The 115,343-nt window shown below is 45.5% G+C and carries 98 protein-coding genes and 1 tRNA gene (2 of these 99 cut by a window edge); 53 read left to right on the forward strand and 46 right to left on the reverse strand.

Translation table 11 applies throughout. The annotated features are described in order from the left end of the window. The 5 genes from map to FEF09_RS00260 all read right to left on the reverse strand — a co-directional run. Positions 1-432: the 5' portion of a type I methionyl aminopeptidase gene (gene map / locus FEF09_RS00240; protein WP_146302761.1), read on the reverse strand. Its footprint begins 333 nt before the window's first position; the window shows 432 of its 765 coding nt (coding positions 1-432); its start codon is at positions 430-432; its stop codon lies beyond the left edge, outside the window. A gap of 7 nt (positions 433-439) precedes the next feature. Continuing rightward, the gene (tmk, locus tag FEF09_RS00245) at positions 440-1,126 is read right to left on the reverse strand and encodes a dTMP kinase (protein WP_146302763.1); all 687 of its coding nucleotides are present in this window, start codon (positions 1,124-1,126) and stop codon (positions 440-442) included. Positions 1,127-1,160: 34 nt separating this feature from the next. Then, positions 1,161-4,034, reverse strand: a complete 2,874-nt coding sequence (locus tag FEF09_RS00250) for a M1 family aminopeptidase (protein WP_146302765.1) — start codon at positions 4,032-4,034, stop codon at positions 1,161-1,163. A gap of 93 nt (positions 4,035-4,127) precedes the next feature. Then, the gene (locus tag FEF09_RS00255; protein WP_146302767.1) at positions 4,128-5,261 is read right to left on the reverse strand and encodes a helix-turn-helix domain-containing protein; all 1,134 of its coding nucleotides are present in this window, start codon (positions 5,259-5,261) and stop codon (positions 4,128-4,130) included. A 40-nt stretch (positions 5,262-5,301) separates the two neighbouring features. Next, positions 5,302-5,676 carry a winged helix-turn-helix transcriptional regulator gene (locus FEF09_RS00260; RefSeq protein ID WP_146302769.1) on the reverse strand — a complete coding sequence of 125 codons (375 nt, stop codon included), beginning with the start codon at positions 5,674-5,676 and terminating at the stop codon, positions 5,302-5,304. Positions 5,677-5,823: 147 nt separating this feature from the next. Here FEF09_RS00260 and FEF09_RS00265 point away from each other — a divergent pair, with 147 nt between their 5' ends. The 4 genes from FEF09_RS00265 (at position 5,824) to FEF09_RS00280 (ending at position 11,885) form a co-directional block, all read left to right on the forward strand. Further along, positions 5,824-6,699 carry an SDR family oxidoreductase gene (locus FEF09_RS00265; RefSeq protein WP_146302771.1) on the forward strand — a complete coding sequence of 292 codons (876 nt, stop codon included), beginning with the start codon at positions 5,824-5,826 and terminating at the stop codon, positions 6,697-6,699. A 582-nt stretch (positions 6,700-7,281) separates the two neighbouring features. Then, the gene (locus tag FEF09_RS00270) at positions 7,282-7,845 is read left to right on the forward strand and encodes a hypothetical protein (protein WP_146302773.1); all 564 of its coding nucleotides are present in this window, start codon (positions 7,282-7,284) and stop codon (positions 7,843-7,845) included. Positions 7,846-8,076: 231 nt separating this feature from the next. Next, on the forward strand, positions 8,077-10,941 hold the full coding sequence (locus FEF09_RS00275) for a T9SS type B sorting domain-containing protein (protein ID WP_146302775.1): 2,865 nt from the start codon (positions 8,077-8,079) through the stop codon (positions 10,939-10,941). A gap of 38 nt (positions 10,942-10,979) precedes the next feature. After that, entirely contained in the window at positions 10,980-11,885 is a 906-nt protein-coding gene (locus FEF09_RS00280; RefSeq protein ID WP_146302777.1) for a class I SAM-dependent methyltransferase, read from the forward strand. Between the two features lie 123 nt (positions 11,886-12,008). Here FEF09_RS00280 and FEF09_RS00285 read toward each other — a convergent pair whose 3' ends face one another. Together FEF09_RS00285 and FEF09_RS00290 are read right to left on the reverse strand one after the other, a co-directional pair. Beyond that, positions 12,009-13,085 (reverse strand): hypothetical protein, encoded by a 1,077-nt coding sequence (locus FEF09_RS00285; protein ID WP_146302779.1) that lies wholly within the window; start codon positions 13,083-13,085, stop codon positions 12,009-12,011. Between the two features lie 281 nt (positions 13,086-13,366). Continuing rightward, a tRNA-Ile gene (locus tag FEF09_RS00290) sits at positions 13,367-13,440 on the reverse strand. Positions 13,441-13,628: 188 nt separating this feature from the next. Between FEF09_RS00290 and FEF09_RS00295 the strand changes: the two genes are divergently transcribed. Next, positions 13,629-14,243 carry an HAD family hydrolase gene (locus FEF09_RS00295; RefSeq protein ID WP_146302781.1) on the forward strand — a complete coding sequence of 205 codons (615 nt, stop codon included), beginning with the start codon at positions 13,629-13,631 and terminating at the stop codon, positions 14,241-14,243. Between the two features lie 9 nt (positions 14,244-14,252). On the opposite strand, the gene FEF09_RS00300 is transcribed toward FEF09_RS00295, so the two are convergent. The 3 genes from FEF09_RS00300 to FEF09_RS34650 form a co-directional block, all read right to left on the reverse strand. Next, positions 14,253-14,513, reverse strand: a complete 261-nt coding sequence (locus FEF09_RS00300; protein WP_012788322.1) for a DUF4834 family protein — start codon at positions 14,511-14,513, stop codon at positions 14,253-14,255. Between the two features lie 89 nt (positions 14,514-14,602). Next, positions 14,603-14,953, reverse strand: coding sequence for a TM2 domain-containing protein (locus FEF09_RS00305; protein ID WP_146302783.1), 351 nt, complete (start codon positions 14,951-14,953; stop codon positions 14,603-14,605). Beyond that, a complete protein-coding gene (locus FEF09_RS34650) occupies positions 14,950-15,267 on the reverse strand; it encodes a DUF2752 domain-containing protein (protein ID WP_146302785.1) in 318 nt (105 codons plus the stop codon). Before FEF09_RS34650 ends, FEF09_RS00305 begins: the two co-directional genes overlap by 4 nt. A 179-nt stretch (positions 15,268-15,446) precedes the next feature. Here FEF09_RS34650 and rimP point away from each other — a divergent pair, with 179 nt between their 5' ends. The 6 genes from rimP to FEF09_RS00340 all read left to right on the forward strand — a co-directional run bounded on the left by rimP (position 15,447) and on the right by FEF09_RS00340 (position 25,084). Next, a complete protein-coding gene (rimP, locus tag FEF09_RS00315; RefSeq protein WP_261387269.1) occupies positions 15,447-15,911 on the forward strand; it encodes a ribosome maturation factor RimP in 465 nt (154 codons plus the stop codon). 21 nt (positions 15,912-15,932) lie between these two features. Then, on the forward strand, positions 15,933-17,180 hold the full coding sequence (gene nusA, locus FEF09_RS00320) for a transcription termination factor NusA (protein WP_012788326.1): 1,248 nt from the start codon (positions 15,933-15,935) through the stop codon (positions 17,178-17,180). A gap of 125 nt (positions 17,181-17,305) precedes the next feature. Further along, the gene (gene infB, locus FEF09_RS00325) at positions 17,306-20,917 is read left to right on the forward strand and encodes a translation initiation factor IF-2 (protein ID WP_146302789.1); all 3,612 of its coding nucleotides are present in this window, start codon (positions 17,306-17,308) and stop codon (positions 20,915-20,917) included. A 90-nt stretch (positions 20,918-21,007) separates the two neighbouring features. Then, entirely contained in the window at positions 21,008-22,393 is a 1,386-nt protein-coding gene (locus FEF09_RS00330) for a peptidylprolyl isomerase (RefSeq protein WP_186774135.1), read from the forward strand. Positions 22,394-22,648: 255 nt separating this feature from the next. After that, positions 22,649-24,376 (forward strand): amidophosphoribosyltransferase, encoded by a 1,728-nt coding sequence (locus FEF09_RS00335; protein WP_261387270.1) that lies wholly within the window; start codon positions 22,649-22,651, stop codon positions 24,374-24,376. A gap of 207 nt (positions 24,377-24,583) precedes the next feature. Then, complete coding sequence (locus FEF09_RS00340; protein WP_146302795.1) at positions 24,584-25,084, forward strand: SixA phosphatase family protein; 501 nt, start codon at positions 24,584-24,586, stop codon at positions 25,082-25,084. A 2-nt stretch (positions 25,085-25,086) separates the two neighbouring features. Here the strand turns inward: FEF09_RS00340 and proC are convergent, their stop codons facing one another. Then, a complete protein-coding gene (gene proC / locus FEF09_RS00345) occupies positions 25,087-25,887 on the reverse strand; it encodes a pyrroline-5-carboxylate reductase (RefSeq protein WP_146302797.1) in 801 nt (266 codons plus the stop codon). A gap of 75 nt (positions 25,888-25,962) precedes the next feature. Here proC and FEF09_RS00350 point away from each other — a divergent pair, with 75 nt between their 5' ends. After that, positions 25,963-26,478: a thermonuclease family protein gene (locus FEF09_RS00350; RefSeq protein WP_146302799.1), complete on the forward strand. Its 516-nt coding sequence runs from the start codon at positions 25,963-25,965 to the stop codon at positions 26,476-26,478. 23 nt (positions 26,479-26,501) lie between these two features. Continuing rightward, on the forward strand, positions 26,502-29,858 hold the full coding sequence (locus FEF09_RS00355; protein WP_146302801.1) for a DEAD/DEAH box helicase: 3,357 nt from the start codon (positions 26,502-26,504) through the stop codon (positions 29,856-29,858). 76 nt (positions 29,859-29,934) lie between these two features. Here FEF09_RS00355 and FEF09_RS00360 read toward each other — a convergent pair whose 3' ends face one another. Together FEF09_RS00360 and dusB are read right to left on the reverse strand one after the other, a co-directional pair. After that, a complete protein-coding gene (locus FEF09_RS00360; protein WP_146302803.1) occupies positions 29,935-30,504 on the reverse strand; it encodes an NUMOD4 domain-containing protein in 570 nt (189 codons plus the stop codon). A 31-nt stretch (positions 30,505-30,535) separates the two neighbouring features. After that, on the reverse strand, positions 30,536-31,600 hold the full coding sequence (gene dusB, locus FEF09_RS00365; protein WP_146302805.1) for a tRNA dihydrouridine synthase DusB: 1,065 nt from the start codon (positions 31,598-31,600) through the stop codon (positions 30,536-30,538). 94 nt (positions 31,601-31,694) lie between these two features. Here dusB and FEF09_RS00370 point away from each other — a divergent pair, with 94 nt between their 5' ends. Genes FEF09_RS00370 through FEF09_RS00390 form a run of 5 tightly spaced genes read left to right on the forward strand, consistent with a single transcriptional unit; the run spans position 31,695 to position 34,819 of the window. Beyond that, positions 31,695-32,663: a CPBP family intramembrane glutamic endopeptidase gene (locus FEF09_RS00370; protein ID WP_146302807.1), complete on the forward strand. Its 969-nt coding sequence runs from the start codon at positions 31,695-31,697 to the stop codon at positions 32,661-32,663. 31 nt (positions 32,664-32,694) lie between these two features. Then, positions 32,695-32,916, forward strand: coding sequence for a DUF2007 domain-containing protein (locus tag FEF09_RS00375; RefSeq protein ID WP_146302809.1), 222 nt, complete (start codon positions 32,695-32,697; stop codon positions 32,914-32,916). Between the two features lie 51 nt (positions 32,917-32,967). Then, on the forward strand, positions 32,968-33,855 hold the full coding sequence (locus FEF09_RS00380) for a phosphatidate cytidylyltransferase (RefSeq protein WP_146302811.1): 888 nt from the start codon (positions 32,968-32,970) through the stop codon (positions 33,853-33,855). Between the two features lie 25 nt (positions 33,856-33,880). Beyond that, the gene (locus tag FEF09_RS00385; protein ID WP_146302813.1) at positions 33,881-34,534 is read left to right on the forward strand and encodes a phosphatidylserine decarboxylase family protein; all 654 of its coding nucleotides are present in this window, start codon (positions 33,881-33,883) and stop codon (positions 34,532-34,534) included. Positions 34,535-34,567: 33 nt separating this feature from the next. Further along, complete coding sequence (locus tag FEF09_RS00390; RefSeq protein ID WP_146302815.1) at positions 34,568-34,819, forward strand: hypothetical protein; 252 nt, start codon at positions 34,568-34,570, stop codon at positions 34,817-34,819. Positions 34,820-34,893: 74 nt separating this feature from the next. Here FEF09_RS00390 and FEF09_RS00395 read toward each other — a convergent pair whose 3' ends face one another. Then, the gene (locus tag FEF09_RS00395) at positions 34,894-35,628 is read right to left on the reverse strand and encodes a YjjG family noncanonical pyrimidine nucleotidase (RefSeq protein WP_261387271.1); all 735 of its coding nucleotides are present in this window, start codon (positions 35,626-35,628) and stop codon (positions 34,894-34,896) included. Between the two features lie 52 nt (positions 35,629-35,680). Between FEF09_RS00395 and FEF09_RS00400 the strand changes: the two genes are divergently transcribed. The 3 genes from FEF09_RS00400 (at position 35,681) to FEF09_RS00410 (ending at position 39,258) form a co-directional block, all read left to right on the forward strand. Then, entirely contained in the window at positions 35,681-36,385 is a 705-nt protein-coding gene (locus FEF09_RS00400) for an SDR family oxidoreductase (RefSeq protein WP_146302817.1), read from the forward strand. A 110-nt stretch (positions 36,386-36,495) separates the two neighbouring features. Further along, complete coding sequence (locus FEF09_RS00405) at positions 36,496-38,475, forward strand: BatD family protein (RefSeq protein WP_146302819.1); 1,980 nt, start codon at positions 36,496-36,498, stop codon at positions 38,473-38,475. Positions 38,476-38,499: 24 nt separating this feature from the next. Next, positions 38,500-39,258 carry an SH3 domain-containing protein gene (locus FEF09_RS00410; protein ID WP_146302821.1) on the forward strand — a complete coding sequence of 253 codons (759 nt, stop codon included), beginning with the start codon at positions 38,500-38,502 and terminating at the stop codon, positions 39,256-39,258. A 69-nt stretch (positions 39,259-39,327) separates the two neighbouring features. Here the strand turns inward: FEF09_RS00410 and FEF09_RS00415 are convergent, their stop codons facing one another. The 7 genes from FEF09_RS00415 to FEF09_RS00445 form a co-directional block, all read right to left on the reverse strand. Further along, the gene (locus FEF09_RS00415; protein WP_146302822.1) at positions 39,328-40,083 is read right to left on the reverse strand and encodes a LytR/AlgR family response regulator transcription factor; all 756 of its coding nucleotides are present in this window, start codon (positions 40,081-40,083) and stop codon (positions 39,328-39,330) included. A 129-nt stretch (positions 40,084-40,212) separates the two neighbouring features. Then, on the reverse strand, positions 40,213-40,938 hold the full coding sequence (locus tag FEF09_RS00420; RefSeq protein ID WP_222596900.1) for a sensor histidine kinase: 726 nt from the start codon (positions 40,936-40,938) through the stop codon (positions 40,213-40,215). 266 nt (positions 40,939-41,204) lie between these two features. Continuing rightward, positions 41,205-41,912: a response regulator transcription factor gene (locus tag FEF09_RS00425; RefSeq protein WP_089829386.1), complete on the reverse strand. Its 708-nt coding sequence runs from the start codon at positions 41,910-41,912 to the stop codon at positions 41,205-41,207. Between the two features lie 23 nt (positions 41,913-41,935). After that, entirely contained in the window at positions 41,936-42,955 is a 1,020-nt protein-coding gene (locus tag FEF09_RS00430; RefSeq protein WP_146302826.1) for a sensor histidine kinase, read from the reverse strand. Further along, on the reverse strand, positions 42,936-43,445 hold the full coding sequence (locus FEF09_RS00435; protein WP_146302827.1) for a gliding motility lipoprotein GldH: 510 nt from the start codon (positions 43,443-43,445) through the stop codon (positions 42,936-42,938). The genes FEF09_RS00430 and FEF09_RS00435 overlap by 20 nt, the downstream gene beginning before the upstream one ends. 44 nt (positions 43,446-43,489) lie before the next feature. Further along, the gene (locus FEF09_RS00440) at positions 43,490-44,365 is read right to left on the reverse strand and encodes a YicC/YloC family endoribonuclease (RefSeq protein WP_146302829.1); all 876 of its coding nucleotides are present in this window, start codon (positions 44,363-44,365) and stop codon (positions 43,490-43,492) included. A gap of 127 nt (positions 44,366-44,492) precedes the next feature. Next, positions 44,493-45,077 (reverse strand): pseudouridine synthase, encoded by a 585-nt coding sequence (locus tag FEF09_RS00445; protein WP_146302831.1) that lies wholly within the window; start codon positions 45,075-45,077, stop codon positions 44,493-44,495. A 65-nt stretch (positions 45,078-45,142) separates the two neighbouring features. Between FEF09_RS00445 and FEF09_RS00450 the strand changes: the two genes are divergently transcribed. From FEF09_RS00450 to FEF09_RS00505, 12 genes are all read left to right on the forward strand, one after another. After that, positions 45,143-45,853, forward strand: coding sequence for a Crp/Fnr family transcriptional regulator (locus tag FEF09_RS00450; protein WP_012788352.1), 711 nt, complete (start codon positions 45,143-45,145; stop codon positions 45,851-45,853). Between the two features lie 126 nt (positions 45,854-45,979). Continuing rightward, the gene (locus tag FEF09_RS00455) at positions 45,980-48,373 is read left to right on the forward strand and encodes a heavy metal translocating P-type ATPase (RefSeq protein WP_146302833.1); all 2,394 of its coding nucleotides are present in this window, start codon (positions 45,980-45,982) and stop codon (positions 48,371-48,373) included. 87 nt (positions 48,374-48,460) lie between these two features. Then, entirely contained in the window at positions 48,461-48,676 is a 216-nt protein-coding gene (gene ccoS / locus FEF09_RS00460; protein ID WP_146302835.1) for a cbb3-type cytochrome oxidase assembly protein CcoS, read from the forward strand. Between the two features lie 52 nt (positions 48,677-48,728). Beyond that, positions 48,729-50,855: a cytochrome-c oxidase, cbb3-type subunit I gene (gene ccoN, locus FEF09_RS00465; RefSeq protein ID WP_146302837.1), complete on the forward strand. Its 2,127-nt coding sequence runs from the start codon at positions 48,729-48,731 to the stop codon at positions 50,853-50,855. Positions 50,856-50,882: 27 nt separating this feature from the next. After that, positions 50,883-51,047, forward strand: coding sequence for a CcoQ/FixQ family Cbb3-type cytochrome c oxidase assembly chaperone (locus tag FEF09_RS00470; protein WP_146302839.1), 165 nt, complete (start codon positions 50,883-50,885; stop codon positions 51,045-51,047). 40 nt (positions 51,048-51,087) lie between these two features. Continuing rightward, positions 51,088-52,191, forward strand: a complete 1,104-nt coding sequence (locus FEF09_RS00475) for a cbb3-type cytochrome c oxidase N-terminal domain-containing protein (RefSeq protein WP_186774137.1) — start codon at positions 51,088-51,090, stop codon at positions 52,189-52,191. Positions 52,192-52,206: 15 nt separating this feature from the next. Next, on the forward strand, positions 52,207-53,589 hold the full coding sequence (gene ccoG, locus FEF09_RS00480; RefSeq protein WP_146302843.1) for a cytochrome c oxidase accessory protein CcoG: 1,383 nt from the start codon (positions 52,207-52,209) through the stop codon (positions 53,587-53,589). Positions 53,590-53,614: 25 nt separating this feature from the next. After that, positions 53,615-54,052, forward strand: a complete 438-nt coding sequence (locus FEF09_RS00485) for a FixH family protein (RefSeq protein WP_146302845.1) — start codon at positions 53,615-53,617, stop codon at positions 54,050-54,052. 6 nt (positions 54,053-54,058) lie between these two features. Further along, the gene (locus FEF09_RS00490) at positions 54,059-54,775 is read left to right on the forward strand and encodes a sulfite exporter TauE/SafE family protein (RefSeq protein ID WP_146302847.1); all 717 of its coding nucleotides are present in this window, start codon (positions 54,059-54,061) and stop codon (positions 54,773-54,775) included. Between the two features lies 1 nt (position 54,776). Continuing rightward, on the forward strand, positions 54,777-56,135 hold the full coding sequence (gene hemN / locus FEF09_RS00495; protein ID WP_146302849.1) for an oxygen-independent coproporphyrinogen III oxidase: 1,359 nt from the start codon (positions 54,777-54,779) through the stop codon (positions 56,133-56,135). Between the two features lie 485 nt (positions 56,136-56,620). Further along, positions 56,621-57,565, forward strand: coding sequence for a UDP-3-O-(3-hydroxymyristoyl)glucosamine N-acyltransferase (locus FEF09_RS00500; RefSeq protein WP_146302851.1), 945 nt, complete (start codon positions 56,621-56,623; stop codon positions 57,563-57,565). 69 nt (positions 57,566-57,634) lie between these two features. Further along, on the forward strand, positions 57,635-58,309 hold the full coding sequence (locus FEF09_RS00505) for a hypothetical protein (protein WP_146302853.1): 675 nt from the start codon (positions 57,635-57,637) through the stop codon (positions 58,307-58,309). Positions 58,310-58,318: 9 nt separating this feature from the next. On the opposite strand, the gene FEF09_RS00510 is transcribed toward FEF09_RS00505, so the two are convergent. From FEF09_RS00510 to FEF09_RS00530, 5 genes are all read right to left on the reverse strand, one after another. Then, positions 58,319-59,296 carry an NAD-dependent epimerase/dehydratase family protein gene (locus FEF09_RS00510; protein WP_146302855.1) on the reverse strand — a complete coding sequence of 326 codons (978 nt, stop codon included), beginning with the start codon at positions 59,294-59,296 and terminating at the stop codon, positions 58,319-58,321. Between the two features lie 19 nt (positions 59,297-59,315). Further along, positions 59,316-60,176 carry a 3-hydroxyacyl-CoA dehydrogenase NAD-binding domain-containing protein gene (locus FEF09_RS00515; RefSeq protein WP_146302857.1) on the reverse strand — a complete coding sequence of 287 codons (861 nt, stop codon included), beginning with the start codon at positions 60,174-60,176 and terminating at the stop codon, positions 59,316-59,318. 93 nt (positions 60,177-60,269) lie between these two features. Beyond that, entirely contained in the window at positions 60,270-61,298 is a 1,029-nt protein-coding gene (pheS, locus tag FEF09_RS00520) for a phenylalanine--tRNA ligase subunit alpha (RefSeq protein ID WP_012788366.1), read from the reverse strand. A 16-nt stretch (positions 61,299-61,314) separates the two neighbouring features. Continuing rightward, complete coding sequence (locus FEF09_RS00525; protein ID WP_146302859.1) at positions 61,315-62,004, reverse strand: response regulator transcription factor; 690 nt, start codon at positions 62,002-62,004, stop codon at positions 61,315-61,317. An 11-nt stretch (positions 62,005-62,015) separates the two neighbouring features. Next, on the reverse strand, positions 62,016-63,455 hold the full coding sequence (locus FEF09_RS00530; RefSeq protein WP_146302861.1) for a sensor histidine kinase: 1,440 nt from the start codon (positions 63,453-63,455) through the stop codon (positions 62,016-62,018). Between the two features lie 176 nt (positions 63,456-63,631). Between FEF09_RS00530 and FEF09_RS00535 the strand changes: the two genes are divergently transcribed. Together FEF09_RS00535 and FEF09_RS00540 are read left to right on the forward strand one after the other, a co-directional pair. Then, entirely contained in the window at positions 63,632-64,384 is a 753-nt protein-coding gene (locus FEF09_RS00535) for a GLPGLI family protein (protein WP_146302863.1), read from the forward strand. A gap of 49 nt (positions 64,385-64,433) precedes the next feature. Beyond that, positions 64,434-67,316: a TonB-dependent receptor gene (locus FEF09_RS00540; protein ID WP_146302865.1), complete on the forward strand. Its 2,883-nt coding sequence runs from the start codon at positions 64,434-64,436 to the stop codon at positions 67,314-67,316. Positions 67,317-67,513: 197 nt separating this feature from the next. Here FEF09_RS00540 and FEF09_RS00545 read toward each other — a convergent pair whose 3' ends face one another. Beyond that, positions 67,514-67,831 carry a hypothetical protein gene (locus FEF09_RS00545; RefSeq protein WP_146302867.1) on the reverse strand — a complete coding sequence of 106 codons (318 nt, stop codon included), beginning with the start codon at positions 67,829-67,831 and terminating at the stop codon, positions 67,514-67,516. 296 nt (positions 67,832-68,127) lie between these two features. Here FEF09_RS00545 and FEF09_RS00550 point away from each other — a divergent pair, with 296 nt between their 5' ends. Continuing rightward, positions 68,128-69,021 (forward strand): hydroxypyruvate isomerase family protein, encoded by an 894-nt coding sequence (locus FEF09_RS00550; RefSeq protein WP_146302869.1) that lies wholly within the window; start codon positions 68,128-68,130, stop codon positions 69,019-69,021. Here FEF09_RS00550 and FEF09_RS00555 read toward each other — a convergent pair. From FEF09_RS00555 to mqnC, 3 genes are all read right to left on the reverse strand, one after another. Next, a complete protein-coding gene (locus FEF09_RS00555; protein ID WP_146302871.1) occupies positions 69,018-69,560 on the reverse strand; it encodes a GNAT family N-acetyltransferase in 543 nt (180 codons plus the stop codon). The genes FEF09_RS00550 and FEF09_RS00555 overlap by 4 nt on opposite strands. Before the next feature lie 50 nt (positions 69,561-69,610). After that, complete coding sequence (locus tag FEF09_RS00560; RefSeq protein WP_146302873.1) at positions 69,611-70,252, reverse strand: hypothetical protein; 642 nt, start codon at positions 70,250-70,252, stop codon at positions 69,611-69,613. A gap of 347 nt (positions 70,253-70,599) precedes the next feature. After that, a complete protein-coding gene (mqnC, locus tag FEF09_RS00565) occupies positions 70,600-71,724 on the reverse strand; it encodes a cyclic dehypoxanthinyl futalosine synthase (RefSeq protein ID WP_146302875.1) in 1,125 nt (374 codons plus the stop codon). 79 nt (positions 71,725-71,803) lie between these two features. Between mqnC and FEF09_RS00570 the strand changes: the two genes are divergently transcribed. The 5 genes from FEF09_RS00570 (at position 71,804) to FEF09_RS00590 (ending at position 77,229) form a co-directional block, all read left to right on the forward strand. After that, positions 71,804-73,018, forward strand: a complete 1,215-nt coding sequence (locus FEF09_RS00570; protein ID WP_261387272.1) for an aspartyl protease family protein — start codon at positions 71,804-71,806, stop codon at positions 73,016-73,018. An 81-nt stretch (positions 73,019-73,099) separates the two neighbouring features. Further along, on the forward strand, positions 73,100-74,020 hold the full coding sequence (locus FEF09_RS00575) for a retropepsin-like aspartic protease (protein WP_186774138.1): 921 nt from the start codon (positions 73,100-73,102) through the stop codon (positions 74,018-74,020). A 57-nt stretch (positions 74,021-74,077) separates the two neighbouring features. Next, positions 74,078-75,313 carry a M16 family metallopeptidase gene (locus tag FEF09_RS00580; RefSeq protein ID WP_146302879.1) on the forward strand — a complete coding sequence of 412 codons (1,236 nt, stop codon included), beginning with the start codon at positions 74,078-74,080 and terminating at the stop codon, positions 75,311-75,313. A gap of 59 nt (positions 75,314-75,372) precedes the next feature. Beyond that, on the forward strand, positions 75,373-76,656 hold the full coding sequence (locus tag FEF09_RS00585; RefSeq protein ID WP_146302881.1) for a M16 family metallopeptidase: 1,284 nt from the start codon (positions 75,373-75,375) through the stop codon (positions 76,654-76,656). Between the two features lie 165 nt (positions 76,657-76,821). Then, positions 76,822-77,229 (forward strand): lysozyme inhibitor LprI family protein, encoded by a 408-nt coding sequence (locus tag FEF09_RS00590; RefSeq protein WP_146302883.1) that lies wholly within the window; start codon positions 76,822-76,824, stop codon positions 77,227-77,229. Position 77,230: 1 nt separating this feature from the next. Here the strand turns inward: FEF09_RS00590 and FEF09_RS00595 are convergent, their stop codons facing one another. The 3 genes from FEF09_RS00595 to FEF09_RS00605 all read right to left on the reverse strand — a co-directional run bounded on the left by FEF09_RS00595 (position 77,231) and on the right by FEF09_RS00605 (position 80,174). Beyond that, positions 77,231-78,121 (reverse strand): YitT family protein, encoded by an 891-nt coding sequence (locus FEF09_RS00595; RefSeq protein ID WP_186774139.1) that lies wholly within the window; start codon positions 78,119-78,121, stop codon positions 77,231-77,233. A gap of 10 nt (positions 78,122-78,131) precedes the next feature. Continuing rightward, positions 78,132-79,289: a formimidoylglutamase gene (locus FEF09_RS00600; RefSeq protein ID WP_146302886.1), complete on the reverse strand. Its 1,158-nt coding sequence runs from the start codon at positions 79,287-79,289 to the stop codon at positions 78,132-78,134. Between the two features lie 636 nt (positions 79,290-79,925). Then, complete coding sequence (locus tag FEF09_RS00605) at positions 79,926-80,174, reverse strand: hypothetical protein (RefSeq protein WP_012788383.1); 249 nt, start codon at positions 80,172-80,174, stop codon at positions 79,926-79,928. Between the two features lie 381 nt (positions 80,175-80,555). On the opposite strand from FEF09_RS00605, the gene FEF09_RS00610 reads away from it, so the two are divergent. Then, on the forward strand, positions 80,556-81,662 hold the full coding sequence (locus FEF09_RS00610) for a glycosyltransferase (RefSeq protein WP_146302888.1): 1,107 nt from the start codon (positions 80,556-80,558) through the stop codon (positions 81,660-81,662). 77 nt (positions 81,663-81,739) lie between these two features. Here FEF09_RS00610 and FEF09_RS00615 read toward each other — a convergent pair whose 3' ends face one another. Beyond that, positions 81,740-82,096: an arsenate reductase family protein gene (locus FEF09_RS00615; protein WP_146302890.1), complete on the reverse strand. Its 357-nt coding sequence runs from the start codon at positions 82,094-82,096 to the stop codon at positions 81,740-81,742. A 296-nt stretch (positions 82,097-82,392) separates the two neighbouring features. Here FEF09_RS00615 and polA point away from each other — a divergent pair, with 296 nt between their 5' ends. The 3 genes from polA (at position 82,393) to FEF09_RS00630 (ending at position 87,223) form a co-directional block, all read left to right on the forward strand. Continuing rightward, the gene (gene polA / locus FEF09_RS00620) at positions 82,393-85,212 is read left to right on the forward strand and encodes a DNA polymerase I (RefSeq protein ID WP_146302892.1); all 2,820 of its coding nucleotides are present in this window, start codon (positions 82,393-82,395) and stop codon (positions 85,210-85,212) included. 234 nt (positions 85,213-85,446) lie between these two features. Beyond that, entirely contained in the window at positions 85,447-85,965 is a 519-nt protein-coding gene (locus FEF09_RS00625; RefSeq protein WP_089810426.1) for a GNAT family N-acetyltransferase, read from the forward strand. A gap of 121 nt (positions 85,966-86,086) precedes the next feature. Next, complete coding sequence (locus tag FEF09_RS00630; protein ID WP_146302894.1) at positions 86,087-87,223, forward strand: aminopeptidase C; 1,137 nt, start codon at positions 86,087-86,089, stop codon at positions 87,221-87,223. An 89-nt stretch (positions 87,224-87,312) separates the two neighbouring features. Here the strand turns inward: FEF09_RS00630 and FEF09_RS00635 are convergent, their stop codons facing one another. The 3 genes from FEF09_RS00635 to FEF09_RS00645 form a co-directional block, all read right to left on the reverse strand. After that, complete coding sequence (locus FEF09_RS00635; RefSeq protein WP_222596901.1) at positions 87,313-88,011, reverse strand: pectate lyase; 699 nt, start codon at positions 88,009-88,011, stop codon at positions 87,313-87,315. A gap of 539 nt (positions 88,012-88,550) precedes the next feature. Next, a complete protein-coding gene (locus tag FEF09_RS00640) occupies positions 88,551-88,898 on the reverse strand; it encodes a hypothetical protein (protein ID WP_146302896.1) in 348 nt (115 codons plus the stop codon). Positions 88,899-88,919: 21 nt separating this feature from the next. Further along, on the reverse strand, positions 88,920-89,537 hold the full coding sequence (locus tag FEF09_RS00645) for an L-threonylcarbamoyladenylate synthase (protein ID WP_146302898.1): 618 nt from the start codon (positions 89,535-89,537) through the stop codon (positions 88,920-88,922). A 112-nt stretch (positions 89,538-89,649) separates the two neighbouring features. On the opposite strand from FEF09_RS00645, the gene mtgA reads away from it, so the two are divergent. Further along, positions 89,650-90,363, forward strand: a complete 714-nt coding sequence (gene mtgA, locus FEF09_RS00650; protein WP_146302900.1) for a monofunctional biosynthetic peptidoglycan transglycosylase — start codon at positions 89,650-89,652, stop codon at positions 90,361-90,363. A gap of 82 nt (positions 90,364-90,445) precedes the next feature. Here the strand turns inward: mtgA and FEF09_RS00655 are convergent, their stop codons facing one another. The 4 genes from FEF09_RS00655 to FEF09_RS00670 all read right to left on the reverse strand — a co-directional run bounded on the left by FEF09_RS00655 (position 90,446) and on the right by FEF09_RS00670 (position 94,001). Next, complete coding sequence (locus FEF09_RS00655; RefSeq protein WP_146302902.1) at positions 90,446-90,961, reverse strand: AAA family ATPase; 516 nt, start codon at positions 90,959-90,961, stop codon at positions 90,446-90,448. 9 nt (positions 90,962-90,970) lie between these two features. Further along, positions 90,971-91,606 carry a nicotinamide riboside transporter PnuC gene (gene pnuC / locus FEF09_RS00660; protein ID WP_146302904.1) on the reverse strand — a complete coding sequence of 212 codons (636 nt, stop codon included), beginning with the start codon at positions 91,604-91,606 and terminating at the stop codon, positions 90,971-90,973. A gap of 19 nt (positions 91,607-91,625) precedes the next feature. Further along, entirely contained in the window at positions 91,626-93,299 is a 1,674-nt protein-coding gene (locus tag FEF09_RS00665; RefSeq protein WP_261387273.1) for a PNGase F N-terminal domain-containing protein, read from the reverse strand. Positions 93,300-93,404: 105 nt separating this feature from the next. Beyond that, positions 93,405-94,001: a NifU family protein gene (locus tag FEF09_RS00670; protein ID WP_012788396.1), complete on the reverse strand. Its 597-nt coding sequence runs from the start codon at positions 93,999-94,001 to the stop codon at positions 93,405-93,407. Positions 94,002-94,265: 264 nt separating this feature from the next. On the opposite strand from FEF09_RS00670, the gene FEF09_RS00675 reads away from it, so the two are divergent. Next, complete coding sequence (locus tag FEF09_RS00675) at positions 94,266-95,795, forward strand: glycoside hydrolase family 10 protein (protein ID WP_146302906.1); 1,530 nt, start codon at positions 94,266-94,268, stop codon at positions 95,793-95,795. Between the two features lie 123 nt (positions 95,796-95,918). Here FEF09_RS00675 and pafA read toward each other — a convergent pair whose 3' ends face one another. The 5 genes from pafA to FEF09_RS00700 all read right to left on the reverse strand — a co-directional run bounded on the left by pafA (position 95,919) and on the right by FEF09_RS00700 (position 102,678). Beyond that, positions 95,919-97,556 (reverse strand): alkaline phosphatase PafA, encoded by a 1,638-nt coding sequence (gene pafA, locus FEF09_RS00680; protein WP_146302907.1) that lies wholly within the window; start codon positions 97,554-97,556, stop codon positions 95,919-95,921. A gap of 142 nt (positions 97,557-97,698) precedes the next feature. Next, positions 97,699-98,628, reverse strand: coding sequence for a glycerophosphodiester phosphodiesterase family protein (locus FEF09_RS00685; protein WP_146302909.1), 930 nt, complete (start codon positions 98,626-98,628; stop codon positions 97,699-97,701). Positions 98,629-98,700: 72 nt separating this feature from the next. Next, positions 98,701-99,444 carry an MIP/aquaporin family protein gene (locus FEF09_RS00690; protein ID WP_146302911.1) on the reverse strand — a complete coding sequence of 248 codons (744 nt, stop codon included), beginning with the start codon at positions 99,442-99,444 and terminating at the stop codon, positions 98,701-98,703. Positions 99,445-99,519: 75 nt separating this feature from the next. Beyond that, on the reverse strand, positions 99,520-101,061 hold the full coding sequence (gene glpK / locus FEF09_RS00695; protein WP_146302913.1) for a glycerol kinase GlpK: 1,542 nt from the start codon (positions 101,059-101,061) through the stop codon (positions 99,520-99,522). 42 nt (positions 101,062-101,103) lie between these two features. Then, positions 101,104-102,678 (reverse strand): glycerol-3-phosphate dehydrogenase/oxidase, encoded by a 1,575-nt coding sequence (locus FEF09_RS00700; protein ID WP_146302915.1) that lies wholly within the window; start codon positions 102,676-102,678, stop codon positions 101,104-101,106. A gap of 322 nt (positions 102,679-103,000) precedes the next feature. Here FEF09_RS00700 and FEF09_RS00705 point away from each other — a divergent pair, with 322 nt between their 5' ends. The 6 genes from FEF09_RS00705 to FEF09_RS00730 all read left to right on the forward strand — a co-directional run. Then, positions 103,001-103,771 carry a DeoR/GlpR family DNA-binding transcription regulator gene (locus FEF09_RS00705; RefSeq protein WP_012788403.1) on the forward strand — a complete coding sequence of 257 codons (771 nt, stop codon included), beginning with the start codon at positions 103,001-103,003 and terminating at the stop codon, positions 103,769-103,771. A gap of 969 nt (positions 103,772-104,740) precedes the next feature. Then, positions 104,741-109,270, forward strand: a complete 4,530-nt coding sequence (gene gltB, locus FEF09_RS00710; RefSeq protein WP_146302917.1) for a glutamate synthase large subunit — start codon at positions 104,741-104,743, stop codon at positions 109,268-109,270. 33 nt (positions 109,271-109,303) lie between these two features. Continuing rightward, positions 109,304-110,779 (forward strand): glutamate synthase subunit beta, encoded by a 1,476-nt coding sequence (locus FEF09_RS00715; protein ID WP_146302919.1) that lies wholly within the window; start codon positions 109,304-109,306, stop codon positions 110,777-110,779. Between the two features lie 187 nt (positions 110,780-110,966). Next, positions 110,967-111,587 carry a hypothetical protein gene (locus tag FEF09_RS00720; protein ID WP_146302921.1) on the forward strand — a complete coding sequence of 207 codons (621 nt, stop codon included), beginning with the start codon at positions 110,967-110,969 and terminating at the stop codon, positions 111,585-111,587. Between the two features lie 75 nt (positions 111,588-111,662). Next, positions 111,663-112,277 (forward strand): hypothetical protein, encoded by a 615-nt coding sequence (locus FEF09_RS00725; RefSeq protein WP_146302923.1) that lies wholly within the window; start codon positions 111,663-111,665, stop codon positions 112,275-112,277. Between the two features lie 180 nt (positions 112,278-112,457). Further along, positions 112,458-115,343, forward strand: the 5' portion of a protein-coding gene (locus tag FEF09_RS00730; RefSeq protein ID WP_146302925.1) for a translocation/assembly module TamB. 2,187 nt of this gene lie beyond the right edge of the window; 2,886 of the gene's 5,073 nt are visible here — the first part of the coding sequence; its start codon is at positions 112,458-112,460; its stop codon lies off the right edge, out of view.

A 115,343-nucleotide genomic window follows, 5' to 3' on the forward strand; every position in this document is an offset into this window, starting at 1 on the left:
TGCAATCTTCACACCACCTCTGATTTCATTGATTGCTTTCTGAAGGATCAGTTTGGATGCATTTACCAACGGATTATGATTATGAATGTCTTCTCCTAATACAAAAGATCCGCCATTATCCCCCCAGTAGCCATTCAGCTCTGCAGATACATCTACGTTGATAAGATCGCCTTCTTTCAGCATCTTGTGTTCAGATGGAATACCGTGTGCGACTTCATTATTCAGGCTGATACAGGTCCATCCCGGAAAACCGTAAGTCAGCTTCGGAGCAGACCTTGCACCCAGTTCACTGAGCAGCCGGCCACCATATTCATCCAGTTCTCTGGTAGACATACCCGGTGCTGCATACTCTCTCATTTTCTTCAGCGTAATACCTACAGCTTCGCTTACGGCCTGCATACCAGAAATGTCTGCATTGGATGTAATTGACATACCTTGATTATTTAGTAATGTTATGAATGATCGCTGCGTGGATCTCTTCAACAGAACGCATTTTATTATCCTGATCGTAACAAACAATCTTCGTCACTGTAGCATCTGTATCTGCTAATATTTCGTACTCACGTTTCACGGCCAATTGTAAAGAAAAATCTTTCTCGTGTATATCGTCTTTTCCATTCAGGTATTTCCTGTCTTCTCCGGAACGACGCTGGGCTAATGCCTGCTCGGTATGAGAGAAGGGGACATCCAGATACACGGAAAGATCTGGCTGGGGAATGCGGTTGTACTCATATTCAAACATATTGATCCAATCACGCAGTTCTTGTTTCTCTTTGTCAGTTTTCAGCTTTGCACACTGGAAAGCAATATTGGACAATACATAACGATCTACCAACACGACATATCCACTTGCCAGCCATTCATTAATGGTGTGTGAAAAAGCCTTTCTGTCTTCTGCAAATAACAGGGCTACCAGTTGCGGATGGACGTCTTTTACATCTCCAAACTCTCCCCGGAGGAATTTGGCGATCATTTCACCAAAAACACCTTCCTGTACAATAGGAAAATGTACAAACCTTGTTTCTATACCCTGGCGGTTGAAAAACTGTTGAAGTAAATTGATCTGTGTGGACTTGCCTGCTCCATCCAATCCTTCGATGGCTATAAACCTGCTGTTGTTTTGCATTAAAATCAGTTAAAACTATCGGCAAAGATACCACTTATTCAATGAACGAGGTCCGCCCATCATCCAGCTCATCAACATCTATCAGAAAATGCTCCTCATCGACTTCGAAATCCTCCGCTTTCATATTTTTAAGGGCAAGTGTCTTCCAGGGGCCGGTTGGGTGGATAAACCTCATCTGGTCTTTGGCGGTAGTTACTTTCACCGGCATACTGAAATCAGGAACGTCAGTCTCCCAACGGTATCTGACCAGCAGGTTATTTCCTTGCTCCTTTAGACTGAACGCCAGCCGGGGCAGACGAGTGTATTGCAGGTACTGCCTGAAAAAAGCGCTGTAATCATACTTTGTGAATTGGCAGATATAGCTGATCAGACTATCCGAAGAAAGCGTCTGATACCTGAAATGTTGTTGAATCCCCTTTAACAGGCCAAACCAGAGAGTGTCATTATCCAGTACATTCCGGAAGGTATGCAGCATCAGACTCCCTTTGGTATACATATCGTTGATGTCGTAGAAAATGTGGTTCACGTCATATTCCCCGATCACCGGTTCCTTATTGCCAACACCATTTTTCTGGTCATTCAGAAAGACGGAAGCCGTCTGTTTGTCAAACAGATCTTCTATCACCAGTGATTCCGCATAAGTGGCAAAGGCTTCGTGCATCCACATATCTGCAATGTCCTTACAACTGATAGCATTTCCCCACCATTCATGGGCAGCTTCATGCCATAACAGCACTGGTAGCTCCGGCAGCTGATTTCTATTGATCTTTCCAATGCAGACGCCACTCTGATGCTCCATAGGATAAGGGCTTTCCACCAAAGTAAACCCGTCCCTCCGGAAGGCATATGGTCCGAAGTGCTTTTCATAACACGCCAGCATCTGCTTCACTTTAGCAAAAATCTGCTTTCCTGCTTCGAGATTGTAAGGCATCACATAATAGTCGATAGTGAGACTGTCGCCCCCCACATACAGGTCGGTATAATGCGCATACTTCCCGATACAAAAAGTTGCGTTGTAATTGTTGATCGGGTAGGTTACTGCCCATTCGAAGCGGGTCTTTGTATTCCCGACAGGCACTTTTTGTAATAGGCGTCCATTGGAGATTTCGGTCAATCCATTGGGAACCGTGATCCAGATACACATACTGTCCGGCTCGTCTGACAGATGATCTTTACAGGGCCACCACAGACTGGCACCTGAGCCCTGACATACCACCTGTACCCATGGATTCCCTTCTTCGTCCTTATCCCACAATACACCCCCATTCATTGGAATACTTTTATCGGGTATCTGGGGACTACCTTCATAGTAAACGGTGATTTCCCCGGTATTGCCCGTAGTCTGTTTTTCGGGGAATCGCACAAAAACAGCGTCATACTCCCGTGTGTACGACAACGGCTGCCCTTTATACAAAATACGGTCAATCTGCATATTCGCATAAAGGTCGATCTGCATGCTGTCAAACGATTGCTGCACCTTATACCTGATCTTGTTATTTCCTTTCAGAAAATGCCGGTCGATGTCTACATCCACATCAAGATGATAAAAGGTTACATCGTAGTAGGAGCGAAGTGGAGATAGTTGTCCGCGGAGGGTGTCCGCCCTTGTAAAACCATTTTGCCGGTTAGATACTTTTCCTCCTACTTTAGCCCCGGCAGGAGTTGTTTTTATGGTGTCAGGCAACTCCGGCTGAAGGATGTTATAATTCTCCCAGAATGCAGCGTCGTAATTACTACCAATAAGATTGTTCATGGAATTCTGATGACTACTGACACCTGTTTGGAATTGTCGTACACTATCCTTGTTGATACCCGTTACAAGAAAATTAAAATCGCCCGTCCATGGGATATTGTTGAGGTTTCTTTTTCTGCTGTTGATCACAACATCCCAATGCCGTAATACCGTATGCAGATAATATTTCCCCTGAAAGGCCTGATAGCTGATGGTCATTTTTATGCCGGTAAAATCAAGGCTTCCTCCAACTACTTTTGACATGATTGTATAGCGGAGGCCTCCTTTCCCATGTTTATTGATATAATCATTTCCGGCAGGAGTCGTTTCTACTTCAAACCTGACCATTGCCAACGTTGCTTCATCGATATAAATAGCGCCCTTAATAATTCCCTTTCTGGAGTTTTTCTTTGGTGTGATACGGATTACTAGCAATTGACGTTCTCCCTCTGCAATTGTTTCCGCCAGAGTGTAATTGTAATAACGGAAATTATGTGGCGCCAGAATACTGTTTTTGACGTTGTTATATTTGATAATGTCTTCTCCAAGCGAGCTATACGCGGTATTGGTAATATTTCCTATCCACCCATAGAATTGTGGATCATTATTAGGTGGAGCAGGTATTTTCCGGCCTTTGATGATACGTATCTGATCTCTATGCTCTTTATCTCTGCGAAAAGTCTTGAAAACGTCCAGTACTGACTCGTTATAGTTCAGGGTGTCGTTGTCGAAATGGATGTCCTCCCGGTAAAAAGCCGTCATTCTGGTATCAGTGGTGTCATAATTCCGGGTAATGGCAGCAATTGCCTTTTGTAATATCTCCAGTCCACTTTGCACGTGTATGGCAACTTCAGGCAGGGAAATTACGGCGGGAGTCAGTGCAACCTGTACTTGTTGATTTGTAGTTGTGAAAAGTCTGGTCATTGAGCGGTAACCGATGCAGGAGATCAGCACGCTGTCAGTTACTAACCTTTCCGGTATCTTAAAAGTAAAGGTGCCCAGATTATTGCTGATAGTACCGGTGCTACTATTTTTTAGTTGGATGTTTGCAGACGGAATAGGTTTATGCGTGGAAGCATCAGTGATAATACCGCTGATGATAATAAAGCGGTCCTGACCGTAGATCATCAGACCATTCAGGAGTAAACATACAAGGAGTAGGAATCGTGGATACATGGCTTCTTTTTATCAGCAAAAGAAGCTTTTGAACCCGGTACCATCCACTCAAATCCGGATTTGAACAGTTTTTAAAGGGCTCATTTACAGGGTTTAGGCGATTTTGTTCTGATTATTCATGTATTCTCTGGGTGACATGCCGGTATTATTTCGGAAAGCACGTTGAAAAGTGGGGAGGGAATTAAAGCCTGATTCAAGGGCGAGGCTCATGATGGTATATTGTTCCTGCTGAGATGCCGCAATTTTCTGTTTAAAGGCGGCTACCCGGTATTCATTTATAAATTCATTAAAACTCTTTTGGAGGTGCTGGTTTAAAACGGCAGAGATGGTCTTCGGAGCTAATCCGATATGCTGTGCTACCAATGAAAGGTTCAATTCCGGATTCAGGTATAGCTGATCCTGTTCCATAGCTTTCAATAATAATGGAACCGCTTCAGTAATAATGGTATCAGGAATAGGGGCAGGAGAGGGCACTGCTTTGGGGGCAACCGTTTCTTCTTCAGCCGTCATCATATATCCTTTGATTCCCAGATAATAGATAAGGATTACCAGCGGTATATATACAGGATACCAATCCACCATGTTTAACAGCTTATCCGTAAACCGGGGAATCACATAAGGTACCAGATAAATAAACCAGATCATTTGAAAAACCAGAAAGATCTGCAGGAACTGTTTTATCCAGCGAAGGTGTTTTTCGTTATTAATCTGTGTAACAGAAATATACCGGTAGGAGAGATAGACATAAATGGTCATGGAAAGCCAGCGGGGAATGTCGGCGTAGATGTTATAGGTATCGATAAAAATGCCCCATGGTTCCGGATGACTCCTTAACAAACCTGCCAATACTCCCCCGACATAGATCAAAGCCACTAACTGGGGGATGATATCGATAATAGTAGAATAAAAATGAGGCCTTTGTGTCTTATTAACCCTAAACGTCTGATCCAGCGTTGATTTTACATAAAAGTAAAGAAGCGGTCCTACAGGCATGACCACAACAAGCGGTACAAAATTCAGCAGGAACCTCAGTAAGGGAAACCCATTTACCCAGCTGGACTCGAAAATATGCAGGTTCAGACAGGCCAATGCAATGAGCAGGATTAATATAGCCAGCAGACGATCTCTCGCCGGACGCTTTCTTGCGAAGAACAACAATCCGCTCATAATGAAGCCTTGCAGGGCACCAAGCAACATCAGAGTACTGAATATTCCGGAGAAGCTCATCGGGTTTGTTTAAGACCTCCTGAAGGTATTAAATCGGCTGTTACGATCCGATATATTTTTCCCTTGATGCGTAGATCCCTTCCATGTGTGTAGCCGCCCATTCTGCCAGACCTTCCATATGAGGTAAAAGGCTGGCGCCTCTCTCAGTGAGTGCATACTCTACACGAGGCGGTATCTCCGGATAAACCGTTCTGCTCACGAGGCCATCTGCTTCGAGTGATTTCAGGGTAACTGTCAGCATTTTCTGAGAGATATCCCCAATTACCTGATGCAGTTTGTTGAAACGCAAGGTGCCTTCTACCCCCAACACAATAATGACCAACATTGACCATTTGTCACCCAGACGATCCAGCACGTTCCTGACAGCACACTCGCCATCAACATCCGAATATTTTTTCCAATCTTCTTTTGTCATAACAAATTGATAATCAAAATTACTTACTTCTACGTAACAAGCTGATAGCCAAGTGCCTTCTTGTCAGCAACTTGCTACGCCATTACCTTTGACTTACCAAAAGTAAGTTAAGGTAATTAGGTAACCAATACTATTAAATCTAAGAAAATGGGTAAAATACTAGTGACAGGCGTAACAGGACATCTTGGTCGTGCCGTATTAGATAAACTGCTGGTAAAAGTACCGGCATCTGACGTAAAAGTACTCGTACGCGATGCGGCCAAAGCAGAGGCATTCAAGCCCCTCGGCGTGGAAATAGCTATCGGCACTTATGATGACAAAACATCGTTGGTAGCTGCCTTCCAGCATACAGATAAACTGTATTTCGTATCAGGCAATGATATGGCAAACCGTGGTCCGCAGCATGAAAATGTAGTAAAAGCTGCGATAGAAGCCAAGGTAGGTCATGTCGTTTATACCAGCGTTCAGCGTAAAAACGAATCCGCCACTTCTCCGTTAGCATTCGTGGCATCTACACATTTACTGGTTGAGAACCTGTTGAAGGCTTCCGGTCTGACCTACACCATTATGGAGCATGGCTTATATGCGGAGGTCATTCCAATGTTTGTGGGTGACAGGGTACTGGAAACAGGCATCATTTTCCAACCTGCCGGAGACGGTAAAACAGCATATGCACTTCGGGAAGATATGGCGGAAGCCGGCGTAGCGGTATTAACAGGAGAGGGGCACGAAAACCGTAGTTATGAGATCACAGGTTCAAAAGCGCTATCCTATACAGATATTGCGGCTATTATCACAGCTGCCACCGGTAAACAGGTAAATTATGTATCGCCAGCTGTGGAGGCCTTTAAGGAAGAACTGACTAAGGTGGGCGTACCAGAAATGTACATTGGTCTGTTTGCAGGGTTCAGTACTGCTGTTAAAGACGGAGAGTTTGCAGAAGTGAGTGGCGATCTGGAAAGGTTGCTTGGCCGTAAAAGTGGCAGTGTTGAGGATTATCTGAAAGCTCTTTACGGTAAATAGCACCCATCTAAAATATTGCAGGATAAAACAAAACTCCAATTAGTTGGAGTTTTGTTTTATCCTGCAATATCAATATATAACAAGCTTCGAAAAACCATTTAATTATCAAGCACTTAATATCTACAGTGTCATTTAAACCGGACAAGCAGGCAGCTAAGAAATAACCCCAGGCATATACGAGATTAAATTATTCACACATTGATGTTATATCCATTTTAGCTATTCTTCCCTTTTTTTGTACTTTTATTCCTTGGGTCAACTCAATTACTGCGGGCGTCGTAAATAGAACCATCGAGGTTACAATATTAATCAGCTATTATTCCCTTTGTTTGCCTGCATAACGAGTTACTCGTTTTACATTATCCTTAAGTTTTATATACCGATGAGGTTTTTTCTGCTTATTCTGGCAATTCTAGTGGCGCACAATGTTTACCCACAATGTTCCAACACATTTCGACTTTTATTAAAAGGCTCTGGCAATGAGTCTGCATCAGATCTCAGACAATTACCTGGCGGTGACATTATTATCGGTGGACAAACCAGCAGTTATGGTGCCGGGGTAATGACATATTTCTTACGAGAATGACAAAAAGTGGTCAGATCGTATGGAGTAAAACCTATGGCGGCTCCAATAATGAGCAGTTCAGAAGGTTAAGACTAAGCAGAGACGGAGATATTTTAATCGCTGCTCAGACAAGTTCATATGGCAAGAGTGGCGGCGAAGCCATAGCAATGAGAATTGCGCCAGATGGTACCCCAAGATGGTCCCGCAAATTTTCAGATGCCAGTGAAACCAGTCTTGCATTGGATATTTATAGTACTGAAGATAACGGCGTTGTCTTAAGTGGTGTCGGATATGGCACTTTTGGTTTTTCAGATTGGCAAATTGCCAAATTAGATCCCCTGGGAAATATCCAGTGGACCAAACGATTGGATTATCAAACTGCTGAAGGGGCCTATTCTGTAATACAAAAGCGCGATACCCTTATTTTTACGGGGGATTCCAGAGCCCCTAACGATTATACCTGTATTATTTCAAAAATGTCTGTTGTAGATGGTAGCCTCTACAGCACTCGTTCATATACGATGGATAATCGGGTGCATTTAGTAGTAACATCGATTACTCCTCCGGAGAATACCGTGTAAACGTGCATATTTTAAATGGTGCTGATTATACGACAAAGCAGGATGGTTTTATCATACTTGATACTGCATCGTTAGCCCTAAAAAAACCTTTAAAATAACCAGGCAGCTGGCAACAATAGTGGATTTTTTACCGGTTTCTATCAGACCGCAGACGGAGGATATGTTTATTCAACAAGTCCGTGGACTTCAAACGCCGGGTATCTTTACAAGTTCGATCAGCAATCAAACCTGGTGTATACACGTAGGTTCACAGCCTCTTCAACTTTTGTCTGCTATTCAGTAATGGAAGACAGTGATGGTGCTATATGGGTAACGGGAAGCGAAAATGGCGAGGCAGTTGTAATCAAAGTGGACGCAGATGGTAACTTCGAAAATTGTACAAATGATCCTATACAAGGTATTACTTCACCAACAACGTTTGTGGAGACGCCCTTTACCTGGACACGCGAAGACGTTTATACATTCAATAACATTGCATTTACGCCTACTGTCCGCGACATCACATTCCAGATAGATTCTTTGTGTAAAGCACCAACGTGTGGTGCGATAGAGCTGACAGGTCCTCAGGCCATTTGTAACCTTGCGGATTCAGCTACTTACGTTGCGTCTAAAACGGGTATGTGTGCGACCAATCTGCAATGGACATTACCAGCAGGTACAAGCTCCCGTATGGTAAATGACTCTACGGTAAGACTTTTGTTCTCTGCTGCCGGCACATATATGATCATAGCAGAAAACAACATTGCCTGTTCTGTATTGAGAGATACCATTACCGTTACAGTAGCACCTTCTCCACGCAGTATTAACCTGGGTAATGATACACTGATCTGTAGTGCCAATGCACTTTCATTGGATGCGGGTGCAGTATTCGCCCGTTACGTGTGGCAGAATAACAGTACAGGACAAACACTTACAGTGAACGCATCCGGTACTTACTATGTAACTGCCTGGAACCTTTGTAACGAGCAGTTTTCTGACACGATTGTGGTTAACTACCGCCAACCGTCTGACTTTACAGTGACACCTCAGGATACGGCCTATTGTGTTGCACTTGGACCTATACAGTTTTTAGCAAGCGGAGGCCATACTTACCAGTGGACACCTGCTACCTATCTGAATGATCCTCAGATTGCCAATCCTGTCGGTACGCCTACGGCGTCTATTCAGTATTTGGTCACTATTACGGATACTGTCTGTCACATTAGCAGAGATCTGCCGGTAAATGTTACGGTAACACCGTCACCACGAAGCATTAACCTGGGTAATGATACCTTGTTATGTAATGCTGGAACATTGGTATTAGATGCAGGTGCAGGATTCACCCGCTACCAGTGGCAGAATAACAGTACTGCACAAACACTTTCCGTAAGCACTTCTGGTACTTATTATGTAAGCGCCTGGAATAACTGTAACGAGGAATTTACCGATACAATCGTAGTTAGTTATCGCTTACCGGCTGATTTCACGGTTACACCAATGGATACCACTTATTGTACGCCATTGGCTCCGATACAATTTACAGCTACCGGCGGACACTTATACCAATGGACACCTGCTACCTACCTGAATGATCCACAGATCAGCAATCCGGTTGGTATGCCAACTTCTTCTATCAACTACACAGTAACTATTACAGATACTGTTTGTAACCGTACACAAGACCTGACAGTACGAGTAGCGGTAACACCGTCACCGGCACTTAATCTGGGTAATGACACCCTGTTATGTAATGCCAGCACGCTGGTACTAGATGCCGGTGCCGGATTCGCCCGTTATCAGTGGCAGGACAACAGCACTGCGCAAACACTTTCTGTAAACACCCCAGGTACTTATTATGTAAGGGCCTGGAATAATTGTAATGAGGAATCGACCGATACAATCGTAGTTAGTTATCGCTTACCAACTGATTTTGCGGTTACTCCAATGGATACAACTTATTGTACTCCGCTGGCTCCGATACAATTCACGGCAACCGGCGGACACTTATACCAGTGGACACCTGCTACTTATCTGAATAATGCTCAGATAAGCAATCCGGTTGGTATGCCAACTTCTTCTATCAATTACACAGTGACTATCACAGATACTGTCTGCAACCGTACACAGGATCTGACTGTGAGAGTAGCAGTAACACCTTCGCCAGCCCTGAATCTGGGTAACGATACCGTGTTGTGTAACGCGGGTGTGCTCGTATTGGATGCAGGCGCCGGATTTACACGCTACCAGTGGCAGGACAACAGCACCAGTCAGACACATACACTCAGCACAGCCGGTACTTACTATGTAAACGCATGGAATAGCTGTAATGAAGAGGTGTCAGATACTGTGCAGGTTAGCTATCGTTTACCAGACTTCTCGGTTACACCACTGGATACAGCATATTGTACAGCAACAGATCCGATCAGGTTCTCAGCGAGTGGTGGACATCTATATAGATGGAGCCCTTCAACATATCTGAATAACGCGCAGATCAGCAATCCTGTTGGTACTCCGGATGCTTCTATCCTCTACAATGTGACGATTACGGATACAGTTTGTAACCGTACAAGAGATCTGTCTGTAAATATTACCGTTAATCAGGCTCCGGACCTGGTCCTGTCGAAATCCAATGATATCACTTGTTCTGTAGCAGTTACACAATTATTGGTAACAGGTGCCAGCCGTTACGAGTGGATACCGGACGCTTCATTAAGCGCACTGAACATTCCTAATCCGGTTGCTAAACCAGATCGTACAACGACTTACATGGTGAGAGGATTTAGTGATCTGGGTTGTGAGACATTGGACTCTATTACTGTAAATTTTGAGAAGATAGGTATCTCTACCATTCAGTTGCCAAGTGCGTTTACACCAAATGGGGATGGTCGTAATGACATTTTCCGGGTGATTGCACCACCGTCTGTAGAGGTAAAAGAATTCTTAATATTCAACCGTTGGGGAGAACTGATCTTTACCAGCAATAATGCTGCGAAAGGGTGGAACGGGACTTACAAAGGAGCTATGCAAGAGGCGGGTGCTTATTACTGGTTTGTAAAGGCGGTGAGTCCTTGTGGAGGCGACTTATTTAAAAAAGGGAACGTAATACTTATCAGATAATCTCTATATTGTGTAATATTGCGCTAATTTTTATAATCATGAAAGAGAATATATTCGGAAGGATTTTGTCGAAAATACCGTACTTACGTTATGCTCACTTATATAGGAAAAATGCCGCTCACAGACCCGGACATTTCTATTCTCCCGTTGTAGACTTACATGATCTGAAAAGCCGTGAAGAGCAGATATGGGCTCCAAAGCCACTGAAAGGCATCGATATGAATGATCAGCAACAGCACGCGCTGATGACCGATCTCGTAGAAGCGTCTAAAGTGATTCCGTTCTCTTCTCAACCGTCACAGAATGGCTTCAGGTATTATTTTGACAATAAGACCTACGCACATGCAGATGGTTTGGTATTGTTTAACATTCTGATGAAATATAAGCCAAAGCGTGTAATTGAGATCGGTTCCGGTTTCTCTTCATCGCTGATGCTGGATACGAATGACAAATTTCTGAATAATAGCATTCACTTCACTTTCATAGAGCCGAATCCTTCTATTTCCCTGAACCGTTTATTACGTCAGGAGGATTATAAGAATACGGATGTAAGAGAACAGCTGGTACAGCAGGTAGATCCACAGATCTTCACAACACTGCAGGAAAACGATGTACTGCTGATCGATAACTCACACGTTTCCAAAACAGGTAGCGATGTGAATTATCTGATGGCTGAAGTATTACCTATTCTCAATAAAGGAGTTATTGTCCATATCCACGATATTTTTTATCCTTTTGAGTATCCAAAAGAATGGCTGTTCGCACATAAGCTGAACTGGAACGAGATCTACACCGTTCACAACTTCCTGCTTTTTAATAGTGCGTTTGAAATCCTGTTCTTCTCGGATTATATGCAGCAGCAAACGAAAGGACAGTATGCGGATAAAGCACCACTGTTTTTCAAAGACAGGCCAGGTAGTCTATGGATCAGGAAAGTACAGTAAGTAAACGATATATACTTATATAATAGATCTTAAAAAGGGAGGTTCACAAGAACCTCCCTTTTTTTATGTTGGTTTGCCAGATACTAGGGAGATATTAAAAACAACCATCCGTATCGACTACATCTATTCTTTGATCTGAACTAATTTTCCATCCTGAAACTTCAACCAGGAGCCAGCAGGATAATAGAACCAGGTTTCTATAACATGCGCACCTACCTGTGTTTTTATCCTATCGCTGGGGTAGCCCCACGCGGCTTCACACATATTCTGGTTCATACCCATTTTCACTTTGCCATCAGCGATGATATTCCCGTTTGCGGTTCCAAATTGCCTGATCATTGACTCCCGGTAAGCTTTAATATCTTTTTGCTGCTGTTTCTTATCGGATTCTTCTTTAGCCAGTGCAGCTTCCTGTGCGGCTTTTTCTTTCTGTTTAACCGCCAGATATTTCTCTTCCGACCAGATATAAAACAGGGAGAGCTGTTTATCGAGCGAGCCCCTATCATCTATCTGCACTGCGATTTCTTGTTGGGCATCATTACGAAGAATGAGGTGTAGTTTACCAAAGAAACTTTCATCAAACAGGAAAGTCAGTTCTGTACATTGCCATTTACTGCCTTGGGCATAGTTAAGCGTTTGCTTATCAAGCGGGTTGTAAAAGCTGGAGGGAGCGAAGCTTTCCTCGATAAAGTAAACAGGTTTATTCACCCAGGTCTGTTTCAGCTTTTCCAGATAACCTTTGGTGAAAACGGCAATACCGGACTCGCGGCGACCATAGATTTTCCATTGTACCGTTTCACCATCAGCATCTTTTAAAGTAACCTGTGTCTGGCAAAGATTCTCGTCTTCTTTAAGTATTTCCCATCCCGTAACAGTAAATGTCTTATTCTCAAGCGCGCTGTAAGGCGTAACAGCTTCTCCGGAGTAGGAGCTATGCTGAATGTAGATAGGTTTGTACAGATTGCTCAGGACTTCATTATTCTTTTTAGCAGTAGCCGCGGGCAATTTTATTTTAGCAATCGGAATGCCGCCGTAACTGATAGACGGCCCGCTTCTGGACGCTTCTTTTGCGGGATTATTCATAATCCCCTGAAGAGCAGTCTGTTTGTCGGAAAAAAAGTCTTTGAAAGTGGTGTCCTGTTTCGCATAACCTTTAAAGTACGGGCTTCTTTGTGCGAAATAGAATTCCTGACCGATCATAGATGCAGGGTCAAACTGGCACCTGATGTTTTCGACGTTGACGGTACTATCATAGGCTTTTTAACTGGCTGATTGTTTTGTACGCTGCGATACCCAACTTGTCCCAATGCGGCATGCGCAGTCAGAAGGGCTACGATAAGGGGGAGTTTGTTCATTGACTTTACGATATAGGGTTTAAAGAGGAGGCAAGGTAGGTATATTTCTGTGCGATACCATATTATGTAAAGTCGATATAAATGAAAAAGGATTCCAGTCTTAGACTGAAATCCTTTCTTTTTCCGTGGTCCCACCAGGGCATGATCCTGGGACCCCCTGATTATGAGTCAGGTGCTCTAACCAACTGAGCTATAGGACCTGTTCTTTTCAGAACGAATATTTTGAAACTTTCTCGTGGGTTCCCTTTTCAGGGACCGCAAAAGTAATTCATTCAATTCAATTAACCAACAAGCTATTGACATTTTTATTTATGCAGGATACCTATAATAATAGGACTTCTTACTGTCACCATATAAATTTGCATTTTCTCATTCACCAGTATACACGATGAAAGGCATTAAACATATCATATTTGATCTGGGCGGGGTAATTATCAATCTGGATTACCAGCTGACCTACAAGGCATTTGAAGCGCTGGGTGTCAAGGAATTCACCAGTTTATATAATCAATTCTCGCTGAACTCACTCTTTGATGACCTGGAAACGGGTAAAGTTGAACCGACAGTTTTTCTGGACGAAATGCAAAAGCATACAGCTCCCGGCACTGCACATCAGCAGATAATTGACGCCTGGAACGCTATGTTGCTGGATTTCCCTTTACGCAGACTACAAATCCTGCAGCAGTTAAGGCAGCATTATGGGCTATACCTGTTGAGTAATACGAACGAGATACACATGCAGGCTTTTAATAAAATATTGGAAGAGAGCAGAGGGATACCTTCGCTGGCGGCGTTTTTTGACAAGGCATATTATTCGCACCAGATGGGGTTACGTAAACCTTTTAAGGAATCGTTTCAACTTGTGCTGGATGAGAATGGCCTTGATCCGGCTGAGACCTTGTTTATAGATGACACACTTCCGAATATTGAAGGCGCGAAGGTGGTTGGCCTGCAAACAATTCATTTACTGCCACCAAAGACGATGGCAGATATTTTCAAATAACGGTCAGGATTACTTGATCTCTTCAAAATCCAGGTAATCTCCTTTGTCAGCTTTAGGGGCAGTAGCGCGCTGTTGCTGTTGCTGCTGCGCCTGAGCAGCTTGTCTTTGTGCCTGTTCCTGTTGTTGGTACTGACGGCGAAGATGCTCCTGAATATCTCCCATCTGTCTGCGTACGTGTTTTGTGGACTGATACACAGGTACGATAAAATCGAATACCAGTTTATACAGTAACCAGAACACAAAGGCTAAAAATGCATATTTCAGTATCATAAGGTCAAATTTAGCAGTTAATCTGTTTTCAGGGCGGAAAAAAGAGGGGGTTTAAGTTTTCTTTAACAGCCCTGAAAACAGCTAAAAGTTTATAGGCCAAGGAGTGCCGCACTTTCCAATGCTGCTTTCTTGTTGTGCTCCCATGCCAATTTACGGTGATTGATTGCGTCTACAATAGTACCCACCACACACAGGCCACCTGTCAGGAAGTAAAGTATACCGAATCCGATCTGGTTCAGGATAAAACGGTGAATACCGGCGGCACCTACCAGTCCGATGAGGCAGCAGATCAATATAAGAGAAGGTTCCTTGCGACGTCCCTGATAGATGGCCAAAAAGCGCTGGCGATTTTCAGAAGAATAGTTTCTGGTCAGTTCCTGTAGCCATAAGAGCTCTTCCTGCTCAATGCCGGGAAGGGAAGAAAATGCATAGTCGTTCATGTATAGTGGTTTTTAAGTTCCGCAAAAGACTGCCATTGTAATCTGCCCAGTTGAAAGATCCGATATATCAGCATCGCCAATGCAAAGGGCCCAAGAAAGTGACTTCGCAAAGCCGCATTCCATTCTCCATGCAGCAGAAAACTAATTGAGTGACCGAGACCACAACCTGGGCACCACGGGATACCTATCCGTCTGTACACACAAAATCCGGGACCATTATTATTGTGGGGGTCCATTAAATAAAGGAGTATCAGCGCTGTTGGCCAAACGAGTAACTCGAAATTAAGGCGTTGTATGTATGCTTTAATTTGCATGCCTGGGAGGGGCAACAGTTATTAAATGTTTTTTAAATCTATGCGGACAGGGAGTTTTCTCTTATTAATTTATTCCCTACAAGTTAAAGAAAATGTTCTTGGATCAAAATAAAATCCTAAATTTGCATAGGAAAATGATACTAACGAAGGGGACTGAGCGGTCCCCTTCTCGTTTTTTTATGGCAAACGAACAAGTGATAACAACGATCCGGGACATGGCTGCAGAGATGCTGTCACCCTATCCGGAATACTTCGTAGTAGATGTGCGGATAAAACCCACGAATAACATAAAACTCTTTGTAGATGGGGACAATGGCGTACCGGTTGATAAGCTGGTAGCCTTCAACCGAAACCTTTACAGCAGGTTGGAAGAAGCCACTTTGTTTCCGGATAACGATTTTTCCCTGGAAGTATCTTCACCCGGACTGGACGAACCGCTGAAACTTCTCCGTCAATACGTAAAGAATATTGGTCGCAAGGTAACTGTTACTTTATTGGATAATTCCGAGAAAGAAGGTACGCTGCTATCTGTGACGGAAGAGATTGTGACAATTGAAGAACAGGTGGGGAAGAAGAAAGAGAAAAAAACAACAGAGATAAATTTAAATGAAATCAAGCACACAAAGGTGTGCATCGTGTTTTAAAATATATAATATAACCGAAACATGGCTAGTATTAACCTGATTGAGTCATTCACGGAGTTTAAAGAGGCGGAAAACATTGACCGCCCGACGTTGATGAAAGTGTTGGAAGATGTGTTCAAAACTCTTCTCCGTAAAAAGTATGGCTCTGATGAGAACTTTGACGTGATTGTAAATACTGAGAAGGGTGACCTGGAAATTTTACGCCGCCGTACCATTGTTACAGATGGAGAGGTAGAAGATGATAATGCCCAGATCGCTTATTCAGAAGCCATTTTAGTTGAACCAGACTATCAGGTAGGTGAAGATCTGTACGAGGAAGTAGAGATCCTGGATTTTGGCCGCAGGGCTATCCTGGCTGCAAAACAGACTCTTTCTGCACGTATCGGAGACCTTAAAAAGAATATACTTGTCAAGAAATATGCTGATCGTGTTGGTGAAATTGTAACCGGTGAAGTGTATCAGGTATGGAAAAAAGAAGTTTTATTGCTTGATGATGAAAGGAATGAGTTAATTTTACCTAAATCTGAACAAATTCCTACCGATTATTTCAAGAAAGGTGAAAATGTAAGGGCAGTAGTTAAAAAAGTGGAGATGAAGAACAATGCTCCGCTCATCATACTTTCCCGCACCCATCCTACCTTCCTCGCTAAATTGCTGGAAATTGAAGTTCCGGAGATCTTTGACGGCCTTATTGTAATTAAGAAAATCGTACGCGAACCAGGAGAAAGAGCTAAAGTAGCTGTGGAGTCCTATGACGACCGCATCGACCCTGTAGGTGCCTGCGTGGGTATGAAAGGTAGTCGTATTCACGGCATAGTACGTGAATTGCGTAACGAGAACATTGATATCATTAACTATACCGCTAATATTCAGCTGCTTATCCAGCGTGCGCTCACGCCGGCAAGAATCAGCCGTATGGAGGTAGATAATGAGAACAAATATGCTTCTGTTTTCCTCAAGGCAGATCAGGTGTCTCTGGCGATCGGTAAAAAAGGCGTCAATATAAAACTGGCCTGTGAATTGACGGGTTATGAGATTGATGTCTTCCGTGACGAGGAACAGGAACAGGCCGAATATGACATTGACCTGGCAGAATTCTCTGACGAGATTGAAGAATGGGTACTGGATGAACTCAAACGTATTGGTTGTGACACTGCCCGCAGTGTACTCGATCTGACAGTAGAGGAACTGGTACGCCGCTCAGACCTTGAAGAGGAAACAGTAAAAGACATAAGAAGAATACTACAGGAAGAATTTGATAAAGAGTAGGTTCGCACCACTAACTTCCCCGGGATGTGGGCTTGCTCGCCAGAAAGTATTTTTTAGTTATTGTTAATTGTTAAAAAGGAGTCCCGTTAGCCAACGGGAAAAATGGGGAGGCCCGAGATTACAATATGCCTGAAGTAACAAACAACACGCCACGATTGCTGGCTGCAGCCAAGGAGTTCAATATTGGTAAGGAAACGTTGATCGACTTTCTTGCTAATAAGGGCTATGATATGGGCGGCTTTGGCTCGCCTAACGCGCGCCTGACGTCTCAGATGTATGCAGCTTTGCAGTCTGAATTCCAGCAGGACAAGGCTAATAAACGCAAAAGCGATCAGATAGCCCTGCCTAAAGGAAGCGTGTTAGATGCAATGAAGAAGAAAGAGAAAGAAGAAGCAGAGGCAGCAGCCAAAAAGAAAGAAGCAGCTCCTAAAGAGGAACCCACTCCCGCGGTTGCAGTTGAAGCACCCAAACCCGAACCAAAACCAGAACCGAAGCCGGAACCAAAGGCCGAGCCGAAGCCCGAACCAAAACCGGAGCCAAAGCCTGAACCTAAACCCGAGCCGGTACCGGTCGCGGAAGTCAAACCACCTGTTACTAAAACAGAAGAAGCGCCGAAAGAGCCTGTCGCAGCACCTCAGCAACCTGTTGCCGAGAAAACGCCGCCTGTACAGCCGCAAAAACCGGAGCCTCAGGAAGTTATAAAAACAGACAGTCCAAGGATCAATGGCCCGAAAGTCGTGGCTACCATCGACCTGGATGCACTGAACAGACCAAAGAAACCACCTGTTCCTCCGGTAACCAAACCAGAACAGGAAGAGAGACCGGCTGCTGTAAGGCAACCGGAACCTCCAACCAGTGAGAAAGCGCCGGTAAAAGAACCAGCGCCGCAACCACCGGTACAACCGCAACAACCCGTTGCACAACAACAAGCTTCGGTAGAGCCAGCAAAACCTGCTGCACAACCGGAAGTGAAACCAGTGCAACCCGTTCAGCCAGTACAAAAAGTAGAATCACCAGTACAACAAGAAAAAACAACTGCACCCGCTGCTGAAAAACCTGCTGTCCCCGCTGTAGAACAGAAACAAGCGCCGGCAGCCGAAAAACCGGCAGCTGCTCAGGAAAAAACAAAAGAACCGGCGGAAGTGAAGCAACCAATCACACAAAAACCGGCCGCACAGCATATGGACGAAGTTGCAGCAGCAGATATTGCATCAGCACCAGCATCAGAGCAGGACGATAACGGAAGCACTGCCGTTATCGAAAACATTCAGGCAGAAAAACTCACCGGTCCGAAAGTGATCGGTAAAATTGAACTGCCTGTTCACTCAGAAAGACGTGACAATAAGGGTAACAACAATTTCAACCGCGGTGGCAATAATAATAACAATAATGCCGACAACAACCGTAAGCGGAAACGCATCATAGTTGAAAAGAAACCTGAACCTGTTCAACCAGGCGATCTTTCTAAAGGAGGTAATACAGAAAACCGTAATTCCGGTAACCGCGATTTCAACAGAGATAATAGAAATTCAGGCAACCGCGATAATCGCGATAATAATAACAGGCCAGGCGGCGGTCAGAACAGACCTCACGCAGCGCCAAACCGCGATGGCCGTCCAGGTGGACCTGGTGGTCAGCACGGTGGCGGTGGCAACAGACCAGGCGGTGGCCAGCATGGTGGTAACAGACCAGGTGGTCCGGGCCAACATGGTGGTAACAGACCAGGTGGTGGTCAACACGGAGGCAACAGACCAGGCGGTAACTTTGGTAACCGTCCGGGTGGCCAGCATGGCAGCTTCGGTAACCGTGATAATAACAGACGTCCGGAAGATAAGGAGATCGACAAAAACGAAATCCAGAACAAGATCAAGGAAACCATGGCCAAAATGGGTGGTGGTAACCGCGGTAAAAACGTCAAAGCAAAACAACGCCGTGAGAAACGCCACGAGCTCGCTGAGCAACTGGCCAACAAAGGCGCTGAAAATAATAAACTCCAGGTCACTGAGTTCGTTTCCGTTAGTGAACTCGCTAACCTGATGGATGTAAGCTTCGCCGAAGTAATCTCAAAATGTATGGGACTCGGTATCATGGTGTCTATCAACCAGCGTCTGGACGCAGAGGTAATAGAGCTGGTAGCCGGCGAGTTCGGTTACGAAGTGGAGTTCATCGGTGTGGATGACGCAGAAGACATGGAGGAAGAAGAAGTAACAGATAACGAGGAAGATCTGGTTCCAAGAGCACCTATTGTGACTATCATGGGTCACGTAGACCACGGTAAGACCTCCTTGCTTGACTATATCCGTAACGCCAATGTGGTGTCCGGTGAAGCGGGTGGTATCACCCAGCACATCGGTGCTTACCAGGTGGTAACATCCTCCGGTAAGAAACTGACCTTCCTGGATACACCGGGTCACGAAGCGTTTACCGCGATGCGTGCCCGTGGTGCTAAAGTAGCGGATATCGCAATCATCGTTATCGCAGCAGATGATGCCATCATGCCACAGACGCGTGAAGCGATCTCCCACTCACAGGCCGCAGGTCTGCCAATGGTATTCGCTATCAACAAGGTGGATAAAGACGGTGCTAATCCTGAAAAGATCAAAGAACAGCTGGCCGGTATGAACCTGCTGGTAGAAGACTGGGGTGGTAAATACCAGAGCCAGGAAATTTCTGCCAAGAGCGGTCTGAACATAGACGTCCTGCTGGAAAAAATACTCCTCGAAGCAGAGTTACTCGAACTGAAAGCCAATCCGAACAGAGAAGCTTCCGGTAGTGTAATCGAAGCATCCCTCGATAAAGGCCGCGGTTATGTGGCTACCCTGCTGGTACAAAGCGGTACCCTCCGCCAGGGTGATACAATTGCCTCCGGTTCTAACTTCGGTAAGATCAAGGCGATGTTCAACGAACGCGGACAGCGTGTTGAATCCGTAGGACCATCTTCACCTGTACAGGTGCTCGGTCTGAACGGTGCGCCGCAGGCTGGTGAGAAATTCCGTATGTACGAAAACGAATCCGAAGCTAAAGAAGTGGCTAACCGCCGTGCTCAGATCATCCGTGAACAAGGTATCCGTACCAAGAAACATATCACGCTGGATGAGATCGGACGCCGTCTTGCACTGGGTAACTTCAAACAGCTCAACCTCATCATCAAAGGTGACTTTGACGGTTCCGTAGAAGCATTGAGCGACTCCCTGCAGAAACTCTCTACCGAAGAAATCGTAGTAAGTGTGGTACACAAGGCAGTAGGTCAGATCACCGAATCTGATGTATTGCTGGCTACAGCTTCCGATGCGATCATCGTAGGTTTCCAGGTACGTCCTTCTTCTCAGGCTTCCAAACTGGCAGAGAAAGAAAACATCGAGATCCGTACTTACTCTATCATCTACGACGCTATCGACGAACTCAAGAGCGCGATGGAAGGGATGCTGGAACCAAAAATCGAGAAGAAAGTGGTGGCCAACGTGGAAATCCGCGAAACTTACCGCTTCGACAAGGTTACCGTTGCAGGTTGCTTCGTCCTCGATGGAAAGATCACCAGAAACACCCGTGTCAACCTGGTACGCGATGGTATCGTAATCTACACCGGCGAACTGCAATCCCTGAAACGTTACAAAGACGACGTGAAGGAAGTAGCGAGCAACATGGAGTGTGGTCTGAGTATCAAGAACTACAGCGACCTGAAAGTGGGCGATATCGTAGAAGGCTTCGAAGAAGTAGAAGTAAAGAGAACTTTATAATATCAGTATAAACTTTTGTTAAAAAGATAAGCCGCTACCATGCGGCTTATTTTTTATTGGCTATTTTTGAAATTCACTGCACTTGTTAACATGAATAGAATTTTTGCACTTTCTGCGGGTACATTACTACTCTGTCAGGTAGCCGTTGCCCAACAGAAAATGGTAGCCGACAAGATTGCGGCTATAGTGGGGGATAAGATCATTCTCAGATCTGACATTGAAGGAGAAATGGTAAATCTATCGCGTAATAACGCGGATGGTTCCCTGCCTCCCAATGCGCCGTGTATGATCATGGAACAGATCATTTCTCAGAAAGTAATGGTCATGCAGGCAGAACGAGACAGTTTGCCGGTAAGTGAATCTGATGTAGACGGACAGATCGAGAATCGTATCCGCTACTTCCAGGATGTTTACGGCAGTCCTGAGAAAATGAAAGAAGTAACTGGTTATTCTATTTATCAGCTGAAAGAACGCTTCCGTCAGCCAATCAGAGAAGGTCTGCTGGCTAAAGCGATGCAGGATAAAATTACCAGCTCCGTTAAAGTAACGCCTTCCGAGGTTAAAAAATATTTTGACGCCATCCCGAAAGACAGTCTTCAGTACTACGAATCAGAACTGGAAATCGGTCAGATCGTGATCCAGCCGAAAGCCACCAAGGAAATGGACCAGTATGCCATTGACCGCCTGCTGGAATTCAAAAAACAGGTGCAGGAAAAAACCAGTGATTTCGGTCGTCTGGCGATCCTCTACTCAGAAGATCCGGGTGCAAAAGAAAATAAAGGGGTGTACATCCTTAACCGTAACGACAAACAGTGGGATGCAGACTTTCTGGCCGCATCTTTCCGTCTGAAAGAGAATGAAATATCTTCTCCGATCAAAAGTCAGTTCGGTTACCACCTCATTCAATGTATCAAACGTCAGGGCGATAATATCACCGTTCAGCATATTCTGCTCAAGCCAAACGTTACCCGTAGTGATCTGGCCGAAGCAACCAAACTGCTGGACAGCGTTCGCACCGTTATCCTCAATGGAAAAATGACCTTCTCTGAAGCTGTAGTAAAATATAGTACTTTGCAAACAGCGAAATTCGACGGTGGTATGCTCCAGAACAGAATGAATGGTACTTCCTATATCACTATCGATCAACTGGATGAACCTTCAGAAAGAGACATCGTACTGTTACTCGATACCCTGAAACCAGGTGGCATTTCTAAACCAATGCCTTTTGTGGATGATCAGCCTAACGGCCGCAATGGTGTACGTCTGGTTTATCTGAAAACGCGTACCCAACCACACCGTGAGAATATGAACGATGATTACGCCCGTATCCAGCAACGCACGCTTCAGCTGAAACAGCAGGATGCCCGCGATAAATGGCTGAGGGAAAAAATCCCGACATATTATATCCATGTTGATGATGAGTTCAGAAACTGTACACACATCAGTCAGTGGATGGGAGGTATAGCAAAACAATAACACATATAATTGAATAGGAATCCCCGGTATATAACAATACTGGGGATTCTTATTTTCAGTGATCTCTGCATTTATCATTGGGCGTTGGGCGTTCCGGTTTTTACCCGTAACTTTGCGCCTTCAATTCTAATAGGGATGAGTGATGCCATAAAACATGAATGCGGGTTAGCATTTATTAGACTCAGGAAGCCGTTTTCTTATTATCAACAACAATACGGATCGGTTTTCTACGGGCTAAACAAGTTGTACCTCCTGATGGAGAAACAGCATAACCGCGGACAGGACGGAGCAGGTATAGCCACAGTGAAGTTAAACACAGAACCTGGAGTACCTTTCATGCATCGCCTGCGAAGCAGTGCCCCGCAAGCAATAGGAGATATCTTTGCCAAGGTCAGAGACGAAATCGACGAAATCGAGAAGTACCAGCCGGAAATCACCAAATACCCGGGCCTCATGAAAGGCCACATACGTTTCCTGGGAGAACTCTTAATGGGCCACCTCCGCTACGCCACCCAGGGTAAAAACAACGTAGAACTCTGTCACCCCTTCGTACGTCATAATACCATTCCAGCACGCAACCTTGCACTTGCAGGTAACTTTAACCTCGTAAACGTGGATGAACTGTTTAAGTTCGCTAACGTTACGCCGGGTGAAACGCACCGTAACAGTGATCTTGCCGCTATGCTGGAGGTGATTCATCATTTTCTGAGTCAGGAAGATGAAGAAAAGCGTAACGGACTGGATGTGAAGAGTATTCTTCAGAAAGCATTTTCAATGTTTGATGGAGGGTATCACGTTTGTGGGTTAATTGGTAGTGGTGATGCGTTCGTTATGCGTGACGCACACGGTATACGTCCTTCTTACTACTATGTAAACGAAGACGTGATTGTTGCAGCTTCTGAACGCGCAGCTATCCGTACAGCTTTCAATGTAGGAGAAAATGAAGTGATGGAACTGATGCCAGGTAACGCCCTTATCGTAAAGGAAAACGGTGAATACAGCATCGAACAGATCCTGCAGCCAAAAGAACGTAAGGCTTGTAGCTTCGAACGTATCTATTTCTCCCGTGGTAACGACGAAAAAATCTATAAAGAACGTACCGCTTTAGGTTACAACCTCTCTGAAACAGTGCTGAAAAGCATTGATAATGACCTACGTAATACCATCTTCTCTTTCATTCCAAACACAGCAGAAATTGCCTTCTATGGTATGCTGAAAGGTCTGGAAGACTATCTCAATAAAATCAAGGTAGAGCGTATCACATCATGGGGTAAAGACTTCGATGAGGAGAAACTGACGGAAATGATCAACCGCAGAATCCGTATCGACAAGATCGCTATTAAAGATGTTAAAATGCGCACCTTCATTACTGCCGATACAGGCCGTAATGAAATGGTACAGCACGTATACGATATTACTTATGGTACCGTACGCCCGGGTATTGATACTCTTGTCGTAATCGACGACTCTATCGTACGTGGTACCACACTGCGTGAAAGCATTATCAGAATGCTGGACCGTCTTGGTCCTAAACGTATTATTGTTGTTTCTTCTGCACCACAGATCCGTTATCCGGATTGCTATGGTATCGACATGAGTAAAATCGGTGATTTCGTTGCCTTTAAAGCGGCTATCGAACTCCTGAAGGACCATGGTAAGGAGCATATCCTGCAGGAAGCTTATGGCCTTTGTATGGAGCTGCAACGTACCAATACCCTGCATGCTCAGAACGTGGTAAGAAACATCTATAAACCATTTACTACAGAAGAGATCTCTGCGAAAATCGCTGAAATCATCACTCCAAGTGGTATTGGTGCTAAGGTAGATGTGATTTACCAGTCAATTGACGGTCTGCACCAGGCTTGTCCTAACAACCTGGGAGACTGGTACTTTACCGGTAACTTCCCTACACCCGGTGGTAACCGCGTAGTGAACAAAGCTTTCATGAACTACATGGAAGGCAAAAACGAAAGAGGATACTAATCACACAAATAAAAAGGCCTGTTTTAAACAGGCCTTTTTCATATATCTCCATTATTAAATTTCCTTTAAATCCACTCCAACCGGGCTTGTTGAGCCCCCTGCACCACACTTACTTTCAGTAAAATCCGTAAATTAGGTAACAGTAATTGCTAATACTAACTCAAACCTCACACAGTAGATCCTCTGCTGCATAATAACATTGTTGTTATGAAAACATTATTACTAATCCGTCATGCCAAGTCGAGTTGGAATGACCCCGACGTAGACGACTTCGACAGGCCATTGAACAAACGTGGTAAACAGAATGCTCCTGAAATGGCTAACAGACTTGCCACAAGAGGTATCATGCCCGAACTGCTGATTGCGAGTCCGGCAAAACGGACCAAAACGACTGCAAGAATGATGGCCAAGGAATGGCATTATGACAAAGACGCCATTATGTTTGAAGATGAGCTGTACCTCTGTTACGCCTCCACCTTTCTAAAGGTCATTACCAAAGTAGACGATGATATCGACACTGTAGCCATCTTTGCCCATAACCCAGGCATTACAGATTTCGCAAACTATTTAACCCAGGAAATCAGGATCGATAATATCCCTACTTCAGGTATTTTCGCTGTTCAGGCCAATACAGACTCCTGGAAAGACTTTGACAGTGCACGAAAGTCATTCCTGTTTTTTGACTATCCCAAACAGGAGGTTGTCTGAAACTAATCTTTGGCGATCTTATTATAGGAAACTGTAATCCCCTTGATCAGTGAAGAGCTGAAACCCTGATGTTCCATTTCATTAAGGCCGGCAATTGTGCAGCCTTTTGGAGTGGTTACCTTATCTATTTCCTCTTCCGGATGACGATTCTCTTTAATCAATAGTTGCGCAGCGCCTTTTACCGTCTGTGCAGCTATCAGGTTAGCTGTACGTGCATCAAAGCCGATCTCAATACCACCCTGTATGCTGGCTCTGATAAAGCGCAATGCATAGGCAATACCACAGGCACCTAATACAGTCGCCGCATCCATCAATTTTTCATCGATCATTACGGCAACGCCCAACTGATCGAACATATCCTTCACATACACGGCCTGTTCTGCAGACGCATTCTTGTGACAAATACAGGTCATAGACTCCTGTATCGCGATTGCCGTATTCGGCATAGCACGCACCACCGGCATACCGGCTCCCGCAATCTCTTCCAGATCTGCGATGGAAATACCAGTAATAACACTGATCAATATCTGTCTGGACGGGTCAAATGCACCTTTCACCTGCGCAAGGACTTCCCTGACATTGTATGGCTTCAACGCTACCACGATAATTTCGGCATTGCGGATCGCGGTTTCATTATCTGAAATTGTTTGTACTCCTAACGACTGTAAGTCGCTTAAAGAAGAAAGATTACGTTTTGTTACGGTCAGGTCCGCAGGCATTGAAAACCCGCTTTTTAACAATCCCTGAGCTATCGCGCTACCCAGATTACCACCACCAATGATGGCTATTTTCTTGTTGGACATGTTCACTTATTACTTTAAATCCTTCGGAAGGTAGAACAAAAATTTGTTACTTCGCATCCCTAAATACACCGTGTAATGCCGAAAGTTTTTATTTGTGTGGTGTCATGCCTTATCCTATGCCTTTTTACTCAATCGTCCTTCGCAGCCAATCCTCCGAAAAAAGTAAAAGGAAAAGTAGTTCGCATTGTGGATGGTGATACGTTTGAACTGCTTGTAAACAAGACAACCTATAAGATACGTCTCAGCGCAATTGACGCACCTGAAAAAGGTCAGGACTTCTATCAAAAAAGCAAACAGGCGCTGTCTGATCTCTGCTTCAACAAAACAGTTACTGTAGAACTATTGCGGAAAGACAAATATCAACGCTGGATCGGGGATGTATACAGCGCCAATGGCCAGTACCTGAACGGCAGAATGATCTCAGACGGATATGCATGGCATTATACTGAATATTCCGAGAGTGCTCCATTAGCAGCAGCACAGGCAACTGCCAAACGTCAGAAGCTGGGATTGTGGTCTCAAAATAAACCGGTAGCACCATGGTTGTTCCGGGCTGAAAAACGGAATACAAAGCCACGTAAAGCAGCCTAAGCTGTTTTTGCTTAACTTGCCGTTTGCATCATCACTGCCTGCTGATGATTGATGCCCAGCCCATTAATATGTCAGTGAATAAGACCAATGCATCCCCGCATCACCTTACCGGTTATGCCTGTTATATGCGTCTGCTGGAAATTTCCGACAGACCTTCTCCCGTAGAGATCATCCGGCAACTAAGACAATTGCTGGAACAGCTATTCCGGCATCTTACGCGGGAAGAATCCCGCAGCTTCGGCAACCTGTTTGCCCGGATGCAGTTCTACTTTGATAAATACACGGTTCCCACCCATCTTGAGGAACAGTTAACTATACTTCGTATTCTCACATATAAAGCCATTAACAATCACCTGAGAACGGATGATGAACTGGCCCTGATATGCATCCGCACAATGGCAGATACAATCTGTCATTTTTTTGAAGAACCCATTCCTGAAATATTAGAGGGCTTATGTAGTACCGTGAAGGAGAAGACATTATCCTATGCACCACAACTTTCAGATGAGCTGGTGCCACAACTGAAATGTCTGATCACAGATGTGGGTATCCTTCAGAAAAAACCGGGGCATGCCCCTTATTTCATGTTGAGCTGTCGTAACGACGAAATTGGACAGTTTCAGCTGATGATCTCTGAAAGTGTGTATACTCATGCCACTTCCTTACACACGCAACTACGGACTTATGATACAATACACATTTTGTATTGTAGTAAGAGTGAAGCACCACAAGTCTATGAAGCCGTCAGTGTCACCCGCATCATCCTTGAGCCAGACCTCCTGATTGATATCAGTGATCTGGCGGAATGTTTTGGAAGACATGGCGCACATAAACTGCTTTACCTGGTGAGAAAGCTGGTACCACAGACGCCGGGTATTGCTGCATTCAAAGGAAACGTAGTCAATTCACTGCTGGACAATGTATTACGCAACCCGGAAATGGAGCTGCGACAATCCTTTGTTGAAGCCGTTGCCGATCACGTTTTACAGGCTGCCGCCTACGGCAGGGCAGAACTTAACAGCATGTTTGCTGACATCCGTAGCCTGCACTGGCCCAACCTTCTGCAATCTGCTGCCGAAATGCATAATCGCCCCGTCAGGATTGAACCAACCTTCTTTTCGGCTAACTATGGATTACAAGGACGATTGGATATTCTTGCAGAAGACGAAAACGATCCCCTGCGTAAAGAGATCTTCGAATTAAAAAGCGGACGTAGTCCGGAGTATGGGGCATGGAAGAATCACGAAATGCAGGTAGTCGGTTATAACCTCCTCCTGCAATCAGCCTTTGGAGACGAAAGACGAGGCAGTTCAGCCATTCTATACTCAGCCGCAGCAGATACGCCACTCCGTAATGTAAGCAGTAGCAGACAAGCAGAAAACGAACTGCTGGCGCTTAGAAACGAGATTGTCTCCCAGTTGCTCAGACTCGCTGCCGGAGAATATGATATTCTGGACAAAATCACAGAAGAAGCCGCAGAGGGCTTACCTGCGTTCAACGTTGTGCATTTCACTGCCTTCTATGATGTGTATCACAAGGCAAGTCCTTTACTACGGACTTATTACCAACAATTCCTGTCCTTTTTATTGAGGGAATATCTGCTGGCAAAATGCGGCATGTATTCCGCAGCTGAAAGGGAAGAAGATGCAGAGGGTTTCGCAGCCTTATGGCTGCTGCATGAACAGGAAAAGCTGGAACGTTTTAACATTATGCCCGGTCTGCAATTCCGGCATTTTGATACAGACAGCAGTACAGTAGTTTTCAATGTTGAGATTCCTGTTAATCATAATTTCCGTCCGGGAGATACCGCGATTATCTATCCCCGCTCAAGCGACGGACTCTTTCCCTTACGTCATCAGGTACTGAAGGGCAGGATAGATGACCTTGCGAAAGACACGCTTACATTCTCACTAAATAACCGGCAGATAGGTCACGATTTCTTTGCACAACAACAGTTATGGGCGATTGAGCACGATATATATGAATCGAATTACTGGATAGCAGCAACTGCTTTATTCCATGTGCTGGAGCCCCGCCTGCACGACAAAATGGAGCTACTACTGGGACGACGAGCACCAAAGACCAGACCACTGAGTATCCCGGTACCAAAGATGTTCAATGACAACCAGCAGGGTATCCTTCAGGCGGCATTGGATGCTGAGGACTATTATCTGATACAGGGTCCTCCCGGTACTGGTAAAACATCTGCCTTACTGACCGCATTAGTAGGTGTACTGGCCAATACAGAAACACAAACCATCGTAGTTGCTTTTACTAACAGAGCGGTGGAAGAGATCTGCCGGAAGCTAGATACCAAAGGTATTGCACACCTTCGTATGGGTAGTCGGCGATCCGCTACTGAAAATCGTTTGCGGCAGTATTGTATGGAAGGAGATATAGCCGGTGCTGCACAGTTCATACTGCAGCAACGCGTATTCGTAGGGACAGTGGCGACAATGGCTACCCGTCTCCACCTGTTACAGATGTTGGGGGTAAAAACAGATATTCTGATTGCAGACGAAGCCTCTCAGCTTACAGAACCGCAGCTGTTGGGATTACTGATGCCTTTCCGCAAATTTATTCTGATAGGCGATCAGAATCAGCTACCGCCAGTAGTGGCCCAGGATGATTTTTTCTGTCACACGACGCAATCGCTTTTAAATGCAGAAGGCATCAACGATCTGCGTTGTACCTTATTTGAGCGGCTGATCAGGCGTTGTAAAGACAACCACTGGCACTATGCCTGGGGCATGCTGAATACACACTTCCGCATGCACACAGATATTGCCTCTCTGATCAATCACTATTACGCAGGTCAGTTGTCGGCCGGCAGTGCGCAACAATCATTCCCCTATAATATGACGGAACACCCCGGTAATGAAAACTGGGCACAGATACTTTCAAAAGGGCGTACTTTGTTTATCCCCAGTCCACTGGAGCCTACGTCTAAAATGAACAGGACAGAGGCCAACAGGGTCGTATCGCTGTTACACTATCTGCGTAACCGGTATGGACATCGTTTCAGTAAAGAAACAGTCGGTGTTGTAACGCCTTGGCGCACACAGATCAGTCTTATCCGGGAGATGATCGGTAATGATGAACAGTTACAAGCCATCAATATTGACACGGCTGAACGGTTTCAGGGAGCAGAAAATGATATCATTATTATTTCGCTGGCGGTGTATCATCCTGTACAATTGGGACTATTACAGAATCTGGGAGTATTTCACTGGGAGCAGGATAGGGTAGAGGTAGACCGGAAACTGCTGGTTACATTATCAAGGGCAAGGCATCAGGTGATAATTATGGGATATGAACCTGTATTAAGAGCCAGCAGTCATTATGAAGGACTGCTGAATAGTATCACCAGTTGCGTATAAAGAAAAAGCCACCTGTCCAAAAACAGATGGCTGTATGTCAGACAACATCATATGATCATTCCTGGTAAATCAAGCATTAATCCAATGTTACATGGCTCCAGTTTTCTCCGCTTTTTATGCGGTAGAGCTGCATTTCGCTGATATCAAATTGTTCAGCGATCTGCTTCATTGTTTTTCTGCCGGGTTTAGCCAACAGACGTTTGATGCTTTTTACTTTGGTAATGTTCAGCTTAAGCCCTTTTACCCTGTTGCGCTGTTTTTCCTTATAGGCCAGCTTGGCAGGACTGAACTGCTGATGGGCTTCCATTTCCTCTTTGGTGGCCCATTGCAGATTAGTGGCTTTGTTGTTCTTCTTATCGTAATCCATGTGAATTACGAACTTGTAATTACGTCCCGGCTTCTTATTAAATAACTTTGCTACTTCCCGGTGCAGGTAAAGGGACTGATAACTGTCCGCCGGCTTTACGTTTAATACCGTATAGCCTTCTACCGTAGACCCGGACAACAACTTCCCGTCTACAATGTCTTCATAATAGCTGATCACTCTTCCCATGTTAGAGACTGCATACTTTTTACGCAGGGCAGATTTATTTTTAATCTGCAAGTCTTTCCAGACTTCATTTTTCAGATTTTTAATCGTGGCCATGTGAAAGAAATTTAATAGTTGAACCTGGGGTTTATCCGTAAACGTTACAATCTGCTACTTCATTCTTTGCTGGCAGTAGGCTCTGGTCAGTAAGGGGGGATGTCCTTTCAATAATATGATCTTTGTAATGCAATGCTATCGCGTCTAACACATCTTCTACAGCTGCCAATGTACTGCAAGTTACTAATTGTTGTCTGAATTCTTTGATATGAGGTAAACCCTTCAGGTAATTGGTATAGTGCCTTCTCATCTCCAGTATTCCCACTACGTCACCTTTCCACTGCACAGAATGCCGCAGGTGTTTTTTACAAACGTCCACCCGTTCAAGAACAGATGGCGGCGGTAAATGTTCACCTGTCTGCATAAAATGCTTTATTTCATTGAAGATCCATGGATACCCGATCGCAGCACGTCCGATCATCACACCATCAACCCCATATTTCTCGCGGGCAGCGATTGCCTGCTCTGGGGTACATATGTCCCCGTTACCGAATATAGGAATGTGGATACGCGGATTGTTCTTCACTTTTCCGATCAGTGTCCAGTCAGCATGGCCTTTATACATCTGAGTGCGGGTACGGCCATGAATGGTCAGGGCCTGAATACCTACATCCTGCAGACGCTCGGCAACTTCTTCAATGTTTTTGGTGTCGTCGTCCCAGCCAAGGCGGGTCTTTACTGTTACCGGCAGCTTCGTAGCTTTCACCACAGCCGCTGTCAGTTTCACCATTTTGGGAATATCTTTCAGGATACCGGAACCGGCCCCTTTACATACCACCTTTTTCACCGGACAACCGTAGTTGATGTCCAGCAGATCGGGGTTCGTAGCCTCCACTATCTGGGCGGCCATGGCCATAGGTTCTTCGTCTCCTCCGAATATCTGAATGCCCACAGGGCGCTCATAATCAAAGATGTCCAGCTTCCGCCGGCTTTTTATTGCATCACGTATAAGTCCCTCCGAAGAGATAAATTCCGTATACATCAGGTCCGCACCCTTCTCTTTACACACCGCACGAAATGGCGGGTCACTAACATCCTCCATAGGAGCAAGCAATAGCGGAAAATTGCCTAATGTTATATTTCCAATCTTTACCATTTTATCTATTGTGGGCTGACCTGCATCTCTCCGGTAAATCCGGAAAGCAATTGTCAACTCGATTTCACAATGTAAATTTACGCAAATTTAATCTATGACAGGCCGTTTGAAGCAATATCCGCCTTCTCTTCAATTTGCAGCATTTGTTGCCATTTTCCTTATATGCTTCCTGCTTTATATGATTTTTCTGGTGGCTATATTTCCTCTTATAAGTGGCTCGTCCCTGATCTCGATGCAAAAAGCGTTGACATATGCGCAGGAGTCGTCTGTCCCTGTATCCCCTAAAGTTCTCGGCTATCTGAAATTAACGCAATTTCTATACACTTTAGTAGTTTATTTATTTCCCCCCTTAATTTTTGCCTGGCTGAGCTTTAAACGTCCCGCAAACTGGTTGAGCATTGACCGCAGTCCACGGCTTACAGGAATTATATTAGCTCTTTTGATCATGTTCCTCGCTTTGCCCTTTGTTAGCTTTACTGCTGATTGGAACCATACGTGGCCATTTTCATCGGACCTTAAAAGGACAGAAGAACAGACTGAGGCTTTAACCCGGGTTTTACTGACGATGTCCGACACTGCCACACTGCTGATCAACCTGCTGATCATTGCTGCCGCACCGGCAATAGCAGAGGAATTCTTCTTTCGTGGGGTGATGCAACGCCTGTTTATCGAAATGCTCCCTAAAGCTCCCTGGCTGGCGATAGTGATTACTGCTGCCTGTTTCAGTGCCATCCATATGCAATGGATGGACTTCATTCCCCGTTTACTGCTCGGATTTCTCCTTGGCGCCATCTATTACCTGAGCGGCAATTTATGGCTCTCAATAGCTGGCCACTTTCTTAATAACGGTCTTCAGGTGGTGATGGTTTACCTTTACCAGATAAAAGTCATTAAAACTGATCCAATGGATGCCGGCACCACAGAATGGTATCTGGCCATTGGCAGTCTGGCGCTGACAATCATTGTCGCCTGGCAGTTGTACCAGCGGACACCACCCGCGGAGCGGAAGTTTTCACAACAACAGACTGACTTTACAGACAATATTGATTCAATCGGCAAGTAATTTGTACTTTAGCCCTAACAAACAGATTATTATGGAAAAAGACTGGGTAAAAATTTATTATACCAATCAGGTGTTCCGGGCAGAAATTGTTAAAGGAATGCTGGAGGAAAACGGTATTAATGTCGTTCTCATCAACAGACTGGATTCTTCTTATCTGTCAGCCTTACCGGGTATGGCTGAATTGTTCGTTCACAACTCTCAGGAAGGGGAAGCCCGTCGCTTGCTGACTGAAAATCCGGAAAACCTCTCCTGATAAGCAACTTTGCCCTCAGGTGCATATTTATAAACCAATCGTCTTTTCTACATGAAAACATTCTTTACCCGTACAGCCACTGCGTTGGTTTTTGTGGCGGTAATGCTGGGCGGGATCTTATATAGTCCTTTTACTTTTTTCCTGCTGTTCTTTCTGATCAACTTCTTTGCGCTACAGGAGTATTTCAAACTGATTCGTCATATTGATCCGGATTACGCCAATATATCTGCCTGGCATAAGACTGGCCTTCTGGTAGCCAGCTGTGCACTTATAATGGCATTTACAGGAGAGCATTTTTCCTCTTCCGCTAATTTGTCCCTTGGTTTTCTGGGCTGGTGGATGACGGTCATCTTCCTGTTGATCATGCCAATAGGGGAGATCCTTCTCAGTAAGGATTTTCAGCTCAAAAACATGGGGTATTCCGCAATCGGACTGGCCTATATCACCCTTTCTCTGGGGTTATTGATACACCTCTGCCTGAACTACAAGACCATTCAGTTCACCGAAACAGCAACAGGTACCGGCCCCGGATGGCTGATCCCTTTATTGCTGATCGCGTTTATCTGGATCAATGATACCATGGCCTATATCGTCGGCTCGCTGATCGGACGCACACCTTTTGCCCCGGCAATTTCTCCCAAGAAAACCATCGAAGGTACCGTGGGAGGAATGATACTGGCAATTGCTGCGGCTGGTGTATATGGACATTTCTGGGGTGAACAGTACCTCGCTTTACAGCACTGGCTGGTACTGGCAGGTATTGCCGCTGTCTTCGGTACAGCAGGCGACCTCATCGAATCCAAACTGAAACGTATGGCGGGTGTCAAAGATTCCGGCAGTATTATGCCGGGGCACGGCGGCTTCATGGATCGCTTTGATTCTTTGCTGCTGGCGGCTCCATTCGCCTGGTTATATGTACATTTCTTCGCAATGATTTAACTTCGCACAAAATAACACAACAACAATGAAGATCCATCGAGAAGGATTAGCCACCATTTTACTGTCTTTTGCTGTTCTTGCACTGATCAACGGCGTAATTTTCTACTTCCTGGGACATATGCCGCTGCTTTGCAGAATTGTAGCTGGTTTTTCCCTGGTATTATTCCTTTTTATCATTTCCTTCTTCCGTATTCCGAAGAGAGAAATGAAACTGGACGAATCCCTTGTCATTGCTCCATGCGATGGTAAAGTTGTGGTAATTGAAGAGACCTATGAGCCTGAATACTTCAAAGACAAACGTTTACAGGTATCCATCTTTATGAGCCCTGCCAACGTACACGTGAACAGGAATCCTATCAGCGGTCAGGTAAAATTATCTCAGTACCATGCAGGTAAATACCTGGTAGCATGGCACCCGAAATCTTCTACTGAAAACGAACGTCACTCAGTAGTAATCGGTAACAGTAAAGCTGACATTCTGGTAAGACAGATCGCCGGCGCACTTGCCCGTCGTATTGTAAATTACCTGAAACCGGGCATGCAGGTGACCCAGAACGAAGAACTGGGCTTTATTAAATTCGGTTCCAGAGTAGACATATATCTGCCAATTGGTACCCCTGTGTCAGTTCAGCTGGAACAGGTAGTACGTGGTGGTCAGACAGTGATTGCTACCATATAAATGGTTATATTTATCAGCATAAAACAGACAGTCATGAAGAAATTCATCATAGGGACCACAACCGTATTATTCCTTGCAGCTGCTGTGTATGCCCAGGATAAATCCAAAGACCATTCCTGCTGCAATAAATCAGCTAAAGAAGGAGTTGCCTGTTCAAAGGCGGCCAACAAAAAAGGCGGCGCATGCTGCAAACAGCCTTCTAAAACAGCCGCTTTACGCACCGCAGCTGCCAAACCGGCCAAAACCGCACAACCAGCTCCGGCAGCTAAGCCAGCAGGAAAATAAATAATTGATTATCAATAAAAATCCCTTCTCCGTAAATATTGGAGAAGGGATTTTTTATTGACAACCTATACGGTCTAAAGAATGGTCTTTAATTCGTGCAGGCTGTTGATAACATATGTTGGCTTCAGATCGCCGGTTACAGGTTTCAGGGTATTAAAATATACCTGATCTATGCCCGCATTATGCGCTCCGATAATATCGATATCCAGTGCATCTCCGATCATGATACTACTATCTGCAGTCGCACCCGCTCTGGTAACGGCAAAGTCAAAGATCTCTTTATACGGTTTCAGACTGCCGGCCAGCTCCGAAGTGATCACATGTGTAAAAAAGTGATCTATTCCTGAACTTCTCATTTTAAGATACTGCGTTTCCTCAAACCCATTTGTGATCATGTGAATAGGGTAGTTCCTGGCAGCCAGATATTCCAATACCTCCTTCGCGTGAGGGAAAAGAGCCGTTTGTGTAGGCAATTCCGCCAAAAATTGAACGCTCAATGCTTCACACAGCTTTTCATCTCCAATCTTAAAATCCAGCAGGGTTAAACGGAAACGTTTGTTACGCAGATCATTTCTGGTGATGAATCCTTTCCGGAAACGGTCCCAGAGTTTCTCATTATACACGGTATAGACACTGTGAAATTCTTTAAAAGAGGGTACCCCACGTCCTTCCAGATTGTATGCATGGTACAACTTCTCAAGCACCATGATGGAATTCGTTTCGAAATCCCATAATGTGTGATCCAGGTCGAAAAATATATGCTTGTATTTCATTTGCTGACTCTCCTTGGCTGCTGCAAAGATACTCATTACGTAGGGAAGCACATTTTTTACTATTTTCCGGGTTCTTTAATCTACAGATATGAACGCAGTTATTACAGGAGCCAGCAAAGGAATAGGCAAGGCAATAGCAGAAAAGCTGGCCAGTGAAGGATTTAATGTAGCGATCTGCGCCAGAAACGCAGATACACTGGAAAAAGCAGCCACTGAGATCCGGTGGGCCAATCCGGCTATTCAGGTGCTCGCCGTACCAGTAGACATGGGCAAAAAAGAGGAAGTTCTGACGTTTGCAGACCGGATCAAGTCCACCTTTAGTACGGTAGATATCCTTGTAAATAATGCCGGCCTCTTTGTTCCCGGCTCGCTACACGAGCAGGAAGACGGTCTTCTGGAAAGCCTCATGGCTACCAATGTATATAGTGCATATCACCTTACCCGCCAGCTGCTGGGAGGCATGAAAGCCAACCGGAAGGGTCATATTTTTAATATGTGTTCTACTGCCAGCTATACCTCTTACCCCAATGGAGGAGCTTATAGTATTACGAAGTTTGCCCTGCTGGGTTTTTCAAAAAACCTGAGAGAAGAATTAAAATCGCATAATGTAAAAGTCACCTCACTTAGTCCGGGTCCTACATTAACTGCTTCCTGGGAAGGCTTCGAGGCGCCACCCCGCAGAATGATGGAACCGGAAGACGTTGCAAAACTCCTTTGGGGTGCCTATACACTGTCCGAACAAGCCGTTGTGGAAGAGGTCATCATGCGGCCGATATTGGGCGACATCTCATAAACCCTTCACCAGCAAGCACTTCCGAGCTTATATAGATTATTTTTTTAACTAACTTTTAACTGGGGTTCCGGCACCAACAGGGCTGGCTTTGGTTAAATTTGTTTTGCATTATGAATGTCACTACTGTTAGTATAAAGAAGTTTGTATTATCCCTGTTCTTTTGTCTGGGCACAATTGCGTGCCTGCAGGCGCAGGAATTCAGGTTCACTACCAGCGTCAGCAGTAATAGGGTCGCGGTGGATGAACCGTTTCAGATACAATTCATGCTGGAAAACGCACCCAACGTTACCAGCTTTACACCTCCGCCTTTCAATGATTTTGAAATCCTGCAAGGGCCATCCCAGATGCAGGGTCAATCCATTATGAATGGACGCCGCTCGGAGTACATTGCACTGATCTATGTGATCCAGCCCAAAAGAGTAGGCAATTTTACCCTTCCCGGTGCAAGCGCACGTTCCAATGGGAATGTCGTGCGTTCTAATCCGGTCACAATTGAAGTGCTGAAATCCAACTCCAATCGTGGTCAGGCGCCACAGCAGACCGCACCGCAACAAGGTTATCCGCAGACCCGTGCACAACGCCAGCAGCAACAGCAGGACGAAATGGAGGGAGTGCTACGAAACGGAGAAGACGTCAATGAAAAATTGAAGAAAAATATTTTCGTAAAGGTAGATGTTGACAAGACCGCCCTTTATGAGGGGGAACAGCTGACTGCTACCTATAAATTATATACCCGGCTCCCAACCAACTCCAGCGTAACGAAGGTGCCGGCATTCAAAGGCTTTTCTGCCAAAGACATCGAATTGCCCAATCCACCGCAGGCGACAGAGGAGGTGGTGAATGGTGTGCGCTATCGCGTATTTACCATCCGTAAGACATTACTTTTCCCATTACAATCCGGCACTCTGGAACTGGATCCGGTAGAAGTGGATAACCATGTAAGACTGGTAAAACTTGTCAAGAACAATAACAAACGGGGAAGAGACCCATTTGCCGACCTGTTCAATGACCCGTCTTTTAAAGACCCTTTCGATGATCCGTTCTTTGACGACATCTTTAACCGGCCGGAAGTGACCTACGAGGATGTTCCTTATAAAATACAGACCGCGCCTGTAAAGGTGACCGTGAAACCACTTCCTGTTGACACCCGTCCGGCAAGTTTCGCCGGAGCTGTAGGTAAGTTCAATATGACCGCCACCATTGATAAGAATAACCTGAGCACCGACGATGCACTCACCCTGAAGGTGGTTGTATCCGGTCAGGGGAACGTAAATCTGCTGAACGGCCCCAAGGTTGATGTACCGGCAGGTTTTGAGAAGTATGATCCAAAGGTGACCGACAATATTGAGAAAAACAGCAATCCTTTATCCGGTTCCCGCCAGTTTGAATATGTGCTGATGCCACAGGAAGCTGGCGATCAGACCATTGCCCCGGTAGAGTTCTCTTATTTTGACATCGCCTCCAACAGCTACAAAACCATTCGTTCTGAAGCGTTCTCTGTTCATGTTACGGCTGGCAAGCAGACCAAACGTGAAAAAGAAGACTTCAGCGTCAACAGAAATACTATTACTCCCAACTATAACGGAGTGCTCAACTGGGTAAAACAAGGCAGTTTTCTCCTGATCAACCCATTGTTCTACATCTTATTGCTGTTACCGGTAGTGGCGCTGATTGCTGCTCTGATCTACCGTAGCAAAAGAAATTACCAGCAAAACAATGCTGCGTTCCTCAAATATCGCTATGCGAATAAAGTAGCGCTGAAGCGTCTTGAACTGGCTGCCCGTTATCTGAAAGAAGGTAAAGACAAGGCATTTTATGAAGAAACATCCAGAGCTATCTGGGGATATCTAAGCAATAAACTGCATGTGCCTTTTGCAGATCTCAGCAAACAGCTGATTCAGGACAAACTTGCACAGCAACAGGTAAGCGAACAATATACTGCTAAACTGTTTGACCTGCTGGATGACTGTGAAATGGCCTTATATACACCAATGCATAACAATGACAGGATGCAGGGTACCTATAAACAGGCCGTTGAAGTCATCAGCCAACTGGAAGAAGAACTCCAGCGTGCAAAAAGCGTAGTATAAACCCTGCTAACGATTAAGGAAAGGATGAAGAAGATATTTACCGCTATATGTGCTTTCTTACTGCTGTACCACATAGCAGGCGCCACCCCGGCGCCACAGCAGGAGTTTGAAAAAGCCAACGGCCTTTTTAAACAGAAACAATATACCGAAGCCGCCAACATTTACCAGCAACTGATCGATCAGGGATTTAGTCAACCCGAGCTATATCTCAATGCAGGCAATGCCTGGTACAAGGCCAATAAAACAGGACTTGCTGTTTATAATTATGAAAAGGCCCTTTCAGCGGACCCATTCAATAAATCAGCCGCCCACAACCTGACAGTTGCCAATCAACGGGTAGAAGGATATGTCAACGATCTGCCCCTGCTGTTCTTTCAACAGTGGTGGCTGCACATATTACATTTTCATAGTCCGGACGGATGGGCCACAGGGGCCATCCTTTTATTCTGGCTTTCGATTACCGGCATCATTGTATGGCTGCTCATTCCTGCTTTCAAACCAGTATTAATGAGATGGGGGGCAGGTGTGCTCATGGCAGGTTTTCTGTTTTATCTGATAATGGGTATCAGTGCATATCTGATGAGCAATACACACGATCAGGGAATCATCATGGGTACTACTGTAAAAGTAAAAGCAGCACCTGACACTGAAAGTAAAGACATGTTTGAACTGCACGAAGGCGTAAAGGTGCAGGTAACAGATGCGACTCAGGAATTCTGTAAGATATCGCTGCCGGATGGCAAGACCGGCTGGCTGGCTTGTGCAGAGATCAGGAGGTTGTAGACAAGCCGCAAACTACGGGCATCCGGTTGGATAACATATTCTTCTTTCCTGAAGCCTGTAGTTTGCGGCTTAAAGCTTTTCTATCCTATCCATAAACTCTTGCTTGCGATGTCGGGATACCGGTATACAACTACCATCGCTCATAATAATATCTCCTCCATCTCCTTTGATATACCGGTCCATATAATTTAGATTGACCACATAACTGTGATGTACTCTGAAGAAACCTTTGTTCTTCAACTGTCCTTCCACTTCCTTTAGCGAGCGACATACCAGAGAAGGCTCCGTGGCATTCACCAGATGTACGAGCGTTGTTTCTCCATCAGCCACACAGTATAGAATATCTTTTACCAGCAACATCCTCAGTCCTTCGGGACTCGGTAGCGCCAGTCTTTCTCCAGGGTAGAGGTGTTGATGCAATACCTCCAATATGGAAGTATCCGATTTGCTCCCGGGCTGTACTTTTTGCTGGCGACGGGCCATGGCCTTATCAACGGCATCTACCAGGTCATCCCTGATGATGGGTTTGAGTAAATAGTCCAGCGCATTATGCCGGATAGCATCCAGTGCATAATGATCATATGAAGTGGTAACAATAATGGAAAAGCTGGCGTCTTTACACGCCTTCAGCACGTCAAATCCATTCAGACCCGGCATCTCGATGTCCAGGAAAAGTAGGTCCGGCTGGTATTTTTCTATTGCCTCCAATGCAGAAATCCCGTCAGCGCAAACTGCCACTATATTAACTGCAGGGCAATGCTTCTCCAGCAAAAGCTTCAAAACGCTTCGGCTAAGTTTTTCATCATCCACGATAATGGTGCGCATGTCGTATTTATTCTTGTCCCCAAAGACCCTCCGTCAGCATAAGAATAGCATAGGCGAGGGTTTATAAAAAATACAATATTTAGTGTAAAGATGTGAAAGTTTATTTTACGCAGATGACGTTTTTATACATTACATTACCCCTTCTCTGGCAGCTGCCTGCTGCATATTAATTATAACAACGTGACCGTCAGGTTGTTTCAATTCATTGTAAAGCTCCTGCTCTGTGATGCCGGCACTCATATTATACCGCTCATTAATGGCCCGTAATCTCGCCACAGCGATACTGATACCTTTGGAAAGATGGGCTTCATCTGCAGGAGGATCCTGATTAACGCCGTTATCTTCTATTCTGACAATAAGCATTTCATTAGCACGGCTGATACAGATACGGAGGCAACCCCCGCTTTTTGTGGGTCTTAATAGCAGGCGTCTCCAGATAGCCTCCTGTATATATGGCTGAATGATCAATGGTGGCACAAAAGTGACCTGCTGGAATACATCCGGGGCAATGTCCAGTTCATAGTCAAACTGAGCACCGAAACGTAGCTGTTCCAGCTGTAAGTACAGTTCCAGAGCCTCTATATCTTCTTCTAAATTAACCCATTCCTTATTGCAGTTGCGAATAATAAGGCGCATCAGACGGGCAAACCGTGTGAGGTAAAGGGAAGCAAGATCGGTACTGGTAGTAAGGATGTAGTGGTGTATAGCATTCAGACTGTTAAAGATAAAATGCGGATCCATCTGCGCCTGAAATGCATGCATTTCCAGGTGTATCAGCTGCTGTTGCCTGCTTATCTCTTTTGTTGATGCCTGCTTTATGCGCCGTTCCCTGACATAGAAGACACAGCAGATCATGATCAAACTCAACAGAAAAAACACCCAGTACGGCCAACCTACTGCATTGAGTATGTTAGAGCAAAAAACCAAATTTCTAAAGGTTTGCGAAAGGATATAATATAAGTCCCTTGCAAAGTCGTACACTCCGGCAGGCACGATCATGCAATGTAGTCAAGACTGGTGCTAAATATCCATCAATTCCGCTTGCCGGGAAAGGGGCAATTATTACAAGGCAGCATTTGCAGAACAACCGGGGCAAAAATCAGGGTAACTGGTAACAATGGCTATTCGGTAAATTTATATCCCACCCCTCTTACGGAATGGAAATACCTAGAATTCCGGCTGTCTTCTTCAAAATATTTACGGAAGTTCAATATGAAGTTATCTATAGTACGGGTAGTAGGGTAGACGTTGTAGCCCCAAACCACCTGCAGGATCTTTTCACGGGTCACGACCTCTCCCTTGTTCTCAATGAGCAGTTTCAGGAGCATGGTCTCTTTTTTACTCAGTTCATAGTGTTTGCCATCTTTGCCGATACATTCCTGAGCGGCAAAGTCGATTTCATTATTACCGAAGTGATATACGGTAGAAACACTATCCTTATCCTGAATACGTTTGTTTTTTACGATCAGCTTTTCCACTCTCAGGAGCAGTTCTTCCAGGTTGAAAGGCTTTGTCATGTAGTCGTCCCCACCTTTTTTCAGGCCCAGCACGCGGTCAGCACTGCTGTTCTTAGCGCTTAAAAACAGGATAGGTACTTCATTGTTCTGGATACGGATGTTCTCGCAAACGGCAATACCGTCCATTTCCGGAAGCATGATATCCAGTATAATCAGGTCAAAATATTCGTTCTTTACCGCCTTTAAAGCAGCGGTACCATTATCTACAGCCGTTACTTCATATCCCTCCAGTTCCAGGTTCAGCTTCAGCGCTTCCTGGAGGTTCTCTTCGTCCTCTACCAGTAGTATGGATGCTTTAGTAGCTTCCTTCATAGTTAATAATTGCTATCACTAATTTACACTCTTTGAATGGAATATACCGGCCATGATATCTCAAAACTGGCACCTGCGGGTATATTATCTTTCACGACAATCGTTCCTCCATGCTGCTGTACAATCTTTCTGCTGAGAAACAGCCCAAGTCCGGACCCTTTCGCTTTACGCGTATTTTCATTGCCTATACGATAAAACTTGAGGAATATCCTTTCCCGTTCGTCCACTGGCACCCCAGGCCCTTCATCGGTAACTTTCAGCTTTAACACGTTGTTACTGCATTCTTCCAGACTCACATCGATTCTGGTATTCCGGGGGGCATATTTCACGGCGTTTTCTACGAGATTGCTCAGTAAGATCTGCAGCATGAACTTATCTCCGTTGACCCAGACATCAGGCAAAATATGTGCCTGTATCGTATGTGTCGAAATGCGTGACTGGATTTCCTTTACCCCGTTTTCCAGCAGGAAAGAAAAGTCAATATCCTCCCGGAACAATTGGTAACGCTGAGACTCCATTTGTGAAGCCAGCAATATATTATTACAAAGCTGGTCCAGCCGGTTGGTTTCCCGGATGGTATTGTCTAGTAGTTTTAGTCGCTTATCCTCGTCCAGCTTATGTTTGCGGAGTGTTTCAAGATTAAGTTTAGCGGCAGCTATCGGCGATTTTAATTCATGTGTCACCGCCATCATAAAGTTTTGCTGCTGCTGTGAAAGACGCATTTGCTTCCAGATGGCACGGTAAACGAAGAACCCACCCAGTAAAATGATGGCCAGAAAAATAAGTCCTTCTCCAAAGAACATGACAGAACGTCTCTCTTCTGTAGTCTGTATGCGCGTCAGCTCCTGATGATATTCGACAGGATGTGCAATACTGTCAGTACGTAAAACAAGGTTTTGTATCTCAAACCGGGTGATCTGCTCGCTTTGATTAAAAAGCAGCACCCCCCACCATACCAGTGCGAGAATGGTATATGCCAGCACAAAAAGATAAATAAAGGAGATCGCTCTCCCTTCCTGCATATTACGGAATAGCTTTTTCATTTTTTCGTAAACCGGCTTTCTCGATCCGCAGGCCTACATTCATAATATCGGGCAACGGATTTTGCCGCATGTTTTGTTCAAAAGTAAACTTGTAGGTTCCCGGTCTGTCCAGAATTGCTTTCTGCTGAATAGGGATCCTGTGCTCATAGATGTCATCCAGTCCGCTACCCAGCCATTTGCCCGATACGTCGGCCAGTGGCAGTTCCACGCGCTGTGCCACCGGCTTGTCACCGGGGAACTGCGTATGAACCAGCAGCCAGATGTTACTGTAAGGGTAGGAGTCCTTATGCCTTACATTCACATAAATGTTATAAAGATAGGCCGTATCCTGAGGCTGCACGGTCACCTCAAAAACGGGTTTATTAGCATAAGCCCACTCATGTCCCGGAATATCCAGGTTCTTTTCATAGGTATCCATTTTCAGGGGCTGACAGGAAGCTACTGCAAGTAACATTCCCGCGGCCGCCATCATCCGGCAGAGTCTATTCATATTTTATTGAAAATACGTTTATTACGTAAGGAACTATGTCCTTCTTACAATACATTCAACACCTGCTCTTTCGCTTTTTCCAATTCATCCTTCATCAACACCACCCATTGCTGAATGCTGGCGTCGTTGGCTTTTGAACCGGTTGTATTGATTTCTCTACCTACTTCCTGCAGCACAAATCCCAGTTTTTTACCTTTCCCCGGATCGCCGTCTGCCAGGATTTCCTTGAAATAACGGCAGTGATTCTCCAGTCTTATCAGCTCTTCTGAAATATCCAGCTTCTCTAAATAGAAGATCAATTCCTGCTCCAGACGGTTTTCATCCACATTTTCCTTACCCACATGTTCTGCCAGCAGTCCTTCCAGACGCTGACGCACCTTGTCTTTACGCAGCGGATCCAGCTCTCGCACTTTCGTGCAATAAGTCCCTATGTTCTCTATACGCAACAGCAGATCGGCTGACAGCATCTTTCCTTCATCTGCACGATGTGCATCCAGATCAGCTACTGCCTGTCTGATCACATTCTCAACTTCCTGCCACTCTTCTTCAGAGATCTGTTCTGTCGCAGGCGATACCACTTCCGGTAATTTCATCAACACATTCAGCATATCCTCCTGCGGAAGGTTTAATTCTGTAGCCAGCGTCTTAATGGACTGATGGTAATACTTCGCAAGATCGGTGTTGATTACCACCGGACGCGTAGCTCCATTCTGCCTGATATTTACCGTTGCATCCAGCGTACCACGCAACAAAGACTGCTGCATTATATTACGGATGTCAAACTCATAAGGCTTTAATAATGGCGATATTTTAAGGTTCACCTCAAACTGCTTACCATTCAGCGATTTCACTTCCACAACAATCGTAGTTTCCCCCTTGGTTATTTCCGCCCTTCCAAAGCCGGTCATTGATTTCAGCATAATAGAGATTTGTAGGCAACAAACCTACCTAAATTAGCCCAAAACGCAAAGAATACGTCCGGTAATCCATATACTGTTTCTGCACCTCCCGGCTCAACGCCCGCCGGCACCTTCCAATATATGCCTCCTAAAACAGCAGATCGAAGATCTCTTTCCGCTCCATTTCCCGCATCTGGCCCGGTTCCAGCCCCTCCACCGTAATGCGGGCTATGCGGTAACGGATAAGTCTCAACGTCGGGAATCCTACTGCAGCTGTCATTTTTCTGACCTGTCGGTTTTTTCCCTCCCCCAGGGTCAATCTGATCCAGGGTGCGGGGATCAGCTTACGGAAACGGATAGGGGGATTCCGTTCCGGAACCGGAGGCTCTTCCTCAAATATAGCCGCCTGACAGCGACGGGTCTGATAGAGCTTTCCATCTATAGAAATCTTCACCCCCTGTTTCAGCTGTTGTATCGCTTCCACATTTACCGCACCATCTACCTGCACCCAATATTCCCGCTCATGCGCAAATTTGGGATCCAACAACCGGTGATTTAAAGATTTATCGTTTGTGAGGATGAGCAAACCCTCACTGTCATAGTCCAGTCTGCCTACCGGATACACATCCGACGGTACGTCGAAATAGTCCGCCAGACTGGCCTTTCCCTCTTCCTTCCCGAACCGTGTGAGTACCTGAAAAGGCTTATATATTATATAATATTTAAATGGCATACCCAAAGTAGTAAGGTCGTACGATTATTTTGGCCGTAAATTAGTAATTTTGCCAACTGAAACTTATGTGTACGCCTTACCATAATGCCTCATGTGCGAATTGCCAGGACCGCTTTGGATCAATTTTATTCAAGGCTGAGAAGTGTAATCTGGAAGAAATAGAGTCCGCGAAAGTTTGTACTACTTACAAAAAAGGACAGATTGTATTCCAGGAAGGCGCTTACCCGTTCGGCATTTATTGCGTAAATACAGGCAAAATAAAATTATCCCACTGTGGAGACGATGGCCGCGAACAAATCGTTCGTCTGGCCAAACCCGGCGATATTATAGGTTATAAAGCGCTGCTCAGCGCTGAACGCTATACCGCTTCGGCAATAGCCCTCGACGACTCCTCCGTCTGCTTTATTCCGAAAGACCTTTTCATGAGCGTATTGCAGAAAGATGCCAGCCTTTCCCTTGAAATGATGCGTATCCTTGCCAGTGAACTCAGAAAAGCAGAAATGAAGATCACCCATCTGGCACAGAAGCCAGTACGTGAACGCCTCGCCGAAACACTCCTTTTCATCAGAGAAACCTATGGGGTAGAACAGGATGGCAGCACCCTCAACGTTCGCCTTTCCCGCGAAGAGATCGCCAATCTGGTCGGAACCGCCACAGAATCAGCCATCCGCCTGCTCTCTGAATTTAAAAAAGACGGTCTTATTGAACTACAGGGTAAAAAGATCCGCCTGCTGAACCCGGAAGAACTGACCCGGACCGCCAACCTTCAGGACTAGATCCGTTTCCTCCACAAAGATATTACGACCTTACTCCCCGCTTACTGACACAGATCAGTCTCCCCTTTGATACCCATCATTGCCCCCCTTTTTATATACAGGTAGTTTTGCAACAAACCGTTTATCATGGCAACTATCGCTGTCATTCCTGATACAAAATTGCAATGTGCACACTGTGGAGAAGACTGTCCGGACAACAAAATTGTACTGGAAAACAATCACTTCTGCTGCGAAGGATGCAAATTGGTATACGAGATCCTGAATGAAAACGGACTTTGCGATTATTACACGCTGAACGAAAATCCCGGTCAGTCACAACGTATCACGGTTCGTAAAGACAAATTTGCCTTCCTCGACGATAAAAAAATCCAGCAACAGCTCATACAATTTCAGGATGACAACCAGACCCATATTACTTTTTACATCCCACATATCCATTGCAGTTCCTGTCTCTGGCTCCTGGAAAATCTCCATCGGCTGGATGCCGGCGTTCAACGGGTAACTGTCAACTTCACCCGTAAAGAAGCCCTCGTCATTTTCAGGCAACAGGAAACTTCCCTGCGACATATCGCCGAGACGCTGACAAGTATCGGTTATGAACCTTATATCAGTCTGCAGGACCTGCGTCAGAAAAAACCACGCATACAACGTGATCTTGTATATCGGCTCGGCGTAGCCGGCTTCTGCTTCGGCAATATTATGCTGCTCAGTTTCCCTGAATATTTTTCTAACTATGGCTACTCCGACGAAAAAATGAACCACCTTTTCCGTTGGCTCAATCTCAGCCTGTCCCTGCCTGTGTTCTTCTACAGCGCACAGGTGTTTTTCCGGTCTGCCTGGGGTGGATTGAAAACCGGCTTTCTGAATATTGATGTACCAATCGTTCTGGCCATCATTGTTACTTTCATCCGCAGCCTGACAGATGTATTCAGCGAACAAGGAGCTGGTTATTTCGATTCCATGACCGGGATTGTCTTCTTTATGCTTGTTGGTAGAATATTACAGGATAAAACTTATCAGGGGCTCTCTTTTGATCGCGACTATACTGCCTATTTCCCCATCGCTGTATCAGTGCTGAAAAACGGACAGGAAGTACCTACCGCCTTACCTGATATCCGCAATAATGATACCCTGCTCATTCACAATCAGGAATTGATCCCCGCTGATGGTATTCTCGTAAAGGGCAATGCTATCATAGATTACAGCTTCGTAACAGGAGAGGCAGTACCTGTACACAAAGCTACCGGCGAAATCGTATATGCGGGAGGAAAACAACTGGAAGGAAATATTGAGATCCTCACCATTAAAGAAGTAGCTCAAAGCTACCTCACCAGCCTCTGGAACAGAGAAGAACTGCGCGCTCCTGAGAATAAACAGGTGTCCTTTATCCATATGCTCAGCCGTTATTTTACATGGGTAGTATTGAGCATTGCTGTCATCGCGGCCACTTATTGGTGGGCGCATGATCCATCCCGTATATGGCCGGCCGTGACCGCAGTACTGATCATTGCCTGCCCCTGTGCCTTGTTGCTGGCGGCTTCTTTTACCAATGGACACATTTTACGCATCCTCAGTCGCCGACATCTTTACCTCCGTAATGCGGATGCGATTGAACGTCTGGCAACGATAGATCACATTGTATTCGACAAAACGGGTACACTTACCGGCAAAGCAGAAGCAACTATCTCCTATGAAGGACCAATACTTACTCCCGAAAAATTGATGGCGATCGGTACACTGGCGGCACAATCTAATCACCCGCTCAGTAAAATGATCTCCAGCTTTTGCGGCAAAGATGAACGCCTTCCTGTCCGCAATTTCAGAAGTATTGAAGCCAAAGGGATCAGCGGCTGGATAGAATATAATTTCATTCAGCTGGGAAGTGCTGCTTTTATCGGTGCAGAGAACAATACCAGTACAGATGGCAGTACCGTATACATAAAAATTGACGGCCATCAGGCTGGTCGTTTCATCATTCGTCATCAATACAGAAGTGGCATACAATCCTTGTTACAGCAGCTACAGCACCAATATTCATTATCCCTGCTCTCCGGTGATAATGACGCGGAAAGTGCCTATCTGCAAAAAATCATGGGTCCTTCTGCCAGTCTGCATTTTGCACAAAAACCAGCAGACAAACTGAATTATGTCGTTTCATTACAACAACAGGGACATCGTGTATTAATGATAGGGGATGGGCTGAATGATGCCGGAGCTCTGAAACAAAGTGATATAGGCATTTCCCTGACAGAAAACAGTAACAATTTTACACCCGCCAGCGATGGTATACTTGAAGCAGCAGAACTGATCCGGCTTCCCCGGCTGATCAATACCTGCAGGAACAACAGACGTATCATTATTATTACTTTCATCATTTCCTTACTCTACAACTTCATCGGTCTTTTCTTTGCTGTACAAGGTAGTTTTTCTCCTTTGACAGCGGCTATACTTATGCCCGCCAGCTCCATCAGTATTGTATTACTGACCTACGGTCTGAGCGAGTGGATGAACAGATCATGATATGAATCAGTATACTGGTTGAGCAGCATCATCGTACCCCCACCCGCAACAGGCTAGCTTTGTTCATAGAAATTAAAACCAATTACTATGAGCGTGATCATCATCCTTCTCGGAGCCAGCCTGCTGGTAGCCATATTCTTTCTGGCGGCTTTTATATGGTCAGTAAGGAATGGACAATTTGAAGATAATTTCTCTCCTGCACATCGTGTACTGTTCGAAACCAAACCGGCCGAAACGACCTGCAAATCAGGGAATGCCTGTACAAACACCAACTGTAAATCACGCATCTGCCAGCATAACTAACGCTCCTCTTTATACTAGCAACGCATCTCTTATCATTCGTAATTGAACAAACATGTCTCTCGAAAAATTTTCGTACGATAACCGTACCGTGAAATGGTTTGCATACGCCTGTATCGGCTGGGGGCTGATCGGTATGCTTGCCGGATTATGGGCTGCACTGGCACTCGTGCTTCCTGATCTTAATCTTGGTTATGCACCTACAACATTTGGCCGTCTCAGACCTGTTCACACCAACGCTGTCATCTTCGCTTTTGTAGGTAACGGTATATTCATGGGTGTGTATTACTCCCTCCAGCGCCTTTGTAAAGCACGAATGTTCAGCGACCTGCTGAGTAAAATTCATTTCTGGGGATGGCAGGCTATTATCGCAGGTGGCGCTATCACACTGCTGATGGGCTGTACTACCGGTAAAGAATATGCAGAACTGGAATGGCCTTTCGATATCGCCATCACACTGATCTGGGTGGTTTTTGGCGCCAATATGCTCGGTACAATCCTTCGTCGTCGTGAAATGCATCTGTACGTAGCCATCTGGTTCTACATCGGTACATGGGTAGCTATCGCGATGCTGCACATTGTGAACTCTTTTGAGATGCCGGTCTCCTTCCTGAAAAGCTACTCCTGGTACGCAGGTGTACAGGATGCACTGGTACAGTGGTGGTACGGACACAATGCCGTGGCCTTCTTCCTGACCACCCCTTATCTCGGACTGATGTACTACTTCGTGCCTAAAGCGGCCAACAGACCCGTATATTCTTATCGCTGGTCTATTATCCACTTCTGGGCACTGATATTCATTTATATCTGGGCCGGACCTCACCACCTGCTATACACCGCATTGCCTGAATGGGCACAATCACTGGGAACAGTATTCTCTATCATGCTGATCGCGCCTTCCTGGGGCGGTATGCTGAACGGCCTGCTGACGCTGCGTGGCGCATGGGACCGTGTAAGGGAAGATGCTATCCTTAAATTCTTCGTAGTAGCGCTGACCTGCTACGGTATGGCCACATTTGAAGGGCCGATGCTGTCACTGAAAAACGTGAACGTAATCAGCCACTACACTGACTGGACCATTGCACACGTACACGTAGGAGCACTGGGATGGAATGGCTTCCTGACATTTGGTATCCTGTACTGGATGTTGCCTCGTCTGTTCTCCACACAACTATATTCCCGCAAATGGGCTAACACGCACTTCTGGCTGGGTACACTGGGTATTATCTTCTATGTTATTCCGCTTTACTGGGCTGCCTTCACACAGAGTATGATGTGGAAACAGTTTACACCGGAAGGACAGCTGAAATTCCAGTTCCTGGAAACCGTGGCAACCGTTGTGCCGATGTATGCGCTTCGCGGATTAGGTGGCGTACTTTATATCTCCGGTGTGATACTGATGATCTTCAACCTCGCAAAGACTGTCCGCAGCGGATCATTCATTGCCAACGAACCGGCTGAAGCAGCACCATTACCAAAAGAAGTACATACACATGGTAAATCTCACTGGCATAACTGGATTGAACGCAGACCTATACAACTGGCAGTTTTCAGTCTGATCGTAGTAGGCATAGGTGGTATACTGGAACTGATTCCTACCTTCCTCGTAAGAAGTAACATCCCTACCATCACCAGTGTAAAACCATACACACCGCTTGAATTGCACGGTCGTGATGTATACATCAGAGAAGGATGTTACACCTGTCACTCCCAGATGATCCGTCCCTTCCGTGATGAAGTGGCGCGTTACGGCGAATATTCCAAAGCCGGTGAATTCATTTACGATCACCCGTTCCAATGGGGTTCAAAAAGAACAGGTCCGGACCTTGCAAGAATAGGAGGAAAATATCCGCACTCCTGGCATTACAACCATATGCTCGACCCCACCTCTATGTCTCCGGGTTCTATCATGCCGCAATATCCATGGTTATTTGACGAGAAGATCGACAAAGCCAAAACACCGGCAATGATCAATGCAATGCGCAAACTGGGTGTGCCTTATCCTGTAGGCTACGAAGCGAAAGCAAATACCGATATGCAGCAACAGGGGGAAGCAATTGCAGCAACGCTGAAAAAAGATAAACTGGAAGTATCCTCAGATAAAGAAATCATCGCATTGATCGCTTATCTGCAACGTCTGGGTACAGACATCAAATCGAATACAATCGCGGAGAAAAAATAATCTGAACAATTGTAAATCAAGCAAGACATGAAGTTTATCAACTACCTGGAATCTATCACAGGCGTAAGCATTTATCCGCTTTCCTCCCTGGTCATCTTTACAGTATTCTTTGTATTAGCTGCATGCTGGGCATTCAAAGCAGATAAAGGCATGATAGATCATATCAGCAACATACCTCTGGATGATCACTGATGACAACATGCGCATTTTACTATTCTCCAATTGCAACATTATGAACAAGAAATCAATCACTATAACAAGCCTTTTCTCCCTATGCCTGTTGAGCGCCCTTCCGGCAGCAGCACAGTACAAACCTGAGCCCCCATCAGAGCTGGGACATCCGGTTGCGATTGTGTTACTGACAGTCATCATCGGACTGCTCATCGCGATCGTAGTACTGGGAAGCGCTGTGATCAGTGCCATGGATATTTACAGAGAACGTGTGAAGAGTGAAAAAAGTAAACCGGTTGTTTCCGCTATCCTGCTCCTCGTCGGATTACTTTCTGCCAACAGCCTGTTTGCACAGGATGCAAAAGAAACGGCGGAAGCAACAGCCACTGTGGCTCCCAATATCATCAGCGGACTTTCTGACACCTCCTTTTACCTCCTGATATCTGTGATCACATTGCAGATCATGATCATCTTCTCCCTCCTCTATACATTACGTGTACTGGTTGGTATGGAAAGGAAAAGGAAAGTAAAAGCCGCGGTTCCCGGCAAACCTGTAAAACACTGGTTTGAACGTCTTAATGACACCAGAACACTGGATGAAGCATCAGAACAGGACGAAGATATGGGGCACGATTACGACGGTATCCGCGAACTGAACAACCCGACGCCACCATGGTGGAGATGGGGCTTCATTTGCAGTGTGGTATTTGCAGTTGTATATGTCTGGCGATTCCAGATATCTCATTCTGCTCCCACCCAATTGGAAGAACTGGCCATTGCTGAAGCAGCTGCTGCGGAAGCAAAAGAGGAATACCTGAAGAATGCGGCTAATAATATTGATGAAAACAATGTCACCCTGCTGACCGGAGCAGACGATATTGCTACCGGACAAAAACTCTTCTCGTCTAATTGTGCGCCTTGTCACGGTGCACAGGGACAAGGGATAGTAGGACCTAACCTGACCGACGATTATTGGCTGCATGGGGGAAAACTAAAAGCCGTCTTTTCTACCATCAAATATGGTGTACCTGAAAAAGGAATGAAGTCATGGAAAGATGATTTCTCACCGAAACAACTGGCACAACTGGCCAGCTATATCAAAAGCATTCATGGTTCCAATCCTCCTGATCCAAAAGAAGCACAAGGCGCATTGGAAAAAGAATAAGAAAAAGCATTTGTGATGGAAGAAACGTTCAGAGATAGCATCGCTACCGTTGACAGACAGGGAAAAAGAAGCTGGATATTCAGCCAGCAACCGAAAGGAAAATTTTATAACGCAAGGAGTGTGCTGAGCTTCCTTTATTTTCTTGCGTTTTTTGCCGGACCGTTCATTCAGTTGAACGGCCGGCCCCTGTTTTTATTCAATGTTGTAGAAGGTAAGTTCATCCTGTTTGGCGCCATATTCTGGCCACAGGATTTTTTCATTTTCGGTCTGGCCATGGTGGCTTTTATTCTGTTTATTGTATTATTTACCATGGCCTTTGGCCGCCTGTTCTGCGGATGGGCATGCCCGCAAACCATTTTTATGGAAATGCTGTTCCGCAGAATAGAATACTGGGTCGAAGGGGATGCTGCAGCACAGAAGATGCTGCGACAAGCGCCCTGGAATACCGATAAAATAATAAAGAAAACAAGCAAACATATCCTCTTTTACCTCCTGTCTTTCCTGATTGCCAATACCTTCCTGGCTTATATCATTGGTATTAAAAGTCTGACAGCAATCATCACCGGACCGGTAGCTGAACATACCGGCGGACTGGCAACCATGGTCATTTTTGCAGGTGTGTTTTATAGTGTGTTTGCCTTCTTCAGAGAGCAGGTATGTACGATCGTATGTCCATACGGACGCTTACAGGGTGTATTACTGGACAGAGATTCTGTGGTAGTCGCCTATGATTACACCAGAGGTGAACCCCGTGGACATTTCAAAAAGAATGCAGATAACAACCTCGGCGATTGTATTGATTGTAATCAATGCGTGAAGGTCTGTCCGACTGGCATCGACATCCGCAACGGTACACAGCTCGAGTGTGTCAATTGTACGGCCTGCATAGACGCCTGTAATTTCATGATGGAAAAAACCGGTCGTCCATTGGACCTGATCCGTTATGCATCTGAAAATGGTATCGCCAACAAACAGCCCTTACGCTTTACTCCTCGTCTGAAGATCTATACTTCGATACTGGTCATTCTACTGACGGCCATCACGTGGATGTTAGCCAGCCGCAAACCTGTCAGCGGTACAATTATCCGGACTGCAGGTATGTTATATCAGGAAAGAGGGGTTGACAGTATCTCTAATCTCTACCGGATCAAGCTTGTCAACAAAACGACCGCTGATATTCCTCTGACGCTCAGATTGGAAGATATATCCGGTAAAATAGAACTGCTGGGCCACCCACAGATACTTGTAAAAGAAGAAGACCAAGGTGAAGGTATTTTTTTTGTGATACTGCCTCGCACAGCCATCAGCAAACGTAAAACACCTCTTCGCATCTCTCTTTACGAAGGAGATAAAAAGACCGGTACACTAAATACAACTTTTCTGGGACCGGCCAGATAACTCACAACTGATAAAATTTACAGTCATGAACTGGGGTCATAAAATCATCATTGTATTCATACTCTTTGCAGCGGGCATTCTTACCCTTGTAACCAAAAGTATGCATACACGCATCGACATGGTCACTCCCGACTACTATGCAGCAGAACTGAAATACCAACAGGTGATCGATGGCAGGAGAGAGGCGGCATCTCTTTCCGCCCCTGTCAGCATCAATCAGTCTGTGCAATCTGTAGGGGTACTTTTCCCTGCAGAAATGCACGGCGTAGCCCTGAAAGGCACCGTATTGTTCTACCGTGCCTCCGATTCCCGTCAGGATGTTTCTGTGCCACTTAAAACAGACGAAAACGGACTGATGCTGATCAGTAAAAGAAGTTTTCAGAAAGGAAACTACTGGGTACAGTTACAATGGGAAGCTGGTGGTAAAAACTACTTCCAGGAGCACTTAATCACCGTCAACTAACAGCGCATGTTCCTGACATTGTTATACGCCTTATCCATGGGTTTTATCGGCAGTTTCCACTGTATCGGGATGTGTGGGCCTATTGCCCTCACCTTACCTGTACAGCATCTGGATGGTGTACATAAACAAATAGGCATTCTTTTATACAATGCCGGCAGGATCACTGCATATACTATTCCGGGTACCATCGCCGGATGGCTTGGACGACAATTCTTTCTGGGAGGGTTACAGCAATGGTTGTCAGTGACGCTCGGATGTGGTATACTGGTGTTTATCTTATGCCGCTATGTCCTGAATAAGGTGCATATCCGGATGAATACCAGTTTTTATGATCGCCACATCAAAAAAATGCTGGGCAATCTCCTGCGGCGCAGGCAATTACGTACGCTGTATGGGATCGGCTTCCTGAATGGGCTTTTACCCTGCGGACTTGTGTGGTTTGCAGTTACCGGCGCCATTGCCACCGGCAGCTACGTACAGGGCGCCCTGTTCATGATGGCTTTCGGATTGGGTACCTTACCCGCAATGATCGCCATTACCTGGTGCAACGATCTTATCAGTATCAACTTTCGTAACCGTTTACGTCGCTGCATACCTTATGCAATGACCGTCATGGCACTCCTCCTGATCATGCGCGGACTTAATCTCAACATTCCTTACGTCAGTCCGGTATTACCTGCTCCCAACGAAAAGGTAATGCAACACTGTTATAAACCTTCCTGATATGCAACTCATCAGAAAATATAATACCGCTGCCCCCCGCTATACCAGTTATCCGACAGTACCATACTGGGATGAATCCATTTTCGATACCGATAGCTGGAAGCAGGCTTTGCTGCAATCCTTTCGCGCCACAAATGATACAGAAGGAATCAGTATCTATATTCACCTGCCTTATTGTGAACAGTTGTGTACATACTGTGGCTGCAATAAGCACATTACAGTCAATCATGGGGTAGAAGCGCCTTATATTGCGTCTCTGCTGAAGGAATGGTCATTATACCTCCAATTGTTCAAACAACGGCCACGTATCAGGGAAATACATCTCGGTGGAGGCACCCCAACATTCTTTAGTCCCGAAAGTCTTCATCAGTTGTTATCACACCTTTATCTGCAGGCGGATCTGCTACCCGATGCAACACTCAGCTTTGAAGGACATCCGAATAATACCACCACGGCACACATGCTTACGCTCTATAATCTCGGCTTCCGCCGTATGAGCCTCGGTATTCAGGATTTTGACCTGCGGGTACAGGATATCATCAACCGTATACAACCTTATGAGACAGTGGAACGCGTAACTGCTACTGCCAGAGAGATCGGTTATACATCCATCAACTATGACCTTGTATATGGATTACCACTCCAGACTATCACCAGCGTAAAAGATACTATCAGCAAAGTCATGCAGCTGCGGCCTGATAGAATATCTTTCTATAGCTATGCACACGTTCCCTGGGTGAAAGGTGTCGGACAAAGGCGATATGCTGAAGAGGATCTCCCTAAGGACGAAGAGAAAAGAGCGCTCTATGAACTGGGTAAAACAATGTTTGCTGAAAGCGGTTATACAGAGATTGGTATGGACCATTTTGCCCTGCCACACGACAGCTTATACCATGCCTGCAATCAGGGTTCACTACACAGAAACTTTATGGGTTATACCGATCACCACACCTCTCTGATGATAGGACTGGGTGCATCTTCCATAGGAGACAGCTGGTATGCATACGCACAGAATGAAAAGAAGATCACTACCTGGCAACAACTGGTCAACAGTGGTCAGTTTCCTGTTGTAAGAGGACATATTCTCAATACAGAAGATCTGCTCCTTCGTCGTCATATCCACGCACTCATGTGTGGGTTGGGTACCCGCTGGACACCTGACAACAACGATAACAGCGTAGTTGAAGAAAGTCTGCAAAGGCTTACTGAGCTTGAGAAAGACGGATTGGTAGATATACAGTCCGGTAACGTCACAGTCACTGAAAAAGGCAGACCATTTATACGCAACATCTGTATGGCTTTTGATGCCCGCCTGTGGAGAAAGTTGCCGCAATCCCAACTGTTCAGCAATGCAATCTGATACTTCTTTCACTTATTTACCTCATTCTTATCACTTTATAAGCAACAGTATCCTCTCATCCAAATACGGGATACTTTTTCCAAAAAATGGAATTTCTAAACAACAGATATGACGCACGATAAAAACAACTTAGCTCTGCTTATTGAAGAGAAGAAAAAACTATAATGATGATCGGCGAAAATGCTTGTGGGGCGTGGATTCTAGCGGGCATTAAAAAAGTCTGACCGTGTTTACAATCAGACTTTCTTGTTATGTGAATGGGTTAGTAAGTACAGGGAACAAAAATTCCCTACACAATATTAAAAAGAATTTCATCACAAAAGAAAAAAATTGCAAACTTTTTTATTCACACCACTAAAAAAAGTGTGGATAACAACAGTTACAAAGAAGCGTTAAAACTTCGTCTCTCATCTTCATGAAACCACAACGTGTGAACAATAATATCGGATTCTCTACTACCTTTGCCTTACTAAACAACAGAAAACATGAAGTTTAACGAACCGATCGCGGTAACGGAAATAGCAGCATTCATAGGCGCTACGCTGGAAGGCGACGAGAAACTGATGGCCACCGGCATCAACGAAATACATAAGGTTGAACCAGGTGACATCTCTTTCGTGGATTTCGAAAAGTACTATGATGCCTGTCTGCGTTCTGCGGCGACGATTATCATCATCAATAAAAAAGTTACTTGCCCTCCGGGTAAAGTGTTACTGATAACAGACGATCCATTCAGCGCTTATGTGAAACTGGTTAAACGTTTCCGACCATTCCAACCTGCCACCAGTCCCATCAGCGATACCGCTGTAATAGGCGAGGGCACTATCATACAGCCGAATGTTTTCATCGGTAATAATGTTACCATCGGTACCAACTGCATCATCCATCCGAACGTAACTATTTACGACAACTCCATCATCGGTAACAATGTGATCATACATGCCGGCAGCGTGATTGGAGCTGATGCTTTTTATTTCAAGAAAAGAGCAAACAGAGAGGTGATGTACGACAAACTGGAAAGCTGTGGAAGAGTGATTATCGAAGATGATGTGGAGATTGGCGCAAGCTGTACGATAGACAAAGGGGTGAGTGGCGATACCATCATCGGTCGTGGCACAAAATTCGATAACATGATCCATATAGGACATGGTACGGTGATCGGCCGTAACTGTCTCTTCGCTGGTCAGGTAGGTGTAGGCGGTAAAGCACACATCGAAGACAACGTAATACTCTGGGGTCAGGTCGGCGTATCCAAAGACCTTACCATTGGTAAAGGTGCTATTGTGCTTGCACAAAGCGGTGTTCCATCTTCTCTCGAAGGAGGTAAGACTTACTTTGGTTCACCTGTAGAAGATGCCCGTACCAAAATGAAAGAACTCTCCTGGATCAAACGTATCCCTGAGATCTGGCAGAAGCTCGGTGGCAATTAATATTCTCTATAAAAGAGGCTTCATGCAGACACAACGCATGAAGCCTTTTTGTTTGTTTAAGCAAGACATATGTTCCGTTATCTCCTTACAGTAGTACTCATTATTGCCTCCGCTACGGCAGGTTTCTCCCAGAAAGGATTGTATGATGCCTCACAGGAATGGCCGGTTAAGATCGACGATGGCTGGTTCACTGCCCGGACCCTTACTTTTGGCCCTTACAGCACATCCTCCCGCAAAAACGGCATTGACCAGGATATAGACCTCTCTTTTATCAAATCTCCGCAGCATGCGTTTAATATCCGGGTAAAAGGCAAGGAGCAGGACATACTTATACAAGTGGCTCAGGCGGCCCATATTGCCTTCTCCGGGCTCTCTCTGCCCTCATTTCTGGACAAAATGCCCGCGACTGCACTCTTCTCCTACATAGGTATCAATGCGGCTAAAAACGAGCCGTTAAAGCAATGGCAGCTTATTCTGAAGGATATGAATTACCTAGAGCTGAATGACAATAAGCCGGCGGGAGTCCTGCGCTCCTCAGAGACGGAACTCCGCATTACGGCCAATAACCGTTTTGGCGCCCATAATTCCTATGAAAACATCTGTTATGAATTCCACCTCCGTAAACAGGTGGTAGCAGCTGTGATGACCGGGGCACATCCCCGTGTATGGATGAGCGCGGAAATGGAAGGAAATGCGCTCCAACCCATTCTGGCAGCGGCCATCGGCGCGCTGCTGGTCAGATAATGTTGTTTATTATTGTTTTTGCTCCTGCAGGAACGCCCTGCACATATCTGCAATCGTCTTTTCAAGGGGTATATAGGCAAAATCAGGCAATGCCTGTTGCAGCTTGTCGCTATTGTAAAAAACCTGCATTTGTGCCGTACGGGCAGTTTCTTTTGTGAGAATGCTCTTTTTACCGGTGATTTTGCTCTTCAACGCCTCCATCCTCCATACAATTTCAGCCATCCATGGCTTTACCGGTATGTGTGGTGCTTTCTTACCCAACTGCTCCGCCATCTGCCGGAACAGGTCATAATACTTCCAGTTATCAGTTGAAACCACAAAACGTTCACCGTCTATATCACTTTCCATCAGACGGTACATAACTTCCGCTACATCCCGGACATCGGTAAATCCATTGATGCCCTCCGTATAGTAAGGGAATTCCTTCCACGCATTTTTGATCAGCGCTCCTGAACCTTCATTCCAATATCCAGACCCCAAAATGATACTTGGGTTTACAATTGCTACCTCGAGTCCTTCTGCACGGCCTCTCCATACTTCCATCTCTGAGAAGTATTTACTGACAGCATACTTTGAATTGTTCTTACTTTCCTGCCACTCACAAGATTCATCCAGCTTCCCCGCTTTGGCTCTTCCCAACGCAGCAACGGAACTGACATGCACCAGCTTTCTGACACCAGCGTCAATGGCCATGTTAACTACATTCGCAGTCCCCTCCACATTCACCTTCATCATCGTGGCATGCTCTCCGGGACTAAAAGACACAACAGCAGCACAGTGATAGACTTTATCTATCCCTACCATAGCCTCTTCCAGCGAGATAACATCCAGTACATCTCCCTGGAACCATTCTATTTTATGCTGAATATCTTTTACCTGTTGAGGAATTTCTTTGCGGTACAATGCGCGTACCGGCTGCCCGACATTCACCAGTTTCCGTAATAAATGACTGCCTAAAAAACCTGTTCCTCCCGTTACTAAAATCATGAAGTAAGTCCCGTTTGGGTCAAAGATAATTATAAAATCCCTTCCCGGTTTTCTTTCCGAGTGCGCCTTCTTCTACTTTCTCTATCTGTAACGGACTGGGGGTAAAACGGGATGCCTTGTCATAGGCTTCATAAATTGAACGGGTAACCGCCAGATTCACGTCATTGCCAATCAGATCCATCAACGCAAAAGGCCCCATACGAAAGCCCGCGCTCTCCATTAAACGATCAATTTTTTTATAGTCTGCCACACCATCTGCCGCTATCTGCATCGCTTCCAGATAATAATGACGCGCCACCCTGTTCACAATAAAGCCCGGCGTATCTTTTGCCATTACGGGCGTCTTCCCCATCTTACCTGCCAGCGTATATAACAGCTCCGACACTTCAGGTGCTGTCTCATCGCCACTCACAATTTCTACCAGCTTCATCAAAGGCGCCGGATTAAAAAAATGCATCCCGGCAACCCGCTCAGGGTGCACAATATCTTTGGCAATAAGGGAGATAGAAAGGGAAGAGGTATTGCTGGCAAAAATGGTATCAGGTCCATTAACCTCCGCCAGCTTTTTAAACAGGTCTTTTTTGATGTCCGGTCTTTCTACAATCGCCTCAATAACAACGTCTGCCTGACACTTTTCGATATCCCCGGTGGTAGAGAAGCGTTGCAGTATGTCTGCTGTTGCTGACCGGCTCATACGTCCTTTGCTGACAGCCTTATCCAGATATTCTTCCAATCGCTGCCGGCTGCCGGCCAATGCGGCTGTCTGCAGATCATAGAGAATCGCATTATATCCGCTCATAGCCGCTACCTGGGCAATCCCGGCGCCCATTGTACCTGCGCCGCAAACAACGATAGTTTTTATCTGATCGATCGTTAACATAGTGGAATTTTTTCGGGGTAAAAAACAAAGGAGAAAACGGCGGTATATCAAACGCACGTTTTCTCCTTGTAAAAAAGATAATATAGTCTACCGTCAAAGTGCTCCCTCAAACTGCTCCAGGAACCTTGTATCGTTCTCTGAAAACAGGCGCAGGTCTTTGATCTGATAATTCAACATGGTGATACGCTCGATACCCATACCGAAAGCAAAACCGGTATATTTCTCAGGATCAATACCACAGTTTTCCAGCACTTTCGGATGCACCATACCACATCCAAGGATTTCAACCCAACCGGTATGTTTACAAACGTTACAGCCGGAACCGCCACAGATCTGGCAGGAAATATCCATTTCCGCACTTGGCTCTGTGAATGGGAAATAGGATGGACGGAAACGAATACGTGTTGTGTCTCCGAACAGCTCTTTCACGAAGTGATAAAGCGTCTGTTTCAGATCCGCAAATGACACATTTTCATCGATATACAATCCTTCTACCTGATGGAAGAAGCAATGCGCTCTCGCAGAAATGGTCTCGTTACGGTATACACGACCCGGGCAGATGATACGGATAGGCAGCTTTCCTGATTCCATCGCTCTTACCTGTACGGAAGAAGTATGGGTACGGAGCAACCAATCCGGATGCTTGCTGATGTAGAACGTATCCTGCATATCGCGGGCAGGATGATTCTCCGGAAGATTTAACGCCGTGAAGTTATGCCAGTCGTCCTCTATCTCAGGGCCTTCTGCAATGGCAAAACCCAGACGTTCAAATATGCTGATGATCTTATTTCTTACTACGCTGATCGGGTGACGGGAACCCAGTCTGTGTGGCTCTTCCGGCAAAGTCAGATCAATATCGGTGCTGGCGGCAGCGCCGTTTTCTTTCAGGTGCTCAAATTGAGTATACCTTTCCTCTGCCAGCTGTTTAAAGCCGTTCAGGACCTGTCCGAACTCTTTTTTACGCTCGTTAGGTACCTGCTTCATTTCGCCAAACATGGCCTTAACAATTCCTTTAGTTCCAAGGAATTTGATGCGGTATTGTTCAAGGTCCGCAGCTGTGGCTGGTTCAAAAGCCAGAATCTCCTGTTTGTAGGCAGCTATTTGCTGTTCTATCTGCTCCATAGGTCGCAAAGATAATTTAAAAGATCAGTTTATAACCAACCCCCCTTATATTCACGATCTGGACTCTTGGATCGTCTTTCAGATACCTTCTCAGTTTGGTAATAAACACATCCATACTCCTCGCGTTAAAGAAGCTGTCGTCTCCCCACAGATCAAGCAAAACAGTCTTCCTTTCCATTACCTGATTCAGGTTTTCCGACAATCTTCGCAGTATCTCTGCCTCACGGTGGGAGAGGAACTCCGTATGGTTATTACGGGTCAGCGTCTGCTTGGTATAGTTGAAAGTATACTGGCCGATGGTAATACTGTCATTATTGACAGCAGGAACAGCGCCTGAAGCATTTTTAAACCGCTCCAGCAAGGCCTTGATACGAACGATCAGCTCATCCATACTGAACGGCTTTTTCAGATAATCGTTTCCGCCCAGCTCAAATCCCTTCACGACATCTGTTGTCTGGGACTTGGCCGTCAGAAAAATGATCGGTGTTGTCTTATCCTGTTTTCTGATCTCAGTCGTCACCGTAAATCCGTCCATATTAGGCATCATGATATCCAGCACAACCACATCAGGCTGATGTTCCTGATACAAACGGAGGCCTTCTTTTCCATCCGCTGCATATAACATCTCAAAACCTCTCATTTCCAGGCTGTCTTTCACAATCTGTCCCAATTGCCATTCATCCTCTATCAGTAATACTTTCGACATAGTTGTACGTATTAAACCAGTATTTGTATGATAAATTCACTTCCTTTTTCCGGCTCGCTGTTGACAGATATAGTTCCGCCATGCAGCTCCACGATCTTTTTCACATAACTCAACCCCAATCCAAACCCTTTTACGTTGTGCAGATTGCCGGTAGGCACACGGAAAAAGGTATCAAAAATGTTCTGTTGATAGATCTTTGGTATACCAATACCATTATCTTTCACCTTGATTATCAGCTTACTTCCTTCCAGCGCGGTCTTAATATATACGGAAGGTTGATCACCGGAATATTTTATCGCATTGTCTACCAGATTGCTCACCGCATTGGTCAAATGCGTTCTGTCCACTTTTACCAGACGTTCTCCCACCAGATTATCAAAACGGAACTGTACCGGACGACCAGATTTCAGCTGGTGATTCGTAATGATGCTATCCATCATGTCACTAAGATCTGTTGGTTCTCTGAACAGCTCTATTTCTTCCCTCTCCTCTGCTGCAATATGCAATACTTTCTCCACGAGATCTGATAAGCGTTGCAATTCCTGCTTGGAAATATCCAGATACGTCTGGGTTTTACGCTGATCATTCAGTGCGTTAAAGTTCTGCATGGCTTCCACAGCAGCATATACGGTGGCTATAGGTGTCTTCAGCTCATGCGTCATGTTATTGATAAAATCATTCTTCACTTCTGATAAACGCTTCTGTTTCAGTATAGTACGCAACATATACACAAAACAGATGGTGGTCAGGACGAGCAACGCCAGCGATCCTACCAGCGTCCACATCATCTTTGCCAGTATATACTGTAAAGGCGATTCAAACTTTGCCTGCACAAACAGATTGCTGGCAGGATTGAATGGAATCTTGGACGTTTGTAATGGTGGTCTTTTTCGCAGACTATCTCTGAAACCCTCTCTTGAATAACCATTGAAATCAATATGGAAAGTATCCAGTTCATAATCCGTCAGGATTTGCCGGGAATGCAATTCAGCTGTAAATACGGAGTCCAGTTTCACCAGTTTCAGACTATCACTTGTCAGGTTATTCAGCAGTATCAGGTCTGATATCTGTCTCGCGAGAGTATCAGCATATTCACGTTTAGAAGGATCACTATTATAATGGGATTCTCTTCTGCGTTTAATCGTATCTGTTACAGGTTCACGTTGGAGGTGAATCGTATGCATCTCAGGCTCTCCGGGCGAAGGAGGTATATCGCGTGGTGACAGACGATACGGATCACGGTCACGATCTTTCCCGAAATTCCGGAAATACTTGCGCGCATCAGCAAACTGCTTGTTAAAAACTGCTGTACGTAGTGATTCATTGATGTCTTTATTGAACTGATCAAGCTGTATATGATAGGAGTTGTATAACCAATATCCCTGAAAAAGGTAAATACCGACTATACATACACACATTAGTATCAGAATATTGCGGATCCGCTGACGCATAACTGCCAATTTTCACTGTTAAGATGAGCTCCCCCGGCAAGGAGGGTATGGTGCAAAACTATTGGTTCCTGCTATACCCGCTCTATCCCATTAACAATAATTAACAGTAAATAAAGCTATTTAACCAACAAATGAAAACCGAATAATGACTTTTGTATCAGAAAAAATCAGAGCATATGAAGCACTTATCAAAGACTCTACTCAGCGCCGCACTGGTTGCCTTTACTGGCATGACGGCGTTTGCACAAGATAAAACTACCGGCGTAATCGACTACGAAGTGAATGCAAAAATGCCCCAGCGTGGTGGTGCAGAAGGAGACGGCGAAGAGCAGGTTATCACCTTTAATCAACATTTCTACTTCACCGGCGGAAAAGGCAAACTGGATACAGAACGCCCTAACTTCGGCGGTGGCCAGCGTCCTGGTGGTGGTCCCGGAGGTAATGGTCCCCGCGGCGGCGGTGGTCGTTTCGGTGGTATGCGCAACTTCGGAAATGCTTACGTAGACCTGACTGGAAAGAAATATCTCCAGATCTTCTCTAAACCAGAAGATACCACAAAGGTTTATTATGCCGAAGAAGCCTACGCAGCCGCAAAAGATCCAAAACTGAGCGATAAAACCAAAAAGATCGCTGGTTTAACCTGTAAAAAAGCCACTGTAACCGTACGTAACGAAGAATATACAGTATGGTACACACAGGACCTGCCTTTCAGCTACAGCCCGATCAATGGTCTGCTGCCTGATGGTAACGGGGTAGTACTTTCCGCTGAGGGTAGCCGTCGCTCCTTTAACGCACTAAAAGTAGATTTCAAACCTGTCACTACTGACATCTCTATACCTGCGAATGCAGAAAAAGTAACAGAAGATCAGCTGCGTGAAATGCGCCGCGACGCGATGCAGAAATTCCGTGAACGGCAGAATGGAAACTAGCTAAGAACTGTAAGTTTGCATCGTTTCCTCTTTTACCAATACCCTTTTCATGAAAAGATTTACCCTTATTGCTATAACACTGTTCCTGTTTGCGCTGACCACACAGGCGCAAACGGGACAGATAAAAGGTCTCCTGACCGACTCGTCTGCTGCACATCCCTTACCGGATGCAACAGTGGCCCTGCTGAACGGCCGGGATTCCTCCCTTGCTGCTACTGCCTTTACCGATAAAAAAGGCGCCTTCTCTTTCTCAGGCGTCGCCCTGGGTAACTACAGAATATATATCACGTTCCTGGGTTATAAACCAATATTTAAAAGCGTCACGCTTTCAGCCACCGATCCGGTGCTGGATATGGGAACCATACAGCTCAAAGGCAAGGGCCTGCTGCTGAACGAGGTAGAGATTATTCAGGAAGTGCCTCCGATCACCGTTAAGAAAGATACGCTGGAATTCAACGCCGGTTCTTTCAAAACAAGAGAAAATGCTGTGGTCGAAGACCTGCTGAAAAAACTACCGGGAGTTACCGTAGATAAAGATGGTACTATAACAGCACAGGGTGAAACAGTGAAAAGGGTATTGGTAGATGGTAAGCCTTTTTTTGGCGATGACCCGAAACTGGCTACCAAAAATCTGCCGACTGACATCATTGACAAAATTCAGCTGATCGATCGTAAATCAGATCAGGCACAATTTACTGGTATTGATGACGGAAACACAGAGAAAACAATCAATATCACGATCAAAAAAGACAAGAAGAAAGGCTTCTTCGGTCGCGCGTCTGCCGGCTATGGTGATAATGACCGCTTTGCTGTCAACGCAAGCCTGAACAGCTTCCGCGATAACAAACAATTGTCTTTTCTGGGAAGTGGTAACAACGTAAATAATCTTGGCTATACATTCAATGACGTCTTCAACTTCAGCGGCGGTAACGGCGGCGGGGGAGGAGGCGGTGGTGGCGGCCGTGCAGGCGGCGGCGGACGCGGCGCGGCACAATCCACCATCAGTAATCTGGGCGGCAATAATTCGAACGGTATCACCCGCAACTGGAACGCCGGTTTTAACTATAATCAGGACTTCAATTCCAAACTGAAAATAAGCGGTAGCTATTTCATTAACGATACAAAAACGGAAACAAAGAGAACGAGTGACAAACAGACCTTCCTTGCTGATACTACCTTTTATTACAATCAGCAATCAGGTTCTCTTACAGAAAATAAGAATCACCGTCTCAACATGCGGATGGAGTACCAGATCGACTCCATGCATTCGTTGATTGTAACCCCAACATTCTCTTATTCAGATGGTGGTACGACTTCCAGCAATACCTATCAGTCACTGGATGAAAACAAGATCCAGACGATTGACGGTGTGTCCAACAACAGAAGCCATGCTACGTCGCCAAACTTTTCTACAAACGCATTGTTCCGTAAAAAGTTCAATAAAGTAGGACGTACACTGAGTGCCAACCTGACTTTCGGTTATAACACCACCGACAGACAAAACTTCTTCAAAACACAGGATACACACCTGGGTTCTGATACGACAGACGCTTACTTTACCGGTTACGACAGAATGACCAATGCGGATAATAAAGGCCGTAATATGGGAGTACGACTCACCTATACCGAGCCGCTCATGAAAGATCGCTTTCTGGAACTGTCTTATGCATGGAACAATAATTACAGCTCATCAACAAACCTTACTTACGACGTCAACGGAGATAATGGTAAATACGACCGGCTGAATGATAGTCTGAGTAACATCTTTGAAAATACTTTCACTACGCAACAGGCAGGTATCGATATCCGCACGCAGAAACTGAAATATGATTATACCTTCGGTCTGAACGTACAATTTGCCAGTCTGTTAAATGATAATGTAAGTCGTAAAACACATATCGATCAGCGTACGGTGAATTTCTATCCGTCAGCATCATTCAACTATAATTTCCAGAGAGGCAAAAGATTGCGCTTACGTTACAATGGTAGTACTACACAGCCAACAGTAACACAGTTGCAACCACTGCCTGATCTGACGAGTTCACTGTATGTACAACAGGGTAACCCTGATCTGAAACCTTCGTTCCAGCACAGTATCAACCTTGGTTACAATACATTCAATAATAGCACGTTCCGTGGCTTTTTCACCGGTATCAATGCAAGTCTGACCAGCAATAAAATTGTAAACGCCAACCGCGTAGATACTTCCGGTAAGCAATACACGAAACCAATGAACGCCAATGGTGCATACAACCTGAGTGCATATGCTGTGAATAGTCTGCCAATTAAAAAGCTGAACACTACTGTGAGTCTGAATACCAATTTCAACTACAACAGAGATGTAAGTTTTGTAAGTGGTGGAAAAGATTTCTCCAGACTGGCAAGAACATACACGCAGAATTTTGGTGTAACACAGGGTATCAATTTCAACTATACATACAAAGAGTTGTTTGACTTCTCTACCAGCGCAAACGTTAACTACAGTGGTGCACGCTACGCGGTACAGCCGAACAACAATACAAACTATTTCAACTATTCGTTCGCATTTGACTACAATGTAAATCTGCCACTCGGATTTATCATCGGAAGTGATATCACTTATACGTTGAATGCCGGCCGGGCTGAAGGTTACAACGTGGACGTTACAATGCTGAATGCATTCGTTTCAAAAAGCGTATTCAAGAATAAGAGAGGCCTGATCAAATTCTCCGGTTACGACCTGTTACACCAGAACGTAAGCATCGCGCGTAACACAGGTGAAAACTACATTGAAGATGTGAACAACATGGTATTACAACGATACTTCATGCTGAGCTTCACCTTCTTCATTAACAAATTTGCAGGTAGTGGAAATGGAAACGGTAATGAACGTCGCCGGATGGGCCCTCCGGGAATGAGAATGGGTGCACCGATGGGTATGCCAAGGGGTTAGAAAGACAATACATTAAACGTAAAAGGTCTCACAAATATGTGAGACCTTTTTTTATTCAAATTTGATGTAAAATGACTCCGATGTTGATGATTTTTTGAAAGGTTGAAAGGATAACAAAGGTGGGGGCGTACTTCCTCATTCATACCTCCAGCTTTGAAACCTTACAACCTTAGTATTTTTTGTTGGTGCTCATGGCACTATACACCGGCTACCTTGTACCTGCGTACTTTTTGAGCCGTCTTGCGTTCCCTGATGCTTTGCGTGACTTTTCTTACTACCCAGCTCAGTGTAAATGTTGGAATGAAATCCAGACCAGGGAATAGTTCTTCAATAAAGTTGAACACACTTCCAAAAGCACCCAGGTTACTGCCAAACATCCTGTAAAAAATAATAGCAGAAATTGGGGCCCAGATCACGTCACTCACTTCTCCTAAAACCGGCACAGTATAACTTGCACATCCAATCAGGTCCATTACGATACAAGTCCATAATGCAGGGGTAAATCTTCTTTCCATAGACCTCCGCTTTAAATGTTAACAAAGTATAATCAAATAGCTTACCAATTTAAATTACGGTTGACCGGTATGGGAATTACGATGCGGCGTTGTGGCGTTTTTTGGGAGTAAATCTTTGTAATACAATCTATTAAAAAATGCTGATTTGTTCTCTCTGTGTATTCGTAATCCTTTAATCAAACATAATTGTCCTCTAAATAGTATAACGTATTGGCGCTATATAAAGTTACGAAGTATTTAACGTTACAGATCTACGGAATTTTAAATTGCGTAGTTTCACGTAAACTGTTTCCAACATGCTTAACGAAAATTCCCGCCGCGATATGATTAAAAAGGCTGCTGCTATGGCGTTTGCTTCCACATCTCTTGCTTCTCTGTCTACCCGTGTGATGGCGCACGAAAACAAGGTAGAGGAAAAACTGAAAGGCCAGATCAACCATTCCGTTTGTGCATGGTGCTACAATGACATTCCACTGGAAGACCTCTGTAAGGCGGCCAACAGAATTGGCCTCGCCTCCATTGATCTGCTGGATCCTAAAGATTTCGCCACCGCTAAAAAATATGACCTGACCTGTGCTATGGTGGCCTCCATCAATAAAGACTGGAACATCGGCCGGGGCTGGAATAGAGAAGCGCATCATGATCAGCTCGTTACGTACTACGAATACCTGATAGATGAGACGTCAAAGGCTGGTTTTACAAACCTGATCTGTTTTTCCGGTAACCGTGACGGACTGGATGATCAGGCTGGCATTGAAAACTGTGCGAAAGGGCTTAAACGTATAATGAGCTATGCGGAAAAGAAGAAAGTGACCATTGTAATGGAACTGCTGAACAGTAAGGTAAACCATCCTGATTATCAGTGCGACCACACCAGCTGGGGCGTGGAACTGTGTAAATCAATTGGTTCAGAACGCTTTAAATTGCTATACGATATCTACCATATGCAGATTATGGAAGGAGACGTGATCCGCACCATCCAGAATAATCACCAGTATTTTGCGCATTATCATACTGGTGGCGTTCCGGGCAGAAATGAGATTGACGAAACGCAGGAGTTGTATTATCCGGCTATTATGAAGGCGATACACGATACAGGCTTCAAAGGCTTTGTTGCACAGGAATTTGTGCCTAAGCGTGCCGATAAACTGGCTTCTTTGAAACAAGGTGTGGAGATATGTGATATTTAGTATTTCCAGTCCTGCTTCAGTATCCCCATCACCACCGTGTCTACATACTGTCCATGCAGTTTGGCACTGTGGCGAAGAATTCCCTCTTTGGCAAAACCAAGCCTGATGGGGATCTGGGCACTCCGCTCGTTCTGTAAAGCAAAGCGGATCTCTAACTTATTCAGCCTCAGCGATTCAAAAGCAAAAGAGATAAGGGCTTTGCAGGCGTTCACGGCAATACCTTTGCCGCGGAATTTTTCACCCAACCAGTACCCGATCTCTGCTATTTCCAGCTGATGGTCCCAGTTGTGCAGATCGACCACACCACACAGTTGCTCCTGATACCATATACCAAAAGCAATGGCTTCCTGATCCTCTGCTTTGCGCTGCATCATCTCAATGAAACGAAGGGTATGATCTGAATGGGTGTTATAATCCACCCAGGGAAGAAAGCGACGAAGACTTTTGCGGGACGTATCCAGTTGCTGATAGAGTATAGGCGCGTGTTCCGGTTGCAGTTGCCTTAGTATAAGAGATTCATTAACAGATAATTCCAACATAAAATAAAATGAGGTTTGGCGTCCGGCCAAACCTCAAATTTAATAAATTACTACTTCATTGCTATCAGCTGTTGCTTCTGCATATCCTTCACGATCTGCTTTGCAAACAGGTAAGCCTGCCGGTAAGCCGTAGGAGGGTCTACCGACGCAGACTGTGCATTATACAGTAACTTCTTCTCTTTCAGGTCATACAGGTTGGTATCCCACTCATATTTCGTATTAACCTGTGTATAGCCCGGATCATACATACGTCCGTACCAGCCCCTGTAATAAGGCCAGAAACCACCATAATATGGATTACCGTAAGGACCATAGGCACCATAACCCGGCACGTATGTTCTTTCACGGGATTTATCCACCATTGCGATCGTCATTACCTGATCCACATCGCTGCTGCGGAACTTTTTCAGGGCCGCCTTTTCATCTCCTTTACCAAGGTTGTCGTCAGGCCCGTACGTAGCATACGCAGATACCGCATTATAACCTTCTTTCTTCAGTTCGGAAACCAGGTTATTTTCCATCAATACACGCAGACTGCGTTCTTTCGCAGGTACCAGCGCTATCACCATGATCTTGTTTTCCTGCTGTAGCCGGGCATCCGGTGTCTTCCAGGACGAAGTCAGTTTGGTGCTGGTACAGGCTGTCATTGACAACAGCCCTATAGCCATTAAAAATAATCCTAACTTTTTCATAATTCCTCCTTTTAACTATCTGTTAGACGACGGTAGACAAAAAGAGTTACAACTGGATAAGAAAATTAACATTTCTTTGATAACCAGTTGCTTTTAAAAAAATCAGGTGTTAAAAATTAAAGATGAAGCACCGCCCTGATACTGCCTTTTTACAACTTTTAAGGCTATATCCCTTAACAGGCTAATCCAATAGTTATAAAGGCTTCATCCTTCGTTGATGCTACGTTTTTAACGTAGCATCAACGAAGGATGAAGCCTTTATAACTATTATCAAAGTGAAAATTAACTACATCAACAGGAACCTATGCTGCACTAACAACGCTTAATTGTTAATTTTTAATTCCTGATTAATAATTGATCACCTGTTCCTGTATGCCTGCCGGAATCTCTCTGAACTCATACAATTGTGTACGCAGCTGCGGCTCGAAGCCCGCTTCCTTGATCGCCTCCTGCATAGAACGGTAGGTGAATCTGTGCGGAGCACCAGCGGCACTCACCACATTCTCCTCAATCATGATAGAACCGAAGTCGTTTGCACCTGCATGCAGACAGATCTGTGCAACCTGCTTACCTACCGTCAGCCAGGAAGCCTGGATGTTCTTGATATTAGGCAGCATGATACGGCTCATCGCGATCATACGGATATATTCTTCAGAACTTGTCATGTTATGTACACCACGGATACGAGACAACAGTGTGTCTACGTCCTGGAATGTCCACGGAATGAAAGCGGTGAAACCATAATGGCCTTCCGGCTTTTCACTCTGTACCTGACGGATGTCGGCAAAGTGCTGGAAACGTTCCATCAGTGTTTCCACGTGACCAAACATCATGGTAGCAGATGACGGAATATTCAGTTTATGCGCAGCTCTCATGACATCCAGCCATTCCTGTGCACCACATTTTCCTTTGGAGATAAGGCGGCGTACGCGGTCATTCAGGATCTCAGCACCTGCTCCCGGTAAACTGGCCATTCCCGCTTCCTGCAGTGCAGCCAGCACCTCGATATGCGTGCTCTTTTCCAGTTTGGTGATATGCGCTACTTCGGGGGGACCGAGTGCGTGCAGCTTCATAGCAGGATATAACTGCTTCAGCTGTTTGAAAGTATCTACATAGAATTTCAGCCCCAGTTCCGGATGGTGACCACCCTGCAGCAGCAGCTGATCTCCGCCGAATTTCAGCGTCTCTTCTATCTTTTTCTTGTATTCGTCAATGCTGGTAATATAAGCCTCAGCATGACCGGGAACCCTGTAGAAGTTGCAGAACTTACAGTTGGCCGTACACACGTTCGTTGTATTCACGTTTCGGTCAATCTGCCAGGTCACCTTTCCATGAGGTACCTGCTGCTTACGCAGTTCATTCGCCACATCCATCAGTTCCGCAAGCGGTGCCTTTTCAAAGAGGTAAATCCCTTCTTCCGGTGTGAGCCACTCGAAGTTTAATGCTTTCCTGTATAGATCTTTCAGTTCCATGATGAACAAAGGTAGGAATATTGTTAAATTTATAGCACCGTTATTCTGTCACGGTCTCTGTATGCAAAATTCTACGCTGTTGAAGCACTGTTGGCTCATATCAATTGCCATTATGTGTCTGTTCCACGTTGCCTCCGCGCAAACGACACCTGCACCTGCAAACCCTCCCAAAGAAGGCGAGCTGATTACCCGTTTCCCGTTCAAACAGTATTATGGTGGCGTAGTCGTCATCAGGGCCTGTCTGGCTGGTATTCCTGATACTCTGCAGTTCATTCTGGATACCGGCAGCGCCGGTATTTCACTTGATACCAATACCTGCCTGCAACTGGGCATTAAGCTGACGCCTACAGATCGCGTCGTGAGGGGAGTAGGGGGTTCGAAAACCGTGGCCTTTGCCATGGACCGAACACTGTTATTACCCGGTTTACAGGTGGATAGTCTGGATTTCCATATCAATGACTATGAACTTATCAGTCAGGTATATGGTCTGCAGATCGATGGTATCATGGGATACAGTCTGTTAAGCAAATACATCGTGCAGGTCGATTATGATACCGAAACCATCTCCATCTACCACAAAGGCAAATTCAATTATCCAAGAGGTGGGCACCTGATGCGCCCATCCCTGACACTGATCCCCATCGTCAATGCTTTTCTGAAAAATGGAAAGGCGCAGCACTTCAACCGCTACTATTTTGATACCGGCGCAGGAATGTGCCTGCTGCTGTCCCATCAGTTCGTGCAGGACAGCGCTATTCTTTCTTCCCGGAAAAGACAACGTAAAGTCATCCAGACGGAAGCGCAGGGGCTGGGTGGTAAAATGAATATGGACATTACCACCTTACAGGAATTCAAGATCGGCAACTATTCCTTCAGAAATGTGCCAGTCTACCTCTTTGATGACGTCACCAATGTCACTGCCTATCCTTTCCTCGGAGGAATGGTCGGTAATGATCTGCTGCGCAGATTTAACCTGATACTCAATTATGGCAAAAAGGAGATCTACCTGATACCTAATTCTCACTACAAAGATCCCTTTGACTATTCCTATACAGGCCTGATCATCTATCTCATAGATGGCAGGGTCGAAATCACTGATATCATCAAAGGTTCCCCGGCCGAAAAAGCCGGTTTGCTGAAAGGAGACATTATCATGGCGATCAACAATACTTTTTCGAACAATCTGCAGATATACCGTGATCTGCTGAAAAACGTAGGTACCCGTCCTTCACTCCTGATCATGCGCAACAAAGAGTTGATGATAAAAAAAATGCAGATCAAAAGCATATTATAAGCGCCTGATATAATACATTGCACATTCCTCCGTTAGAAATCTGTGTGGGGCTATCCCGCTTAAAAGGAGATAATGTTCATCGTGAGAAAGTACCTTTTTGTCATACTCGTATGCCTGCCGGTATTCCTCTTCGCTCAGGTACCGGCCATTCAGAAACCGACTGCTACAGTCCCATTCAGGCTGTTCGATCGTTACATGGTAATCAGCTGCGCCCTTTCGGGCGTTACGCCTACCGGTGTAACAGACAGTCTTCATTTCATTTTTGATACCGGGGCGGAAGTGACAACCCTGCGGCAACAGACAGCCGACCGCCTGCAACTGAAAACAAAAAACAATGGTGGTCTCAGTGGCACAGATGCCGTCGTTGTCAGAGTGCCGACAGCAGAGCTCAGCGTCCTGTTTTTTGAAAAAACCAGACTTCCTTTCGTCAAAGTATATCTCGAACCACTCACCGAATTTAATGACATTCCCGTCACAATTGATGGTATCATCGGTGTGGACCTGCTCAAAGCATTCATCGTGAAGATCGATTACGACAAAGAAATACTGGAGCTTTACCGGATGCAGAAAACACCTCCCAATACACCCGGGCAAAGGATGGCACTCACCCGGAACTTTGAGACGCCGGCTTTGGAAGGCACCATTACCTTACCTGACGGTCAGACGCTTAACAGCTATTATCATCTCGTTTCAGGTGGAGAATACGGTATCCTGTTTAACTTTCCCTACGTGGAGAAGCATCACTTAAATACCCGTCTGCCCATCCTGAGCACCGATAAAGTAGGGGACCTTTATAAAGATTTAACCTACACCAATACCAGTCTGCCGGCCCTTGAACTGGGCACCACAAAGCTGACACAGGTCGGAGCCAGCTACAGCAAAGATGTCAATGATGCCGGCTCTATCCGTGAAATGGCCGGTTCTATCGGTTATATGGTATGGCGCCAATTCAAATCCATTACAATCAATTATACCGGACGCGAGTTATTTCTGGAAAAATAGTAGCAGTCCATTCTCCCATTCTTTTAGTTAACTTGCAACTCTCATAAACAGGGAAATATGATTCATTTCAATAAATTCACTTTAGCCAACGGATTGCGCGTGATCGTGCATGAAGACCATACCACTCCAATGGCAGTGGTAAACGTGATGTACGATGTGGGCGCACGTGATGAAGATCCAACAAAGACTGGTTTTGCTCACCTGTTCGAACACCTGATGTTCGGCGGCTCCATCAACATACCTGAATACGATGAACCTTTACAGATGGCCGGCGGCGAAAACAACGCCTACACTACCAGCGATCTGACCAACTACTATATACAACTGCCGGCCGAGAATATCGAAACCGCATTCTGGCTGGAAAGCGACCGTATGCTCTCACTCGCATTCAGCGACAAGAGTCTGGACGTACAGCGTAAAGTAGTGAGTGAAGAGTTCAAAGAACACTATATCAACAAGCCTTACGGCGACGTATGGCACAAAATGAGAGACCTCGCTTATTCCTCACATCCCTACAAATGGATGACTATCGGAAAAGAACTCTCTCATATCGAAAATGCAAAACTGCAGGACGTAAAAGATTTCTTCTTCAAATATTACCGCCCTTCCAACGCGATCCTCGTTGTTGGTGGCCACGTTACTACCGCACAGGTAAAAGCGCTGGCAGAAAAATGGTTCGGCGATATTCCCGCCGGAGAACGCATACAGCGTAATATCGCACCGGAGCCATTACAGACGGCTGCGCATAAACTGGAAGTAAAAGCCAATGTGCCATTGGATGCATTATACAAATGCTACCATATGCCAGGGCGTACCGGCAAAGGTTATTATGCGACAGACCTGATCTCTGACATCCTTGGTGGCGGTGCATCTTCCCGTCTCAATCAGGTGCTGGTGAAAGAGAAAAAACTGTTCAGCAATATTGACTGTTATCATTTCGGCACACTTGATGCCGGTCTGCTGACGATCGAAGGCAAACTGGTGAAAGGTGTGAAAATGAAAGATGCAGAAAAAGCGGTGCAGGAAGAAATCGATAAAGTACAGCAAACCATCATCCCTGAAAGAGAACTACAGAAAGTGAAAAACAGGGTGGAAAGTATGCTGGCCTTTGAAGATATGGGACTGCTCAACAGGGCCAATAACCTGGCATTCTATGAACTGATCGGTGATGCTTCTCTCATGAATAATGAATTCAGCCATTACGAAGCCGTTACGGCGACTGAAATGCACGAAGAAGCACAACATCTTTTCGACGAGAAAAATTCCAATACGATTTACTATTACGCAGGATAACATGTTCATACACAATTGACATCGTTTAATCCTTTGTAAATAAATATGCTTTTAGATTAATGATAAACCGGAAAATTGCCCCTGAAATAAAAGATGCCACGGCCTTCGATATCAAGCTGAGACCTTACGAAAAGGTCACACTGGACAATGGCATCCCTGTCCATATCATCAAATCAGACGAGCAGGATACTTTACAGCTGGAACTGGTATTCCCCGGAGGTAGCTGGTATGAATCCGAAAATCTGGTTGCATCCGCCACCAACTTCCTCATGAAGAATGGCAGCGGGAAACTTTCCGCTCTTCAGATCAATGAAAATATTGACTACTTCGGTGCTTATCTGAACCGGACCAGTCATCATGAATACGCAACCTATACGCTGCACTGTCTCACAAAACACTTTGCAGATCTGGTGCCCGTATTACAGGAAGTACTCCTCGATCCGGTTTTTCCTGAAGAAGAACTGGCGATCTTCCGTCAGAACATGAAACAGCGACTGGCGGTAAACCTGCAGAAATGCGACTTCGTAGCCAACAGGCACATTGACCGTTATCTCTTTGGTGAGTTTCACCCATATGGCAGAGTAAGCAGCATGGAAGCTTACGACGCTTTACAGAGTGCCACCATGCAGGCTTTCTACAAACAGCATTACACATACAATAACTGTAAGATCTTTGTAGCAGGCCACCTGCCGGCGAATATGATAGAAATGCTGAACGAGTATTTCGGTAAAACGAAATGGAACGGAGAAGCATCCATCGTACGTCCTGAGATTTCCATCATGCCGGCAGAAGAAAAGAAGTTCCGCATTTTCAATGATGAAAACGGTGTACAAGGCGCTGTTCGCGTGGCTCGTCCATTCCCGAACCGCTACCATCCTGACTTCCCTAAAATGCTGGTGCTGAACACCATTCTGGGCGGCTACTTTGGCTCCCGTCTGATGAGCAACATCCGCGAGGAAAAAGGATATACCTACGGTATACACTCACAACTCTATAACTTCCGCCAATCCAGCGCTATCAATATCCAGACAGAAGCCGGACGTGATGTGTGCGAAGCAACCATCGAAGAGATCTACAAAGAACTGCGTACACTCCAGAAAGAGATTGTACCGGAAGAAGAACTGCATCTGGTGCGCAACTTCATGATCGGCTCCATTCTCGGGGATCTGGATGGCGCATTCGAAGTCATTCAACGTTGGAAAAATCTGATTCTGAATGGACTGGATGAAAATTACTTCTACAATAACATCAATACTATCAAGACGATCACCGCCGAAGAATTACAGGAACTGGCACAGGAATACCTGTCTCCTGAAGACTTCTACGAACTGGTAGTAATCTGATCCTACATTGATTTTCTACAGCATTTCTGCTGTTTTTATAAAAAAGAGGCTTCCACAATATGTGGAAGCCTCTTTTTTTGCAGATTGACTCCATTTTATCCCTGAAAACAGCCAATTTCACATATTTATAATTTATTATATTTGCAGCCCTAATTGTTCAATCCGATGAAACGCTATATCCTTTGTTTACCATTGTGCATCTGTATGAATGTTTTCGCACAAACCAGCAAATCTGCCGTTGACTCTTTGGAGAAGCGCTATCAGCAATGTCTTTCAGAAGGAAAAAGCAATTTTAACTGCGCCCTTCAGTATTATACACAAATGGACAGTCTGCTGCACAGCGTATATACCGAACTGTATGATAATCTTGACCCCAATCGCCGGCAAACCTTACAGATCTCCCAGCAACAGTGGGAAGAGAAAAAAGAAACTTATTTCAAGGACATTGATGTGCGTGTAGAAAAGAAAAGACCGCTGACATTGTCTGGTCTGGATGATGATATGATCGTTACCGATAACAAAGCTGCTTTCCTGAAAACACGTGTGGTAGAACTCCTCGGCAAACACTCCTGAGTTAGTGGTGGGTTGCGCGGCGTTTAATCATGCCGCCTTTGGTATCGTTGATATTGTGCTGTACAATGAAGGCTTTTTCATCAATCTTCTCGATCTCGTCGATGATTTTGTGCACTTCCAGACGGGTCACTACAGTATAAATGATGTCGATATCTCTGTTCACTGATCCCCGCTTGCCAAACCCGCTCTGACCCTTGAAAACGGTCACACCTTTGCGCAAAGTCAAGGTCAGGGTTTTTCGTATGAGTTCACTTTCACTGGAGATAATGGTCAGTGCGATATATTCTTCAAAACCCTGAATGATGAAGTCAACGGTTTTGGAGGCAGAAAGATAGGTGAGCATTGCATATAACGCTGTCTCCACATTGATCAGCACAGCCGCAATACTAAATATCACAATATTGAAGTACATGATCACTTCGCCCATTGACAGTACCGTTTTCCGGTTGATGTAAAGGGCCAGTACTTCTGTGCCATCCAGTACAGCACCGCCTCTTACAGACATACCAATACCGGCGCCAAGAAAGAAACCGCCGAAAATAGCGATCAGCAATTTGTCACTGGTAATCGTCGGCATGTCAATAAACACCAGCGCAGCTGCCAGTCCCAGAATGGCACAAAGCGCCCTGATGGTAAAAGCAACAGACAATTGCCTGTATGCCAACAGAATAAAGGGAATATTGATCACGATCAGCAGTACGGAGATTGACCAACCGGTAAGCCGGCTTATCAAAAGGGAGATACCCGTTACACCTCCATCCAGAAAGCCGTTGGGCAACAAAAAGCCTTTCAGCCCCACAGCTGCAAGTAATACACCGATACCGATCAATACGATATCCTGAACATTCTGAATATAACTAATGCGGGCACGCGTCTTTCTGGTTTGTGACATATCTGTAAACTTACAATCTTTCCTGATGTCTCAGCCACCTTTCCGGTATTTCATTATTGCTCGCCATCAAATAGTCACTATAGGAGCAGGGCAGGAAACTTTTCTCTTTTGACTTTCCTTTTGCGGGCAATTCCATCCACCAGCGACCCGTCTTCTTACTTTTGAGAAATACGGTGTCTATATCTGCACAAACGATATTGAATTCATAAAATCCGTCTCTTTCTTCGAGCAATGCTTCTTTCTTCCTGATGGCAATACCATCCACAAAATACCAGAGCATCTGCGCAATCTGTTTGGCCGTCAGGGACTCCCGGTCTCTTTCCGGACGGTAGCCATAAATACCAAAGCTGCTGAGCCTTCCGCTCATACCAGCATAACGGGCCAATGCGCAGGCTTCATCACCTCCTAATCCATTAGGAGAGAGGGTATTGGCCGGTGCATCATTATGCTTGATAATATTGACATCAATACTGAAAAGATCTGTGTTACGCAGTACAGGTTCTATTTCTTCCAGATTCTCTCTTACCCGGCCAAGGCGGTAACAGTCAAAACGCAGTTTATCCAGCGTTTCGATCATATGTGGATGTATAAAGTAGCTCTGAAAAGCGAGGTGGTTGTAATGACGGATGTAATTAGGCTGTTCTGTCAGCATTTCCATCAGGAACTTATCTGCCGGCACCTGTGACTCTTCTTTCAGATCAATGATCGCGTCTGCAACCGTCACTTCGATCACATATTTCTGAGAGGCGTAAGCTTTGTATTGTGCATAGGTCAGGTCATGCGATCCGCCCAAGAGAATGACTGTTTTATGGGAGTTGATCAGTTCTGCCAGTACTGTTTTCAGCGCTGCGTAAGTATCCTGCAGACTCACCCCCTTACGGAGATTGCCGAGGTCGGCGATTTTAACATCTCGGTGCCAATAATATAAACTGTAAAATTCACTTCTTACAATATCCGGTGATTCTGGTCCTCTTTTACCGGGACCATATCCACGGTCTTCACTTACACCAAGGATGATCACATCTGCAGCTTCGAGATTGGGGACATGACCTTCCTCATAAGCATCGGTAACACCTCCGATCTGGAAGTCATCATACACCTGATCATTGTTCAGGCTGGCTTTAGAAATTGGTAACAGATAATCATGCAGATGCGTAAAGTCTGACATCACAACAACTTTTGTTTGGCGGCAAACCTACGAATCAATTATGAAATTTATCACGCTATGAAAAGATGAATAACAGATTGTTATCGATAGTTGCCGTGAGGGGATACCCGGTTCCGGTTGTATCGGGAAATGTTGAATGGCTGTTTGTTGCGAGAGATAAAAGATATCAGCTAATACGTCGGGAAAGGCGAGAAGCGGATTGGTATCGATAATAGACAAGAGAAGTCTCTGCTTCCTGTTGTATTGGAAATGTTGAATGACTGTTTGTTAAAGTAGATAACAGGTATCAGTAAATACGTCGGAAAAGAAGAACAGAGGATTGGGTATCGATAGCAGATAAGGAAGATAACTGGTACCTATTATATCGGAAAATGTTGAATGACTGTTTGTTAAAGCAGATAACAGGTATCAGTGAGTACGTCGGAAGAGATGAACAGTGGATTAGTATCTATAGCAGACAAAGGAGATAACTGGTTCCTATTATATCGGGAAATGTTGAATTTCTGTTTGTTAAAGGAGATAACTGGTATCTGTTAATATGTTGAGAAAGATGAAAAGCGGATTGGTATCAATAGGGCACATCAGGGGTCACATGATCAATTGTATGGTCATGAAATAATCCGCGAAGCTGTGAGATTAATTCTTATGAACGATGAATTCGAATGCTTTATGCTCCTTCCTGGAAAATGCTTTCTGTAGTACAGATCGTTTGCTGGTGATGCGGTTTTTGTTGCAATCAGCAACTTCCATAACGTTACATAGGTATTCCATGGTCTCAACCATCGTAAGCATATCGCTGATCTGCTTCACTGCATATTGAATCTGTTGTTCGCTATACCGATCTTCATGCAGTAAGATCAATAAGTCCCTCTCAACCTGTTTCATTTGAATAATTTGACTGTTCCCTTAAAATTGTTAAAGGCGTTTTCATATAGGTGTAAGCGGCCTGGCGTATCTAACAACTGGATGTCACAAGTTTTCCTTCAAGATCGGGAACTCAACGGCAAAAGACAAAGTACTTATTACTTAGTGCATACGTTTTTTATTCATGGTAGGGCATCCGCAGTCATTCTTCTTCAATATCTTACAACCCTGACTCATAATGATAAGACTACCGCACACTAAAAAGATAGTCATCCATTTTTTTGTTTTCATATTACTCTTAAGTTAGTTCACTTTATTATAAAGCCTGTCCGTACGAGAGTTTACCGTTTCTTAACAGTGCGCTTTTCTAAATTAAGCTAATTTCGTAAAAATTTCAAATATTTGTCCACAATTTCTACGCGCAAAACGATTCTCATAGTCCCGCTCGACTGGGGATTGGGACATGCTACACGCGACATCCCGCTTATCCATGAACTATTAAACGCTGGCTGCAAGGTTGTTATTGCAGCAGAGGGTAAACATGCTGCTCTCTTACAGCAGGAGTTCCCGGAATTGACGATCCTTCCCTTACCTGGCTACCGTATCGAATACGCACAAAAAGGCTGGTTTTTTGGCTGGAAAATCATTCAGCAGATTCCTAAGATCCTGAATGCTATTAAATTCGAACAGCAATGGTTGGAAGGGGTCGTAAAAGAGCATCAGATAGACGCCGTGATTTCGGACAACCGCTTTGGCCTATACCACAGCAAAATACCTACTGTTTTCATCTCGCATCAGCTGCTGATCAAGACGCCTTTCGGCGGTTTCATCGAGAAATGGCTGCAGGCACTCAACTACCGCTATATCAACCGGTACAGCGCCTGCTGGATTCCTGATTATGCTGACGCACATAACCTTTCCGGAATATTGGCCCATCCATCAAAACTGCCGGCCAATACAACCTATCTGGGCTGTCTCAGCCGTTTTGAAGATCGTCCGGATGTAAAACAACAATATGATCTGCTGGTACTCATATCCGGTCCGGAACCACAACGGTCCAACCTCGAGAAAATGATACTCGACCAGATCGGATCTTTGCAAATAAGTGCCCTGATCGTAAGTGGTAAACCCGGTACCCCAGAGAAGAAACAGATCGCTCCGGGTGTACAGCAGGTTAACCACATGAATGCCAAAGAGTTGAATGAAGCCATGCTGGCATCCAAAATGGTATTGAGCCGTTCCGGCTATACCACCCTGATGGATCTGGTAAAGCTGAATAAAAAGGCGATTCTGATCCCGACTCCCGGTCAGTCAGAACAGGAATACCTCGGCAAGTTCCTCATGAAAAAGGGCTATTTCTACAACATCCCACAGCATACATTCGAACTCAAAAAAGCACTCGAAGCGGCGGATAAATTCGACTTCAAGTCATTTGAGCACGAACAGGATATGCAACAGTATAAAGATGTGGTGAGAAAATGGGTGGCACAACTCCCGACAAACAATTAGCATATTCCGGATATACATAAAAAAGAGAGAGGCGTCTACCGTTGGTAGGCGCCTCTCTTTTTTATCATTTCAATAACTTACTTCGCTGCAACAGCAGTCAGTCCTTCTACCGCTTTCTTATCACTACCCACAAATATCTGTTTCCCAACAATCGCTACCGGGCGCTTCAGGAAAGAGTACTCCTGCAGGATAAGATCACGATAGTCATTCTCCGTCAGTTCTTTTTCATGCAATCCCATCGGACGATATTTTTGTGACCGGCGACTAAACAATGCCTCATATGTGCCTGCCAACGCATGCATTTCTTCCAGCTGCGCAGGGGTGATCTTTTCTGTCTTGATATCCTGCAACACAAATCCGTTTTCCTTTGCCTTCACTTCCTCCAATATCCGCTTACAGGTAGTGCAGGTAGATAAATGATATATTTTCTTCATATTGTTACACTTTGGTACGCAAATATCCATTTTTACACCCAATGTCCAACCCTTACACAGTCCGCAGACATCCACACACCTTTCAATATCTGCTCTTGCATTATCATGCTCTCCTCCCTCTGTCAAGCTTCCTTGTTCGGATTTCTTCTCTCATAACAGGGACACCAACCGATAGTTTACAATGCTTAATTCTTATTGCATCATGGCTGATTTTTCCACCTGAATTTCAGCATGCAGGCTCTTTCCCCCCAATCCTGATTCGTTATTCCTAATGCCTAATTGTTTACTTTTGGCAGATGCAAAAGAAATTGTTTTTACTGGATGCAATGGCGCTTATCTATCGCGCGTACTATGCATTGATCAGAAATCCACGCCTCACCACCACCGGGAGAAATACCAACGCACAGTTCGGTTTTACCTCTACCTTGCTGGACCTTATCAATAAGGAAAAGCCAACCCACATGGCTGTGGCTTTTGATACGCATGCCCCCACCGAAAGACATACCACCTTTGTAGATTATAAGGCCAACCGTATGGATGCGCCGGAAGATATCCTCGATTCACTGGACGATATCAAACGCATCATCAAAGGTTTCAATATACCTGTTGTTGAACTGGATGGCTATGAAGCAGATGATGTAATCGGTACACTCGCATGGCAGGCTGCCGATGCAGGCTACAGTGTATACATGGTAACTCCTGATAAAGACTATGGTCAGCTCGTAAGAGACAATGTGTTTATCTACAAACCGCCCTACATGGGCAATAAAGAAGAAATTCTCGGTCCGAAGGAAGTATGTGAAAAATGGCAGATCACCGATGTACATCAGGTAATAGATATCCTCGGTCTGATGGGAGACGCCGTAGATAACATACCGGGTATTCCGGGTGTAGGAGAGAAGACCGCCATGAAACTCCTGTCTCAATATCATTCCGTAGAAGACGTGATCGCCAATGCTGACAAAATCGGCGGAAAGATGGGAGAGAAGATCAAGGCTGGCGCAGAAAGTGCGATTCTTTCCAAACAACTGGCCACCATCATTACAGATGTACCGGTTGCTTTCCATGAAGAAGATTTCTGCATCAAAGATCCTAACAGGGAACAATTGATAGAAGTATTTACAGAACTGGAATTCAAAACTCTGGGTAAACGTATCCTTGGTGATGGTTTCGCCGCTCCGGCTGCAGAACCGGCGTCTCCTCCAAAAGTGCAGCTGGACCTGTTCGGTAATGAAATACAGGGCGCTACACCTCCGGCTTCAGAAGAAACACAGGAAGTACCTCTCAGTATTCTGGTGGCTGACAAAAATATCAACAACACGCCGCATAACTATATACTGGCAGATACACCTGAAAAGAGAGCCGAACTACTGGCACTCCTGCTGAAACAACAGGAGATCTCTTTTGATACAGAAACCACGGGTACCGATGCCAATGCGGTTGATCTGGTAGGAATGAGCTTTTCTATCAAGGCAGGAGAAGGCTGGTATATTCCGGTGCCGGCAGACAAAGCACAGGCACAGGCCATCGTAGATAGTTTCCGTCCTCTTTTTGACACCACCCATATTACCCTCGTCGGTCAGAATATCAAGTACGATATGATTGTGATGAAATGGTATGGGATCGAATTCAATGGTCCCATCTTCGACACCATGCTGGCTCACTATCTTATCGAGCCGGAAGGCCGCCGGGGTATGGACCTGCTCAGCGCACAATACCTTCAATACGAACCTGTTTCCATCGAAACCCTGATTGGTAAGAAAGGGAAAGGGCAGGGGAACATGCGTGATGTGGAGATCGAAAAGATCAAAGAATATGCAGTGGAAGATGCCGACATCACCCTGCAGCTGAAGGAAAAATTCGCTCCTTTATTGCCACTCAAAGCAGTAGATAAGGTATTCTACGATGTGGAAAATCCACTGGTAAGAGTATTGACAGATATGGAATATGAAGGGATTGCACTGGATATTCAGGCCCTGTCCGACTATTCCCGTGAACTCGAAACAGAGATCAAACGCGCAGAAGAAAGTGTATATACACAGGCAGGCGTTCGTTTCAACCTCGCTTCTCCTAAACAACTGGGAGAAGTCCTGTTTGAAAAACTGATGCTCGACCCTAAAGCCAAGAAAACCAAAACCGGACAATATGCTACCGGGGAAGATGTACTGGCGAAACTGGCCAATAAACACCAGATCGTAGAAGACATTCTGGTATTCCGCGAACTGAGCAAACTGAAATCCACCTATGTGGATGCCCTGCCTCTGATGCTGAACAAACGTACCAACCGTGTACATACTTCCTACAATCAGGCAGTAGCAGTAACCGGTCGTCTCAGTTCCAACAACCCGAACCTGCAAAACATTCCGATCCGCACGGACAGAGGTCGCGAAGTGCGTAAAGCATTTGTAGCGAAGAATGAAGACTACGTATTAATGTCTGCCGATTACTCCCAGATCGAATTACGTATCATCGCTGCTATCAGTGGAGATGTACATATGATCGATGCCTTCCGTCAGGGACTGGATATCCACGCTGCGACTGCGGCAAAGGTATATGGCGTTGAACTGGCCGATGTAACTGCGGATATGCGCCGGAATGCGAAAAGCGTAAACTTCGGTATCATTTACGGGGTGAGTGCTTTCGGGCTGTCTGAAAATCTCGGCATTGCAAGGGGAGAAGCCAAAACATTGATCGACAACTACTTTGCACAATACCCATCCATTAAAAAGTACATGGATGACCAGATAAAATCTGCACAGCAGAATGGTTATGTGGAAACTTTACTGGGTCGTAAACGCTGGTTGAAAGATATCAACTCTTCTAACGCGGTTGTAAGAGGTTATGCAGAACGCAACGCCATCAACATGCCGATACAGGGTACTGCTGCCGACATGATCAAACTTGCCATGATCTCTATCCATAAAACACTCAAAAAAGAAAACCTCCGTTCCCGCATGATCCTGCAGGTACATGATGAGTTGGTGTTTGATGTGCACAAAGATGAGATAGAGCAGATCAAACCATTGATTCAGGAAGGTATGCGCAATGCACTACCATTGGCTGTACCGGTAGACGTTGAGATAGGCATCGGCGCCAACTGGTTACAGGCCCATTAAAAATGAGTGTTATTACTACAATAATATAGCCGCGGAAGAGCAATTACGAGTGAGATGGAAGGGGTAAAAATCCCTGCTTCATTCGTAATTGTCCCTCCCGCGGTAATACCCCGGAATACATAACAAAACTCCCTCGCAGCATCATTGCAGCTACTGTATTTATCCCTGATAATTAATATTTTTTAACCTCCTTTGCCTCTTGCGTTTTCCAAAATCGTTTACTAGCTTTCGGCCATGATCCTGACCTCCCGTCTCCAATTGTTATCATGTACCCTGCAGTATTTCGAAGCACTGTTGCAGGGAGAGGAGGTATTGAGTGAATTACTCCACGTCCGCATCCCCGAACCCTGGACCGAGTATCCGGAAATAATCCTCGTTGCTTACGATAAACTACGTAATGACCCCTCTATGCTGGGTTGGTTTTTCTACCTGGTCATCCACAAAGAAGACAAATGCCTGATCGGTGCCGGCGGTTTTAAAGGACGCCCCGACAAAGACGGCACTGTCGAAATTGGTTATGAAATCTCTGCCCCCTACCGGGAACAGGGTTATGGTACAGAACTGACACAGGCACTGGTACGCTTTGCATTCAGCCATTCCTACGTGAATAAAGTCGTTGCCCACACAGAAGAAGAATACAATGCCGCCGTAAAGGTGCTCCAAAAATCAGGGATGCATTTTGCAGGAGAAGACCCCGAGCAACTCTGGAAATGGGAAATTACCCGCGACCAATACCAATGGCCGCAGGATTGAGTTTCCAGCCACCTGCAATCTATTGCATCGCCCATTCATCAATCTTTAGCCTGTAGAAATGACTGTTTTAGCTTAGATTCGACCTCTTTATTTTACAACAAAAGCTAAAACACCATTAAGAATGAAGAAATGGGCGCTATGCCTTGCCGTTTTCTGTTCTACAGCGGCGATTGCACAAACAACCAATAAAGAAGGCAGTAATTACAAATTCACTGTTGTGAAGAACCTGGACGCAGGTGATGTTGAAAACCAGGGTAACACAGGTACCTGCTGGTCTTTCTCCGGTCTTTCTTTCTTTCAGGCGGAAGCACTCCGTATTGGCAAGGGTAAAGATGTCAACCTGAGTGAAATGTTCGTTGTTAGAAGAATGTATCCTCTGAAAGCAGCGAATTACGTGCGTATGCATGGCAAAGCCAACTTCGGTGAAGGTGGTGGTTTCCCGGATGACCTGCTCTGCCTCCGTCAGTATGGTCTGGTACCACAAAGCGTTTATGATGGCAACCGCGTAAAAACATACAATCATGCCGAAATGACAGCGCTGTTGGAAGGTGTAGTAAAAAAGATCGGTGCTACCGAAACAACTATCAACCCAAACTGGAACAAAGCTGTTGATGGTGTGCTGAATGCCTACATCGGTGATGCTCCGGAGAAATTCGAATACAACGGTAAATCATATACCTCCAAAACTTTCGCAAAAGACCTCGGTCTGGATGCTGATGATTATGTGATGATCACTTCATTCACACACCACCCATACTACGAACAGTTCGTGCTGGAAGTACCAGACAACTGGAACTGGGATAAAATGTACAACGTTACCTTAAACGATCTGACCACAATCGCAGAAAACGCAATCCAGAATGGTTATACCATTGCATGGGCTGCTGATGTAAGCGAAAAAGGCTTCAATTTCGCACAGGGTCTGGCGATCGTTCCTGATGTTGCAGCCCTGTCACCTGATCAGCTCCAGAAAGCTTTCACCGAACCGGTAAAAGAACTGACCATCACTCCTGAACTGCGTCAGCAGGCTTTCGACAACTACGAAACACAGGATGATCATGGTATGCACATCGTAGGTATGGCGAAAGACCAGAATGGTAAAGTATTCTTCCGTGTGAAAAACTCATGGGGTACCAGTAATCCAGGTAACGGTTACTTCTACGCTTCTGAGCCTTACTTTGCTTACAAAACCACCAGCATCATGCTGAATAAAAAGGCAATCCCTGCCGATATCGCAAAGAAACTGGGTATCAAATAAGCTTTAACGCTTTCATATAGGGTAATGCTGCTGATAGCAACTTCCCACAAAATAGAAGAGGCGGTCTGTAAAAGACCGCCTCTTCTATTTTAATAAGTAGATACCTGCGAGGCACTGGGCACCTCCCAGAGTTTAGTCACATTAGATGTCGTCATATTCCTGTAACGTACTTTCAGGTTTTTGCTTTCTGTACGTACAATGTTGGTTCCACCGGAGAAAGTACCTCCGTTAATAGTAACTGTCACGTTATACTGTCCGCTACCATTGGTACGTAACACCTTACCAAAGGTTGTCACCCTGAAGTTGTTAATGTTGATTGTACCGTCTGCGTTTATCTGTAATACCTTATCATAAGCATTCTTCGCAATACAGTTGTTCAGCGTAACAGTTCCTTTTGATTTCAATGTCATCGCATCTTCTCCTACATCTATCCATTCTACATTATCGAGTGTTGCATTACCATATACATGCACACCATCGCAACCGGGTGCGCCGATCTTAACATTCTTCAGTGTTGCGCCATTTTCAAGTCTGAAGATAGGTTTCTGATCTTCTGCCTGACTACCATCGCCCATACCTTGTGCAATGATAGTGTTACCCTTTCCATCATAAGTTTCTCCCGCTTTTACAATAATGGTTTGTGTAATAATTACGTTGGCCAAAGCACTTACACCACCTGCCGCTATAACATCGGGAGTCATATTTACATCAGAGCCGTGTTCTTTTTTACAGCCCATAGCAAGAGCGCCGGCTAACATTGCCGACAACAAAATCTGGTTTGTTTTCATGTCAGTAGAATTTATAAGTGATCAATAATTCATACAGTGGAATAGTGGGCATGACGATGCCGGTACCATATAGGTTCAGTTTAAAAACAACAGTATTTGAAATGGAATAAGGGCTAATTAAGCTGGGCTTTCATCAGGGTTGAACTATCGTATTATTGTTCGCTTTAGGTTCTGATCCGCATTTGATAAGGTCTCTACAGGTTGATGACCGAAATTATCTAAAAACATCACATAACGGCATAAACAAGGAATATATTTTTACGCAAACGATGCCGAGAACGATGCCGTAAAAAACCATACTTGCCTTAGTCAATTATTTTCATTTTGGGATGCTTTTTGAGGCGTTTTTTATCTGTAAAATGAGGGCTTAAGGGTATCAGTTTTATTGTCAGAAAGGAGAGGCTTCTTTTAGCTCAAAAAAGAAGCCTTATAACGTCTAATATTTATTGACAAAAGCAAGTATTTTAGTTGCCACAGTCATGCTTTCATAGCAAAACACCTACCTGTTAAGGAACATAGCAATCAGATGATGCTTTATTTTATTTCCCCTCTATACGCTGTGCCTCCTGATAAGTACCTAATCTGAGTTTCACAGGGAGCTGTGTCTGCTTCTCCCAGTTCCATTCTTTTTTACAAAAAAAGCCAAAATGCTGATCGTAATAATCATTTGGTTTCAGAGGAGATTTGACATGCTGATCTGGTCTGTACTGAGGTACCTGAAAAGAGGAAAAATAAACCGGAGTCGTTACCTCTTTTTTGCTTTCAGCCATCCATTTACTTGACTTAGTCAATGGATAAAGCGGTCCTACTATCAATTTGGTCTGCCCGGATACTTGTGTAAGGCAAACAATCAGCAGTAATCCTGCTATGGTCGCAATTCTTCTCATCTTTAATTCATTTTTAATCTTCTATACAAGCGCTTCCCAGCTACCGGCTCCTTCTCTGATCAGTTCAGGTTCATCACCGGTACAATCTACTACAGTAGAGAAGGTCATACCTCCTATACCTCCATCCACCACGATGTCAACGATGCTGCCAAACTTTTCATGTATGATCTCCGGATCAGTATATTCCTCTACGTATGTTTCAATCGGAAGGGATGTACTCAGAATGGGATTACCGAGTTCTTTCACTATGGCCCGGCTGATGTTATTATCTGGTACACGTATACCGACAGTGTCCTTTTTCTGCTTCAGCAAACGGGGTACTGCCCGGCTGGCCGGCAGGATAAATGTATATGGTCCCGGCAGCGCTTTTTTCAGCATCCTGAAAGTGGGCGTATCCACACTCTTCGCATAGTCTGATAAATGGCTGAGGTCATAACATATAAAAGAGAACTGGGCTTTGGCTGGATTGATATGTTTAATGCGGCAGATCCTTTCTACCGCCTTCGGCTGACAGATATCACACCCCATACCATACACGGTATCGGTAGGATAGATGATCACACCTCCGTCTTTCAGACATTCAACGATCGTCTTCAGATGACGGGGGTTCGGATTGTCCGGATGTACTGTTAAGAGCATATTACAAATTTACAAAAACTACTGCGGGAAGGAGCCCCAATTTCCAGGCCAACACCTGTTGCACATTAAATAATCTTACTATCTTTCCGGCCAATTTGAAAAACCAATCCGGATGAATACAAAAGGGATTGTTCCGAGAACATGGCGAAGGGTCAAGAAGATCGCACTTATTCTGTTTATAGCACAATTTGTCTACATCATTATTCTGAAGTGGATTAATCCTCCCATCACCCTGACCATGATATCAAGCTGGTTTAGTCTGATCGGCACCGATAAACACTTTCATAAAACCTGGGTTAATTACGGCGAGATATCCCAACATGCCAAACTGGCGGTACTCGCCAGTGAAGACCAGTTATTCCCCGATCATAATGGATTCGACTTCAAATCCATTGAAAAGGCGATGAAGCATAACCAGAAGAGCAAGAAAATAAGAGGAGCCAGCACAATCAGTCAACAGGTAGCTAAAAATGTGTTCCTTTGGCAGGGGCGTAGCTGGATACGCAAAGGACTTGAGGTATACTTCACCTTTATGATCGAAAAAATATGGGGAAAAGAGCGCATTCTGGAAATGTACCTGAACGTGGCACAAATGGGAGATGGGATCTTTGGGATAGAAGCTGCCGCCCAGCAGTATTATCACAAAGGGGCCGCCAGCCTGAATCGTGAACAGGCAGCTATGATTGCCGCCTGTCTGCCCAATCCGGTTAAATACACCGTTATTCCTCCGGCACGGGTCACCTCTTTCCGTCAACGTAAAATCTTACAGCAAATGCGTTTTATCGCTCCCGATCCGGATATCTCCGAACTGGTCAGCAGCAAATAAAACACACATAATCAACGATATACAACAAAAAAGCGTCCGCCATAGGCGAGACGCTTTTTTTATTTCTTGTTCTCTTTGTCAGTTATAACAGTTTATCAACCGCTGCAATCGCCGAAGTCATTCTTTCATCAAGACTTCCCTTAATCTCAACCCAGGGTACTCCCGAAGCCATTACCAGATCCCGGTAAACATTATAAAAATATTCACGCATGGTAGGATCAGGGTGCTCTCTCTGCGGATCTTCCTCCCAGGGGATATCGATATACGTCAGCAGGTACAGGTCATACTTTCTATCCCTGATGGCCTGCAGTATCTCAGGGTCACAGTTGCCATACTTATGCTCACTCCAGACCTTGATAACATGCAGATCCGTATCACAGATCAGCAGTCGATTCGCCTGTTGTGCCAGTTGATCTTCCTGTACAAGTTGTCCTTTTGCAATACTGAGCAGATCAGATTGTTCATAAGGCCGGGATAATCCTTCCAGATACTGTCTCGCATACTCCGGCACCCACATCGTCTGATAATGTGCCGCCAGCTGCTGACTTAATGTACTCTTTCCGGTAGACTCCGGCCCTATGACAACTACTTTCAACATATAATAATATTACCTGGCAAGTCCGGCTGTATTTTGTTCACGCCATATCTTTCTCCAGCTGAAATATCCCATTACCGCTACAATGAAGAGGAAAATGGTCAGCACCGCTGTCGGCAACAGGTGCTTATGAAATAACAGTGGTATCGCTACCAGATTGGATACATTCAGCACTACCCAGTTCTCGATCTTCCTTTTTGCCAGCAGCCACATACCGGCACAAGCCGTAGCGGATACAAAAGCGTCTATTACCGGCACATCTGAATTAGAATAGGTCCTGAGCAGATACCCAAACAGCGCCCATCCTATCAATGTGATGCCCCCTGTGACCACCCATTCACTCCGTGTGGCCCAGCCTATGGGCGTCTCCGGTTCAGTTGCGCTCTTTCTGGCCCAGTGGTACCAACCATAGACACTCATGACAAAATAATAGACATTCAGCGTTGCTTCCGCATACAGCTTAAACTGCTCTCTTGATAGCAGGTATGCATAGATACCTGTGCTCACCAATCCTGTAGGGTACAACCAGATGCTGTTCTGCTTACTGCAAATCACACTGATGGCACCAAACAGCGCCGCTATGATTTCCAGCCAGCTCATTTGATGTACGCCTTCCAGCAATCCCTGATATAGTGCGTCAAAATTCATCCTGCAAAGTTATATGGCATTATTTCTCTCCTAATAGACAACCTGATACATTCCAGGCACTGAAACTATTTCCCTCTCTTTCTCCCAGCGGAATGGCCACCCTGAAGGTGTGCACACCCGGTGTCAGATCGGGCAAAGGTATGGTAACCGGCTCAGTTACACTACCCGGGCACCAGTTAGATCTGCTCAGATCAGAAGACGACAGTCCGTTGCCGAAATTACCGGATGATGGATTCAGTAAACGGAAGTTACCGCAATCCGTTCTCCATGGAATGAAATGATATACCCGTTTGCCATCCACAAAGATCTCGTTTAGCTTCTCGTTGAACTCGTCTCCGCCGCCCCAGCCACCATGACCGGTAGTCGTATAGCGTAAACGCAGGTTTTTCAATCCGGCAGGTACATTCACCGTTACTACCAGCGAATCTTTACCGAACATGGTACCATACTCCTGACCCGCCATTTCCATGAGGTTGGTAGTATTGAATATCGGCATGATCCAGTGTTCTTTAGGAGTGGTATCCTGATCATTGTCAGCCGGATAGTATTTCAGTCGCAGACTTACCTTATGTCCACCTTTATCATAGTTACCCACAAATACCCCCATCCATACTTCACCTTCCAGACGTGGCTGCAATGCTGTAATATCCTGACGGTACACAACAGAATCAGCCCACTGGTATCCCTTGATCCTTACCTTCTGGTTGTAATGGTTCACGCCGAACGGTGTAAAGAAGCGCATCAGTTCGAGGGTAGGGAGGTAGTCGTCCGTCGCGATTACACCCCGGTACTTCTCATGATATACCGGCAATGCCGTTACCCCGTTTTTCAGTCCATCGAGGAAAGACTGCTTTTTATCTTTCGGAATCATAAACACAGAACCGGTGCGGTCATAAGCATCTCCATTGGAATATTCCGCTACTTCTGCAAACACGGTACCCGCATTGAGCGCCGGGAGTTTTACCTTTTTCAGGATCACTGTTCCGCCCGCATAATGATAAGTCACATTTTCCTGCTCTCCGGCCGGGTCCTGATGCTCATTGCCCCAGCTGATCTGCTCCTGATTGAAGATATTGATCGTGGTGAACCTGTTTTCTATTACCTGACGGAGATAAGTGGCATCATCCACCAGCTGTCCCATGGCAACAGGCCATTTCAGTTCTTCATCCTTGATATTGCGCAGATCTACCTTTGTCGCGATGTATTCTGAATTACCATTACGTATAGATCTCAGTACCAGTCCGAGACCGGGCGCATACCCCTGTACAGGTGTTCCTTTAAACGGCAGTGCATTCGTATACCAGACATCTATGCTATTGGAGCGTACGACCAGTTTCGCCTTTTTACAGGGATATCCCAGTATGGTGTCAACACCGGGTACCAATTCGGCCTGTTCATAGTCAGCAAATGCCTTTTTAAATGTCAGGAGATGTCCTTCCTTGTCGTTGATCTGCTGGTAAGTAACCTTTGCCTTGTTATCCAGCAATTGCAACTCTTTTTTTGCCGCTCCATTCTGCGGCTGAAAACGGGCTTTATCCCCCTTGATAAGCAGCTGAATATTACCCTCCGGCATTTCTTTTCCATTGTACTTAAAAGCGTATGTAACCTCGGCGCCGGGTTGTGCAGGCTTAGACTGCGCCAGTGCGGTCCCTGTTATCAGCAGGGTCATCCACACAAATGAAAATTTCTTCATAAGTATAAGTGTATCCTATTTATCACTAAAGATACAGGTATAAATAAAAAAGCACAGTCCAAAGACTGCGCTCTTTTTTAACACTATCATTCTCTCAACTATGGCTTATTCTGCTTCTGCCACTACTTCTTTCACTTCCGGAATCATACGCTTCATCATGCCTTCAATACCGGCTTTCAGCGTGATCATAGAAGATGGGCAGCCTGAACAGGAACCCTGCAGCATCAACGTCACAGTACCGTCGTCGTAATCTTTGAATTGAATAGCACCGCCGTCCATTTCAACCGCTGGTTTCACGTAGTTCTCAAGTAATTCCTTGATACGTTTTACCACATCGGTATCATCTGCACTTACTTCATTGGTTGCGGCAGCTTTTGTAACCACTATTTCCTCTTCGTTAATAACGGGACGGTTATCTTCCAGATATTCCTTCAGGAAGGCTTTTATAGTAGGTATAATATCGTTCCAATCAGTGTCAGGGGTTTTTGTCAGGGTAATGAAATTAGCCATGATGAAAACGCCTCTTATAAACGGAAAACTGAACAGCTCAACAGCCAGTGGTGATGGCTTTGCACTCGCTTCATCAGGGAAATCGATATGCTTACCGGGATACAGCAGTTTGTTTGCAACAAACTTCATTGTTTCCGGGTTGGGAGTCATTTCTGTATATATACTGATTATCGGATTGCCTGTTTTGATCATAGTACACTAAACTTTTATGATGGAACAAAGGTAGCAACTTTCACGCACAAACCCACCAGAATGAGCCGTAATACGTATCGAATTTTACAATGCGGATATAGATAAATTTTGATGCATAGGTGTTTTTTTCCGATCCCGGCTGCATTCCGGCACCGTTTGTGCTGCATATGGAACTTCACTAACCCCATTCCGTCCTCCGGATTGGTTAAATGATTGGTTTTGTTATTTTCGCAGTTTTCAGGTCTTAACCTACATACTAGTCGAATGTTGAAGTATTTATTGGGTGTTGCACTGTTGCTAACGGGTATCTTCGGCCGGGCAAAAGCACAATTGCCACCTAAAAGGGAATTTCGTGCAGTCTGGATTGCCACGGTAGAAAACATAGACTGGCCCTCAAGAAAGGGGTTACCGGTCGAAACGCAGAAGCAGGAATTTATCAATCTCCTCGATAAGCATCAACGCAACGGAATGAATGCCGTTATCGTGCAGATCCGTCCTGCCGCTGACGCATTCTACGATTCTCCATTCGAACCCTGGTCCGAATACCTCAGCGGGGTACAGGGACAGGCGCCTAATCCATATTATGATCCCCTCCGCTTTATGCTGGAGGAAACACATAAAAGAGGTATGGAATTCCATGCGTGGTTCAATCCCTACCGCGCAGTTATCCGCAATGCCTCCGCCAATCACATCTCACGTATGCGCCCACAGTGGTTCGTGAATTTTGATGGTAAAAAATACTTTGACCCTGGTATCCCGGAGGTACGTGAATACGTCACCCAGATCATCCGCGACGTCGTACGCCGCTATGATATTGATGCTGTGCATTTTGACGACTATTTCTATCCTTACCCGGTACCCGGCAGGGAATTCGGCGACAATAATTCCTACCGCCAGTACGGTCGCAATATGATGAAAGATGACTGGCGTCGCTGGAACGTAGACACCATCATTCAGATGGTAAGCAAAATGATCAAGGAAGAAAAGCCATGGGTTAAATTCGGTATCAGTCCGTTTGGTATCTGGCGCAACAAAAACAAAGATCTGGACGGATCGTACACCACCGGTCTTTCCAACTACGACGACCTTTATGCAGACGTCCGCAAATGGCTGCAAAATGGCTGGATCGACTATGTAGCACCACAGCTTTATTGGGAACGTGGTCACCGTGTGGCCAACTATGAACTGCTCCTCAACTGGTGGGCACAACATGGATATGGCCGTAATGTATACATCGGACACGGGGTATACCGCCTCCGTAGTAATGCTGCCTGGAGTATGCCAAACGAACTCCCCGTACAGATTACGGAAGTCCGTACCTTAAATACCATTCAGGGTAGTGCCTTCTATAGTGCAAAATCATTCAATGGCAATCCTTTAGGAATAGAAGACAGTCTCCGTAACCATTTCTACCGCTATCCGGCTTTGCGTCCCGCAATGCCATGGATAAAGCTGCCGACTCCTTTCCCACCATATTTTACAGATGCCTTTGAGCGGGCGGATGGCCTGCATCTGCACTGGGCTGACGATGACACTTCCGGACGCACGCAGCAATATGTGATCTACCGCTTCAATGCCAGTGAGTCTATCAACCTGAACGACCCCGGCAAAATACTGGCAATCGTTCAACAAATGCCTGATCCTCAATTCATAGATGCCTCTTACGTAAAAGGCACACTATATACTTATGTAGTCACGGCCATGAACAGGTTGCAAATGGAAAGCTGGGCCAGTGACCCACTTTATATGCGCCAGTCCGGCCGTAGAACACAATTCATATTTGATCCGGAATAGCTCCGGTTTAACATAAAAGCAGAAGGGCGTTCGCTGGTTGCGAACGCCCTTCTGCTTTTATATCATCGGAAATTATTCTTCAGATCTCTTCTGCATTTCCACCTGTTAATTCCTGATCTTCAATTATTTATATACCGCCTGTACCGGCTTGCCGACAGCGCCATTTGGCATTTGTATATGCAGCATCGCCGCAATCGTCGGCGCGATATCCGCCATACTCACCACATCATTGGTATATCCATGTTTTACATGCCAGCCCATAAACACCAGAGGCAGATGCGTATCATACGGATTCCAGTTACCATGTGTCGTTCCTTTAGATGATCCGGAGTACCAGCCCGGTTCAGGAATGATGATCACAGATCCGCAACGTTTTGGATTATAACCGTTGACAGCCATGCTCTTGATCGGCTCTGGCAGCGGACTGTTACCCAGATTATCCATATCTGCCGCAAACTCCACACCCGGCAGTTTTTGCAGGTATTGTACCGTTGCCTTCTTAATCGCGTCATAGTCAAGTTTCTTCGCCTCAATAGCCTTCAGGTCAAATCCGATATGATAGTTTTCTGCTGTCAATGCCAGACGTTCTGCGCCAAAACGCTCCTTCAGCATGCTATTGAGTCCATCCATCATTTTACCTTCCGGTAAACCTGCCGGAAGCTGATTCTCCTGCATAAAACCTACAGAGTGCGCCGCACCATGGTCTGCTGACAGGAATACCAGATAATTGCCTTTACCCACTTTCTGATCCAGATAGCGGAAAAAAGCAGAAAGGTCTTTGTCAAGACGCAGGTAGGTATCTTCTACTTCTATAGAGTTAGGTCCGTACTTATGGCCCACATAATCCGTTGATGCACAGTTGATCGTCAGAAAGTCGGTCACGGCACCGGTACCCAGTTTATATCCGTCTATAGCTGCTTTTGCAAACTCCAGTGTCAGTGTATTACCGGATGGAGTGGAGCGCAGGCTTCCTTTATCCTTTGAATAAATATCCTGCATGTTGTGTGGGAAAGTAGCTGTAGTCTCCCCATTGAAAATACCTTCCCAACGCACATCATCAGCGGTGCTCTGCACATAGCTGTTGATAGGGTAGAGGGTAGTCCATGGCTTGGACATCAGTTGTGCCGGTACCTGACGGGCATTGAATGTCTTTACCCACTCCGGCAGATCTTTCATATAAAATGAACTGGTTACAAAGCTGGCATTGCTGTCATCCAACCAGAAAGCACCGTTGGCGATATGACCCGCCGGCAGGATAGATGCCCTGTCTTTCAGTGATACACCCACCACTTTCGAGCGGAAATTAGTAGCCAGCTTAAGTTCGTCAGTAATAGTAGATGCAAGCAGGTTACGTGGCGACATCTTACCGGCATCGGTAGTTGTGCCTATGGGTTGCACAGTAGTATCTTCTGTACAATACCAATGACGACCGGTAACCTGATCTGTCCAGTCATTGCCGGTAATGCCATGGATAGCAGGTACGGAACCCGTATAAATAGTGCTGTGACCAACAGCCGTAAAGGAAGGTAAGTGAGTAATAAAGGTATTTTCGCAGGTAAACCCTTCGCCCAGCATTCTCTTGAATCCGCCGGTTTCATAGCGGTCATAGTAGCGGTACAGGTAGTCCCAGCGCATCTGGTCAACAACGATCCCAACTACAAGTTTGGGACGATCTACCGGCTTCTGAGCCCGGAGTGCTCCTGTCTGCAGCATAGCGCCGGTAAGCGCCAGCACAGACAATGATTTGCAAATTCTTCTCATGATAGATAATTTCAACAATTATAAGACCTGACTATTAACGCCTTTGGTGACTTAAGGTTGTCAAATTATCTATCCTTTGAGAATTTAAATTGTATAAATATTACCAACGGGGATATAAATGGATAAGGGTTCCCCGTAACGCTTAAAATCCAGCTTCGGCAAAACGTACCGGATAATCAGAAATAATACCATCAGCACCCATTTCCTTCAGCTTTTTCATTTCCGTTGCTTCCTGAACAGTCCACGGAACAACCTGAATCTTCTTACTATGGCAAAGTGATAACAGCTCAGGCGTTGTGAACTGATAGAAAGGATTATAGAACTGTGGCGTAAAACCCAGCAGCTCCAGTTGCTGCGCCGGCTTCACTTCTTTGTCATATGTCAGAAAACCCAGTGTCATATCAGGATACCGGCGGTGCAGTACCTGTAGCGGACGAGGATCGAATGACTGTACAATCAGACGTTTGCCCAGTGGCAGTAAGTTTTTTACGGCCATCAATTTATCTATATATTCCTCCGGTGCGGGTTGCTCGTTACCATCTGTTTTCGCGGAAGACTTGATTTCCAATAAATAAACAACTCCGGGAAGTTTGTGCGACTTCGTATATGCTTCTACTGAATCAATCATTTCAGACAGGAGAGGAGCATACGATCTGATACGCTGTTGTTGCGGAAACTCAGGATACGCTTTTTCTCCGATCACAAATTCACGGATGCGGCTGTAGTCCATTTTATAAAAGGTATACTCTGAGCGGGAGGCCGCCGGAATTTCCGCGCCATCCGGCATCGTTGTATAAGCAGGATTAAAGGAGGCATCATGATATACAACGACCTGACCATCTTTCGTAATGTGTACGTCAAACTCAATCGTATTGGCCCCCGTCTCAATAGCCTTGATCATGGAGGGAATGGTGTTCTCCGGCATCAGGCCGCGGGTTCCTCTGTGTCCTACTTTATAAAATGTGGGTAACTGCTGCTGAGCGGTCATGGGTTTTGTGGATTTACAGGCGTTCAGGCCTGTTGTGGCCAGCAGTACACCTGCGGCCAGCATTGCTTGTTGTAAAGGTTTCATCGTTTAACGTTTTCCAGCTGTTAAAGTAATATCTGGTGTATCTTTTACTAAGCCTTCCATGTTAACTGATTATTAATTCGACCCAGCCTGCATGCAGAGGAAAAGCCCTGCTGCAAGGGCCGCTCCGGCTAAGGGGCCGATTATAGGAATCCATGCATAATCCCACCCGTTGCCTCCTTTTCCTTTTACAGGTAATATGGAGTGCATCAGGCGGGGGCCGAAATCCCTGACAGGATTAATCGCATAACCGGTAGTTCCTCCGAGTGATAATCCAATGGCCAATACAAGAAGAGAAACCGGCACAGCTCCCAATGAACCCATACCGATAGGCGTCTTGTCGTTACCAAACTCTCCTTTATCAACGATATAAAAGATGGTAAACAGCAGTACAAAGGTACCGATGATCTCACTGATCAGGTTACGGCCGGTATTACGGATAGCCGGAGCCGTACAGTAACATGCCTGAATCAAACCCGGATCGGCTGTATCATCCAGATGGTCTTTATACATCAGCCACACAAGAAACGCACCAGCCATTGCACCCAGCAATTGGGCGATGATAAACAAAGGGAATTGTGCCCAGCTCAGTTTACCTGCTAAACTCAATGCCAGAGATACCGCCGGATTCAGGTGCGCCCCGCTGCTTGGACCAGCAATTACAACACCTATGAAGACGGCCAGTGCCCATCCGGTGGTGATCACTATCCAGCCGCCGCCATGGCCTTTCGTTTTGTTGAGGATCACGTTGGCTACGACGCCGTTACCCAGCAATATCATCAACATCGTCCCCAGAAACTCTGCTAATAAGGGATTCATTGAAAGCGTTATTTATCAGTTAATCATTGGTGGTGCTCAGTATCAGATGATAACCTGCACCGCTTACGTGAAATATTATTTGATGGCAGGCACTTCTTCTTCCTGCGTGGAAAATTTCGACCAGGCTCTCACTGCCCTGACAGCATTGCTCCATCCACGTACCCATTTATGCACATCTTCCGCATCGCCTTTGGGCGTAAAAGAATGGTCTACCTGCCATTGACGGGCAATTTCCTCCTGATCTTTCCAGAAGCCTGTCGCCAGTCCGGCCAGATAGGCCGCACCCATGGCGGTAGTCTCTGTGATTTTAGGACGTATCACCTGTGTATTCAGAATATCTGCCTGAAACTGCATCAACAGATTATTATTGGTCGCGCCACCATCTACGCGTAACTCCTTGATACTGATACCCGCATCTGCTTCCATAGCCCGTAATACCTCCATCGTCTGATAAGCAATGCTTTCCAGCGCGGCTCTGGCAATATGTGAAGCATTTGTACCCCTCGTCATACCAACCAATGTTCCTCTGGCATGCTGATCCCAATGTGGAGCACCCAATCCGGCAAATGCAGGTACCAGATAAACACCATCATTATGTGCTACTTTGGCGGCCAATCCTTCTACTTCTGAAGACGAACGGATAATTCCCAGACCATCTCTCAGCCATTGTACCACAGCTCCGGCAATAAAGATGCTTCCTTCCAGTGCATATTCTACTTTGCCATTTATTTTCCACGCAATGGTAGTTACCAGATTATTCTGTGAGATGATCGGTTGTTCACCAATATTCATCAGCATAAAACATCCGGTACCGTAGGTATTTTTCACCATGCCGGGTGCTGTACACATTTGTCCGAACAAAGCGGCATGCTGATCTCCGGCAATACCGGCAATAGGAATGGTGGTGGAAAAGATCGCCGAAGTGGTCTGGCCTATCAGCTCACTGGATTGCTTTACTTCCGGCAACATGCTCGCCGGAATATCAAACAAAGCCAGTAATTCGTCATCCCATTGCTGGGTGTGTATATTAAATAACATGGTACGGGACGCATTGGTAATGTCCGTCGCATGTGTCTTTCCTTCCGTCAGGTTCCATACCAGCCAGGCATCTACCGTACCAAACGCCAGCAGCCCTTTGGCCGCCCTTTCTTTTGCTCCTTCCACATTTTCCAGTATCCACCTCACTTTGGTAGCGGAGAAATATGCATCTATCACCAATCCTGTCTTCTCTCTGATCAATTGTTCATGACCAGCTGCTTTGAGCTCATCACAATAGGCAGCGGTGCGGCGATCCTGCCAGACAATGGCATTGTGAATAGGTTTTCCCGTATGCCGGTCCCAAACAACGGTCGTTTCCCTCTGGTTGGTAATACCGATAGCAGCAATATCTGTTCCTCTGAGGCCTGCTTTGGCGACCGCTTCTGCGGCTACGCCCAGCTGACTGGACCAGATCTCGTTAGCATCATGCTCTACCCATCCCGGTGAGGGGAAAATCTGCCGGAATTCTTTCTGGGCAATAGCGACGATAGCACCCGCCTTATCAAATATGATGGCTCTTGAGCTGGTAGTACCCTGATCCAGTGCCAGAATATACCGGGATGTTTCCTTTTCCTTCATATAGTTGAACGTGAAATTTAACTGCTAATGATAATTGACGGATCAGGATGCCGGCAACAGATAGTGCGCCGCGATTCCACCAAAGGCGGTCACCTGCTCCTGTTCCCAGACCTTGTCTTTCCCCAGCTCGGCGGCCATGATTGCGGCGACCCCGGGAGCCATTTCAATGGCTGCGTGTGCGTCAAGTAATAAAGCCCGTAGCCGTCTGGACAACACGTCATCTACAGTGCGGGCCATTTCCTGTTGCACAGCCCAGACTACCTGCGCTTTTATATAAGGCAATGCCGGATGCAAGGCATCCTTCAGATCCGGACGTGTATTGATCAGCGTTTCCAGTTGAGCGGCATCACTTCCATATACATCGAGCGGTACTGGCGCTGCATGTGCTGTCGTGTATCCATGTATATGCAAGGTTTCTGTTCCGCAGGGAATAGCGGCTAGTCCGGCACTACTGATGGCCATGTCCACCGTATCTTCCGCCATTTTACGGAAGGTGGTCCACTTACCACCGGTAATAGTAATCAATCCGGAATGGGCGACGATGATCTTATGACTACGTGATATTTCCTTCGTACTATCTGCATCTTTCTGTGGAGCGGCCAATGGTCGCAGCCCCGCATACACGCTGAGCACATCTGCACGGGTAGGAGCCTTTCGCAGATAACCAGCTGCCGTTTGCAGGATGAAGTTGATCTCTGTCTCCAGTGCCTGTGGTTCCAGACTATGTTCATTCAATGGTGTATCAGTGGTTCCTACCAGTACTTTCCCATGCCATGGCAAAGCAAAAAGCACCCGTCCATCCGCTGTTTTAGGAATCATTAACGCGCTGGAACTGTCAAGGAATGCAGCATCCAGTACCAGATGGACGCCCTGACTCGGACGAATAGTTGGCCTTGCCCCCGGTTCGTCCATCTGTAATACTTCGTCGGCAAATACACCGGTGGCATTGATGACCGCCTTTGCCTGTAATTGATATTCTTCTCCGGTTTCAAGATCTGTAGCGCTGATGCCATTGATCCTGCCTTCTCCGTTTTTCTGTAAACCGTTAACTTTAAAATAGTTGAGTAATACGGCGCCCTTTTCGGCGGCTGTCTGTGCGATATTAATTGCCAGACGGGCATCATCAAATTGTCCGTCGTGATAAACAATACCACCTTTCAGCTTCTCTGTGCGTATAGCCGGCAATGCGGTGATCACTGCCTCGCGACCTATGATCCTTGAGGGTCCCAGACTAAGCCGTCCTGACAGCAGGTCATAAAGTTTGAGGCCGATTCCATAGAAAGGCCCTTGCCACCATTTATAATATGGAATGATAAATTCCTGATCATGTGCGAGGTGTGGTGCGTTCGCCAGCAAAAGTCCTCTTTCGTGTAATGCTTCTTTTACAAGGCCGACATCTCCCTGCGCTAAATAACGGACCCCTCCATGTACAAGCTTGGTGCTTCGGCTGGAGGTGCCTTTTGCAAAATCTGATTGTTCCAGTAACAGGGTACGAAAGCCTCTTTGTGCGGCATCCATGGCAACACCAAGTCCGGTTGCGCCACCGCCGATTACAATAATATCCCAAACGACTGATGCCGTATTGCCGATCTGTTGTTTAAAGGTTAACCTGTTCATAGTGAGGAAAATACTTTAATTTTCTTTTAATTGGTTTCAGTTTATTTCATCCACACGAGAAAAAAACATAAGGGGCGCTGGCGGTCCCGTTAACCGAAAATAGATGTTTTGTTCCTTCCTTTTCAGGAAGTTAATGCATAAACGATCATTTATACATGTTATTCCTGACTTTTTGCTAAATATTTTTTCTGATATGATGTGTTTAATTCAACAACATGAAAGTAATTTTGTAACGAATTGGAAGAAGGCATAAGCGTATTTATTCCAAATCTGTTTTAAACAACATTTGCTTTTTTCTACAACTGCTAATTCTTTTACGCATATGTCAATGATCAATATTGCAGAAAGGCACAAATACATTCTTGACCGTTTATCAGAGAAGGGATATGTGAATGTGGTGGACCTCTGCAAGGAGCTGGATGTTTCCGGTGTTACCATCCGTAAAGACCTCAAACTGCTTGAAGACAAATCCCTGTTGTTCCGTTCTCACGGAGGAGCTACAGTAAATAATCCGTACATCAATGATAAACCGGTGAACGAGAAGGAAAAGCTTCGCCGGGATGAGAAAAATAATATCGCAATAGCGGCAGCTGCCATGATTGCACCAAATGACGCTATCATTATATCATCCGGTACAACTGCACTGGCACTGGCAAGGAATGTGCACCCGAAAGGGCACCTGACAGTAATCACGCCGGCACTGAATGTGGCGCAGGAACTACTAAGGCATCCGGAAATTGAGGTGTTACAGCTGGGTGGTATCGTAAGAAACAGTTCTGCTTCAGTAACAGGCACTTACGCAGAACGTATCCTTGCTGACTTCTCCTGTTCAAAACTGTTCCTCGGATTGGAAGGTATTGATATAGAGTTCGGTCTGACCACCACCAACCTGATGGAGGCACAACTGAATGCACGTATGGTGACAGCGGCACAGAAAACAATTGTATTGGCTGATTCTTCTAAATTTGGCCGTCGCGGTTTTGGGAAGATCTGCGATCTGGAAGATGTAGATGAGATCATCACAGACAGCGGTATATCCGGACATGTTGTGAAAGCACTTGAAGAAATGGGAATTAACGTCACTATCGTTTAAGAAATAAGAAAAGGGAGGGTAGTACCTCCCTTTTTATTTTCACTGCTGCCTTATTTTCTAAGGGTGCAGATAGTAGTCACTTTAAAGTTAAAAAAAGCCGAGTCTGTTCCGTTGAGGTAATAAGATCTGCCGCTGTAATTCGCATGTCTGAGGAATTTTTTCATAAAAACTTCTGTCTGACACATCTTTCTGCTACTTGAATCAACCCCGGTTCTCCCGCTATCATAAAGACTATCATAGCGGGTTACACACTCATAGCAAAACGATTTGGGATTACGGGTGGGTCTGTCCTCGCTTTTGGTACAAGCAGCCAGCAGTAGTATTGCGGGCAATAGTTGTTTTTTCATGTATAGTGGATTTAATAGGTAGAAATGTGTCCTATGGGCTCCTGTTGCAACAATATCTATACCAACTTCAACAGCTACCAATACAAAACACTGATAGTCAATACATAAAGGTGATCAAGTCCACCTATACTCCGGGTATGAAGCATGTATACTTCGGGTATAAGCCGGGTACTCCCTCGCTACGTCCTAAGGGAACCACTTCCATGCTGCTACTCCCTGAAACACCCTCATAGTATAACAACTTCTCCATATACAAATCTTTTCCGGGCTATTCCTTTGAAAACAAATTGCTTGTCATCTTCCGGGACAAGATAAGTTCCCCTCCATCCAATTGCTTTTTTTGCACATATCCGCTTATTTATCCCCAACACATTAAACATCTTCCTAATCCAACAATACCCTGTAAGCCCCCAAAAAGGGCACATATCCGGTCGCTCCTTATTTAATTCTAACGAATACCTGTACTTTTTTAATCTTTTCTAAATTTTTGGGGTTATACAAAAACTTTCGTAAAAAATACCGGCTTCCTTTAGTATCTTTATACCGTTCCCGAAACAATTACGGTACCTCAACCGCCTGGAGTAAGCGGGGAAGGTGTGCCAAGGTCAAAAAATCTAAACGAATGCAAGAAGTGAAGCAATTGCAAGGACTGTATCACCCGGAATTTGAACATGATGCATGCGGAACAGGCTTTACAGCCCACATCAAGGGCCGTAAATCGCATCAGATCATCCGGGATGCGCTGACCATGTTGGAAAACATGGAACACCGCGGTGCGTGTGGTTACGAACAAAACACAGGTGATGGAGCAGGTATCCTGATCCAGTTACCACATGAGTTCCTGTACGACGAATGCCTGAAAATCGGCATTAGCCTCCCTGAATTTGGAAAATACGGTGTAGGTATGATTTTCTTTCCAAAGGAACCTCGCTGGCGCGAAGAGTGTCGCGAGATACTGGACCGTGCGGCCGAGAAACTTGGATTAGAAATACTGGGTTACCGTAAAGTGCCGGTACGTCCCGATGGGATCGGCGAAGGCGCTCTTTCTGTAGAACCAGAAATTGAACAGGTATTTATCGCCTGTCCTTATCATATTACGGACAACGATATATTCGAACGCAAGCTCTTTGTACTGCGCAACTACGTTTCCAAAACCGTTCGCAATACCGTACCAAAAGAGAAGGCGCTCTTCTACATTCCCTCCCTTTCGACAAAAACAATCGTATATAAAGGTCAGCTGACAACTTACCAGGTACGTCATTATTATGCCGACCTGAGTGACGAGAAAATGGTATCCGCGTTCGCGCTGATCCACTCCCGTTTTGCGACCAATACATTCCCAAGCTGGCGTTTGGCTCACCCGTACCGCTATATTGCGCACAATGGTGAAATCAATACCCTGAAGGGTAACCTGAACTGGTTACGCGCCGGTGAAAAAGACTTCGTGTCCAAATACTTCTCTCAGGAAGAAATGGACATGCTCCTGCCACTGGTAGAAGAAGGTCAGTCTGACTCCGCCAGTCTGGACAACGTTGTTGAGTTACTGATGCTCTCCGGCCGCTCCCTGCCACATGTAATGATGATGCTGATCCCTGAAGCATGGGACGGTAACGACGACATGGATCCGGTGAAGAAATCATTCTACGAATATCACGCCTCTCTCATGGAACCATGGGATGGCCCGGCTTGTATCTCCTTCACAGATGGTAAGATCATCGGTGGTACTCTGGACCGTAACGGTCTGCGTCCTGCCCGCTTCGTTATCACTAAAGATGACCGCGTGATCATGGCTTCTGAAGCAGGTGTACTGCCAATAGATCCTAAAAACGTAAAAGAAAAAGGCCGCCTGCAACCCGGTAAGATGTTCATCGTGGACATGGAACAGGGTCGTATCATCGGTGATGAAGAGCTGAAAAGGAACATCTGCTCTCAGCAACCTTATGGTGAATGGCTGAATAAATATAAGATCCGCCTGGAAGAACTGCCTGAACCAAGGGTTACTTTCACCCATCTGGAACACGATCAGATCTTCAAATACCAGCGCGCTTTCGGTTACTCCACCGAAGATCTGGATACCATCATCGCTCCAATGGCGCTGGATGGTAAAGAACCGGTAGGCTCCATGGGTACGGATGCTCCCCTCGCTGTACTGAGCGATCAGCCACAGCACCTGACCAGCTACTTCAAACAGCTGTTCGCACAGGTGACCAACCCACCAATTGATCCGATCCGTGAAAAGCTGGTAATGTCCCTCGCTACCTATGTAGGTAACAATGGCAACCTGCTCGACGAAGATCCTCTGCACTGTCACGGTCTGGCGCTTCGTCATCCGATCCTGACCAACTTCGAACTGGAAAAGATCCGTAGTATAGATACCGGTCTGTTTCAGGCTAAAACACTCCATACTTATTTCAGAGCCGACGGTAAACCGGGCTCCATGGAAAAAGGTCTGCAGCGTCTTTGCCGCTATGCGGTAGATGCCGTAGAAGATGGTTTCGAAGTAATCATCCTGTCTGACAGGGCGATCGACTCTGAACACGCAGCAATTCCTTCCATACTGGCCGCTTCCGCAGTACACCACCACCTGATCCGCAAAGGTTATCGCGGCCAGGTTGGTCTGATCGTGGAAGCCGGCGATGTCTGGGAAGTGCATCATTTCGCTTGTCTGCTGGGCTTTGGCGTAACTGCCATCAACCCATACCTCGCGCTGAGCACTATCCGCGACATGAAACTGTATGACAAACTGGAAACGTCTCTGGATGTAGATAAGCTGAAAAAGAACTACATCAAGGCTGTATGTGATGGTTTGTTGAAAGTATTCTCTAAAATGGGTATCTCCACCCTGCAATCTTATCAGGGTGCACAGATATTTGAAATATTAGGTATCAACCGTCAGGTTGTAGACAAATACTTTACTGGCGCCGTATCCCGTATACAGGGTATGGGGCTGGATGAAATTGCCCGTGAAACACTGGCGAAACACTGGATGGGTTATGGCCGTAAGGAAACACCTGTACAGCGCCTGACTACGGGTGGTCTCTATCAGTGGAAGAGAAAAGGTGAATTCCACCTCTTCAATCCAACTACCATCCACCTGCTGCAGTATTCAACCCGTATGAATGACTACGGCACCTTCAAAAAATACTCTAAAGCCGTAAACGACCAGAGTGAAAAAGCAGCTACCCTTCGTAGCCTCTTCACTTTCAAACGTACACGTCCTTCTGTTTCTATTGATGAAGTTGAATCAGCTGAAAGTATCCTGAAGCGTTTTGCTACCGGTGCGATGAGCTTTGGTTCCATCTCTCACGAAGCACACTCCACACTGGCAATCGCAATGAACCGTATCGGCGCGAAGAGCAATACCGGTGAGGGTGGAGAAGACGAACTGCGTTACGAGCAACTGCCTAATGGAGACAGCATGCGCTCCGCCATCAAGCAGGTAGCAAGTGCACGTTTCGGTGTAACCAGTAACTATTTAACTAACGCAGACGAGCTCCAGATCAAGATGGCACAGGGTGCTAAACCCGGTGAAGGTGGCCAGCTGCCCGGTCATAAAGTAGATGACTGGATCGCTAAAGTGCGCCACGCTACACCAGGTGTTGGTCTGATTTCTCCTCCTCCGCACCACGATATCTATTCCATCGAGGACCTCGCTCAGCTGATCTTCGATCTGAAGAATGCCAACCGCGCTGCTCGTATCAGCGTGAAACTGGTATCCAAAGCGGGTGTAGGTACCATCGCTGCCGGTGTTGCCAAAGCAAAAGCGGATGTAGTCCTGATTGCCGGTTATGACGGTGGTACAGGTGCTTCTCCGATCAGCTCTATCAAACATGCAGGTCTGCCTTGGGAACTGGGTCTGGCTGAAACACATCAGACGCTGGTTAAGAACAAATTACGTAGCCGCGTAATCGTACAGACCGACGGTCAGTTGAAAACAGGCCGCGACATCGCTATCGCTACCCTTCTGGGTGCAGAAGAATGGGGTGTTGCTACCGGAGCACTGGTTGTTGAAGGCTGTATCATGATGCGTAAGTGTCACCTGAATACCTGTCCTGTTGGTGTTGCAACCCAGGATCCTGAACTGCGCAAGCGTTTCAATGGTAACGCTGATCACGTAGTGAACTTCTTCAAATTCCTCGTGGAAGAATTCCGTGAGATCATGGCGGACCTCGGTTACCGCAAGGTAAATGAGATGGTAGGTCAGGTAGACAGCCTCCAGTTACGTGATAACATCTCTCACTGGAAATACAAATCACTCGATCTGTCTCCTATATTATATAGAGAACCTGCTGCTGAAGAAACAGGACTGTACAAACAGGAAGAACAGGATCACGGCATCAGCGAAGTGATCGACTGGAGACTGCTGAAAGCAGCACAGCCGGCACTGGAAAAGAAAGCACGTGTATTCCAACAGTTCCCTGTAAGAAATACGGACAGAGCTATCGGTACCATCCTCAGTAACGAGATTTCTAAACGTTACGGCGGACCAGGTCTTCCGGAAGATACTATCCACTACAAATTCGTTGGTTCTGCCGGACAAAGCTTCGGTGCCTTCAACACCAAAGGTGTGACACTGGAATTGGAAGGTGAAGCAAACGACTACTTCGGTAAAGGTCTGTCAGGTGCAAAACTGATACTGTACCCTTCTCCTGAAGCTGGCTTCAAAGCAGAAGAAAATATCATCGCAGGAAACGTTGCCTTCTATGGCGCAACCTCCGGTGAAGCGTATATCCGCGGTAAGGCTGGTGAACGTTTCTGCGTTCGTAACTCCGGTGCTACTATCGTAACTGAGGGCGTAGGCGATCACGGTTGTGAATATATGACCGGTGGTAAAGCAGTCATCCTCGGTGAAACAGGCCGCAACTTCGGTGCAGGTATGAGTGGCGGTATTGCTTATGTATATGATGTAAATGGTTCTTTTGCAGGACGTTGCAACAAGGAAATGATCGACCTCGATCCATTGGATCAGGATGACGCAGCCGAACTGCAGGACCTGATCACCAAGCATCATGCTTACACAAACAGTACTGTAGCCAAATTCATCCTGAAAGACTGGGAAAATCAGCTGCGTCACTTCGTGAAAGTATTCCCGAAAGAATACAAGGCTGTTTTGCAGGCAAGCAAGGCTGCTGCACAGAAAGTAGAGAAGTAGTAACATTCTAACACCACCTAACGAAAGAGACAAATGGGCAAACCAACAGGATTCCTGGAATTTACCCGGGAGCTGCCGGGCAAATCTCCTGCAAAGGAAAGAGTCCAACACTATAATGAATTCGTAGAGAAGTTTTCAGAATCAAAGCTGAATGAACAGTCTGCGCGCTGTATGAACTGCGGCGTTCCTTTCTGCCACAGCGGTTGCCCTCTGGGTAACGTGATCCCTGAATTCAACGATGCGGTGTATCACAAAGACTGGAAAGAAGCATACGAAATATTAACCAGTACCAACAACTTCCCGGAATTCACAGGTCGTATCTGTCCTGCTCCGTGCGAAAGCGCCTGCGTACTGGGTATCAATCAGCCTCCGGTGGCAATCGAAGAAATCGAACGCCATATTATCGAGATCGCATTTGACAAAGGTCTCGTACAGGCTAAAACACCAAGAGTACGTACCGGCAAGAAAGTGGCTGTTATCGGTTCAGGTCCTGCGGGGCTGGCTGCTGCAGCACAGCTTAACTATGCGGGTCACAACGTAACCGTGTTCGAAAGAGACGATGCGCCAGGTGGTCTGCTGCGTTACGGTATCCCTGACTTCAAACTGGAGAAATGGGTGATCGACCGTCGTGTAAAACTGATGGAAGAAGAAGGCGTGGTATTCCAGTGTAACGCAAACGTAGGTGTGAATATCGGTGTGAACGATCTGCTGCGTGAATACAACGCGATCGTACTGGCTGGTGGTTCTACCATTCCTCGTGATCTGGGTATCCCGGGCCGTCAGCTGAAAGGTGTTCATTACGCAATGGACTTCCTGAAACAGCAGAACAAACGTGTAGGCAACCGCGAAGTAGAAGGTGAAGACATTCTCGCAGGTGGTAAGAACGTGATTGTAATCGGTGGTGGTGATACCGGCTCTGACTGTGTAGGTACTTCTAACCGTCATGGTGCAGTAAGCGTCACCCAGCTGGAACTCTTGCCAAAACCACCGGGTGAACGTACTTCGTATATGCCATGGCCAACTTATCCTATGGTGTTGAAAACCTCTTCCTCACATGAAGAAGGTGCTACCCGTGAATGGGCTATCGGCACAAAAGAATTCGTAGGCGACGAAAACGGCAATCTGAAAGGATTAAAAATAGTGAAGCTTGAATGGGCATTGGGTCCCGATGGCAGACCAGGTAGCTTTAAAGAAGTTCCGGGTACTGAACAGGAGATCCCTTGCGAGCTGGCATTCCTCGCTATGGGTTTCTTACACCCTCAACATACCGGCTTGCTGGATGAACTGGGTGTAGACAGAGACGAGCGTGGCAATGTGAAAGCAGGTGAGAAAGCCTTCCAGACCTCCATCTCCAAGGTATTTGCCGCAGGCGATATGCGCCGTGGTCAGTCCCTCGTTGTATGGGCAATCAGTGAAGGACGTGAATGCGCCAGAAAAGTGGATGAGTTTCTGATGGGTGCATCACAGCTTGAAAGTAAAGATCATTCTCTGCAGGCAATGGCTGTGTAAATAGCCATTGCTGCGGATCAAGTTATAATCTAAAGATTCTCATAAGCAGGTTTAGATTTTGTTGTAACCTTCAGCCGGGCCGGGTTTTTACCCGGCCTTTTGTTTTCCCTTAATGCTCCGTTAATCATCTGTCTCAAATTTGTATATATATTTGAGCTATAAATCATATATCCCTTACCCTTTACCCATGAGAGCATTTCTATTATTTACTATCGCCGTACTGTTCGTACTTCCTACATTTTCTCAATACAAAAAAAAGGCTGGCTATACACTCGAACCCGTAGAAGACAAACTGGAGACGCCTAAACAATATCAGAAGATCCTGATTGTGGCAGAAGGAAATATGCAGGTTCGTATGTACTCCCAGAATCTCGCACAGGAACTCACCCAATACTTCAAAGACCAGAAAATCGAATGTAAATATGAATTCCTCGGAGATCCATCAAAAACAGATGTCAACGTTGCACTGGAAAAAGCAAAAAGCTGGAAACCTGATGCAATCATGCGCCTGAAACCAACCGTGTCTGAAGAAAAAGCGATCCAAAAAAGGAGGGGTTTCAGCAATGGTATCCCGGAGGCCGACAGGTCACTCAGTCAGCGTTCCGTACTGATCAACGTTTTCAATATCACACTGACTGATGCCATAGAACTGGTATGGTCTGCTAAACTCTCCGCTGCCTATGAAGGCGCAGATGAAGGTATCTATCAACGTGTTGCCAAAGGCATCATGATCGACCTGAAGAAACAAAATGTAGTAAATGGTAAAATACGTCTCGACCCCAGCGATATAAAAGTGCCCATTTTGTAATCGTCGCTGCCCGGTCCCAAAAGACAAAACGCGAAGTAATAAATGCCTTCCCTAAAAACAGTACATTTGTTGCCTATGAGGCAGTTGGTACTTTTATTCATGTTTTGCACAGCAATCGTGCATCACACTTCCGCTCAGGTAGGCAATACAGTTTACGATACACACCAGTACAAAAAGGGCATTTATAAAACATTTCAGGAATTCAGGGCAAATACGCCTTCCATCACCGGAAATTTGGTCGTAAAAAATAAAACGCCGGCAGCACAGGTCTATCTGCTGTCTGCCCCTAATGAACTGCGGATCGTTGATTCAACCGGCAAAGAACAGAAAGTCAAAAAATTCTGGGGCTATTCCGACGGAACCACGATCTATATAAAAGATAATGGTCTGAATAAACTGGAAGAGATCGGCTACTATTGCATTTATCGCATCAGTGCTATCACTTCCGTTCCAGTGAACAGGGCGACCGGAGGGATGGTCTTCGAAAATACACCGCCTCCGGCAGCAGACAAAAGAGTACTTAATCTGGTTACCGGCGATGTATATGATCTGACGCTGTTTAATCTGCGTCGTTACATTCTTCCGCAGGATACCGCCTTACTGCGTGAATTCAATGATGACAAGCAGAATAAGACCAGATTAGTATATTATGTGCAGAAATTCAACCAGCGGAATACGCCGAATTGGTGATATTCCATCAACAGACTTGATATACAGCTTTTTAAATTTATAGCGTCTTGTGAGTAACAGGACGCTTTTTTTATATTTTTCCAACTCAGCAGGTATAGTATTTGTTTGTTTAACCCTGTAAACCAGAATGGCCCTAAAGCGTTTTATTTCAGGAAATTACTGTAAGTAACCTTTTTCATAGTGACAGATCAATCTACAAACGAAGAAAAACATCATGGTCGTCCCTGGTGGCGATGGTTATTGTGGGCGCTTGTCGTCCTGTTGATACTCCCCGTTATGGCAGTATTGCTTTTACAACTGGAACCCGTGCAGGACTTTATCCGCCGGCAAGGGGAACAGTATCTGAAAAAGAAACTCCATACCGACGTGCGCATCGGCTATCTACGCATGCGTGGATGGCAATACCTCGAACTAAGAGATGTCTATGTCTCTGATACCACCTCCAAAGCATTACTCTATTCCGGCTCCCTGAAAGTCAGGTACAATCTGTTGGCATTTCTCAACAATGAGTTACAGGTAAACGGACTGGAATGGGACTCAGTATTGGTCAATGTATACCGTAATCAGGGAGACAGTGTCTATAACTATCAATTCATTGTGGATGCGTTCGTTACAAAAGACAGCATTCCTGATACCCTATCTGCAGAGACAGGTACATCTTTGCAGTTTAACATCAAAGATGTCAGCCTCTCCAAAATACGCTTGCGCTTCGCGGATGCAGAAGAAGGCATGAATGCTATCATCTATTTACGATCCTTACATATAGACCCGGATGACCTGCTCCTCGACGAAGGACTCTACGCATTCCGGGGCATAGAAGTAGACGGACTGAAAGGATTATACACACAGGAGTATCGCCCGAAAACATTGACGTCTGCTGCTCCGCCGCCAACTCCGACTGATACCGCCAGTACGCCTTTCCATCTGCTCCTTAAAAAATTACAGATAAAGAACAGTGCCTTCCTCTATGCAGATCAGGCCAGTGGGATATCTACCGTATGGCGCATCGGAGATCTGCAACTACAGAACTCCAATATTGATATGGACTCTACCCTTGTTCAATTGGGTGGACTGAAAATGGGCAATGTGGCCGGCGTATTTACACTATCCGCAGCAAAAGATACTTCCACACCGTCTCCGGCAGACAGTACCGCTCCCAATACATGGAAAGTATTGGCTACCAAAGCAGAACTGGAACATGTTGACGTCAAATTCGATAATAATACCGCACCTGCCCCAAGAGGAGCAGGCACTGATCCGGATTATAACCATCTCTTCCTTTATAACTTTAATACTGCTGTTTCCAATATCGTTTACAAACCAGACACCATCAAAGCAGTACTTAAGAGACTGGAAGTCAAAGAAAAATCCGGTTTTGCAGTAAAAGAAGGCCGCTTCGATGTACTCTTTACACCGCAGTCACTGGCATTACAGAATATGTTCTTCCAGACCAACAAAAGCCTCCTGCGAAAACACATCGCTGTAACGGTACCATCGTGGGAAACCATGTCGGACAATATGGATCTGATGCAACTCAGAGCTGACATCGATTCTTCACATATTACTTTAGGAGAATGGTTGCCTTTTGTACCCGACTCCCGGAAAAACCCATCAATGAAACCATTGTGGGACAAAGAGATCGATATCACGGCTGCCATAAAAGGCAGTATCGGCAAACTAATTATTGAAACCCTGCGGGTAGTTGATAATAAAGGAAACCGCATACGCGCCAACGGAGAAGTAGCCCATGCTGCCGATCCGGATCATTTCTCCGCGAATCTGCCATCCGTCTATATCGAATCCGGCAACAAAGCACTAAGATCATGGTTGCCTCCGGGCACTATGCCGGATACACCAAGACTACCGGAACATCTGATTATCACCGGTAATGTATTGGGTGGTATGCAGGACATCAAAACACAGTTACAGCTGACCAGTAGTTCTGCAAATGCCCGTCTGGCCGCACACCTTGTGAATATCACCGATAGCATCCGTGCCCGTTATAACGTGAACCTGTCTTCCTTCAGGGTTAACCCCGGCATACTGATGTATGATACTACAATGGGATGGTTCAGTGGGAAAATGCAGGCAAGCGGACAAGGATATACTTTCCCCGGTATGATCGCAAAAGCTGCTGTGAATCTGGATGAAGCAACTTATAACGGCTACACTTACCATGGTATCAATGTCAGCGGCGATATCGACAAGCAACAGTTGCACGCGGAAGGCCAGACCACAGATACAAGCGTTACTATGAACTTTGATGTCAATGCTACTCTGAATGATACCAGTGTCAGTTCTTTACAGGCCAACCTGCAGATGGATAAAGCAGATCTGTATGCCACCAACTGGTATACTGATCCCTTAATGCTGAAAGGTAATCTGAATGCTGACTTCAGCAGCCTCGATCCTAAAAGGCTGGAAGGTAATGCCTTCCTGCATGGCTGGCAGATTGCCACCAACGGACAGGTATTTCCCATCGACACCGTTGCACTGACCGCAAAATATTCCGATCAACAATATCTCTCACTGGAAGGCCCATTCGGATTTATACATGCCAACGGACAGGTAGATTATACCAAAGTAGGAGGCGCCTTCGGACAATTGATCAACAAGCCTTTACAACCTTACGATAGTGCTAAGCTGGTACAATTACCTCCGGGTCAGATACTTCAGTGGAATGCAGCGATCTCCTGGCCCCGCAGTTTAAAAAATATGCTGCCTGGTCTGCGTATGGAGCAACCTTTACTCATTACCGGTCGCCTGAATACAGACAGTAGTCTGATCGCCCTGAACGCATCCCTGTTGAAATTGACATATGACTCTGTTCGGGTAGATAGTGTGAATATCACAGCACAGATTGTTGATACGTCACTGAAAGCAGAGGTGGATATGGCAAGCCTGTATCATCCGATTGCCCCGTTGAATCATACACAATTGAAAGCAGGTGCAACAGCAGGTAAAGTGGACTGGGATCTTTTATTGGACGATATTAAAAGAACCCCCAAATATAAACTGGGTGGCTATGTAACTTTCCTTCCTGCCAATGCAATGGATCTGTCGCTA

The organism is Chitinophaga pinensis, assembly GCF_007896845.1.
GTDB lineage: Bacteria > Bacteroidota > Bacteroidia > Chitinophagales > Chitinophagaceae > Chitinophaga > Chitinophaga pinensis_C.

Excerpts from the sequence above, each read along its gene's own strand:
- tmk (WP_146302763.1), bottom strand. The coding sequence starts at position 1,126 with ATGCAAAACAACAGCAGGTTTATAGCCATCGAAGGATTGGATGGAGCA.
- FEF09_RS00250 (WP_146302765.1), bottom strand. The coding sequence starts at position 4,034 with ATGTATCCACGATTCCTACTCCTTGTATGTTTACTCCTGAATGGTCTG.
- FEF09_RS00255 (WP_146302767.1), bottom strand. The coding sequence starts at position 5,261 with ATGAGCTTCTCCGGAATATTCAGTACTCTGATGTTGCTTGGTGCCCTG.
- FEF09_RS00260 (WP_146302769.1), bottom strand. The coding sequence starts at position 5,676 with ATGACAAAAGAAGATTGGAAAAAATATTCGGATGTTGATGGCGAGTGT.
- FEF09_RS00265 (WP_146302771.1), top strand. The coding sequence starts at position 5,824 with ATGGGTAAAATACTAGTGACAGGCGTAACAGGACATCTTGGTCGTGCC.
- FEF09_RS00270 (WP_146302773.1), top strand. The coding sequence starts at position 7,282 with ATGACAAAAAGTGGTCAGATCGTATGGAGTAAAACCTATGGCGGCTCC.
- FEF09_RS00280 (WP_146302777.1), top strand. The coding sequence starts at position 10,980 with ATGAAAGAGAATATATTCGGAAGGATTTTGTCGAAAATACCGTACTTA.
- FEF09_RS00285 (WP_146302779.1), bottom strand. The coding sequence starts at position 13,085 with ATGATCGGTCAGGAATTCTATTTCGCACAAAGAAGCCCGTACTTTAAA.
- FEF09_RS00295 (WP_146302781.1), top strand. The coding sequence starts at position 13,629 with ATGAAAGGCATTAAACATATCATATTTGATCTGGGCGGGGTAATTATC.
- FEF09_RS00300 (WP_012788322.1), bottom strand. The coding sequence starts at position 14,513 with ATGATACTGAAATATGCATTTTTAGCCTTTGTGTTCTGGTTACTGTAT.
- FEF09_RS00305 (WP_146302783.1), bottom strand. The coding sequence starts at position 14,953 with ATGAACGACTATGCATTTTCTTCCCTTCCCGGCATTGAGCAGGAAGAG.
- FEF09_RS34650 (WP_146302785.1), bottom strand. The coding sequence starts at position 15,267 with ATGCAAATTAAAGCATACATACAACGCCTTAATTTCGAGTTACTCGTT.
- rimP (WP_261387269.1), top strand. The coding sequence starts at position 15,447 with ATGGCAAACGAACAAGTGATAACAACGATCCGGGACATGGCTGCAGAG.
- nusA (WP_012788326.1), top strand. The coding sequence starts at position 15,933 with ATGGCTAGTATTAACCTGATTGAGTCATTCACGGAGTTTAAAGAGGCG.
- infB (WP_146302789.1), top strand. The coding sequence starts at position 17,306 with ATGCCTGAAGTAACAAACAACACGCCACGATTGCTGGCTGCAGCCAAG.
- FEF09_RS00330 (WP_186774135.1), top strand. The coding sequence starts at position 21,008 with ATGAATAGAATTTTTGCACTTTCTGCGGGTACATTACTACTCTGTCAG.
- FEF09_RS00335 (WP_261387270.1), top strand. The coding sequence starts at position 22,649 with ATGGAGAAACAGCATAACCGCGGACAGGACGGAGCAGGTATAGCCACA.
- FEF09_RS00340 (WP_146302795.1), top strand. The coding sequence starts at position 24,584 with ATGAAAACATTATTACTAATCCGTCATGCCAAGTCGAGTTGGAATGAC.
- proC (WP_146302797.1), bottom strand. The coding sequence starts at position 25,887 with ATGTCCAACAAGAAAATAGCCATCATTGGTGGTGGTAATCTGGGTAGC.
- FEF09_RS00350 (WP_146302799.1), top strand. The coding sequence starts at position 25,963 with ATGCCGAAAGTTTTTATTTGTGTGGTGTCATGCCTTATCCTATGCCTT.
- FEF09_RS00360 (WP_146302803.1), bottom strand. The coding sequence starts at position 30,504 with ATGGCCACGATTAAAAATCTGAAAAATGAAGTCTGGAAAGACTTGCAG.
- dusB (WP_146302805.1), bottom strand. The coding sequence starts at position 31,600 with ATGGTAAAGATTGGAAATATAACATTAGGCAATTTTCCGCTATTGCTT.
- FEF09_RS00370 (WP_146302807.1), top strand. The coding sequence starts at position 31,695 with ATGACAGGCCGTTTGAAGCAATATCCGCCTTCTCTTCAATTTGCAGCA.
- FEF09_RS00375 (WP_146302809.1), top strand. The coding sequence starts at position 32,695 with ATGGAAAAAGACTGGGTAAAAATTTATTATACCAATCAGGTGTTCCGG.
- FEF09_RS00380 (WP_146302811.1), top strand. The coding sequence starts at position 32,968 with ATGAAAACATTCTTTACCCGTACAGCCACTGCGTTGGTTTTTGTGGCG.
- FEF09_RS00385 (WP_146302813.1), top strand. The coding sequence starts at position 33,881 with ATGAAGATCCATCGAGAAGGATTAGCCACCATTTTACTGTCTTTTGCT.
- FEF09_RS00390 (WP_146302815.1), top strand. The coding sequence starts at position 34,568 with ATGAAGAAATTCATCATAGGGACCACAACCGTATTATTCCTTGCAGCT.
- FEF09_RS00395 (WP_261387271.1), bottom strand. The coding sequence starts at position 35,628 with ATGAGTATCTTTGCAGCAGCCAAGGAGAGTCAGCAAATGAAATACAAG.
- FEF09_RS00400 (WP_146302817.1), top strand. The coding sequence starts at position 35,681 with ATGAACGCAGTTATTACAGGAGCCAGCAAAGGAATAGGCAAGGCAATA.
- FEF09_RS00405 (WP_146302819.1), top strand. The coding sequence starts at position 36,496 with ATGAATGTCACTACTGTTAGTATAAAGAAGTTTGTATTATCCCTGTTC.
- FEF09_RS00410 (WP_146302821.1), top strand. The coding sequence starts at position 38,500 with ATGAAGAAGATATTTACCGCTATATGTGCTTTCTTACTGCTGTACCAC.
- FEF09_RS00415 (WP_146302822.1), bottom strand. The coding sequence starts at position 40,083 with ATGCGCACCATTATCGTGGATGATGAAAAACTTAGCCGAAGCGTTTTG.
- FEF09_RS00420 (WP_222596900.1), bottom strand. The coding sequence starts at position 40,938 with ATGATCTGCTGTGTCTTCTATGTCAGGGAACGGCGCATAAAGCAGGCA.
- FEF09_RS00425 (WP_089829386.1), bottom strand. The coding sequence starts at position 41,912 with ATGAAGGAAGCTACTAAAGCATCCATACTACTGGTAGAGGACGAAGAG.
- FEF09_RS00430 (WP_146302826.1), bottom strand. The coding sequence starts at position 42,955 with ATGAAAAAGCTATTCCGTAATATGCAGGAAGGGAGAGCGATCTCCTTT.
- FEF09_RS00435 (WP_146302827.1), bottom strand. The coding sequence starts at position 43,445 with ATGAATAGACTCTGCCGGATGATGGCGGCCGCGGGAATGTTACTTGCA.
- FEF09_RS00440 (WP_146302829.1), bottom strand. The coding sequence starts at position 44,365 with ATGCTGAAATCAATGACCGGCTTTGGAAGGGCGGAAATAACCAAGGGG.
- FEF09_RS00445 (WP_146302831.1), bottom strand. The coding sequence starts at position 45,077 with ATGCCATTTAAATATTATATAATATATAAGCCTTTTCAGGTACTCACA.
- FEF09_RS00450 (WP_012788352.1), top strand. The coding sequence starts at position 45,143 with ATGTGTACGCCTTACCATAATGCCTCATGTGCGAATTGCCAGGACCGC.
- FEF09_RS00455 (WP_146302833.1), top strand. The coding sequence starts at position 45,980 with ATGGCAACTATCGCTGTCATTCCTGATACAAAATTGCAATGTGCACAC.
- ccoS (WP_146302835.1), top strand. The coding sequence starts at position 48,461 with ATGAGCGTGATCATCATCCTTCTCGGAGCCAGCCTGCTGGTAGCCATA.
- ccoN (WP_146302837.1), top strand. The coding sequence starts at position 48,729 with ATGTCTCTCGAAAAATTTTCGTACGATAACCGTACCGTGAAATGGTTT.
- FEF09_RS00470 (WP_146302839.1), top strand. The coding sequence starts at position 50,883 with ATGAAGTTTATCAACTACCTGGAATCTATCACAGGCGTAAGCATTTAT.
- FEF09_RS00475 (WP_186774137.1), top strand. The coding sequence starts at position 51,088 with ATGAACAAGAAATCAATCACTATAACAAGCCTTTTCTCCCTATGCCTG.
- ccoG (WP_146302843.1), top strand. The coding sequence starts at position 52,207 with ATGGAAGAAACGTTCAGAGATAGCATCGCTACCGTTGACAGACAGGGA.
- FEF09_RS00485 (WP_146302845.1), top strand. The coding sequence starts at position 53,615 with ATGAACTGGGGTCATAAAATCATCATTGTATTCATACTCTTTGCAGCG.
- FEF09_RS00490 (WP_146302847.1), top strand. The coding sequence starts at position 54,059 with ATGTTCCTGACATTGTTATACGCCTTATCCATGGGTTTTATCGGCAGT.
- hemN (WP_146302849.1), top strand. The coding sequence starts at position 54,777 with ATGCAACTCATCAGAAAATATAATACCGCTGCCCCCCGCTATACCAGT.
- FEF09_RS00500 (WP_146302851.1), top strand. The coding sequence starts at position 56,621 with ATGAAGTTTAACGAACCGATCGCGGTAACGGAAATAGCAGCATTCATA.
- FEF09_RS00505 (WP_146302853.1), top strand. The coding sequence starts at position 57,635 with ATGTTCCGTTATCTCCTTACAGTAGTACTCATTATTGCCTCCGCTACG.
- FEF09_RS00510 (WP_146302855.1), bottom strand. The coding sequence starts at position 59,296 with ATGATTTTAGTAACGGGAGGAACAGGTTTTTTAGGCAGTCATTTATTA.
- FEF09_RS00515 (WP_146302857.1), bottom strand. The coding sequence starts at position 60,176 with ATGTTAACGATCGATCAGATAAAAACTATCGTTGTTTGCGGCGCAGGT.
- pheS (WP_012788366.1), bottom strand. The coding sequence starts at position 61,298 with ATGGAGCAGATAGAACAGCAAATAGCTGCCTACAAACAGGAGATTCTG.
- FEF09_RS00525 (WP_146302859.1), bottom strand. The coding sequence starts at position 62,004 with ATGTCGAAAGTATTACTGATAGAGGATGAATGGCAATTGGGACAGATT.
- FEF09_RS00530 (WP_146302861.1), bottom strand. The coding sequence starts at position 63,455 with ATGCGTCAGCGGATCCGCAATATTCTGATACTAATGTGTGTATGTATA.
- FEF09_RS00535 (WP_146302863.1), top strand. The coding sequence starts at position 63,632 with ATGAAGCACTTATCAAAGACTCTACTCAGCGCCGCACTGGTTGCCTTT.
- FEF09_RS00540 (WP_146302865.1), top strand. The coding sequence starts at position 64,434 with ATGAAAAGATTTACCCTTATTGCTATAACACTGTTCCTGTTTGCGCTG.
- FEF09_RS00545 (WP_146302867.1), bottom strand. The coding sequence starts at position 67,831 with ATGGAAAGAAGATTTACCCCTGCATTATGGACTTGTATCGTAATGGAC.
- FEF09_RS00550 (WP_146302869.1), top strand. The coding sequence starts at position 68,128 with ATGCTTAACGAAAATTCCCGCCGCGATATGATTAAAAAGGCTGCTGCT.
- FEF09_RS00555 (WP_146302871.1), bottom strand. The coding sequence starts at position 69,560 with ATGTTGGAATTATCTGTTAATGAATCTCTTATACTAAGGCAACTGCAA.
- FEF09_RS00560 (WP_146302873.1), bottom strand. The coding sequence starts at position 70,252 with ATGAAAAAGTTAGGATTATTTTTAATGGCTATAGGGCTGTTGTCAATG.
- mqnC (WP_146302875.1), bottom strand. The coding sequence starts at position 71,724 with ATGGAACTGAAAGATCTATACAGGAAAGCATTAAACTTCGAGTGGCTC.
- FEF09_RS00580 (WP_146302879.1), top strand. The coding sequence starts at position 74,078 with ATGATTCATTTCAATAAATTCACTTTAGCCAACGGATTGCGCGTGATC.
- FEF09_RS00585 (WP_146302881.1), top strand. The coding sequence starts at position 75,373 with ATGATAAACCGGAAAATTGCCCCTGAAATAAAAGATGCCACGGCCTTC.
- FEF09_RS00590 (WP_146302883.1), top strand. The coding sequence starts at position 76,822 with ATGAAACGCTATATCCTTTGTTTACCATTGTGCATCTGTATGAATGTT.
- FEF09_RS00595 (WP_186774139.1), bottom strand. The coding sequence starts at position 78,121 with ATGTCACAAACCAGAAAGACGCGTGCCCGCATTAGTTATATTCAGAAT.
- FEF09_RS00600 (WP_146302886.1), bottom strand. The coding sequence starts at position 79,289 with ATGTCAGACTTTACGCATCTGCATGATTATCTGTTACCAATTTCTAAA.
- FEF09_RS00605 (WP_012788383.1), bottom strand. The coding sequence starts at position 80,174 with ATGAAACAGGTTGAGAGGGACTTATTGATCTTACTGCATGAAGATCGG.
- FEF09_RS00615 (WP_146302890.1), bottom strand. The coding sequence starts at position 82,096 with ATGAAGAAAATATATCATTTATCTACCTGCACTACCTGTAAGCGGATA.
- polA (WP_146302892.1), top strand. The coding sequence starts at position 82,393 with ATGCAAAAGAAATTGTTTTTACTGGATGCAATGGCGCTTATCTATCGC.
- FEF09_RS00625 (WP_089810426.1), top strand. The coding sequence starts at position 85,447 with ATGATCCTGACCTCCCGTCTCCAATTGTTATCATGTACCCTGCAGTAT.
- FEF09_RS00630 (WP_146302894.1), top strand. The coding sequence starts at position 86,087 with ATGAAGAAATGGGCGCTATGCCTTGCCGTTTTCTGTTCTACAGCGGCG.
- FEF09_RS00635 (WP_222596901.1), bottom strand. The coding sequence starts at position 88,011 with ATGAAAACAAACCAGATTTTGTTGTCGGCAATGTTAGCCGGCGCTCTT.
- FEF09_RS00640 (WP_146302896.1), bottom strand. The coding sequence starts at position 88,898 with ATGAGAAGAATTGCGACCATAGCAGGATTACTGCTGATTGTTTGCCTT.
- FEF09_RS00645 (WP_146302898.1), bottom strand. The coding sequence starts at position 89,537 with ATGCTCTTAACAGTACATCCGGACAATCCGAACCCCCGTCATCTGAAG.
- mtgA (WP_146302900.1), top strand. The coding sequence starts at position 89,650 with ATGAATACAAAAGGGATTGTTCCGAGAACATGGCGAAGGGTCAAGAAG.
- FEF09_RS00655 (WP_146302902.1), bottom strand. The coding sequence starts at position 90,961 with ATGTTGAAAGTAGTTGTCATAGGGCCGGAGTCTACCGGAAAGAGTACA.
- pnuC (WP_146302904.1), bottom strand. The coding sequence starts at position 91,606 with ATGAATTTTGACGCACTATATCAGGGATTGCTGGAAGGCGTACATCAA.
- FEF09_RS00665 (WP_261387273.1), bottom strand. The coding sequence starts at position 93,299 with ATGAAGAAATTTTCATTTGTGTGGATGACCCTGCTGATAACAGGGACC.
- FEF09_RS00670 (WP_012788396.1), bottom strand. The coding sequence starts at position 94,001 with ATGATCAAAACAGGCAATCCGATAATCAGTATATATACAGAAATGACT.
- FEF09_RS00675 (WP_146302906.1), top strand. The coding sequence starts at position 94,266 with ATGTTGAAGTATTTATTGGGTGTTGCACTGTTGCTAACGGGTATCTTC.
- pafA (WP_146302907.1), bottom strand. The coding sequence starts at position 97,556 with ATGAGAAGAATTTGCAAATCATTGTCTGTGCTGGCGCTTACCGGCGCT.
- FEF09_RS00685 (WP_146302909.1), bottom strand. The coding sequence starts at position 98,628 with ATGAAACCTTTACAACAAGCAATGCTGGCCGCAGGTGTACTGCTGGCC.
- FEF09_RS00690 (WP_146302911.1), bottom strand. The coding sequence starts at position 99,444 with ATGAATCCCTTATTAGCAGAGTTTCTGGGGACGATGTTGATGATATTG.
- glpK (WP_146302913.1), bottom strand. The coding sequence starts at position 101,061 with ATGAAGGAAAAGGAAACATCCCGGTATATTCTGGCACTGGATCAGGGT.
- FEF09_RS00700 (WP_146302915.1), bottom strand. The coding sequence starts at position 102,678 with ATGAACAGGTTAACCTTTAAACAACAGATCGGCAATACGGCATCAGTC.
- FEF09_RS00705 (WP_012788403.1), top strand. The coding sequence starts at position 103,001 with ATGTCAATGATCAATATTGCAGAAAGGCACAAATACATTCTTGACCGT.
- gltB (WP_146302917.1), top strand. The coding sequence starts at position 104,741 with ATGCAAGAAGTGAAGCAATTGCAAGGACTGTATCACCCGGAATTTGAA.
- FEF09_RS00715 (WP_146302919.1), top strand. The coding sequence starts at position 109,304 with ATGGGCAAACCAACAGGATTCCTGGAATTTACCCGGGAGCTGCCGGGC.
- FEF09_RS00720 (WP_146302921.1), top strand. The coding sequence starts at position 110,967 with ATGAGAGCATTTCTATTATTTACTATCGCCGTACTGTTCGTACTTCCT.
- FEF09_RS00725 (WP_146302923.1), top strand. The coding sequence starts at position 111,663 with ATGAGGCAGTTGGTACTTTTATTCATGTTTTGCACAGCAATCGTGCAT.